At 40.2% G+C, this 88,205-nt stretch carries 82 protein-coding genes, 1 other RNA gene and 2 riboswitches (1 of these 85 cut by a window edge); of the genes, 67 read left to right on the plus strand and 16 right to left on the minus strand.

Annotation, left to right across the window (positions count from 1 at the left end):
• The 6 genes from A4245_RS07785 to A4245_RS07810 form a co-directional block, all read left to right on the plus strand.
• A protein-coding gene (locus A4245_RS07785; protein WP_067727153.1) for a phosphoglycerate kinase crosses the window boundary here: on the plus strand, positions 1-667 show its 3' portion. The gene continues 515 nt to the left of window position 1, outside the view; only the last 667 of its 1,182 coding nucleotides appear in the window; its start codon lies off the left edge, out of view; it ends in the stop codon at positions 665-667.
• Positions 668-786: 119 nt separating this feature from the next.
• Positions 787-1,545 carry a triose-phosphate isomerase gene (tpiA, locus tag A4245_RS07790; protein WP_067727154.1) on the plus strand — a complete coding sequence of 253 codons (759 nt, stop codon included), beginning with the start codon at positions 787-789 and terminating at the stop codon, positions 1,543-1,545.
• Positions 1,542-3,080: a 2,3-bisphosphoglycerate-independent phosphoglycerate mutase gene (gpmI, locus tag A4245_RS07795; RefSeq protein WP_067727155.1), complete on the plus strand. Its 1,539-nt coding sequence runs from the start codon at positions 1,542-1,544 to the stop codon at positions 3,078-3,080. Before tpiA ends, gpmI begins: the two co-directional genes overlap by 4 nt.
• 43 nt (positions 3,081-3,123) lie before the next feature.
• Positions 3,124-4,410, plus strand: coding sequence for a phosphopyruvate hydratase (gene eno / locus A4245_RS07800; RefSeq protein WP_067727156.1), 1,287 nt, complete (start codon positions 3,124-3,126; stop codon positions 4,408-4,410).
• 248 nt (positions 4,411-4,658) lie between these two features.
• Positions 4,659-5,081 carry a nucleoside hydrolase gene (locus A4245_RS07805; protein ID WP_067727157.1) on the plus strand — a complete coding sequence of 141 codons (423 nt, stop codon included), beginning with the start codon at positions 4,659-4,661 and terminating at the stop codon, positions 5,079-5,081.
• A gap of 163 nt (positions 5,082-5,244) precedes the next feature.
• A complete protein-coding gene (locus A4245_RS07810) occupies positions 5,245-5,823 on the plus strand; it encodes a nitroreductase family protein (RefSeq protein WP_067727158.1) in 579 nt (192 codons plus the stop codon).
• A 112-nt stretch (positions 5,824-5,935) separates the two neighbouring features.
• Here A4245_RS07810 and ptsP read toward each other — a convergent pair whose 3' ends face one another.
• The gene (gene ptsP, locus A4245_RS07815) at positions 5,936-7,648 is read right to left on the minus strand and encodes a phosphoenolpyruvate--protein phosphotransferase (protein WP_067727159.1); all 1,713 of its coding nucleotides are present in this window, start codon (positions 7,646-7,648) and stop codon (positions 5,936-5,938) included.
• 93 nt (positions 7,649-7,741) lie between these two features.
• Complete coding sequence (locus A4245_RS07820; RefSeq protein ID WP_067727160.1) at positions 7,742-8,656, minus strand: alpha/beta hydrolase; 915 nt, start codon at positions 8,654-8,656, stop codon at positions 7,742-7,744.
• A 149-nt stretch (positions 8,657-8,805) separates the two neighbouring features.
• Here A4245_RS07820 and secG point away from each other — a divergent pair, with 149 nt between their 5' ends.
• The 8 genes from secG (at position 8,806) to A4245_RS07860 (ending at position 17,115) form a co-directional block, all read left to right on the plus strand.
• On the plus strand, positions 8,806-9,039 hold the full coding sequence (gene secG / locus A4245_RS07825) for a preprotein translocase subunit SecG (RefSeq protein ID WP_067727161.1): 234 nt from the start codon (positions 8,806-8,808) through the stop codon (positions 9,037-9,039).
• Positions 9,040-9,149: 110 nt separating this feature from the next.
• Entirely contained in the window at positions 9,150-9,896 is a 747-nt protein-coding gene (locus A4245_RS07830; RefSeq protein ID WP_067727162.1) for an alpha/beta hydrolase, read from the plus strand.
• 49 nt (positions 9,897-9,945) lie between these two features.
• The gene (gene rnr / locus A4245_RS07835) at positions 9,946-12,171 is read left to right on the plus strand and encodes a ribonuclease R (RefSeq protein ID WP_067727163.1); all 2,226 of its coding nucleotides are present in this window, start codon (positions 9,946-9,948) and stop codon (positions 12,169-12,171) included.
• Positions 12,172-12,564: 393 nt separating this feature from the next.
• Positions 12,565-13,371 carry a zinc transporter ZupT gene (zupT, locus tag A4245_RS07840; protein WP_067727164.1) on the plus strand — a complete coding sequence of 269 codons (807 nt, stop codon included), beginning with the start codon at positions 12,565-12,567 and terminating at the stop codon, positions 13,369-13,371.
• Positions 13,372-13,447: 76 nt separating this feature from the next.
• A complete protein-coding gene (gene smpB, locus A4245_RS07845; RefSeq protein WP_067727165.1) occupies positions 13,448-13,915 on the plus strand; it encodes an SsrA-binding protein SmpB in 468 nt (155 codons plus the stop codon).
• Between the two features lie 117 nt (positions 13,916-14,032).
• Positions 14,033-14,371, plus strand: a transfer-messenger RNA (tmRNA) gene (ssrA, locus tag A4245_RS07850).
• 691 nt (positions 14,372-15,062) lie between these two features.
• Positions 15,063-16,469, plus strand: coding sequence for an ATP-binding protein (locus tag A4245_RS07855; RefSeq protein ID WP_067727166.1), 1,407 nt, complete (start codon positions 15,063-15,065; stop codon positions 16,467-16,469).
• Entirely contained in the window at positions 16,444-17,115 is a 672-nt protein-coding gene (locus tag A4245_RS07860) for a response regulator transcription factor (protein ID WP_067727167.1), read from the plus strand. Before A4245_RS07855 ends, A4245_RS07860 begins: the two co-directional genes overlap by 26 nt.
• Positions 17,116-17,427: 312 nt before the next feature.
• Here the strand turns inward: A4245_RS07860 and A4245_RS07865 are convergent, their stop codons facing one another.
• Positions 17,428-17,754, minus strand: coding sequence for a four-helix bundle copper-binding protein (locus tag A4245_RS07865; protein ID WP_067727168.1), 327 nt, complete (start codon positions 17,752-17,754; stop codon positions 17,428-17,430).
• A 350-nt stretch (positions 17,755-18,104) separates the two neighbouring features.
• Here A4245_RS07865 and A4245_RS20345 point away from each other — a divergent pair, with 350 nt between their 5' ends.
• Positions 18,105-18,998 carry a cupredoxin domain-containing protein gene (locus A4245_RS20345; protein ID WP_067727169.1) on the plus strand — a complete coding sequence of 298 codons (894 nt, stop codon included), beginning with the start codon at positions 18,105-18,107 and terminating at the stop codon, positions 18,996-18,998.
• A 245-nt stretch (positions 18,999-19,243) separates the two neighbouring features.
• Here the strand turns inward: A4245_RS20345 and A4245_RS07875 are convergent, their stop codons facing one another.
• Positions 19,244-19,609: an AbrB/MazE/SpoVT family DNA-binding domain-containing protein gene (locus tag A4245_RS07875; RefSeq protein ID WP_067727170.1), complete on the minus strand. Its 366-nt coding sequence runs from the start codon at positions 19,607-19,609 to the stop codon at positions 19,244-19,246.
• Between the two features lie 220 nt (positions 19,610-19,829).
• Between A4245_RS07875 and A4245_RS07880 the strand changes: the two genes are divergently transcribed.
• From A4245_RS07880 to A4245_RS07935, 12 genes are all read left to right on the plus strand, one after another.
• Positions 19,830-22,208, plus strand: a complete 2,379-nt coding sequence (locus tag A4245_RS07880; protein WP_067727171.1) for a polyprenyl synthetase family protein — start codon at positions 19,830-19,832, stop codon at positions 22,206-22,208.
• Positions 22,209-22,541: 333 nt separating this feature from the next.
• Positions 22,542-23,540: a sodium:calcium antiporter gene (locus A4245_RS07885; protein ID WP_324609847.1), complete on the plus strand. Its 999-nt coding sequence runs from the start codon at positions 22,542-22,544 to the stop codon at positions 23,538-23,540.
• A 233-nt stretch (positions 23,541-23,773) separates the two neighbouring features.
• Positions 23,774-24,706 carry a glucose-1-phosphate thymidylyltransferase RfbA gene (gene rfbA / locus A4245_RS07890; RefSeq protein WP_067727173.1) on the plus strand — a complete coding sequence of 311 codons (933 nt, stop codon included), beginning with the start codon at positions 23,774-23,776 and terminating at the stop codon, positions 24,704-24,706.
• Positions 24,699-25,730 (plus strand): dTDP-glucose 4,6-dehydratase, encoded by a 1,032-nt coding sequence (gene rfbB / locus A4245_RS07895; RefSeq protein WP_067727174.1) that lies wholly within the window; start codon positions 24,699-24,701, stop codon positions 25,728-25,730. The genes rfbA and rfbB overlap by 8 nt, the downstream gene beginning before the upstream one ends.
• Complete coding sequence (locus A4245_RS07900) at positions 25,691-26,668, plus strand: glycosyltransferase family 2 protein (RefSeq protein ID WP_234402375.1); 978 nt, start codon at positions 25,691-25,693, stop codon at positions 26,666-26,668. The genes rfbB and A4245_RS07900 overlap by 40 nt, the downstream gene beginning before the upstream one ends.
• Before the next feature lie 5 nt (positions 26,669-26,673).
• Positions 26,674-27,369: a GNAT family N-acetyltransferase gene (locus A4245_RS07905; RefSeq protein ID WP_067727175.1), complete on the plus strand. Its 696-nt coding sequence runs from the start codon at positions 26,674-26,676 to the stop codon at positions 27,367-27,369.
• A gap of 3 nt (positions 27,370-27,372) precedes the next feature.
• Complete coding sequence (locus A4245_RS07910) at positions 27,373-27,729, plus strand: EamA family transporter (RefSeq protein ID WP_067727176.1); 357 nt, start codon at positions 27,373-27,375, stop codon at positions 27,727-27,729.
• Between the two features lie 5 nt (positions 27,730-27,734).
• Positions 27,735-28,865 (plus strand): dTDP-4-amino-4,6-dideoxygalactose transaminase, encoded by a 1,131-nt coding sequence (rffA, locus tag A4245_RS07915; protein WP_067727177.1) that lies wholly within the window; start codon positions 27,735-27,737, stop codon positions 28,863-28,865.
• On the plus strand, positions 28,828-30,519 hold the full coding sequence (locus tag A4245_RS07920) for a DUF6044 family protein (RefSeq protein WP_067727178.1): 1,692 nt from the start codon (positions 28,828-28,830) through the stop codon (positions 30,517-30,519). The genes rffA and A4245_RS07920 overlap by 38 nt, the downstream gene beginning before the upstream one ends.
• Positions 30,520-30,904: 385 nt before the next feature.
• Positions 30,905-32,182: a PcsB-like coiled-coil domain-containing protein gene (locus A4245_RS20850; protein WP_067727179.1), complete on the plus strand. Its 1,278-nt coding sequence runs from the start codon at positions 30,905-30,907 to the stop codon at positions 32,180-32,182.
• A 209-nt stretch (positions 32,183-32,391) separates the two neighbouring features.
• Positions 32,392-33,330 carry a coiled-coil domain-containing protein gene (locus A4245_RS07930; RefSeq protein WP_067727180.1) on the plus strand — a complete coding sequence of 313 codons (939 nt, stop codon included), beginning with the start codon at positions 32,392-32,394 and terminating at the stop codon, positions 33,328-33,330.
• Between the two features lie 132 nt (positions 33,331-33,462).
• Positions 33,463-34,518: a M42 family metallopeptidase gene (locus tag A4245_RS07935; protein WP_067727181.1), complete on the plus strand. Its 1,056-nt coding sequence runs from the start codon at positions 33,463-33,465 to the stop codon at positions 34,516-34,518.
• Positions 34,519-34,689: 171 nt separating this feature from the next.
• Here A4245_RS07935 and trhA read toward each other — a convergent pair whose 3' ends face one another.
• Positions 34,690-35,337: a PAQR family membrane homeostasis protein TrhA gene (gene trhA / locus A4245_RS07940; RefSeq protein WP_067727182.1), complete on the minus strand. Its 648-nt coding sequence runs from the start codon at positions 35,335-35,337 to the stop codon at positions 34,690-34,692.
• A gap of 140 nt (positions 35,338-35,477) precedes the next feature.
• Between trhA and A4245_RS07945 the strand changes: the two genes are divergently transcribed.
• The 5 genes from A4245_RS07945 (at position 35,478) to A4245_RS07965 (ending at position 40,180) form a co-directional block, all read left to right on the plus strand.
• Positions 35,478-36,065: a DUF1836 domain-containing protein gene (locus A4245_RS07945; protein ID WP_067727183.1), complete on the plus strand. Its 588-nt coding sequence runs from the start codon at positions 35,478-35,480 to the stop codon at positions 36,063-36,065.
• Complete coding sequence (locus A4245_RS07950; protein ID WP_067727184.1) at positions 36,055-37,047, plus strand: LLM class flavin-dependent oxidoreductase; 993 nt, start codon at positions 36,055-36,057, stop codon at positions 37,045-37,047. Before A4245_RS07945 ends, A4245_RS07950 begins: the two co-directional genes overlap by 11 nt.
• Before the next feature lie 284 nt (positions 37,048-37,331).
• The gene (locus A4245_RS07955) at positions 37,332-37,943 is read left to right on the plus strand and encodes a DedA family protein (RefSeq protein WP_067727185.1); all 612 of its coding nucleotides are present in this window, start codon (positions 37,332-37,334) and stop codon (positions 37,941-37,943) included.
• A gap of 276 nt (positions 37,944-38,219) precedes the next feature.
• Positions 38,220-38,771 (plus strand): RNA polymerase sigma factor, encoded by a 552-nt coding sequence (locus tag A4245_RS07960; protein WP_067727186.1) that lies wholly within the window; start codon positions 38,220-38,222, stop codon positions 38,769-38,771.
• Positions 38,771-40,180 (plus strand): hypothetical protein, encoded by a 1,410-nt coding sequence (locus A4245_RS07965; RefSeq protein ID WP_067727187.1) that lies wholly within the window; start codon positions 38,771-38,773, stop codon positions 40,178-40,180. Before A4245_RS07960 ends, A4245_RS07965 begins: the two co-directional genes overlap by 1 nt.
• 327 nt (positions 40,181-40,507) lie before the next feature.
• Here A4245_RS07965 and A4245_RS20775 read toward each other — a convergent pair whose 3' ends face one another.
• Both A4245_RS20775 and A4245_RS20355 read right to left on the minus strand, forming a co-directional pair.
• Complete coding sequence (locus A4245_RS20775) at positions 40,508-40,636, minus strand: hypothetical protein (protein ID WP_267886907.1); 129 nt, start codon at positions 40,634-40,636, stop codon at positions 40,508-40,510.
• A 190-nt stretch (positions 40,637-40,826) separates the two neighbouring features.
• Entirely contained in the window at positions 40,827-41,003 is a 177-nt protein-coding gene (locus A4245_RS20355) for a hypothetical protein (protein WP_199860661.1), read from the minus strand.
• A 418-nt stretch (positions 41,004-41,421) separates the two neighbouring features.
• Here A4245_RS20355 and A4245_RS07970 point away from each other — a divergent pair, with 418 nt between their 5' ends.
• The 5 genes from A4245_RS07970 (at position 41,422) to A4245_RS07990 (ending at position 44,933) form a co-directional block, all read left to right on the plus strand.
• Positions 41,422-41,775 (plus strand): lmo0954 family membrane protein, encoded by a 354-nt coding sequence (locus A4245_RS07970; protein ID WP_067727188.1) that lies wholly within the window; start codon positions 41,422-41,424, stop codon positions 41,773-41,775.
• Between the two features lie 29 nt (positions 41,776-41,804).
• Positions 41,805-42,437: a PspA/IM30 family protein gene (locus tag A4245_RS07975; protein ID WP_067727189.1), complete on the plus strand. Its 633-nt coding sequence runs from the start codon at positions 41,805-41,807 to the stop codon at positions 42,435-42,437.
• Positions 42,438-42,539: 102 nt separating this feature from the next.
• Positions 42,540-43,268: a cell wall-active antibiotics response protein LiaF gene (liaF, locus tag A4245_RS07980; RefSeq protein ID WP_067727190.1), complete on the plus strand. Its 729-nt coding sequence runs from the start codon at positions 42,540-42,542 to the stop codon at positions 43,266-43,268.
• Positions 43,265-44,308, plus strand: a complete 1,044-nt coding sequence (locus A4245_RS07985) for a sensor histidine kinase (protein WP_067727191.1) — start codon at positions 43,265-43,267, stop codon at positions 44,306-44,308. Before liaF ends, A4245_RS07985 begins: the two co-directional genes overlap by 4 nt.
• Positions 44,301-44,933, plus strand: coding sequence for a response regulator (locus A4245_RS07990; RefSeq protein ID WP_067727192.1), 633 nt, complete (start codon positions 44,301-44,303; stop codon positions 44,931-44,933). The genes A4245_RS07985 and A4245_RS07990 overlap by 8 nt, the downstream gene beginning before the upstream one ends.
• A gap of 11 nt (positions 44,934-44,944) precedes the next feature.
• Here A4245_RS07990 and A4245_RS07995 read toward each other — a convergent pair whose 3' ends face one another.
• On the minus strand, positions 44,945-45,976 hold the full coding sequence (locus tag A4245_RS07995) for an aromatic acid exporter family protein (RefSeq protein WP_067727193.1): 1,032 nt from the start codon (positions 45,974-45,976) through the stop codon (positions 44,945-44,947).
• Positions 45,977-46,342: 366 nt separating this feature from the next.
• On the opposite strand from A4245_RS07995, the gene aceB reads away from it, so the two are divergent.
• The 6 genes from aceB to A4245_RS08025 all read left to right on the plus strand — a co-directional run bounded on the left by aceB (position 46,343) and on the right by A4245_RS08025 (position 56,047).
• Positions 46,343-47,944, plus strand: a complete 1,602-nt coding sequence (gene aceB, locus A4245_RS08000) for a malate synthase A (RefSeq protein WP_067727194.1) — start codon at positions 46,343-46,345, stop codon at positions 47,942-47,944.
• Complete coding sequence (gene aceA / locus A4245_RS08005; RefSeq protein WP_067727195.1) at positions 47,944-49,221, plus strand: isocitrate lyase; 1,278 nt, start codon at positions 47,944-47,946, stop codon at positions 49,219-49,221. The genes aceB and aceA overlap by 1 nt, the downstream gene beginning before the upstream one ends.
• Before the next feature lie 256 nt (positions 49,222-49,477).
• Complete coding sequence (locus A4245_RS08010) at positions 49,478-50,731, plus strand: C40 family peptidase (RefSeq protein WP_234402376.1); 1,254 nt, start codon at positions 49,478-49,480, stop codon at positions 50,729-50,731.
• Between the two features lie 332 nt (positions 50,732-51,063).
• Positions 51,064-52,557 (plus strand): BCCT family transporter, encoded by a 1,494-nt coding sequence (locus A4245_RS08015; protein ID WP_067727196.1) that lies wholly within the window; start codon positions 51,064-51,066, stop codon positions 52,555-52,557.
• Between the two features lie 318 nt (positions 52,558-52,875).
• Positions 52,876-54,174: a hemolysin family protein gene (locus A4245_RS08020; RefSeq protein ID WP_067727197.1), complete on the plus strand. Its 1,299-nt coding sequence runs from the start codon at positions 52,876-52,878 to the stop codon at positions 54,172-54,174.
• 1,069 nt (positions 54,175-55,243) lie between these two features.
• A complete protein-coding gene (locus tag A4245_RS08025; RefSeq protein ID WP_067727198.1) occupies positions 55,244-56,047 on the plus strand; it encodes a VLRF1 family aeRF1-type release factor in 804 nt (267 codons plus the stop codon).
• A gap of 53 nt (positions 56,048-56,100) precedes the next feature.
• On the opposite strand, the gene A4245_RS08030 is transcribed toward A4245_RS08025, so the two are convergent.
• The 8 genes from A4245_RS08030 to A4245_RS08065 all read right to left on the minus strand — a co-directional run bounded on the left by A4245_RS08030 (position 56,101) and on the right by A4245_RS08065 (position 62,008).
• Entirely contained in the window at positions 56,101-56,538 is a 438-nt protein-coding gene (locus tag A4245_RS08030) for an SH3 domain-containing protein (protein WP_067727199.1), read from the minus strand.
• 98 nt (positions 56,539-56,636) lie between these two features.
• Positions 56,637-57,914, minus strand: a complete 1,278-nt coding sequence (locus A4245_RS08035) for a L,D-transpeptidase family protein (RefSeq protein ID WP_067727200.1) — start codon at positions 57,912-57,914, stop codon at positions 56,637-56,639.
• A 68-nt stretch (positions 57,915-57,982) separates the two neighbouring features.
• Positions 57,983-58,327 carry a fluoride efflux transporter FluC gene (locus A4245_RS08040; RefSeq protein ID WP_067727201.1) on the minus strand — a complete coding sequence of 115 codons (345 nt, stop codon included), beginning with the start codon at positions 58,325-58,327 and terminating at the stop codon, positions 57,983-57,985.
• Entirely contained in the window at positions 58,324-58,704 is a 381-nt protein-coding gene (locus A4245_RS08045) for a fluoride efflux transporter FluC (protein WP_067727202.1), read from the minus strand. Before A4245_RS08045 ends, A4245_RS08040 begins: the two co-directional genes overlap by 4 nt.
• A 4-nt stretch (positions 58,705-58,708) precedes the next feature.
• Positions 58,709-59,122 (minus strand): Fur family transcriptional regulator, encoded by a 414-nt coding sequence (locus A4245_RS08050; RefSeq protein ID WP_067727203.1) that lies wholly within the window; start codon positions 59,120-59,122, stop codon positions 58,709-58,711.
• Entirely contained in the window at positions 59,119-59,970 is an 852-nt protein-coding gene (locus A4245_RS08055) for a metal ABC transporter permease (protein WP_067727204.1), read from the minus strand. The genes A4245_RS08050 and A4245_RS08055 overlap by 4 nt, the downstream gene beginning before the upstream one ends.
• Positions 59,971-59,987: 17 nt before the next feature.
• Complete coding sequence (locus A4245_RS08060) at positions 59,988-60,743, minus strand: metal ABC transporter ATP-binding protein (protein WP_067727205.1); 756 nt, start codon at positions 60,741-60,743, stop codon at positions 59,988-59,990.
• 143 nt (positions 60,744-60,886) lie between these two features.
• Positions 60,887-62,008 (minus strand): metal ABC transporter solute-binding protein, Zn/Mn family, encoded by a 1,122-nt coding sequence (locus A4245_RS08065; protein ID WP_067727206.1) that lies wholly within the window; start codon positions 62,006-62,008, stop codon positions 60,887-60,889.
• Between the two features lie 456 nt (positions 62,009-62,464).
• On the opposite strand from A4245_RS08065, the gene A4245_RS08070 reads away from it, so the two are divergent.
• From A4245_RS08070 to A4245_RS20065, 24 genes are all read left to right on the plus strand, one after another.
• On the plus strand, positions 62,465-64,852 hold the full coding sequence (locus A4245_RS08070) for a 3-hydroxyacyl-CoA dehydrogenase/enoyl-CoA hydratase family protein (RefSeq protein ID WP_067727207.1): 2,388 nt from the start codon (positions 62,465-62,467) through the stop codon (positions 64,850-64,852).
• Between the two features lie 16 nt (positions 64,853-64,868).
• Positions 64,869-66,044: an acetyl-CoA C-acetyltransferase gene (locus tag A4245_RS08075; protein WP_067727208.1), complete on the plus strand. Its 1,176-nt coding sequence runs from the start codon at positions 64,869-64,871 to the stop codon at positions 66,042-66,044.
• A 109-nt stretch (positions 66,045-66,153) separates the two neighbouring features.
• A complete protein-coding gene (locus A4245_RS08080; RefSeq protein WP_067727209.1) occupies positions 66,154-67,938 on the plus strand; it encodes an acyl-CoA dehydrogenase family protein in 1,785 nt (594 codons plus the stop codon).
• A 241-nt stretch (positions 67,939-68,179) separates the two neighbouring features.
• On the plus strand, positions 68,180-68,536 hold the full coding sequence (locus tag A4245_RS08085) for an arsenate reductase family protein (RefSeq protein WP_067727210.1): 357 nt from the start codon (positions 68,180-68,182) through the stop codon (positions 68,534-68,536).
• Positions 68,537-68,608: 72 nt separating this feature from the next.
• Positions 68,609-68,989 carry a glycine cleavage system protein GcvH gene (gcvH, locus tag A4245_RS08090; protein ID WP_067727211.1) on the plus strand — a complete coding sequence of 127 codons (381 nt, stop codon included), beginning with the start codon at positions 68,609-68,611 and terminating at the stop codon, positions 68,987-68,989.
• 108 nt (positions 68,990-69,097) lie between these two features.
• On the plus strand, positions 69,098-69,454 hold the full coding sequence (locus A4245_RS08095; protein ID WP_067727212.1) for a toprim domain-containing protein: 357 nt from the start codon (positions 69,098-69,100) through the stop codon (positions 69,452-69,454).
• Positions 69,455-69,476: 22 nt separating this feature from the next.
• Positions 69,477-69,791, plus strand: coding sequence for a thioredoxin family protein (locus tag A4245_RS08100; RefSeq protein ID WP_067727213.1), 315 nt, complete (start codon positions 69,477-69,479; stop codon positions 69,789-69,791).
• An 89-nt stretch (positions 69,792-69,880) separates the two neighbouring features.
• A riboswitch (SAM riboswitch) is annotated at positions 69,881-69,989 on the plus strand.
• A gap of 88 nt (positions 69,990-70,077) precedes the next feature.
• Positions 70,078-71,109: a methionine ABC transporter ATP-binding protein gene (locus A4245_RS08105; RefSeq protein ID WP_067727214.1), complete on the plus strand. Its 1,032-nt coding sequence runs from the start codon at positions 70,078-70,080 to the stop codon at positions 71,107-71,109.
• Positions 71,099-71,767 carry a methionine ABC transporter permease gene (locus tag A4245_RS08110; protein WP_067727215.1) on the plus strand — a complete coding sequence of 223 codons (669 nt, stop codon included), beginning with the start codon at positions 71,099-71,101 and terminating at the stop codon, positions 71,765-71,767. The genes A4245_RS08105 and A4245_RS08110 overlap by 11 nt, the downstream gene beginning before the upstream one ends.
• 70 nt (positions 71,768-71,837) lie before the next feature.
• A complete protein-coding gene (locus tag A4245_RS08115) occupies positions 71,838-72,692 on the plus strand; it encodes a MetQ/NlpA family ABC transporter substrate-binding protein (RefSeq protein WP_067727216.1) in 855 nt (284 codons plus the stop codon).
• A 411-nt stretch (positions 72,693-73,103) separates the two neighbouring features.
• Positions 73,104-73,274: a YuzK family famiily protein gene (locus tag A4245_RS20360; protein ID WP_199860665.1), complete on the plus strand. Its 171-nt coding sequence runs from the start codon at positions 73,104-73,106 to the stop codon at positions 73,272-73,274.
• Between the two features lie 498 nt (positions 73,275-73,772).
• A complete protein-coding gene (gene sufC / locus A4245_RS08120; RefSeq protein WP_067727217.1) occupies positions 73,773-74,558 on the plus strand; it encodes a Fe-S cluster assembly ATPase SufC in 786 nt (261 codons plus the stop codon).
• A 16-nt stretch (positions 74,559-74,574) separates the two neighbouring features.
• The gene (sufD, locus tag A4245_RS08125) at positions 74,575-75,885 is read left to right on the plus strand and encodes a Fe-S cluster assembly protein SufD (protein ID WP_067727218.1); all 1,311 of its coding nucleotides are present in this window, start codon (positions 74,575-74,577) and stop codon (positions 75,883-75,885) included.
• On the plus strand, positions 75,885-77,108 hold the full coding sequence (locus A4245_RS08130) for a cysteine desulfurase (RefSeq protein ID WP_067727219.1): 1,224 nt from the start codon (positions 75,885-75,887) through the stop codon (positions 77,106-77,108). The genes sufD and A4245_RS08130 overlap by 1 nt, the downstream gene beginning before the upstream one ends.
• A complete protein-coding gene (gene sufU / locus A4245_RS08135) occupies positions 77,095-77,529 on the plus strand; it encodes a Fe-S cluster assembly sulfur transfer protein SufU (protein WP_067727220.1) in 435 nt (144 codons plus the stop codon). The genes A4245_RS08130 and sufU overlap by 14 nt, the downstream gene beginning before the upstream one ends.
• A gap of 37 nt (positions 77,530-77,566) precedes the next feature.
• The gene (gene sufB, locus A4245_RS08140; protein ID WP_067727221.1) at positions 77,567-78,964 is read left to right on the plus strand and encodes a Fe-S cluster assembly protein SufB; all 1,398 of its coding nucleotides are present in this window, start codon (positions 77,567-77,569) and stop codon (positions 78,962-78,964) included.
• Between the two features lie 156 nt (positions 78,965-79,120).
• Positions 79,121-79,942 (plus strand): sulfite exporter TauE/SafE family protein, encoded by an 822-nt coding sequence (locus tag A4245_RS08145; RefSeq protein ID WP_067727222.1) that lies wholly within the window; start codon positions 79,121-79,123, stop codon positions 79,940-79,942.
• 12 nt (positions 79,943-79,954) lie between these two features.
• The gene (locus tag A4245_RS08150) at positions 79,955-81,349 is read left to right on the plus strand and encodes a bifunctional metallophosphatase/5'-nucleotidase (protein WP_067727223.1); all 1,395 of its coding nucleotides are present in this window, start codon (positions 79,955-79,957) and stop codon (positions 81,347-81,349) included.
• Between the two features lie 83 nt (positions 81,350-81,432).
• Positions 81,433-81,741 carry a YunC family protein gene (locus A4245_RS08155; RefSeq protein ID WP_067727224.1) on the plus strand — a complete coding sequence of 103 codons (309 nt, stop codon included), beginning with the start codon at positions 81,433-81,435 and terminating at the stop codon, positions 81,739-81,741.
• A 189-nt stretch (positions 81,742-81,930) separates the two neighbouring features.
• Positions 81,931-83,022 carry an HD-GYP domain-containing protein gene (locus A4245_RS08160; protein ID WP_067727225.1) on the plus strand — a complete coding sequence of 364 codons (1,092 nt, stop codon included), beginning with the start codon at positions 81,931-81,933 and terminating at the stop codon, positions 83,020-83,022.
• Positions 83,023-83,095: 73 nt separating this feature from the next.
• Positions 83,096-83,872 (plus strand): sporulation protein YunB, encoded by a 777-nt coding sequence (gene yunB / locus A4245_RS08165; RefSeq protein ID WP_084268729.1) that lies wholly within the window; start codon positions 83,096-83,098, stop codon positions 83,870-83,872.
• Between the two features lie 51 nt (positions 83,873-83,923).
• Positions 83,924-84,099, plus strand: a riboswitch (Lysine riboswitch).
• 161 nt (positions 84,100-84,260) lie between these two features.
• Positions 84,261-85,802 carry a Na+/H+ antiporter NhaC family protein gene (locus A4245_RS08170; protein ID WP_067727226.1) on the plus strand — a complete coding sequence of 514 codons (1,542 nt, stop codon included), beginning with the start codon at positions 84,261-84,263 and terminating at the stop codon, positions 85,800-85,802.
• 610 nt (positions 85,803-86,412) lie between these two features.
• Positions 86,413-87,951: a sodium-dependent transporter gene (locus tag A4245_RS08175; protein ID WP_067727227.1), complete on the plus strand. Its 1,539-nt coding sequence runs from the start codon at positions 86,413-86,415 to the stop codon at positions 87,949-87,951.
• Positions 87,952-88,059, plus strand: coding sequence for a MetS family NSS transporter small subunit (locus A4245_RS20065; RefSeq protein WP_157087681.1), 108 nt, complete (start codon positions 87,952-87,954; stop codon positions 88,057-88,059).
• Positions 88,060-88,205 lie beyond the last annotated feature (146 nt).

Here is an 88,205-nt window from a genome sequence, read left to right on the forward strand (position 1 = left end):
AAAAGAAATTGCTGCCCTTGGTGGTGCATTAAACGATCCTGACCGCCCTTTCACCGCAATTATCGGTGGAGCGAAGGTAAAAGATAAAATTAATGTAATCGACAACCTGCTGGACAAAGTCGATCACTTGATAATAGGTGGCGGTCTTGCCTACACATTCATCAAAGCGCAGGGACATGAGATTGGTAAATCCTTATTGGAGAAAGACAAGATTGACCTTGCGAAACAATTCATGAAAAAAGCGGAAGAAAAAGGTGTTAATTTTATTCTTCCAGTTGACGTAGTTGTTGCTGATGATTTTTCGGAATCAGCTAACACTAAAATTGTAGATATTGACCAAATCCCTTCAGACTGGGAAGCGCTTGATATTGGTCCGAAAACAAGAGAGAAATATAGTAAAATTGTAGCGGAATCAAAACTGATCATCTGGAACGGACCGATGGGGGTATTTGAATTGAACCCGTTTGCCGGCGGTACAAAAGCTGTTGCAGAAGCTTTAGCTGAAACAGAAGGATTTTCCATTATTGGAGGCGGAGATTCAGCAGCAGCGGTCGAGAAATTTGGGCTTGCAGCTGAAATGGACCACGTATCAACTGGAGGTGGAGCTTCCCTTGAATTTATGGAGGGGAAAGTTTTACCGGGTGTAGCAGCTCTAGATGATAAATAATATCTATTTGTGCATGTTCAAAAAAAGCCCGAGAAGTCACTATCGCTAACGAGTAAGATGGATGTGTCATTTCACCGGACTTTTTGAACATTCCTTAAACTAATTCGAGAGGTGAGACGATGCGTAAAAAAGTAATCGCTGGAAACTGGAAAATGAATAAAGTTTTATCTGAAGCAAATCAATTTGTTGATGAGGTAACGTCAAAGGTTCCTGAAAGTGATCAGGTGGAAGCTATTGTGTGTGCACCATTCCCATACCTCTCTTCCCTAGTTGAAAAAACGAACGGAACAAAGATGAAAGTTGCTGCACAAAATATGCATTTTGAGGACAGTGGAGCATATACGGGGGAAGTTAGCCCTGTCATGTTGAAGGATCTTGGAGTGACCCATGTTGTTCTTGGACACTCTGAGCGCAGGGAATATTTTGCAGAGACAGATGAAACGGTAAACAAAAAAGCCCAAGCTGCTTTTAATCACGGACTTACTCCAATTGTTTGTGTCGGTGAAACCTTGGAGCAACGTGAAGCAAATGAAACAATGAATCTTGTCGGCAGCCAAGTGGAAAAAGCGTTGGAAGGACTGACAGATGAGCAGGTTGCTCAAACAATTGTGGCATATGAGCCAGTATGGGCAATTGGAACAGGAAAAACAGCGTCCAGTGAAGATGCAAATGAAGTTTGTGCGCATATCAGACAAGTCATCAAACAAGCAACTTCTGATGCGACTGCTGAAAAGGTCGTCATCCAATATGGTGGAAGTGTAAAACCAGCTAATATCGAAGAATTATTGGGCCAATCTGATATCGATGGTGCATTAGTCGGCGGCGCAAGCCTTGAGGCAGAATCATTTCTGCAGTTAGTGGAGGCAGGTACAAAATGAGTCAGGATAAACTTGCAGCATTAATCATCTTGGATGGTTTTGCAATTCGGGATGAAGAAAAAGGTAATGCAGTAAAACAAGCAAACACACCGAACTTTGACCGTTACTGGAACAAGTATGCACATAATCAGCTTAAAGCAAGTGGTAATGCCGTAGGGTTACCGGAAGGCCAAATGGGTAATTCTGAGGTTGGACATCTGAATATCGGTGCTGGACGAATTGTTTACCAGAGTCTGACACGTGTAAACCTTTCGATTGAAGAAGGTGATTTCTTTCAAGTAGAGGCTTTCCTGAGATCCATTCACCATGCAAAAACGAATAATAAGGCACTTCACTTATTTGGATTGTTGTCTGATGGTGGTGTTCACAGCCATATCAATCACTTATTCGCATTATTGAAACTTGCTAAGGATAATGATCTTGACAATGTATTTGTACATGCATTTCTGGATGGACGCGATGTCGGCCCGCAAACAGCAGAGAAATACATTAGACAGACAGAAGAAAAAATGCGCGAACTTGGGGTAGGTCAATTTGCCACTATTTCGGGACGTTATTATTCCATGGACCGTGATAAACGCTGGGATCGTGTAAAGAAATCTTATGATGCGATGGTACATGGAAAAGGGCCGAAATATAAAACGCCAATGGAAGTGATTGAAGATAATTACGCCAATGGAATCCATGACGAATTCGTGATCCCTTCAGTCATTGTCGATGACAACGAAGATCCTGTGACAACAATTCAGGATAATGATTCGATTATCTTTTATAATTTCCGCCCGGACAGAGCTATTCAAATTTCACGTACATTTGCGAATGCAGACTTCCGTGATTTCGACCGCGGTGAAAATGTGCCAAAAGATCTGGATTTTGTTATGCTTACTAATTTTAGTGAAACAGTAAATGGATTTGTTGCATACGAACCAATCAATCTAGATAACACTGTCGGTGAGGTTCTTGCACAAAATGATCTGAAGCAGCTGAGAATTGCTGAAACGGAAAAGTTTCCGCATGTTACCTTCTTTATGAGTGGGGGGCGTGAACAGGAATTCCCTGGTGAAACAAGGATTTTAATCGATTCACCAAAGGTTGCAACGTATGATCTCAAGCCTGAGATGAGTGCGTATGAAGTTACGGACGCACTATTGACCGAGCTTGATAATGGTGAACAGAATGCTATCATTCTCAACTTTGCCAATCCGGATATGGTAGGACATTCTGGTATGCTGCAGCCAACGATCGATGCAATTGAAGCAGTTGATGAATGTCTCGGCAAGATTGTAGATAAAATTACAGAACTTGGTGGACATGCAATCATTACCGCTGATCACGGCAATTCAGATGAAGTTGTGACAATGGAAGGTACACCAATGACTGCCCATACAACAAACCCTGTTCCGGTAATAGTGACTAAAGAAGATATTACATTGCGTGATGACGGGATTTTGGCTGATCTTGCACCAACACTGCTGGATCTTTTGAACGTAGCTAAACCGGAAGAAATGACTGGTGAATCATTAATTATTAAATAATATTATTAATCAAAATAACTGGATAAACAAAGGAGAGATTTTAATGCCATACATTACTGACGTATATGCTAGAGAGGTTTTAGATTCACGCGGGAACCCAACGATCGAGGTAGAAATTTTCACGGAATCCGGAGCATTCGGCTCTGCAATGGTCCCAAGTGGTGCTTCCACTGGTGAATATGAAGCGGTTGAACTACGTGATGGCGATAAAGACCGTTACTTAGGCAAAGGTGTTCAAAAAGCGGTTGAAAATGTGAATGATGTTATCGGGCCAGAATTGATCGGCTTGGATGTTACTCGCCAAAATATCATAGATGCTTTGATGATTGATCTTGATGGTACGGAAAATAAAGGTAAGCTTGGTGCCAATGCCATTCTTGGAGTTTCCATGGCAGCAGCCCATGCAGCAGCAAGCCATCTTGAAGTTCCATTGTATAACTACCTTGGAGGTTTCAATGCTAAGGTATTGCCTACACCGATGATGAATATTGTAAATGGTGGAGAACATGCTGACAATAACGTCGATATTCAGGAATTCATGATTATGCCAGTTGGTGCTCCAACTTTTAAAGAAGCATTACGTACCGGAGCAGAAATTTTCCATTCATTGAAAAAAGTACTGAGCTCAAAAGGCTATAATACTGCTGTTGGTGATGAGGGTGGATTCGCTCCGAACCTGGGATCGAATGAGGAAGCATTGCAGACGATTGTTGAAGCGATTGAAGCGGCAGGCTACAAACCAGGTGAAGAAATCAAGCTTGCAATGGATGTTGCTGCATCCGAAATTTACGAAGACGGTAAATATAACCTAAAAGGTGAAGGTGTCGTTCGTACATCTGAAGAAATGGTTGACTGGTATGAAGAAATGATCAATAAATATCCGATCATCTCGATTGAAGATGGATTGGATGAAAATGACTGGGATGGATTTAAATTATTGACAGAACGTATCGGAGATCGTGTGCAACTAGTAGGTGACGACCTATTTGTTACTAACACTGCGAAGCTTTCTGAAGGAATCGAAAAAGGTGTCGGTAATTCCATCCTTGTTAAAGTGAATCAAATTGGTACACTTACAGAAACATTTGAAGCAATTGAAATGGCAAAACGTGCAGGCTATACTGCAGTTATTTCTCACCGTTCCGGGGAAACGGAAGACGCAACAATTGCCGACATTGCTGTTGCAACAAATGCAGGACAAATCAAAACAGGTGCACCGTCCCGTACAGACCGTGTAGCTAAATACAACCAATTGCTTCGTATTGAAGACGAATTGGCAGGTATGGGCGAATATGCAGGATTAACTGCATTTTATAACCTGAATAAATAATTTTCATGATAGGGAAGAAGAGGCAGAGCAATCTGTCTCTTTTTTTTGCCTGGAATTATAAACTGTAGTATTTGCTTAAATGTAACAGAGACACCCAACTTATTTTTTGACGAAGACCAGGGTTATTTTAAAAAATATGAGAAAGCGAGCCACGATATGTTTTCCAATTTTCTAGGAAATGGATCACAACTTATAGGTTGGCTACATATGAATATAATGGTGTGAACCACTGTAAGGGGGAGGGAATCTTGCCGCAAAAAGTATTGGTGTTTGGTGATATAGGCATAGATGATATCATTGCGATCATTTATGGTTCATTGAATGATGAAGTGGAGATTGTCGGGATTGTGGCAGACTATGGAAATGTCATAAGGGAAAATGCACTGAGATCGATTTATTACTTACGAAGCATATTCAAAAATAAGCTGAATGTGCCAATCATAGCAGGGGCAGAGTTGCCAATGACGGGTGAAATTCCGGAACCGGTTTCTGAAATACATGGAGAATATGGTTTGGGACCGATCATTCCACCGGAAAATGGAACGGATGGGGTCAGTGAAAACTTTTTTGATATCGTGGACATCATTGAAGAATATAGTAATGAACTGATTATCGTAAATATTGGAAGGCTTACATCGCTAGCAACGATGTTTTTGATACTGGTGAAGTGACAAAAACACATCGGATAGCATTTGAACTGGATTATCCCGTATTTTTTATGGATTTTATGACATCGATGTCCGGTGAGAGTTTCGAATAACAGATGAACTAAAAGGGTCCAGCGTTTATAATGAAGCTGTACTCTTTTTTTACGATCATAATTGGAGGTATTATATGGATATTTTAAAAACAATCAAGGAGCGGCGGTCGACCCATTCTTTCAAAAAAGAAGAGATCAGCAACGAAATCCTGAAACAGATTTTTACATATGGCTCTTATGCACCTACGCACTATATGACGGAATCATGGAAGATAAAATTATATCAGTCGAAAGGAAAACAAGCATTCATTAATGCTGTGATCGCAAGCTATCAACGTATCGGTATGATAAAAGATGATTGGAATCCAAAGACACTGCGTATGATAGAATCAATGAAACAATTTCTCATGGAAATCCCGCACCACGCGCTTATTTATATGGAAAAGCAGCATGACCCTATACGCCAAGAGGAAGAATACTCTTCCGTTGCGGCTTTCATACAGAATACTCAGCTTGCAGCATGGGAATATGGAGTCGGCATGCTTTGGACTATCACACCATATATGCATGACCCTGAGTTCATGTCCGAGGTTGGACTGAACAATGAAACACAAAAAATTTCCGCTGTATTGCAAATAGGATATCCAAATAAAATATCCCGTGATAAAGGAAGAACCCCAATCGAGGAAAAGCTGGAAATAATAGATGAGTAGCTTGTGCTGACTGGTTTAGATGTAGCACCGGCAGTTTTCGACATATTTCAACAAAAACCGGGGAGTGACAGGCACCTAAAAAAGCTCAGACCTTGGTCTGAGCTGTTCATGGTTATTCTGCTTTTTCTTTTATAAATGCTACGACTTCTTCTGCTGTTCCCATGGAGAGCAGCTGTTCTTTGAATGAAGTCATTTCTTTTTTGGACAGTCCAAGAATCTGTGTTCTTGCTGGCAGGATAGATGTTGCGCTCATGCTGAATTCATCCAGTCCCAGTCCAAGTAAAATTGGAATTGCAATTGAGTCTCCAGCCATCTCGCCGCACATGCCAACCCATTTTCCTTCTTTATGTGCCGCTTCGATAACTGTGTTGATCAGGTTTAAAATTGCCGGGTTGTATGGCTGATATAGATAGGAAACTTGTTCATTCATCCGATCGGCGGCCATTGTGTACTGAATCAAATCGTTTGTACCGATGCTGAAGAAATCAACTTCTTTGGCAAACTGTTTGGCGATGACAGCGGTGGATGGAATTTCCACCATGATTCCCACTTCTATTTCATTGGAAACTTTCACACCATCAGCAACCAATGCTTCTTTTTCATCAAGCAAAATCGCTTTTGCCTGGCGGAACTCTTCAAGTGTTGCAATCATCGGAAACATGATCTTCAGGTTACCATGCGCACTTGCACGCAATAGGGCGCGTAATTGCGGACGGAAAACATGCTCATTTTCCAGACAGAAACGGATTGCACGGTATCCTAAGAACGGATTGAGCTCTTTTGGCAGGTCCAGATAGCTAAGTTCTTTATCTCCGCCGACATCCAGTGTTCTTACGACAACAGGCTTGTCACCCATTTGCTCGAGAACCGATTTGTATGCCTCATATTGCTCATCTTCAGTAGGTAGCTGTGATTTGCCCATATAAAGGAATTCGGTACGGTACAGGCCGATCCCTTCACCACCATTGTTCAGAACTCCCTCGACATCATCAGGTGTCCCGATATTGGCAGCCAATTCAACTTGCTCGCCATCACTGGAGAAAGTAGGCTCTTCTTTCAGTTTGGCCCATTCCTGTTGCTGCGCAGCAAACGATTCCTGCTTTTTGCGATATGCCTCAATTTCCTCATCGGTTGGATTTACGATGACCTTTCCTTCCATACCGTCCACAATAATCATGTCGTTGCTGGCAACGGAAGCGGTAATATTTTTGGTCCCTACAACAGCAGGAATTTCAAGAGATCTTGCCATAATAGCTGAGTGGGAAGTTCTTCCTCCGATATCTGTGGCAAAACCTTTAACAAACTCACGATTTAGCTGTGCAGTATCAGATGGTGTAAGATCTTCAGCAATGACAATAACCTGTTCATCAATCAATGCCGGGTCAGGGAAGTTAACCCCCAATAAATGTGCCATCACACGCTTTGTGACATCCTGGATATCTGCAGCACGTTCACGCATATATTCGTTATCCATATTTTTGAACATATCGATAAACATAGTTGCAACCTCATCCAAAGCTGCTTCTGCATTCACGTTATCGGAGGATATTTTATCTTTCATCGGATTAATCAGTTCCGGGTCACTTAAAACAAGTAAATGCGCGGAGAAAATCTCGGCATGTTCGTCACCGATCTCTTTTTTCGTATGTTCTTTAATCTTTTCAAGTTCCTGTTTGGAAATTTTCAAGGCACTATCAAGGCGCTCGATTTCCTGTTCAGGATTGTCTGTTTTTTTCGTCTCGAATGATAGTGATGGTGCTTTCAGTTCATAAACTTTTGCTATTGCTATTCCGCTTGATGCGGCGATTCCTTTTACTGTTTTCATTACTTGGTGCATCCTTTCTATAGGAAGGTCTAAGTATCTTTTCTTCTCCTCCTCCATTCTAAACAGTTATCATCATACATGCAAGGGAATCAACTACGGAAGCATGGTTTCAAGCCATTTACATAGAGTATCGAAAACGTCTTCCCGGGTGATCTCATTGAGCAATTCATGACGGCCGTCTGTATAGATCATGACAGTTATGTTCTGAAGCCCTGCTTTTTGATATATCCTGGCAGTTTTCCAAATACCTTTTGTGTAATTTCCGATCGGATCGGCATCACCGCTGACCAGAAATAAAGGCAGATCCTTGCGAATAGATTGATTTTGCTGTTTATTTTGCATGGAGAGAACGCCAGTCAGCAAATCATGGAAAAAGCGTCCAGTCGGAATAAAACCGGAAAAAGGATCGTGAATATATTCCTCAACGATGGATTCATCTCTTGACAGCCAATCAAACCCACTTAATCGTTCACTTATTCTATTATTATTGCTGCCGAATGCTAAACGATTCATAAGTTTTGACTCTTCTTTCGGTGGGAGAAGCGCTGCCAGACTTTTACCGGCCAGCGCGACTGCCTTTGGATAGTAGCCAGTTCCTAAAAGAACAGCTCCATCAATGATATCACTGTGTGACTGAATATAGTTTCTGACCATAAAGGACCCCATGCTGTGTCCTATTAAAAATATTGGAGTTTCGGGGTTGTTCGCTTTAATATGCTTTGTTATTGCAAAGAGGTCATTGGTTGCCTTGAAAAAGCCATCTCTATCGGCAAAATAACCTTGTATTCCCTGCTTTTCACCTGTTCTACCATGCCCGCGGTGGTCATTGCCAAAAACAGTAAAACCTTGCTGCACCAAGTATGTGGCAAAAGCATCATAGCGATGAATATGCTCTGCCATGCCATGTGCCAGCTGAATAATCGCTTTCGGTTCTTTATTGTCATCGTGCCACTTTTTTACATAGATCTCGACTTGATCATCCATTGCAAGCCAATATGAATTTTCCATCAATGATCACCCCACATTTATTTTTATAATAGTTTCAGGACTGGCATCGATGCAAATTTAAAATGATGACTGAAATTTATCTTGCTAATCAAAACATTTTTTGATAAAGTAATTAGTAGGTATTTGTCGGATATGGGAGGCGTAGAAATATGGCAGGTTTAGTTAATGTATTATTGGTGATCGATGCAATTATTATGATTGTTTTTGTATTATTGCAATCAGGGAAAAGTGCAGGACTATCAGGAGCTATTTCCGGTGGTGCTGAACAATTATTCGGAAAACAAAAAGCACGTGGTGCAGACCTGATTTTACATCGTGGTACGGTAATTACCGGTATACTGTTTTTCGTATTAGCGTTTTTAAGTGCATATGTATTACAATAGAAACCAATCCCTTATCACGATTTTGTGATAAGGGTTTTTTGTTATGATATGTTGTATAGTTATACATATGGGGTAGAGTAATAACAGGACGTGTAAGGAGATGCAGTTCAATGAAGATAAAACAACCAAAAGCTTTCACATTTGAAGCAGGGCCTCGAGCCGTTTTACTATTGCATGGTTTTACCGGACATTCTGCAGATGTAAGAATGCTAGGTAGATTTTTGGAAAAAAAAGGGTATACTAGCCATGCACCGATTTACAGGGGGCATGGGTTGCCACCGGAAGAACTCCTCAAGACAAATCCAGACCAGTGGTGGGAGGACGTAAAAAATGCCATGCAGCACTTGAAGGAACTCGGCTATGAAGAAATAGCAGTTGCCGGTCTGTCCCTTGGGGGCGTTTTGAGCTTGAAGCTGGCCTACTCGGAAAACATAAAAGCAATAATATCCATGTGTGCACCAATGTTTTTTGATAATGAAACACAGCTGTCCAAGGCATTTAAAATATTTGCGAAGGAATATAAACAGCTCGAACAAAAAGATGAAGAAACAATTAAAGAAGAGGTTGAACTTCTTGTTGAGAATTCGAAAGACCTATTTGCGGAATTGGGTAAAACGATTACCGATGTAAAAAATAATGTAGACACAATCTATACTCCGGTATTTGTTGTACAGGCAAGAAACGATCAGATCATCAATACGGACAGCGCGAATTATATTTATGAAAAGGTTGAATCTGATAAGAGGGATATAAAATGGTACGAGGAATCCGGACATGTGATCACATTGGATAAAGAGAAAGAACAGCTACATGAAGATATCTTTCAATTTCTGGAAGGTCTGGACTGGAAATTATGATTATAACCATGGAAAAAGGCTAAGAATATGAAGAAAGAAGGTGAAGTATATGAAAGAGAAAATACTTATGTTTTTTAAAGAAAGTGGTACGAAACCATTGGCAGTTGATGAGATTGAGAGAGAACTGGGAATTGATGATGCTTTGGAATTCAAAGAGGTCGTCAAAGCATTGAACGAGCTGGAGGATGAGGGCGAATTAGTCCGGACACGTAAAAACCGTTTTGGATTGCCCGACAAAATGAATCTTGTAAAAGGTAAGATTCAAATGCATGCAAAGGGATTTGCCTTCCTGATTCCGGATGATCCGGACGAAAAGGATGTTTATATCCATGCAAATGACATGGCCTCTGCAATGAATAATGATAAGGTGCTCGTACGTTTGGAAAAAACAGATGTGGATGGCAACAGACCTGAGGGTAAAGTCATCCGTATATTGGAGCGCGCTGTCATTCAAGTGGTCGGTACGTTTGAGGATAATCGTTCTTTTGGCTTTGTTATAGCAGACGATAAGCGGATACCGAATGATATCTTCATACCGAAAGGCAGCACATTCGGGGCTGTCAGCGGACATAAAGTACTTGCCCGTATCACGAAATATCCGGAAGGCAGGAAGAGTGCGGAAGGGGAAATCATTCATATCCTTGGACATAAAAATGACCCTGGAATTGATATTATTTCCATCATCTATAAGCATGGAATTAACATCGAGTTCCCTGAGGAAGTACTCGAACAGGCAACAAGCACGTCCGAAACAATTAAAGAAGAAGAACTTCAGGGCCGGCGTGATTTGCGGGATGAGATAATCGTTACGATTGATGGTGCCGACGCGAAGGATCTTGATGATGCCGTTACTGTCAAAAAAATGGATAATGGAAATTATAAGCTCGGCGTCTATATTGCTGATGTCAGTTACTATGTGGAAGAGGGTACTCCAATCGATGTGGAGGCATATGAACGAGGAACAAGTGTGTACCTCGTTGACAGGGTTATCCCGATGATCCCGCATCGTCTATCGAATGGAATCTGTTCCTTAAATCCCCAGGTGGACAGACTGACACTTGGTTGTGAAATGGAAATAAACGCTTCTGGGCAAGTAGTGAACCACGAGATTTTCCAGAGTGTCATTAAGACTACGGAGCGAATGACATATAGTGATGTAAATAAGATTTTGGTTGATAAAGACGAAGAACTGCGTGAAAAATACCATCCATTGGTACCTATGTTTGAAGACATGGAGAAGCTTGCTGAAATCCTCCGTAACAAGCGGTTCGGGCGTGGTGCGATTGATTTTGATTTTAAGGAAGCAAAGGTGCTCGTCGATGACACAGGAAAACCCACCGATGTTGTCGTTCGTGAACGATCTGTAGCCGAACGTCTGATAGAGGAGTTCATGCTTGCTGCAAATGAGACGGTTGCAGAGCATTTCCACTGGATGGATGTACCTTTTATCCACCGTATTCATGAAGATCCGGATGAAGGAAAGCTTGAGAAGTTTTTCGAGTTTTTGGCAGGTCTTGGAATCGCAGTAAAAGGGAAATCCAATGAGGTGCATCCACAGGCACTTCAAAAAGTCCTGGAATCCATCCAAGGCGAGCCGGAGGAAATGATTGTTTCCAAGCTGATGCTCCGCTCGATGAAACAAGCCAAGTATGACCCTCAAGGAGTCGGTCACTTTGGTCTCGCAACAGAGTTTTATACACACTTTACCTCTCCAATCAGGAGATATCCGGATTTGATTGTTCATCGGCTGATCCGAACCTTTTTGATCAACAACGAATTGGACAAGAAGACAGCAGCACATTGGAAAGATAGAATGCCTGAAGTCGCAAGACATACTTCGGAGCGGGAGCGTCGTGCGGTTGATGCAGAACGTGATACAGATGATTTGAAAAAAGCCGAATTTATGAAAGATAAGATTGGGGAGGAATTTACCGGTGTCATCAGTTCTGTAACCAATTTCGGGATGTTTATCGAACTGGAGAACACCATTGAAGGGCTCGTGCATATAAGTTATTTAACAGACGATTATTATCATTTTGACGAACGCAGTCATGCATTAATTGGCGAGCGAACTGCAAATGTTTACCGTATTGGGGAAGAAGTGGAGGTAAAAGTTGTCGGCGTTAATACGGACGAGCATACCGTCGACTTTGAACTCGTCGGATTGCCGAAGCCGAAAAAAGCGAGGAAAGCCATTCATCACCAGAAAGTAGTTCCTGCCAATAGGACAGCAAAAAAGAAAAAGAAAAAGAGTAAAAATAAGAATAAAAAATAAGCCAAACAGTTTGGCTTATTTTTTTTGCAATAATTCTACTTTCTAAGCACAAGATAAGTTTAAGCGTTTGACTGGGTTAAACTTAAAATGACATCTATAGCATGCATCATGCATCCTTGTCAACTTAGGCAGCTTATTTCCAGACCTCCTAATTCTGTCTTCACTCTTCGAAGGTTGAGAAATAAGGTGAAAATCAGCACTTGAAAAAATTTTTGTCAACAATCAAAGAAGTGCTGCATATACTTAGGTTAGTAAAAGTTGCATTAAGGAAAACTATTTGTTGACAACAAACTAATTGTCCTATAAACTACATTATAAAGTAGTCGCAGTATAATATCATTTACAAATAGATAAATTGCAGCTTTTCTATATATGGTTTGGAGGGAATATCAGATGGATAATATTTTGTTTGCTTTCTTGTTGACTTTGTTTGCAGGGCTTGCTACCGGGGTAGGGAGTTTACTTGCCTTCTTTGCCAAAACAACGAATACTAAATTCCTATCTTTTGCATTAGGCTTATCTGCCGGCGTCATGATTTACGTTTCCATGGTGGAAATTTTCTTCAAAGCTAAAGATGCACTTACATCTTCAATGGGTGAAACACAGGGATACTGGTATACGATACTTGGCTTTTTTGCTGGTATGCTGTTGATCGGTTTAATTGATAGATTCATTCCTAAATATACGAACCCACACGAAGTTAAAAAAGTAGAGGATATGGAAAAACCGAAACAGCCAATGAACGATCCTGATTTGATGAAAATGGGGGTTTTTACCGCCCTTGCAATAGGGATCCATAATTTTCCGGAAGGGATTGCGACCTTCATCTCGACATTGGAGGATCCGGCAATAGGGGTGGCCATTGCGATTGCTGTTGCCATCCATAATGTACCTGAAGGAATTGCAGTGTCCGTTCCGATATATTATGCTACAGGTAACAAAAGAAAAGCGTTAAAGCTTTCTTTTCTGTCAGGATTGGCAGAACCAGTAGGAGCAGCTGTAGCATTCCTGATTTTAATGCCTTTTTTGAGCGAAACGTTATTTGGGATCATTTTCGCCATGGTAGCAGGAATTATGGTTTTCATTTCACTGGATGAATTACTTCCAGCAGCAAAAAGATATGATGAAACACATATGTCCATTTATGGAGTCATTGCTGGTATGGCTATTATGGCTGTCAGCTTAGTGTTATTGGTTTAATTTATGCATTCTGATTGGAATGGGGGAAAATCTTTGGTAAAATGAGGTTCTATTGTAAGCAGTAGGAGGAACACATATGCCAAAAGGACATGGAAAAACAATTACCCAAAATAAAAAAGCATCACATGATTACTTTATTGAGGAAACATATGAAGCAGGAATTGTATTACAGGGAACAGAGATAAAGTCGCTTCGCAATGGTCGTGTGAATTTGAAAGATTCCCATGCCAGAATAGACAGACATGGAGAGATACAGCTTGTAAATCTGCATATTGCTGAGTACGAGCAAGGGAACCGTTATAATCATGATCCGACCAGAACCCGCAAACTCCTGCTGCATCGTAAAGAAATTGATAAATTAATCGGATTAACCCAGCAGCAAGGCTACGCACTTGTTCCATTGAAGATATATATTAAAAATGGATATGCGAAAGTGCTGATTGGTTTAGGGAAAGGTAAAAAGAAATACGACAAACGGGAGGATCTCAAACGGAAACAAATGAAACGTGATGTAGACCGTGCAATTAAGGAACATGTAAGATAACACTCGTATGGAAATCCACCCATCCCTTGAATTTAGCTGGAATTCTGTTATAATAAGAGTTGCAGGATAATTTAATAATGCTCAAATTTACCGAGCGTTTCTCTTATACGGGGACGTTACGGATTCGACAGGGGTAGTTTGAGCTCAGGTTGCACGTCGAGGTTACGACTCGTAAAACGTTACACGCCTATAATAACTGGCAAAAATAATCAACCTGCTTTAGCAGCTGCGTAAGTAGCCTAAAGCGATCCTTCCTGGCATCGCCCGTGTGGCAGATTGAAGGGTCTCAAATGAAGCGGGCTATACTGCCATCCACCGTCTGAGGATCGGTAGTTGAAATGAATCAGACTAGCTGCTCTGAAGCCTGTTGATAGGCTGAAGAATAAGCGAATCATAATATATCAACTAAGCGTGTAGAGGCCTGAGTGCCGATATCTCTGGACGTGGGTTCGATTAGTAATTTAGTCGCCTTTTGTGGCAACACAAAAGTGAAAATTCGGCTTTATCGGTGAAACCTAAGTTGCTTATAATATAGCAATAAGGCAATACCGAGTGGTATGTGGAGCAATCCAACAGCCATGTATCGACTCATAGGCTGCCTATTGGGTAGTACTAGGATACGAAATCCTGCCATTATGGTAAATATATGTTTCGTATAAAACGCCGAAGGACCTTTCATATAGGTTCAAGATATAGTCAGTGCCATGACGAAAGCATGGATGAGCATGTCCCACCGTCTCCACCAATACATAATGTTGGTGGTTTTTTGTTTTTCTAAAACATAAAAAACTTTCCTTCAAACAATAACTTCTTTTTTAAAGTCTCTTTACTGTACTTTCCATTTCTTGGGGTTCCATTGTTGTAATGGTTTAATATCCATTCGGTCCTTTTCCTTTTCCTATCTATTTTCAAAAATATGTAAATTCCTGTTAAAACTTTAAACACATCTATTCTTTCTCTGAATAAACCGTCTCTTGAAGATTTAGATAATAATTTCATAGTCAGAAGTAATTTTGTCCATAAAAAATGGATACTTTTTTAATAAAATAGAACAAAACAGGTGCAAAATCCCAAGAATCGTTTGAGTATCACTTCTCCTGCTTGGTATATTTGCTACAATTACATATTGGTAATAAAGGGGACAATTATGTTAAATAAACTATCCTTAAAAATTGGGCTGCTGTTTTTTGTTTTCATCTTAATCATTGAGACGCTCTTGTATTTCGTTCTTTATACGAACCTGGCAAATGAACGCATTGAGGAAGTAATGGATAGCTTACTGGCGCGTGGTAATACACATAGCGCTATTCTGGAGGGAGATTTTAATGAATCCACTTTAGAACACGTTGCTATCATGGAGTCCGAATCTGATTTTGCTGTGGTGATTACAGATGCTTCAGGGAATGTGATCGTCAATTCTGATCCAATTGAACAGGAAATGATAGATGTTATTGTACATACGGATTATAATCAAGTGCCTCAAAACGGTAAAGTGCTAGAAGAACGGTGGCCGGAGAAAAAATATATTGCCACGGACAGTCCAATTACAATAAATGATGAACATCAAGGTCACGTATTTATGTTTGCTGATACAAATAATATCAAAAGGATTGTCAATCATCTAAGTGATCAATTTATCGTTATTGGGCTTGTGACAGTCGTTCTGACGATTATTACAGTTTTTATTCTATCCAGACTGATTACAGGACCACTAATTAAAATGAAGGAAGCAACGGAACAATTGAGTAAAGGCAACCATAAAGTGGAGATGCATACAGATCGCAGGGATGAGTTGGGAGAATTAGCAAATTCAATTTCTACGCTGTCTAATGATTTGGAACGCTTGAAAAATGAACGGAATGAGTTTTTGGCCAGTATATCCCATGAACTGCGCACTCCATTAACCTATATCAAAGGATATGCAGATATAGTCAGCCGAGATGACATTTCTGATGAAGAGAAAAATGAGTATATTGAAATCATCCGAGAAGAGTCAGATCAACTGACCGTATTAGTTAAAAATCTATTTGAACTGGCAAAAATGGATCAGAATAAGTTTATCATTGATCAGAAGGATATTGTATATGGAGAACTAATCCATTTGATTACGGAACGTGTTCGGCCTGCACTTCAAGAAAAAAACATTACATTTTCTGTTCGTTGTCCAAACCATATCATTGCACATGTAGACCCGGAAAGAATTCAGCAAGTGTTGTTGAATATATTGGATAATGCAAAAAAACATACCTCGGTAGGGAAAAGAATTTCATTAGAGGTATCTCAAAATAAACGTGAGATCATAACGATTATTTCTGATGAAGGGGAAGGTATTCCTGAAGAGGACCTGCCATATATATTCGAACGTTTATACCGTGTGGAAAAATCCAGATCAAGACTAAGTGGCGGGACTGGATTAGGCTTAGCAATTGCCAAAGAAATTGTAGAGTCACATGGTGGCACCATTGAGGTTAAAAGTGAACTTGGAGCAGGGACTAGCTTTATAATTACGCTGCAGAGAGGTGAACCCATTGAAAAAGGTCCTATTAATCGATGATGAAAAGCGGATGTTGGATTTATTGGCATTGTATCTGAAGCCACATAATTATTTATGCCAAAAAGCGCTGGGAGCAAAAGAGGCTTTATTCTATATGGAAGAAGAGGTATTCGACCTCATTCTGCTTGATGTTATGATGCCTGAAATGGATGGGTGGGAGCTTTGCAAGAGAATAAGACGCCTTTCGGAAGTACCCATTATTATGGTTACAGCACGAGAGCAGAAGGAAGATATCGTAAAAGGGTTGAAACTGGGAGCAGATGATTATATTACAAAGCCTTTGAATGAAGAGGAATTATTAGCTAGAATGGATGCTCTGTTGCGTAGAACAAAGCCAGCGAATCAGATTGAAATAAATAGATTGGTATGGAACGAAGATCGGTTTGAGCTTTCTTATAAAAATAAACAAATAAAGTTAACACCAAAAGAATTTGCCATGATTGGAGTTTTAATGAAAAATCCGGAAAGGGTCTTTTCCAGGGATCAATTAATTGACTTAATATGGGGACTCAGTTCTGAAACGGAAGGGCGAACAGTGGATTCACATGTCAGAAATGTACGGGAAAAAATTCGACAGGCTGGTTTTCCCATCGATGATTATTTTAAAACCGTTTGGGGTATTGGGTATAAGTGGGTTAATAAATGAAAATGCTTATTTTGATAAACGGTTAATCAAAAAGGCAGTTAATCTGCCTTTTAATTTTTCAATAATTTATTTACGCTAGTAAGAATGGCTGTTACGTTTTTATACTGATAGAATGCATTGGGGAGCTAACAGATTATAAACAATATTCGTTAAGTAGGAGATTACTTTTGATTTCTATGCACAGGTTTCTCACTGAATATGTATTAAAACTATTGGGTGTTATAGGTACATAAAATTTTAATAGTTTAAAAATAGCTGCTCAAAGAGGTATATAACCTGCTTTGAACAGCTATTTTCACATAAAGAAATTTCTTAAGCAACATTTTTACATGCCTCAGCGCATTTAAAGCAGGCATCGGCACATTTTTGGCAATGGTCATGATCATGCTTTTTGCATTCGTTCCCACATGCTTCACAAATTTTTGCACAAACTGAGGCTAATTCGGAAACAAATGGTGTGTTTCTTGAAAGGGCCTGTTCTAGATAACTACAGATATCTGCACACTCTCTGTCCAACCGGATACACTCGGCCATCATTTTGATATCTTCCTCTTTTAAGCATGCATCGTAACAATGATTACATGCTACAGCACACTCATGCAAAGAATCAATCAGTCCTTGATATTGTTCATGTGACATTTTTTGAAACCCTCCTGAATTAGTTATATTTTATTCTTTCATAAATATGTTTCCCGCAGTGACTTCAAATAAACTATCTGCCGGAAACTCGATAGAAAATGCATCGTTTTTTAACAATCTATTATGTTTCATTTATATCGTAAATGGTATTAAAGGAATTCAATATGGAATTCGAATTAGTTCGGATTTTTTAGCAGGTGCGAAAAGATTTGCACTAAGTAGGGATATACTGTTACAAACATATAAAACTACGTAATAAATAAATTCATGAAAATGTTTTTCCATGAATGAATGTTCTCATTCCTCATATAATGAACTATTAGGACAAGGTTCAAAAAGGAGAATCATAGATGCCAATTTCATTATATATAACATTAATAAGTGTTTTTATTCTAACAATATTGATTATATGGAAGACTATCTATCACCGAGAGAAAATAACCGTCATGACAGGAATGATGATTTCAATGGTGCTGGGGATGGTTGTTGGGTTAATAATGGGGGTAATACTTGGCGTTCTGCTATCAGGCGATCTGTTTTCTTCCACATTATTGGCAATGATAATTGGAATTGCTGCTGGATTCCTTGCAGGTTTGCTAATTGGTCTGATGGCCGTTTTAGACGGAGCATTAGCAGGGATGATGGGTGGAATGATGGGTGCGATGCTAGGGGAAATGATTGCTCCGGAGCACCAGGATGCTTTAATAAAAGTAATGTTCTTATTATTTATTGGAACGATTATAATTTTGCTTCAATTGATGCAGCAGGAATTTATAAAAAGTAAAGCATTGCTGAGTCAGCCAATTGTCATGACCGTATTGTTTATATTTATTATTATCGGATATAATCAGTTGGGGACAGTGATCCCATCTTCAGATTCACCAAATATCGGCAGCAACCATCATAGTAAGGGTGTGAATAACTTGGTGATTCTAGCTGACGAACATTCTTTTTCTCCAAGTCATACAAAGATAACAGCTGGTAAAATGGTAACCATCACCTTAGACAATATCGGGGAAGTGGAACACGATTTGGAAATAACAGGACTGGAAGCAGAAAATATGGAAGATACTTCACACAATCATCAAGAAATTAAAAGTCAAATCCACGTACATAGCATGTCAGGAGAAAAACAGGACATTTCATTTATTGCCCTTATCCCAGGCAAGTACAGTTTTACTTGCACAATTCCTGGACATGCAGAGTCTGGAATGTTTGGGATAATTGAAGTCTTGCCATCCTAAGCTAAAAAGGAAGAAAGATACCTTACTGGATGCTTCTTCCTTTTGCTTATCCCATATTAACGGAAATTAAGGGATGGTTTGACTCTTTATATGTAAATCTTGATATTTACCTAATATTAAACACAGAAATTGTGGAGAAAATGTGCTGGTTCCGTAACTGTAATAATAGCTTAATATTACATATGGAATCGGTTAGAGATGAAATGATGACATAAATTAAGAGATGTCTTTCATTTTTTGCCCAGTTATATCAGATACTGCTGATGCTGATATTTCTTCAGTATGATAAAGGGTCCGCGGTTTGAAAAATAAAGGAGAAATAAATCACCGTTTTCCAAGGATAGGAACCTTCCTATTTCTATGGGGATTCGAATTGCTCCTCTTTCATTTATGATCATCTTATTATCTACAGTGCCTTCAGTAGCTTTTCGAATCATCAGCTCATTTGATCTGGCAATCAAGGATATTGCAGCTTCATCCCCAGCCATTAGAGATAATCTTTCTCTGATATTTTTTGGTATTGTGATTGTTAGTCTCTTGTTTAACTTACATATAATGCCAGTATCTGTCAGTTGATCTCGCTTAGCTAGCATACTAATAGTTTCACACATTTTTCAATCACCTCAATTAAAATTATTTCTATTATAAGATTAAAATATCAAGAAACCTTGCAGAATCTATTATAAGTTTTAAGATAAGTCATCTTCTGATTCATTGAGTTAAGTTGGCTTTATAATTAGATGTTGTTAGTTTTATAGAAATAGGATAAGATTATTGGATTAATGAATGCACAGAAAAATATGATCAACATCAAGTAGAGGAATGTGGACAATGAACAACGAGTTACTAAAAAATATCGAGGGAAGTTATCTGCTGTCAGAGCGGAAGTCCGCGGATTATTTTGATTTACTTAGTGAGCAAGTCTCTCAACATACTTATGTACAGACATTGACAGAAGATTTTCAGACGTGGAAACAGAATCATATTTATCCTGCTTCCTTGAGATCCTTATTTAAGAGGCAAAATAGAAACCCTGATGCTAATGACTATTATAGATATATTGGTTGGCTGGATAAAGCGGGCAAACTGGATAATTATCTGGACAGAAGCATATCGTATATTTTTATGCGTGATATGGGGAAAGCTGTGGATACACCGGGGATGCAAAGCCGGGTGGAACGTGCAGTTGCAAGGCTAAAACTTCATCTGCTCCCTTCCAGCGATAAAGAACAAAGTGAAAAATCGTTCAGTATGGCCAGACTATATCGTTATGCCCAGAAAGAGGGAGTGGAATCCACTTTCATCTGGGTAATTGAAAAATTAAAGATAGTGAAAGCGAATATACCAGATGGAATGGATGCAGAGGAGGCGCAGCGGAAGCTTATCAAAATCATTGCGGGTGTAGTAATGCAAGCAGTGGAAGAGATGGGGGAGGAAGTCCAGTCAGAAGAGCGTAAGGAGCGATTGGGTCAGGCAATTAGGCTTGGCTATTGCTATGGGTTGACCTATCCATTCATTGATGATCTGCTGGATGCAAGAATCTTATCTGCTGAAGAGGAAAAACAATATTCCGATTTGATACGCACCACGCTGATAACTGGAACTGTTCCGGAATTAGGGGTGTGGACGGGTGGAAATAAGGAACTGATCCGTTATATTCATCGCGAACTCAGAGAGGCTTTTCAGTTTATTAAAGCACATCAGCGTCCGGAGACATGGAAGGAATTTCTCGAGCAATCCTATACATTTTTTAAATCACAGGAAGTGGACCGAGCGAAGGATCTTTCAAATGGTGATTATACGAATGAAGAACTTTATATTCCAGTCATTATGAAATCTGCTTCTTCCCGGTTGATTGTCCGCTCGATAATCAGTGCTCCAGAGAATGTGGGGATTGACAACCGCACCTTTTATTATGGTATTTACAACCAGCTGGCGGACGATTTTGCGGATATGTTTGATGACATGGATCAAGGGGGAGTTACACCGTATACTTATTATTTCAAATACCATGATAAGCGGAAGGATCTTATTAATCCTTTTGAATTGTATTGGGCTGTAATTTCCTATTTGATCCACCACGTGTATCAATCAGACCCAAAGACGAGGGAGGTTATTTTGGATCGCGCGATAAATGGCCTCAAACGATATAAGAAACGAATGGGGACCGAAAAATACAATGAAGTGATGGATGTTTTTGCACCAGGAATTCCAGCATTCCATCGTCTTATCGAGCAGATGGTTCATAAAGCCGATAATGTGGATTTCTTTGATAAGCTGCTCCGGGATTATATGATTTCCAACTTAAAGGATGAACGGAGGGAACAGGAGGAATTCAGAAATACTGTCCAAGCCGTCCGTAAGCAATTGAACAAAGTTCTGCAAATACCTCTAAGCGAAAAGAATGCTCTGATGAAGGAGAGCCTCATCGATGCTGCCAATTACAGTCTGGAAGGGGATGGGAAAAGACTGAGGCCAATTATGACATGGTTCATGGCGGTAAATGGCTATGGGCTGGACAAATCTGCCGTCGTTCCCCTTCTGAAATCGTTGGAGTATATGCATACGGCCTCTTTGATATTCGATGACCTGCCTTCTCAGGATAACGCTTCGCTCCGCAGAGGACGTCCAACCTTGCACGAGGTATATAACCATGGAATTGCGGAATTAACCGGACTGTTTTTGACCCAGAAAGCGACGTGCGAGCAAGCATCGCTTAATCAGTTTGATACGGGGGCGGTGCTTCATTTAATTCACTACTCAGCAAAAATGACTGCAGATATGTGTAAAGGCCAGGCGATGGACCTCGCTTCGAAAGGAAAACAGTTGACTGAGGAAGAATTAAATACTATGTGCTATTATAAGACTGGAATGGCATTCGAAGCTGCACTCCTTATGCCTGCAATTTTAGCTGGTAAAAAGAAGGCGGAAATGGATGCTTTAAAAAAATTCGCCTATCATACAGGGATTGCTTTTCAGATTAAGGATGACTTGCTTGATGTCGAAGGAAATCCAGCATTACTGGGAAAACCTGCGTTCAAAGACATGGAAAACAATCGCGCAACTTTTGTTTCCATTCTTGGGAAAGAATATGCCAGAAAAGTGATGTGGGACCATTATTCCCTTGCAGCAGAAGTACTGGAGGAAATGACGGAAAATGTTATTTTTCTGAAGCATTTCCTGAATTATAGTATAAATAGGGATTTTTGAAAGGCTGCTATGATGGAAAGTGAAATTAGTATACAGCGATGGAGTGTCCAGGAATAATAAGTGAATAGCAAACCATTGCCGCTCTTTGGATAGGATATTCCAAAGGGTTTTTTTCTGGAAAAATTAAGATACACATGGGATGTAATGGATGCATTCTGGAAAGACTGAGTGATATATGCCTGTCTGATAGAAACGAAAGGTTTGAATTTGAGAAAGAAGAGGTAAAGAAATACGGCTCAACGCTTTTCGGCAAATAAGACATATGACAGTCAATGTTGCATTCATGTGGTCTATTAGGAAAGCCAGTTTGGAAATGGAACTTTTAGCAAGGAGATGGATTTTTTGGTATTTTTCTTTTTTATTTTGGCGGCAATCGTTACCGTTTTTACGGCAATGAAATTATCGCAGTATGCAGATGTGATCAGTAAAAAGAGCGCTATGGGCGGTATGCTGGTCGGTACGATATTACTGGCGGGAGCTACGTCGCTGCCCGAGATTACAACGAGTTTTTCGGCAGTAATAATAGGAAATGTTGATATTGCGATTGGTAATATGCTTGGTTCGAATTTATTCAATCTACTGATTATCGCTGTTTTCGATTTAATTTTCAGACGAAAACAGTTGTATCATCTCGTAAGCGGAAGTCATATTTACTCTGCAATCCTGGGACTATTTTTAATGATCATGGTTACTTTGGCGCTCATTGTTAAAATAGATTCCACGATTTTGGGTATTGGCGTTGATTCATTATTGATTCTGGTGGTATATGTAATCGGGATGATTATCATTAGTCAACTGCCTTCCCCCCCTGCTGAGGAGACAGCGGACAGGCAATTGGAAGAGCCGGTAAATAAGAAAGCAGTATCTCTGAAAAAGGCGGTAATTGGTTTTATAGTTGCTGCTGTAATTATTATGGCAGCTGGTAGTGTACTTTCAGTGGCAGGTGACAGGATTGCGATTATCACTGGTCTTGGTTCAAGTTTTGTCGGAAGTTTTCTTATCGCTGCAACAACCTCTTTGCCGGAAGCGGTCTCTGTGTATGCTGCATTCCGTTTAAAAAACCCGAATATGGCTGTTGGTTCCATTCTGGGAAGCAATATGTTCAATATGGTGATATTAGCTGTTTCAGATGCAGTCTATCAAGGCGGATCGATTTTGGCTGATGTATCCAGGTCAAATTTGTATACCGCAATAGGCATTTCCATAATGTCTGCAGTGCTAATTTGGGCACTGATGAGAAAACGTTCCGTATCTATAGGCGTCTACAGTGTGCCGTCGCTTATTACAGTAGTAGGTTATTTTGTTGTATCGTATTTAATTTTTATCGGCTAGTTGGAAGGGTTGCAGTTTGGGACAGCTTATAGAATTAGAACATGTCTTCTCCATGTGGAGAGGGCATGTTTTTTTATTGACAAGCCTCTTTCCCCCCCTGAAATAAACTTGAAATATAAATGTAAGATTATTTTCCAAGCAAGCGTGGAAATAACATATAAGGTTTCCAATACACAAAAATGAAAATATTTTTCGACAAAATTCGGGTAGTGACAGGCACTGGAGGGATTTTTATGAAGGGGATTATATTGGCTGGGGGGAGTGGCACTCGCTTATCTCCCAGTACGGACAGTATTAACAAGCATTTGCTTCCGGTATTTGACAAGCCGATGATTTATTATCCGCTTTCTGTACTTATGCTTGGTGGAATAAAAGAAATTATGATCATTAGTACGCCGGAAGATACCATCCGTTTTGAGAAACTCCTTGGAGATGGGACAGATCTCGGCATCACATTGACATATCGGGAACAGGCAGAACCAAAAGGAATTCCTGAAGCACTTACGATTTCTGAGGATTTTATTGGTGAGGCAAAGGTAGCATTGATTCTCGCAGACAATATTTTTTATGGTCAAGGGTTCACAACGATACTCAGAAACGCAATTAAAAACCATCGTCATGCAACCATCTTTGGCTATCGGGTAAAAGATCCGCGCCGTTTTGGTGTTGTGGAGTTTGATCATCATCAAAAAGCAATCTCTCTCGAAGAAAAACCGGAGGAACCAAAATCCGATTTCGCTGTGACAGGGCTCTATATGTATGACCAAAGGGCGGTTCAGATTGCGAAAAAATTGAAGCCATCTGCACGTGGAGAACTGGAAATAACGGACTTAAATAAAGAATACCTGAAGTGGAATCAGTTGGATGTTGAATTGCTTGGAAGAGGTTTTGCATGGATGGATGCAGGAACACAGGAGTCTCTATTTGAAGCAGCGGAATTTGTTAAAACGACACAGCAGAGACAGGGATTCAAGATTGCCTGTCTGGAGGAGATTGCCTATTACCTTGGATATATAACAAAAGAATCTCTTTACAAAAAAGGGAAATCGATGGAGAAGAATGATTATGGACAGTACCTGATGGATATTGCGGACCGGAAGCATACACAGCAGTACTGGGACTCTATCGATCATCATCCGATGCTGGGGCTGGTAAATCATGAATAAACAAGCGATTCTTATTACAGGCGGGGCCGGTTTTATTGGCTCCAATTTCATTCATTATTTTATGGATCGATATCCGGATCGAAATATTGTGAATATCGATAAGCTGACATATGCTGGTTCAAGAAATAATCTGCTCGAAGTGGAACAGAATCCAAACTATCAATTTATCCATGGAGATATTGCAGATGAAAAACTTGTGACAGAAGTATTCCAAGCGTTTGATATTACAGGTGTCATCCATTTTGCAGCAGAATCACATGTCGACCGCTCGATCGAAGACGCAAGAGCATTTGTTGAAACCAATGTACTCGGTACGTTGACACTTCTGCAGGCGGCAAGAGATGACTGGGAAAAGAAAGGAATGCTTGAAAACAGGCGCTTTCATCACGTTTCGACCGATGAAGTTTACGGATCTCTTGGTGCAGAGGGGAAATTCTCCGAAAAAACACCATATGATCCACGTAATCCATACAGTGCTTCAAAAGCTGGGGCAAATTTGCTTGTGAAAAGCTTCGGGTATACATACGGGATGAATATCGTCATTTCATCGAGCTCGAACAACTACGGCCCGAGGCAGCATCATGAAAAACTGATTCCAACAATCATACAAAAAGCATTTCAAGGAAAGGAAATTCCAATATACGGTGATGGAAAAAACATACGCGACTGGCTTTATGTAGGTGATCACTGCCGTGCGTTGGATATTATTTTTCATCATGGCAATCCAAATGAAACCTATAATGTCGGTGGTGGCAATGAAAAAGCGAATATTACAATGGCCGAACAGATTTGCGGTATTCTCGATCAGATGAAACCTGATATCAAAAGCAAGCTTCATGTAAGCAGTTTTAAAGAGCTGATTCGTTTTACCATTGACAGAAAAGGCCATGACAGAAGATATGCTGTAGATGACAGTAAACTGAGACACGAAATGGGCTGGGAACCGAATGAGGATTTGCAAAAAGGACTTGAGAAAACAGTGGAATGGTATGTGAAGCAATGGGAACTCCAAGCAAGCCATTAATCTCAGTAGTCATACCTGTATATGGTTGTGAAACATGTCTTATTGAGCTTTGTAATCGCATCCGAGATACGATTACAACGATCCCAGCCCAATATGAGATCATTCTGGTAAATGACGCAAGTCCTGACCATGCATGGGATACGATAAAACGATTAAGTTCACAGGATGACAGGATTAAAGGAATTGATCTTTCCCGTAATTTCGGACAGCATCATGCCATAACAGCCGGATTGGATTACACGAATGGAGATTGGATCGTCGTTATGGACTGTGATTTGCAGGACAGACCCGAAGAAATCGCCAATCTGTTTAAAAAGGCAATGGAAGGCTATGAAGTAGTCTTTGCGAATCGAATGGTACGCCAGGATAACTGGTTTAAAAGAAAATCATCCCAGCTGTTTTACCGAATATACGATTATTTCAGTGGACAAATTTCCGATCATTCAACAGCGAATTTCAGCATTAACGAAAAAAAAGTTGTGATGAGTTTCAGAAGAATGCGGGAGCAGAATCGATATTTTCCGCTATTTGTTAAATGGATGGGCTACAGGACAACAAGCATTCCTGTCGAACATAACGCAAGAAAGGAAGGGAAATCCTCCTATAACTTGAGAAAGCTGGTGAACCTGGCAACTGATGCAATCATTTCCCAGTCCAACAAGCCGCTTCGTTTATCCATCCAATTTGGTTTTCTCATTTCACTTGTGTCCTTCCTTTATGCCGTCTATTTATTTTTCCGGTATTTCTTTCTCGATCAGCCGGTACAGGGATGGACAAGTGTCATGGTCTCGATCTTTTTTATCGGTGGATTGATTTTTTTCAATTTTGGCATCCTTGGTTTATATATCGGAAAGATTTTCAATGAAACAAAAGGAAGACCGCTCTATCTAATCAGAGAAACGACGGACGATTCAGACGACACAGTTGAACGGAGCTGATACAAATGCAAAGGACAAAATACTTGGAACCAACACCATGGGACCAACGAAATTTCAATATAAATACCTACCAGCTGACAGAGTATTCCGAGGAAGCGCTTATGGAAACGGATGAAACGGGGGGACATTTCACGATAAAGGTAGACCCGCTTGCAGACACAGCAGCCCTGGTTGAACACGGGTTTTATTATGTGGATACACTGATTGAACCGATTTGCAAAAAAGAGCAGCTGCTTGTACTGAAAAATGATCAGATTCATTTCACAAGAGAATACAACAAAGATGAACTCCTGGACATAGCGGAAGAAGCATTTTCAGGCGGTCGTTTCCATCGCGATTTCAATATACCTGATCAGATGGCGGACAGACGCTATCGTAACTGGGTAAATGACCTGATTGAAAAAGATCTCATTCTGGCACTTGATTATGATGGAAGAACAGCCGGATTTTTTGCATATGAAAATGATAAAATCCTGCTTCTGGCTATAAAACGGGAGTTTCGCGGGATCGGTTTGGCAAAAGCTTTTACAAGTTCCTGTGTTGCAGAGCAATTTAAGCTTACAGGATACGATACATTGCGAACATCTATTTCACCTTCCAACCTGGCATCCTTAAACGTATTCATCTCACTTGGGTTTCGCTTGATAAGCTCAGTGGATGTATATCATAAGCTGAATGGGTCACTTCAGGCTGGAGGGTAACAGATGGGTTATTTCTATATATTGAGCACAATTATTTTTACTGTATATGGCCAGCTTGTCATCAAGTGGACGATGGACAAGCAGGGCGGCCTCCCGGAAGCATGGGGAGAAAAATTTATGTTTCTTATCCAGCTATTGCTTAACCCGTGGATTCTCTCAGGGTTTCTGGCAGCGTTTTTGGCGGCCCTCAGCTGGATGGCGGCAATGACGAAATTTGATATTAGCTATGCCTACCCATTTATGAGCCTGTCATTCGTGCTTGTATTTATTTTATCTGCATTTCTTTTCGGTGAACCTGTCAGCACACAAAAATTGCTTGGGTTCGCATTAATTATTCTAGGTATTATTGTAATGAGGTGAACAGGATGATTCCATTTAATAAACCATGCCATATCGGAACAGAACTGGACGCGATGAAAACGTCACTGGAACAAAAGAAGCTATCAGGAAACGGGCCATTCGGAATGAAGTGTATGTCCTGGTTGGAACATCATTTGGATTGCCAAAAAGCAATCCTTACACCTTCCTGTACAGCTGCCCTGGAAATGACGGCCCTTCTGACAGAGGTAGGAGAAGGGGATGAGGTGATCATGCCGTCCTATACGTTTGTGTCGACTGCCAATGCTTTTGCACTGCGCGGGGCATCGATACGATTCGTTGACATTTCACCAGATACGATGAACATTGATCCTAAAAAAATAGCTGAGGCAATCACAGAGCGGACGCGGGCAATTGTCGTCGTCCATTATGCCGGTGTTCCCTGTGATATGGATGCAATCATGAATTTGGCAGACGATCACGGGCTTTGGATTATTGAGGACGCTGCCCAAGCACTGATGAGCAGCTATAAAGGAAGAAGCCTTGGCACAATCGGCCACATGGGGACGTTCAGCTTCCATGAAACAAAAAACTATACGTGTGGGGAAGGTGGAGCCCTTATCATCAATGACCCTTCTTTGGTCGAAAGGGCTGAAATCCTTCAGGAAAAAGGGACAGACCGTTCACAGTTCATGAAAGGGATGGTAGATAAATATACTTGGAGGGACATAGGTTCTTCCTATCTCTTAAGTGAACTGAATGCTGCCTATCTGTCTGTACAATTGGAAAATGCGTATGCGATAAATGAAAATCGCATGCATACGTGGAAACTTTATCATAACAGGCTTCAACCGCTAGCGGATTCGGGGAAAATTTCCGTTCCCGCTATACCGAAAGCCTGTGAACATAATGCACATATGTTTTATATTAAAACGCGGGATGACAATGAACGAACACGTCTTATTGCCTATTTGAAAGAAAATGGGGTAATGGCTGTTACACACTATGTCCCGCTGCATTCCTCCGAGGCCGGGAAAAAGTTCGGGAAATTTATAGGAAATGATGAGTATACGACTGCCGAAAGCGAACGGATTTTACGCCTTCCGCTTTATTATGGAATAAAAAAAGAGGATGTCGAACATGCTATCAAGCTTATTCAACAATTTTATGAAGCATAAATTCATATGGATTGCATGTCTTATCATAACCGCATATCTTCTGCCGTATTACATACTTGGTGAAGATACCCATATCCGCGTACATGACAACATGGACTCCAACATCGTTTGGTATAAGATGCTTGCAGAAAGCGGTCAGATTTTCACCCTTGAAGATACACCATTGCCAAATGCCATCAATGGTCTTCCAAGAAGTACATTGCCATCCCCATTTGATGCGGTCGTATGGTTATATGTTCTGTTTGAACCAATGACTGCCTATGCAATCAGTCAGACTGTCATGAGATTTGCTGCCTTTTTTGGTATGTATCTGCTTCTGACAAAGTTTGTTTTCAAAGAAAAGCATTCTATATGGATTACTGTCGGGCCGTCTCTCGCATTTGCAATGCTGCCGTACTGGCCTTCTGGCGCACTTTCGATAGCAGGGATTCCACTTGCACTCTACTTGTTTTTAAGTATCCGAAAATCTGGTTGGGAAACACCGAAGTATTTATGGATGGCTCTGATGCTGATACCGTTCCTGTCCAATTTTGTTTTGAGTTTCGTTTTCTTTCTTGCGTTAATGGGTCTGTTATTTGTGGTCGACTGGATTCACTTTCGTAAGCTGAACTGGCCATTTTTTACAGCAATTGCTTCGATGACAAGTATCTATATCGTAAAAAATTATTTGTTGATCACCTCCATGTTTTTTGATTCTGGTTTCACTTCACATCGGGAAGAACTCGATCTTGGGCATAACTCGTTTGAGCGCAGTTATCAACTTGCCTGGGAAAACTTTCTTTACGGACATACCCATGACGAAGCACATCAGGCATATATAATTATACCCGTCATTTTCATTGCCTTGCTTGTGGCAGTATACAGGAGGCTGGCGCCAAAAAAACTAGTGACCCTCTTTCTATTTAACCTTGTCCTTTCCTTTTGGTATGCCTTTTGGTATTGGGAAGGCTGGCGGATTGTAAAAGATAATATTATGGTTGCCAATACGTTTAACTTTGCGCGCATACACTTTCTTGATCCTGCAATCTGGTACATATGTTTTGCTCTGGCATTGGCTCTTTTGTGGAATTATGTAAAGTTTGGAAAAGTGGTGGCTGTAATAGCTGTAATTGCCCAATGTATCCTTTTGTTTGGATTAACGGAAGAAATAAAGTACAACAGTATAGGCACACCGACATTTGCTGAATTTTACTCGGAGGATTTATTTAATGAAATTGAAACCTATATTGGAGAGGAACAGGCAGCGTACAGAGTAGTCAGTATCGGGATGCATCCGACGATTGCGCAATATAACGGCTTTTATACGCTCGACACTTACAACAACAGTTTTCCGCTCGAGTACAAACATGAATTCAGGGAGATTATCGCTGGAGAACTGGAAAAAAGTCCAACGCTTGAGAGCTACTATGATACATGGGGTGGCAGACTTTATATGTATGTAGCTGAACATGGCAAAGACTATATGTTTTTAAAAAATCGCAATGAGCCAATCGAACAGCTGGATATTAATACGGATGCACTGCAGGAATTAGGTGGTGATTATATCCTATCTGCTGTTCCAATTGAAAATGATGCTGAATTAGGATTGGTGCACGAGCAGACATTCGAAAATGAACAGTCACCGTGGGAAATCTGGCTATATTCGCTGGAATAGACCGAATTGATAGAAGCACATTCGATAAAGGATTCTATTAACCTTCTGCATTGGCAAGTAAAAAAGTATAGACACTCATACTTTCATAAATGCAACTAAGGCATTCCAAGGTCATTGCGTATGCCTTAGTTTTCTGCTGTTTTGTTTCCTATATGTTTAAAAGCCTGCAGTAATCGCTTCTTCCAATCAATAGAGAACATCTGATCCTCTATGAAATAAAATTGTAATACTATGATAATACGTGTGACATGTGGAGATGTTACACTTTTTTTACTTAGATTGGAAAATTAATGTAAGAAAATACGTATTCACAACTGCATATAACCGAAAAAGTTAAGTAGAAAGATAGAGTTTGCAGATGTGATTGAGGAAGCAGGGGGAAAAATTGAGAAAAGCCTTATTAGTCATGACTGCGTTTATTGTGATTGTTAGTCTGGGTGGTTCATTCTTTAGTGTCCCAATCTTTGCAGAATCCGTAACTGATTTAGAAGAGATTCGTGATGACCGTGATGCATTAAAAGGTAATCTATCAGAATCTGAACGAGAAGTAGCACAAATACTAGCAGAACTTGAACAATTAAATAATGAAATCCAACTTGCACATGATAAATTAATAGAAAACCAGAACGCTGTTGAAGAGACAGAACGTAACATAGAGGATACATTAGCTGACATCTCCCAATTGGAAGAAGAGAAGAAAGAATTGGAAGCTAAAATTGAGGAGAGGCATGAAATACTGAAAGGGCGCATTGTTTCCACACAAAAAACTGGCGGCAAAATCAGTTACCTGGAAGTTATCTTTGGCTCAAAAAGCTTTGATGACTTTATCAGCCGTGTTACAGCAGTTAACAAAATAGCTGATTCTGATGCTGCATTAATAGAGCAGCAGAAAAATGATATGCAGCAAGTAGAAGAAAAGCAAACAGCGGTATTGGACAAGCTTAATGAATTGAACGAAATGAAGTTGGCACAGAAAGAAGCGGAAGCCGAAATCAGCCAGCAAATACTGCAGAACGACGAGAGAAAAGCCAACCTGGAAAACAAGAAACAACAATTAACGGCTTTTATAGATGAATTGGAAATGGAAGACAGTGTGCTTGCTTCACTTGAAAAAGAAGTCAAGCTGAGCTTGGCAGCAGCCGAAACAGCGAAGTCTGAAGCTGAATCAGCGAACGAAGAAGAAACAGGATCTGATTCTGATTTAGTACAAGTGGCATCAGTTGAGCCGAAACAAACAAAAGCAGTTAAAGAACAGCCCGAAGAAAAAACACCGGTAAAACCGGTTAACGAGCAACCCAAAAAAGAAGTTAAAGAAACGAAAGCAGAACCAGAAAAAGAAGTAAAAGCTGAACCAAAGGAAGAGAAGAAAGATAGCAAGACGCTTACGATGACTTCTACAGCTTATACTGCCGATTGTGCGGGCTGCTCCGGAGTGACGTCAACCGGAATTGATTTAAATAAAAATCCGGATGCCAAAGTCATTGCCGTAGACCCAGCAGTTATTCCATTAGGCAGTGTTGTCTATGTAGAAGGCTACGGATATGCAACGGCAGGAGATACTGGCGGGGCTATCAAAGGAAATAAGATTGATGTCTTTGTACAGACAAAAAAAGAAGCATTAAACTGGGGAGTACGCACAGTAAAAGTTACTTTAGCAGAGTAACAGATTCCCTGCCATATATTTAGGAAGTCACCCACAGGAGCTGAGCTCTGGGGTGGCTTTTTTTGGGCGGGTAAGAAAATTTAAAATAACCTGCCGCCCGCAATACGTTCAACAAAATCATTTCCGTGTTTTCCGGTTTCCAATTTGAATGAAACTTTTTCTGCGAGCTGTACGTATAATCTAGTACACTATAATAGGGGTGTTCATATATGTATAAAGAGATAAACGATCAACTCTCTCAGATCAAACATGCCATAAGCAGGAAAAAGAAGTGGAAAAGGCAACTTGCAGATTACACGGAAGAACTTTCCGACATAGAAAAGCAGATAGACATTTTGAAAAATCAGTTGTCAGATGAAATGGAGGATGTTCGAAAACTGGAAAATATGAGTTTCGCATACCTCTTTCAAACATTTTTTGGTTCCAGAGAAGAAAAGCTGTCAAAGGAAAAACAAGAGGCTGCAGCTGTCCAGCTGCAATTGAAGGAAGCAGAGAAAACAAAAAAGGAAATAAATGATGCAATCATAACAATCCAAAGTCAACTAGCCGATGTCACGGATGCGGAAACAGACTATCAGTACCTTTTGTCTGTAAAGGAAAAATCGATAACAGAAACTACTCCCGCTTTTGCTGAGAAGCTATATGATATAAGTGAGCGTGAAGGATCGATCCAAGCATACATAACAGAAGTGGAGGAAGCAATTACAGCTGGTAATACGGTCAATCAGAAGCTGGCGAATGCAGTTAAGTCACTGGAAAGTGCAAAAGGATGGGGGACGCTTGATATGTTTGGTGGTGGAGCGATCACGGGACTTGCCAAACATAGTCATATTGATAAGGCCACTGAGTCTATTCACAAGGCCCAAACAAGTATGCGAAATTTCCAAAAGGAATTGCTGGATATCAGTGAGACAGCAGATGTACAGATCGATATATCAGGACTATTGAAATTCGCAGACTTTTTCTTCGATGGTATTATTTCGGACTGGATGGTGCAAGGTAGAATTACGGATTCGCTTGAACAGGCAAAAAATCAGCAATCCAATGTGGAAAGTATTGTCCGCAAGCTAGAAATGGAATTGAAGGAAAAGGAAAGAGAGCTTGACGCAGTAGAGACAGAAAGAAAAGCACTGATTGAAGAAGTATAGAGACTTAATGGCTTGAACAGCCTGCACCTATCAGAATGGGTGCAGGCTGGTTTTAGGTGCATCACCTGCTGTTCATTCAAGTTAATTAGCTGTAATATAAATATATAAATATTTTGAGAGGAGCAGTTTAGGATGAATACATATCCAAATGTAACCGAAACGAAAGACCTTATTAAACAACTGGTATCCATTCCAAGTCCCTCTGGAAATACGTTCAAAGTCATTCAATTTGTCGAAGAATACTTAAAGGATTTAAGTGTGGAGACGAAGCGTAATCGTAAAGGCGGCTTGATGGCAACTATACCTGGAGCAAACAATAAGGAACATAGGATGCTGACAGCCCATGTGGATACATTAGGAGCAATGGTAAAGGAAGTGAAAAGCAATGGAAGGCTCCGTCTTGATTTGATTGGAGGATTCCGATATAACTCCATTGAAGGAGAATATTGTGAGATTCATACTTCTGCGGGTGATGTACTGACAGGAACCATTTTACTGCATCAGACTTCTGTTCATGTATATAAAGATGCTGGGGAAGCAAAACGTGACCAGACGAATATGGAAGTTCGAATTGATGCGAAGGTGGAAAATGCAGAGGATGTACGGGCATTGGGAATTGAAGTCGGGGATTTTGTATCATTCGATCCACGTGTACAACTAACTGCCAACGGTTTCATCAAATCACGTCATCTTGATGATAAAGCGAGTGTCGGCATTTTACTGCAGCTGATGAAACGTATCAAGGAAGAGGATGTAACGCTTCCTCACACGACCCATTTTCTCATTTCCAATAATGAGGAAATCGGCTACGGAGGAAATTCAAATATTACTCCCGAAACGGTTGAATATCTGGCTGTTGATATGGGTGCCATGGGAGATGGCCAATCCACGGATGAATACACGGTTTCGATCTGTGTGAAAGATGCTAGCGGACCATACCATTATGGTTTGCGCAGACATTTGGTCCAGATTGCAGAATTGAATGAGATTGGCTACAAGCTGGATATCTATCCTTACTATGGTTCAGATGCATCTGCGGCAATTCGCTCTGGTCATGATATTATTCATGGACTGGTCGGACCGGGTATCGATTCCTCCCATGCATTTGAAAGGACCCATGAAACATCACTAATCCATACGGAAAATCTGCTCTACCATTATTTGCATTCCAAAATCATAGCATATTGACCAAAAAACGAACTTACCAGTTTAAACAATGGGTAAGTTCGTTTTTTATAGGCCTTCTTGTAACTGTCGCGGGCTGCGTAAAGTTGTTCTGCTGAAACTGGTTTTGGCGTAAAATATGTAAACTGTGAGGTAGCTGCTACTCTGTCAAAACACACAATGAAAGTCGCTTTTCTATAAAACATATACATAGATGCAAATAAAGTGACACAGACTGCCAAATAGAATGAAGATATGGAATATCTCATGAAAACCGAAATGTCTGAAGGATAGGAAGCTTGGTTTCAACCAATAGATCAGTGCACCGATTGTATAGAACATACCGCCTGCAACAAGGAAAATCATACCGTATATTCCAAGTTCAGGTGCGAGAGAACTGCTGAATAAGACGACAATCCAGCCCATTAAAACGTAAAGAGCCGTGGACAGCCACCTCGGGGAATGAAACCATACCAGCTTAAAAGTGACACCAGCTATTGCCAAGCCGCTGATTACGCCAAACAGGGACCAGCCTGTCACACCGTTTAGGCTAATCAGACAAAATGGGGTATATGTACCGGCTATCAGAACAAATATCATGGAATGATCCATTTTACGTAAAAATGCAATGACATGATCCTTTGCCACAACCATGTGATAGGTGGCCGAAGCGGTGTATAATGCGATCATGCTCACACCAAATATAGTTACGGCGGTATATGCCAATACAGAATTAGTTGTTGCTGAAACCTTTACAAGCATGGCAATCAAACCAACAGCTGCCATGATGGCTCCAAACAAATGTGTAAAACCATTGATCGGTTCTCGAATATATTTATTCATTTACTTCACACCTTCACTTCATTATGTAGTTATAAAAACTATATGTAAATAATATAACTATGATGACATATAGTCAATGTTTTACTTTGGGATTTACTTCACGTATAATACAATTAACCTTTTTAAATGGAGTTAAAACGATGAAAAATGAAAATGATTTGATTGAATCCTTAAATCTGAGTAACCAATTAACATTAGAAGATATACCGAATATTGATTTATATATGGATCAGGTTATTCAGTTATTTGAGAATAAATTTGCTGATTCGAAGCGAAATGACGAGGAAAAAGTGTTGACAAAAACAATGATTAACAATTACGCGAAGGGCAAACTCTTTTTTCCAATCAAAAATAAAAAGTATTCCAAGGAACATTTGATCCTGATCAGCTTGATTTATCAAATGAAAGGCGCTTTATCGATCAATGATGTGAAGCTTACGCTTGAAGAATTGAATGCGAAAGTACCGGATGGAGAGATCAGGCTGCAGGATTTATATCGCAGCTATCTGGACTTGATGGACAAGAATAATACAATGTTTAAAGAGGATATTAAAGAGCATATGATTGACGTAAATAAGAAGGTTAAGGAGCTTAACCAAAAAGATGAAGCATATTTGGAACAGCTATTGCTTGTTTCGACCTTTTCAAGTATGAGTAATTATTATCGAAGGGCCGCAGAAAAAATGGTCGACGATATGAGGAAGGATTCAGATAAGGATGAAACTTAGTATATTGGACCAGGCGCCTGTATCGAAAGGAAATACGGCAAAAGAAGCACTCGAGGCTACAATTGAAATGGCAATGCTGGCAGATGAGTTAGGTTACACACGGTATTGGATCGCTGAGCACCATGATTTGGATGGCCTGGCGAGTCCTGCCCCTGATATTCTATTGGGAGTGATTGGAACGAAAACGAGCAATATCCGACTGGGTTCGGGAGCTGTCCTTTTGCCTAATTATAAACCTTATCATATTGCAGAGAGATATAATCTCCTGGCAACGATGTTCCCCGGTAGGATTGATATCGGACTCGGCCGGGCGCCAGGTGGATCTGCAGAAGTGTCCATTGCGCTTGCAGGAAATTTTTTGGAACAAGTACGGAAAATGCCGGAAAAGATAGATGAATTGGTTCACTTCCTGCATGGAGATTTTCCAAAAGACCATATGTATTCAAAAATCAAAGCAGCTCCTGTACCGGAAAGCATTCCAGTCCCATGGCTGCTCGGAACAAGTGGGAAGAGTGCATTGTTGGCTGCAGAAAAAGGATTGCCATATGTATACGGTCATTTTATGAGTAATGAGGATGGACCCTCCATTATGAAAAGTTATTATGATAATTTTTCAAAGGAAAAACCGAATGCATTTGTAACAGTCTCCGTAATTTGTGCAGAAACTAACGAAGAAGCTGAGGAACTTGCAAAAAGTAATCTTCTGTGGAATGTTCAGAAATCAAAGGGTGGGGGAAAAGCTGGAGTTCCTTCTGTAAGTGAAGCAAATGCTTATACTTATTCAGATGACGAATTGCAGATAATGAAACAAATGAAGCAAAATCAGATCGTCGGTGACCCTGCAATGGTGAAAACGAAGCTGGAAGAACTGCAGGAATTATACCAGACCGAGGAATTTATGGTTGTTACCATTACACATAGCTATGAGGCCAGAAGAAAGTCCTATCAGTTACTGGCAAATGAATTTGGTTTGAAAAATTAATATATAGTGGGAGCATTGTCATCAGAAAAGAACCTTGTGTCGAATTTAAAAGGTTCTTTTCTTCTTGTGCATGTAGCTGGCATTAAGGTCCTGTCTCAAAAATTCGGGAATTAAAGGGAATAGTTGTGAGCGAAGAAGGGTAGACCCATAATTGCAGGCTCACTTCATTTCATTGAGAGAGGGTCTGTGCTTCACTTGGCATGTTTTCTGAAAAGTTATTATAAACATAAATGTAACTCTGAAGTAATACATTTTTATGGATAAACTATTTATTGGAGGAAATTATGCAAAGTTGGGTTACAGGTATTATGGAGCAGCTTGGCTATCTCGGGGTTTTCCTCATGATGGCGCTAGAGAATATTTTTCCACCTATTCCTTCTGAAATCGTTCTTCCTTTCGGTGGATTTCTCACAACATATACGGAATTAACAGTAATCGGCATCATTGTTGCTGCAACATTGGGTTCCGTAATCGGTGCGATGATTTTATATGGCATCGGTCTGTTAATGGATGTGGAAAGATTGGAGAAGATAGTCGATCGCTGGGGGCATATTCTGCGTGTCAGCAAAGAGGATATTCATAAAGCAGATGCATGGTTTGATAGATATGGATACTGGACGGTACTGTTTTGCAGAATGATTCCATTAATACGAAGTCTTATTTCAATCCCTGCAGGTATGTCAAATATGAAATTCATTGTATTCTTGACTTTTACGACAATTGGTACACTTATCTGGAATATAATACTTATTTCAGTCGGTGTTTCCTTGGGAGAAAACTGGGAGGGTATACTCGGGTTTATGGATATGTATTCCACTGTTGTCTATGTATTGGCAGGTATTGGAATCGTGTTATTTACAGTCTGGTATGTGAGGAAGAGAAGAAAAACGCAGTGAAAATGAAGGAACGAATGGGTCAACTTGATGGGTTTCGTTTTGTGGCACATATTAATTAAATAACAGACCAAATGACGTATGAAGCAGGCATACGTCATTTTTGCTGTGATAAAACAAAGCGTCCGGAAAGGAGAAATCCTATATATTATTTAATTATATTGACTCTTCTTCATGACTAGATCAAACTTTTAATCCCTAATTATGAATTCTAAGAATCTTTTATTAAAATTTATCGTCTATAATGGATGAGAGAAGAATAGGAGGACGATTAGATTAATGGAAGATCAAGAACTCATACGACAGATTCTCAGGGGTGACAAGTTAGCCATTCAGAAATTACACAGCCGCTATGTTGATCCTATTTTCAATTATATTTACTTACAAACGAGTAGCTATCATGATTCAGAGGAACTTTTGCAGGACGTATTCTTTAAAACTGCAAGACAATTACATAATTTCGAAGGGAAATCATCATTTAAAACGTGGGTTTTCAAAATTGCCCGGAATGTTGTGATTGATTATTATCGAAAAAATAATCATAGGAGCAAGTCGATCACAATGGAGGGAAGTGTCATAGAAACAAAAGCTGGCGGAGGTGAATCAGCAGAGAATACAGTTCTCCGGAAATTACATATGGTTGAAGTGGTGCAAACGCTGAATAAGCTGCCAAAACATTATCAAACTGTTCTCCATTTGAGGTTTATTGAGGGCTTTTCTATAAAAGAAACGGCTGAAATTATGGGTAAAACGAACCTTTCTATAAAAGCGTTGCAACGCCGGGCTAGAAAGGAACTGTCTGAACATATCAAAATGGAGGTGAGCAGTTGATGAATAAAGGTAAACAAAAGGATGATACATTTCTCGACTCTCTGAATAAGGAAAGGATGAAAGCTTCTGATGAGGCACGTGAAAAAAGTCTTCTTTCCTTTCAGGATGGTTTAAAACAAGCTGGCTTGCACAAACCAAAAAAGAAGCATCGTAAGCTCAGGCAACGCGTGATTGGAATTGCTTCGACCGCAGTTGCTGCAGGAATTGCGGGGTTGTTAGTTCTTAGCACCGGAATCATAGGGGATAGTAATTCTGACAATACAGTCGGTCAAGGAAATGGCCGTGATGTGGTACATCAGAACGAGGAAAATGCCATGGATGTACAAAACGAAGAATCCAAAAATTTAATAGAAACTGTATGGAACAGGCCAGCCTTTGATTATGATGATATAAACGGAGTACCGACAAGCAGTATTTTTAACAGCGATTTAAAGGTTTATGTTCCTAGGTCCTGGACAATTGATGAAACAGAAGGGGACGCTGCACATTCAATCCATATGTCCGGGACGAATGGAGAGCGAATGAACCTCGTGCTGTTTAATGAAGATTATGATCAAGAAGAATTTGATGCCCGCCTTCAAGAGTTGACGGCCAGTTTTGCGGAAGCTGAGGAGGTACCCATACCTGTTGATGAATTTATTGACGAAATAAGGTTAAGCCACCAGGTCTCTTTCCCTTATGAAAATGTGTTTCCGTTTGAAACAGAAAATGCAGAAATAACGGCATTTTTTGATGAGGATAATGGGAAGTTCATGGAATTGTATATCTCTGAATTATTTGGTCATCCGATGATTTTTACTTCTGAGCTTTCACTGGATGATACCGAAAGCTGGATGTTGCCTATACGATTTTTTACTTTCATGCAGGCCGCCGATTATCCCTATATGATTCATGGTTCAGAAGGTGACCTTCATCCGGAATTCAACAGACCGATTGAAAAAAGTGTTCTATTGCAAATAGGCGCAATGGGAGTAGAGGAAGTCGATGTGGAGTTGTATGAAAATGAGGAACTAAATATGACTAGCTATCTCCCCCGTGGTACAGAAGTGGAACGGACAGAACATGGTGAGTTTATAGAATGGCGTTTTACAGAACCAAACGTTTCTGAAAACAGTTTCTATGCCTTTGGAAAGCTAAAGAGCGGGTTTCCACTTGAAAATGGGAAAGAAATTATGTTTGACGCATTTGACATTGATCTCTCTTACAGCGAGGATTTGGGCGGACCGATTCCTTACCATTACTCTTACTACAGTGGAATGGATGAAGAGTTTATCGATGGTTATATCGAATTGTTTGAATCAGGCGGAGAGTGGTATTACAAGCATAAGCATGCCGATCGAGAAGATTATAATGGTGGTGTCTATATACAAAGATTAGATCTATTTATAGATTCGATAGAATGGCATTAAACGGTTGCATGCGTATCTTATAAGTTGAATTTTGAATCTGAAAAATCAGTGGGAAGTGAACCTGCTGATTTTTTAGATCAATTTAAGAACCACAAGGAATTGGGAATTTTTTTATCACTTTCTTTGACCCGCATGGAAATAATATATTAAGGTTCCAAACTTCCAGATTTAAATATCTTTATTCTACTCCTACTGGCTATGACTGGACGTACATTTGGTTCGGTTCGTTAAAGCATGAAAGATGGAACCTTAAGATTCAACTTTCAAATTTCATACCAAGGCAAATCCTTGTTAGTACCATTTACTAGAATAACCACTTAGGATATTTTAAAAAATTCTTCCTATAAGTCCTCCGATTAAATAACCTGCAAATAAAATAATGAAAGCAGCTCCTACATAAATACTAATACGAATAAATGTATCTTGTTTAGCAACAAAGCCAAATAAATCCTTCATAATTTTCCATGACCTCCAATTTAACATTTTATTAAGAGTTCAATTATTTTGTCATCTTATAACTGAGCCACATGAACTAATCAACGCAATAACCTGCTCTCCATATTACCTTACCATTTTTCTAATCTTGATGAGTTTTAGTGCATACTTCTCTTTCTCCCATTAACTTGATTATAACGGAATTTTATAACTAAATATTTTGGAAATGTGAAACGGTCAGTATTAGTGTCGATAAGGTACCCGCAGACATTAAAGCTATTATCTTTCGTCCGTTCTTCCCTTTTGAAGATTTTACAAGCTCTCGGGAGACAGCAATCCATATAACAATAGAAACGATAGCTGCTATGGTAGTAAGATCTGAAGCCATATTTGAAACATCCTTTCTTATATTTCATTTTAAGAGCAACCAATTCCTCTGTAATCAAAGCAGAACATCAGTTAATCATTGCTCTTGCATTAGCCTGCCAGATAGATCAACACCTTTTATTTAACATTACCATACTATTCCTAAAATTATTAGAAAAAGAAAAGACAATTAAACTCTGATAGCTTCAAAATAAATAATGTTGGCAGAACTGGATTATGACCACTTACATTGTCAGTTTATCATTTTATGGGGCTTTTTATATATGAGTAAATTCTATTCGACAAATATCAACAAAATTCGGGGAGTGACAGGCACCTCTATAGGTCTGGGGGCTTAGTTGGAAATATGGCTGTGGCTCATTACGGAGAGGCGTTTTAACGGATATGATTGGTTTAGGATAAAGGAAGGAGGAAGCGAAATGAGAAAATTTATGTTGTTCGTCGGAGGGCTGATTGCGTTTTTAATATTGTTGGCAAACATTGGTCCAATGGTATTGCTCGCTCTTAGTGTCTGGTTGCTTTATATCGTTTTCAAACAGTTTATGAAAACTGATTCGACAGCAGCGAAAGTGGGTTGGGCCCTGGCAGGACTGCTTATCATGAGCATTGCATTTTCCAATATGTATGCTGTAATCGGCTTAGTTGCCGCGTATGCCCTTTACTTCATCTATAAAAATTGGAATAAAGATGAGGTTCCGGTGGTTGATGTTATGGAAAAAGATGATGATCCGTTCACCAATTTTGAACGTCAATGGGCTGAGTTGAACAGATAAGAAAATTAAATTTTAAAGGAGAGATTTAAATGTCAACAAATATTTTTACAAGAATAAAAGATTCTGTTTCAGCAGACCTTCATACGATGCTGGATAAGAAGGAACAGAATAATCCGATTGCAGCTTTAAATCAATATTTGCGCCAAAGCGAGCAGGAGAAAGAAAAGGTCAGAAAACTGATTGACCGCCAGTACAAGCTGAAAGAGGAATTTTCAAGAGAATACCTGAAAGCCCAGGATCTTGCTGACAGACGTCTGAAACAGGCGGCGATAGCGGACAAGGCTGGGGAAGAATCGATGCATGAATTTGCTTTAAAGGAACATGAAGAATATCAAGGACGGGCCGATCGTATGAAAGCTTCCAGAGAAGAAGCATTGGAGCAGCTGGAAACACTGGAACAAAAATATGAAGATATGAAACATCGCTTGAAGGACATGCACTTGCGCCGAATGGAATTGATGGGCAGAGAAAATATTGCAAAAGCAAACCATCAGATTAACAGAGTGGTGGAAGAGACAGCTGATAAGCCATTTTCCAAATTCGCCGAAATGGAGCAGTATATTGAGAATCTGGAATACAAAGTAAACAGCTCCTACTATAAAAACACATTTGACAGTAAAATAGCGAAGCTTGAAAAGGAACTGAACGGACAGGCCAATTAAAGAGCGGCATCAAACGATGCAGAAAAAATAAAAATTATGATATACTGTACAGGCGCAGACCTTTTGCGTCTGTATACATACATAAAAAGGAGGTTCACTGCGATGTTCAAACGACTATCAACAGATTATTTCAATTGGATATTGATCATCGGGGTGATTCTCCTTATTTTTGAGGTTGCCTTCTTTTATGGTGGTACCATCATTCCCGCACTATTCTATGCATTAATTATGTATGCTGGCTGGAGATACTTTCATAAATTATGGGGAAAGATTCTCTTTTGGATAGCACTCGTCGGTGTCGTTTTTTCTATCTTGAATTTGATGGCAGTACGTTTCCTGATCATTGCAGCGACTATCTTATTTATCATTCATTATTCGAAGTCGAAAAAGGAAGTGGAATATGATCAGCCAATTCTTCCAAGTGGAGAAATCAGGGAAGAGACACTATTGGAAATTACCCCTCTGTTTGACCAGAATCTTTTTGATGATCAAGTAACGGAGAATACTGCCTACCAGTGGAAGGATGTTAATATACATGGCATTTTTGGAGATCGTATAATCGATCTTAGTAATACTGTTTTGCCAGATGATACGGCTGTCATATCGATACGGCATTTTATAGGAAATATAGAAATCTATGTGCCATATGAGGTGGAACTGAGCATACATCACAGTTCTATTTTTGGTCGGGCACATATTTTAGGAAAACACGAAGGAAAGTTAATGAATCGTGCGCTATTTTATCAAACAGCGAATTATGATAAAGCGTACCCACGGGTGAAAATAATTACCTCACTGCTCTCTGGAGATATCGAGGTGAAGCGAATATGAATAAGGTTATTCGTCCCGTGTTTACCGCAATTCTTTTTAGCGTCCTGTTTGCACTCTTGCTGGTGGGGGTGACGCTTCTGTTTTTTCCTCCAGCAAATTGGTCTGCAGTATGGACAGAGGGATTTGGCAATGTTTCATTTATCGTTTGGGTCCTCGGTATCGCTATTTTGATCGGTACCATTACAGGTCTGTCGATTGGATGGTACTGGAAGCAGAGGCTGCATCAGGTTGAGCGTAAACTTGATCAAATTGTCAAGGGGCAGAAAATATCTCTTATTGAGGAACCCTCTAAAGAGATGAATGGAATACATCAACGCATTGATCAATTGGAGGAAAAGCTCCGAAATCAGGCAGAACATGCCCAGCGGCTATCCACGGAACGGGCGCATGAAAGAGAAAAGAGTCTACAGGAAATCGTTGTCCAGGAAAGAAATCGTCTGGCAAGGGAGCTGCATGACTCCGTAAGTCAGCAGCTATTTGCGGCTTCGATGATGATGTCTGCCATAAATGATGCAAACCCTCCGGAGGATCCAACGCTTCAAAAGCAGTTAACAATGGTGGAAAAAATGATACACCAATCCCAGCTGGAGATGCGTGCATTGCTATTGCATCTGCGGCCGGTGGCGTTAAAAGGAAAGTCACTTCAGGAAGGGGTAGAGGAACTGTTACAGGAGCTTACCCAAAAAGTGCCGATGGAAATCGTATCGAAAGTGGAAGCATTTTCTGTAGATAAAGGGATAGAAGATCAATTGTTCCGTATTTTACAGGAATCAATCTCCAACACACTGCGACACGCCAAAGCATCGACATTGAATATCCTGCTGATCGAGCGGGACGAAACAATTATATTAAGGGTTGCCGATAATGGTATTGGTTTCGATATGGAAAAAGTAAAAACAAGTTCATATGGTATGCAAAACATGAAAGAACGTGCCTATGAAGTAGGTGGAAGCTTTAAAGTTATCAGCCTTCCAGACGAAGGAACTCGCTTGGAAGTTAAGGTCCCCGTGCTGGGAAAGGAGGAAGCGCATAATGATTAATGTCCTATTTGCAGATGATCATGAAATGGTTCGAATCGGGGTTACTGCCTACCTCTCAGCACAGCCGGATATCCATGTGATTGCTGAGGCGGATGATGGTGTCCCCGCTGTCGAACTGGCATTGCAATTAAGACCGGATATTATTTTGATGGATCTTGTAATGAAAGAAATGGACGGTATAGAAGCGACACGGAAAATTATTGAACAGTGGCCAGAGGCAAAAATCATAATTGTTACGAGCTTTCTGGATGACGAAAAAGTATACCCGGCATTAGAGGCAGGTGCCACAAGCTATATGCTGAAAACATCAAAGGCGAGTGAAATCGCAAAAGCAATCCGGGCAACATATTGTGGCCAGTCCATACTGGAGCCGGAAGTGACCGGCAAAATAATGAACCGAATGCGTAATAAGCCCGAAGCTATGCTGCATGACCAGTTGACAGAACGCGAAGGAGAAATCTTGCAGCTGATCGCCAAAGGGAAAACAAACCAGGAGATAGCTGATGAACTTTATATTGCACTAAAAACAGTAAAAGTACATGTCAGTAATATACTCGGGAAACTCGAAGTGCACGACCGGACACAGGCGGTCATTTATGCATTTAAAAATAATCTCGTCGAATAAGAGGAGCCATTTTAATTGGCTCCTCTTTCTTTTTCTCCATAAAATTTAGCAACGAGGTCATAAATGGAAACAAGCTCATATAAAATGATTAATTCCGGAGGGAAGTTAGTTGGGTGTATTTCGCTATTCTTTGTAATTTCCTCGTTATCCTCCCAAAAAATTTCTGTTATCTCCTTCAATTGTATTGAATGTGCGTCAGGTTCGAATAAAGTCTCATCCTGTAGACTGTCCACCAATCCTCGAACAGAGAGCAATATTGTGTTCCTTTCACTTTCTGTCCACGCCAGATCAATAAGCGGGTTATGGATTAGATTACTTAAATGATAATGGATCAGACGCAGGTGACTAAGCTTATTTTGCAGATGCTGAAACTTTTCCTGTTCAGTTTCGATTAGTGGGTGATATTTATCTTCATCTTTTTGAAAGCTGCTTAACATTTCTGTCTGTTTTATATCTTTGTCCAGCTTCCTTAAATCTTCAAGCATGGAGGATGTTTTCTCCAGTTTGTCTGTAAGCACCGCTTTAAAAATTCTTTCGATCTGCAATGCGGTTTGGTCTTTGATATCTGTTACATTTTTTTGAATAAGTTTTCTGTAATCCGGTGGCAGAATAAACATATTTACAATCGTGGAGACCCCAAGTCCGATTGTTGTTGTCCCTAATCTTGTAAAAAAGGCAATCATGAAATTGCCGTGAATTACTTCAATCATTGCAACAGATGTCAGGGTAGCCACAAGCAAACCAGCATGAAGCTTCAATCGGTAACATGTAGCAATTGTAAATACAGCTGCCATTGTATATGTTAGCGGAGAATTACCGAATAAAGAAATGAATAATACAGCATAAGCCGAGCCGATTGCCGAGGCTGGAAATCGAACAATCCCTTTTTTAATGGAATCTGAAACTGTCGGCTCAATCGTCACGATGGCTGTTATGACTGCAAAGACCGGGGGCCAGCCAATCCATTGGCATATAAGGGCTGTCAGAAAAACAGCCACTCCTGTCTTAACTACTCTGCTACCTATAAATTGATAAATCTTCACCTATATAACCTCAATTCCCAAAAATGTCGAAGTCTCGAAATTTTACTGTAAGTCCTATTCTCTTACTATTTGAAAAAAAATTCAATTAATTTCAGAAAAGGGGTTGCAATTTTTTATTAGGTAGAATAAACTGTTTTGTAACAGAATAAATAATATAACAACTGTTATATAAGAGAGGAGGAAGCAGGATGAGAAGAAATGAGAAAGTTTCGTGTCCTGAGTGTGGAAAAGAAGTGGATTCCAAAAGTTACACAATGGAATGTGACTACTGTTTGTCAAAGAAGGAGGACTAAATTTTTTTGGATATGTTGTTATACAACAAAATAAATTAACTGTTATTATAGTATAACAGTAAGGGGCGATTTCATGTTAATGAAGAGTGATACGATACGAATCCATCATGAAAAACAATATGAAGAACTGCTCACACCAGAAGCACTGAATTTTTTGGAAAAACTGCATAACCATTTTGATGAACGACGCAGAAATCTGCTGGAAATCAGACACCAAATCCAACAGAGAATTAATGAAGGGAAAAAGCTTGATTTTCTGAAAGAGACGAAAAACGTAAGGGACGGTAATTGGACCGTTAGCAGGATACCTAAAGATCTTCAGGATCGCAGAGTGGAAATTACCGGACCGGTTGACCGAAAGATGATTGTTAATGCAATGAATTCCGGTGCCAAAACATTTATGGCTGATTTTGAAGATGCCACATCTCCAACATGGGAGAATGTCATGGAGGGCCAGATAAATTTACAGGATGCAATTCGGAGAAGAATCGATTTTGAAGCTCCAAACGGGAAAAAATATGCCTTGAAAGATGAAACAGCTGTACTAATCGTACGCCCCCGTGGCTGGCATCTGGAAGAAAGTCATCTGAGAGTCAATGGCAAATCAATGGCTGCAAGTCTAGTCGATTTTGGACTTTATCTGTACCACAATGCAAGGGAATTACTATTAAGAGGCTCAGGACCATACTTTTATTTACCCAAAATGGAGAATCATTTAGAAGCGCGCTTATGGAATGATGTATTTATTTTTTCCCAGAATGAACTGGGGATTCCACAAGGGACCATTAAAGCAACGGTTCTAATTGAGACAATTACTGCAGCTTTTGAAATGGATGAAATTTTATATGAACTTCGGGAGCATTCTGCGGGCCTTAATTGCGGCAGATGGGATTATATTTTCAGTTATATAAAAAAGTTTCAGAATGATCCGAACGTCATCCTTCCTGACAGGTCAACAGTCACGATGGAAGTCCCATTTATGCGCTCTTACTCACTATTGGCAATCAAGACCTGTCATAAGCGAAATGCCCCAGCTATCGGTGGAATGGCGGCCCAGATTCCTGTGAAAAATGATGAAGCAGCGAATGAAGCAGCATTTCAGAAGGTTCGTACGGATAAGGAGCGGGAAGTAAATGACGGACACGACGGGACATGGGTGGCCCATCCCGGTATGGTGCAGCTTGTGAGAGACATATTTGACAATGTGATGCCTACCCCGAATCAAATTTCGAATAAGCGTGAGGATGTCCAAGTTACGGCAGAGGACCTTGTGCAAGTTCCAATCGGTGAAATTACGGAGGCAGGGCTTCGTACGAATATAAATGTAGGTATTCAATATACGGCTGCCTGGCTATCCGGAAGAGGGGCTGTTCCGATCAATAATCTAATGGAGGATGCAGCAACTGCGGAAATATCTCGGGCGCAGGTGTGGCAATGGATCAGGCATCCACAGGGAACGTTATCAGATGGAAGGGAAATAACATTGGAACTTGTAATGGCAGTGATGGAAGAGGAACTGGATAAACTTAAGAAACAGGTAGGGACAGAAGCTTATGAACGTGGCAATTATGTGGAAGCTGCATCGCTTTTTGAGAAGCTGATCAAACAGGATAATTTCACTGAATTCTTGACAATACCGGCATATGGCCAATTAATTAAAGGGGGAAATGAATGATGTCAAAAAACCGTATAAATGAACTGAAGAAGGATTGGGAGAGTAATATTCGCTGGGGTGGAGTGGAGCGGCCATACAGCGCAGAGGAAGTTATCCGTCTGCGGGGTTCGATTGACATAGAATATACATTGGCAGAAAGAGGAGCGAAAAAGCTATGGGATTTGTTTCATACAGAAGACTATGTAAATGCGTTAGGTGCTCTGACCGGGAACCAGGCCGTCCAACAGGTGAAAGCGGGGCTGAAAGCTATATACTTAAGTGGCTGGCAGGTGGCTGCAGATGCAAATATGGCAGGACAGATGTATCCTGATCAAAGTCTGTACCCGGCAAACAGTGTGCCAAATGTCGTGAAACGAATCAACCAGGCACTTCAGCGCGCAGATCAGGTTCATTATTCGGAAGGGAATGAAGAAATTGACTGGTTTGCCCCAATTGTCGCAGACGCAGAAGCAGGATTCGGCGGACAGCTCAATGTATTTGAACTGATGAAATCAATGATTGAGTCCGGAGCTGCGGCAGTCCATTTTGAAGATCAATTGTCATCGGAGAAAAAATGTGGACACCTTGGAGGGAAAGTATTGCTTCCTACCCAAAATGCGGTCAAAAATCTAATTGCAGCCAGATTCGCTGCCGATGTAATGGGTACCTCCACCGTTATTATCGCAAGAACAGATGCAAATGCCGCTGACATGATTACGAATGATGTAGATCCATATGATGAACCCTTTATAACAGGTGAGCGTACAACAGAAGGATTTTACAAAACGAAATCAGGAATCGACCAGGCAATTGCAAGAGGGTTGGCATATGCCCCGTATGCAGATTTGATTTGGTGTGAAACATCCGAACCAAATATGGAAGAGGCGCAGAAGTTTGCAGATGCCATTCATGAGCAATATCCAAACAAACTGTTGGCCTATAATTGTTCACCATCTTTTAACTGGAAAAAGAAACTTACAGATGATGAAATCGCTAACTTCCAGAAAGAATTAGGGAAAATGGGCTATAAATTCCAATTTGTAACATTGGCCGGTTTCCATGCCCTGAATCATAGTATGTTTGAATTGGCACGGAAATACAAAGATGAAGGTATGGCAGCTTATTCCGAATTGCAGCAGGCCGAATTCAACAGTGAGCAGTTCGGTTACAGTGCGACACGTCATCAACGGGAGGTTGGCACCGGCTATTTCGATGAAGTGGCACAGGTCATATCCGGGGGAACTGCTTCAACAACTGCCCTTGAAGGGTCCACAGAAACAGAACAATTTACAAGATAAAACAATATTTGCAAAGAAAGTGTCTATCCAATAAAACGGATAGGCACTTTTTTTAACGAAAAAAGAGGTTTATTGTCACTTTTGAAATATAACTGTAACATTACTATAATATGGGTGACATTTTTGAATGCTGTACTACATATTGCCTAGAGAAGTATCAAGACTATTAAACTATATACATAGCTGCAAAAAAATTCATAGATACACATACATAGAGAGCTTTGCGGTGTGATAAAGGGAAGCGGGGAAACGAAAATTGAAAAAGAGACTCATGACATTAACTGCTGTAGCAGTGGTTGGTTTAAGTAGTACTTTAATCACAGGAACCACCCAGGCAGAATCCGTACAGGAGTTGGAAGCAAAACAATCCGAAATCCAGAAAGAACGAGAGGCATTACTGGAAAACCTGTCAGACGCGGAAAGTCAAATCGCGGAGGTATTACTTGATCTTGAAGAATTAAATAATGAAATAGAAAAAGTAAACATCGCATTGGAGCAAAACCAGAAGGAATTGGAGAAAACGCAAGTACATATTACAGAAAAAGAAAATGAAGTAGCTGTTTATGAAGAGGAAATTGCAGCATTGGAAGAGCAAATTGCAATCCGATATGATATCTTGAAAGAACGTGCTGTATCCTATCAGCAAAGTGGCGGTGATATCAGCTATTTGGAAGTAATCTTTGGTTCACAAAGCTTCGGTGATTTCATCAGCAGGGTATCTGCAGTAAATAAAATCACAGAATCCGACAATGCATTAATGAAAAAGCAGGAAGAAGATAAAGAATTGGTGGAAGAGAAACAAAATGCAGTAATTGCAAAGCTTGAAGAGCTGAAAGAGATGGAAGTTGAACTCAATGGCATTCTTGCTTTAATTGAGGACCAAAAAGCTGAAAATGAAAATAAAAAAGAAGAACTGAAAACGAAAGAGAAAGATTTAATTGCTCTAAAAGAAGAATTGCAGGTGGAAGATTCCCAGCTTGCAACACTTGAAAAAGACGTCGAAGCAAGTTTAAGGGCGGCACGTGAGCCAGCACCGGCTGTTACTGTAGCAAGCACTTCTGTCAGCGCGAGCGATTCGGAGAGTAATGAGTCAGAAGAAAAACTTACTACCTTGAGTAAACAAACTAGTACAAATGCAGCTTCCGGAAACCTGGATACAGCAATGAATGCAGGTTTCTCACATCTGGGAACTCCGTATGTCTGGGGTGGTAAGACCCTAAGCGGCTTTGATTGTTCTGGATTTGTCTCATGGGCATTTGCACAGGCCGGAATCTCCATTCCATCCAGTACTACAGGATTGGCAACTACCGGTACGAAAGTCTCTCCTGACAATATGCAGCCAGGTGATCTTGTATTTTTCAACACATACAAAACGAACGGACATGTTGGCATCTATCTTGGTGGCGGTAAATTTATCGGTGCACAAAATTCAACAGGCCTTGCAGTTGCAGATATGTCAAGCGGCTATTGGGCAAAACACTTTGCAGGCCACGTACGTAGTTTAAGATAAAAATTCAAACAAAAAAATCCATCCTTAGCGGGGTGGATTTTTTTGTACAGGTCTGAAACTTACCAACCTGCATAAATGCCACCAAGGGGCTTTCATTGAAAGGCTTGGTGGCGATAAAGTTTTCTAAGGCATTCACCGAAAGGGGTTGGCACATGCCAAGTTTTCTAACAAGAATATAAACATAGAATACTTGCAGATTATAAACGCAAAATATAACATGTAAGAGGGGTGATTTTAAAAAGGTTTAGATAAATCGAAAAACGGTTATAAAGTATAAGCTAATTAATTACATAGTTCTACAAATAAAAATCGTACATAGGAAAGGAAGTATTATGAAAAAGAAACCTTATTTTAATCCAGTATTCTTTGTATCAGCAATTATCATTCTGATTCTGGTTATCATCGGAGCAGTTGCACCAGTGGCATTTGGTAATGTTGCTGAAACTTTACTGAGTTTTACTACGAGTAACTTTGGCTGGTTTTATCTATTGGCTGTGTTTGTTATTACGTTATTTCTTATAATCCTCTGCATCAGTAAGTATGGAAAGGTAAAACTTGGTCCACCTGATTCAAGTCCGGAATTCCCATTTTTCACTTGGATCGGAATGCTCTTCTCAGCGGGATTTGGAATATCCATCGTATTCTGGGGAGTAGCCGAACCGATGAGTCACTATTTTGAGACACCTTTTCCAGATCTGCAAGGGCAAACGGACGAAGCTGCACGGATAGCTATGGGTTACTCATTTTTTCATTGGGGAATAAGTCAGTGGTCTGTTTTTGCTATTGTTGGATTGGTTATAGCATATTTGCAGTTTAGAAAAAATCAAAAAGGTTTAATATCAATTGCGATTGAACCGGTAGTAGGGAAAAATAAAACTGTTGCCAATACAGTAGATGCACTTGCTGTTATTGCAACAGTGATGGGGGTAGCGACGTCACTCGGTCTTGGTATAATGCAAATGAACGGGGGTTTGACAGCGGTAGCTGGTGTGCCAAATTCCATGTGGATTCAAATTATAATAGCAGCAGTGATGCTTGTAGCATACTTAATATCATCCAGCACCGGTTTAAATAAAGGTATTAAATGGCTGAGTAATATTAATCTTGGTTTGGCGCTTGTGCTCTTAGTATTTGTTTTTTTCGCAGGCCCGACAGTATTTATATTAGAGACATTTGTCTTGGCTACTGGTGATTATATCAATAACTTTATACATTACAGCTTGCGATTGACACCATATGAAGGTGGTAGCTGGGTACAGGATTGGACAATATTCTACTGGGCATGGGCGATTGCCTGGTCCCCATTTGTAGGTGCATTTGTGGCACGTGTCTCAAGAGGAAGAACAATCCGTCAGTTTGTTTTCGGTGTACTCATAGTACCTCCCGCAATCGCTTGTTTATGGATTGCGACTTTCGGTGGAACAGCGTTGCACAGTGATTTGATAAATGGAACTCAAATAGCGGAAGCTGTTAATGAAGACGTTACAGTAGCATTATTTGAGACGTTTGGTGTGCTGCCTTTAACAAATATATTATCCGTTCTGTCCATTTTGCTGATTTTCACTTTCCTTGTGACATCAGCTGACTCTGCGACATATATTTTAGGTAGTATGACTTCTAAAGGGACACTTAACCCAGCATTGGTCACAAAAATGATTTGGGGCTTTCTGATTACAGCAATTGCAGTAGTGTTGTTGATTGCTGGTGGTCTGGAAGCACTGCAAACCGCTTCACTGACCTCTGCCTTACCATTCACATTAATTATGATATTGATGATGATATCGTTCATGAAATTTATCAAGAAAGACTTTAAAAATAAAAAATAATTTAGCAGCAGCTAATATACCAATTAGCTGCTGCTTTGTTGTAAATGACAGACACGCTATGTGTCCAGGATAAGTTTGTTTTCCTAAATATTTCATAAAATATAGACTCATATATTCAAATATATTATAATCATTTTAGGGAAGTGGGTGATTCGATGGGAAGGTAAAACTATATAGGGGATTCAGCAATGACTCACGATTTGTATATTTTACCTCATTTGTTGGATCACCGACGTGCGGATTATTAAAAATGAACAAAACTTAATTTTTAGAAAATCAGGAGGTGAAGTCCTTGTGTCTGTGGCACAGGGACCTTAATTGGATATAGATACCATAATTAGCTTACTTGCAGTTGCTGTGCTTCTTGCATTTACAGCATTTTTCGTAATGGCGGAATTTGCGATTGTGAAAGTGAGAAGTACTCAATTGGAACCACAGATTGAAAGTGGAAAAAAGTCGGCAAAATATGCTAAGCAGGTCGTTACACATTTGGATGAATACTTATCTGCATGTCAACTGGGGATTACGATTACAACCTTGGGGATTGGACGTTTAGCTGAGCCTGCTTTTGAGAGAATGCTGCATCCATTAATTGGATCGTTTACAATGAGCGGGGCAATGGTAACAACTCTTTCAATTGCCATTTCATTTGCGATTGCAACATTCCTGCATGTTGTAGTTGGGGAACTTGCACCAAAGACACTTGCAATTCAAAAAGCAGAAAAGGTCACACTTTTTGTGGCGAGACCTCTTATCTTATTTTACCGGCTTCTTTTCCCTTTCATATGGTTCTTAAACGTTTCGGCACGACTCTTAACTCGTTCTTTGGGATTAAAACCTATGAGCGGTCATGGGGAATCTCACAGTGAAGAAGAATTACGCTTAATTCTTGCAGATAGCTTTAAGAGTGGTGAAATCAACCAGTCAGAAATGATGTATGTTAACAACATTTTTGATTTTGATGAACGTGTGGCAAGGGAAATAATGGTTCCTCGTACAGAAATGGTTTATCTTTCAAAAGAGGACAGCTTTGAAGAAAATATCGAAATTATTCGTGATGGACAGTTTACAAGATATCCTGTAGCAGATGAAGATAAAGATAATATTATTGGTTTAGTGAATCTGAAAGAGGTTTTCACCGGTCAGTATGATGAGGATAAACCAAATACTATTGAAAAATTCATTCGTCCAATTATCCACGTTTCAGAAGCTACTCCAATTAAACAGCTCTTGGTAAAGATGCAAAAAGAGCGAATTCATATGGCAATCGTCAATGATGAATACGGGGGGACTGCCGGGCTTGTAACGGTAGAAGATATTTTAGAAGAAATTGTCGGTGATATTCGTGATGAATTTGACGAAGATGAAATTCCGGATATTGAGGAAATCGATGAGAAAACGATACTTGTTTCAGGTAAATTGAATTTGGACGAAGTAAATCAACGTCTGGGTATATTGCTTGAAGACGATGAGGTCGATACAATCGGTGGCTGGTTCTTTACTAAGAATCTTGACGCTGACGTAGGATCTTCCATGGAATTCGATGGACATGAATTCGTGCTCGATGAAAAAGATGGATACCAGATAAAGCGAATTAAAATTGCTAAAATTGTCTAGGGACATCAAAACCGGAGCTGGACTAACAAAAGCGGAGGTGACAGTTTAGAAACGCATGCATAAGCAAGGGACTGGAAAGCGCATGGTTTTTGCGCTTGGAATGTCCATTGCTTATGACAGGAGTTTCTAGGAACCGGAGCTGGACGCGGCTGTTTATGTTTAAAAGTTAGTTGCGGCCAAAATTTGGACTTTCTTATTTTTCATAAAAGGCATACCTGCAAGCCAGGTATGCCTTTTTATGGTTGCTCAAAGGAATATATTTCCGCATTGGATTAAATAATTTTGACATTAATAAAATAAGTTTAAACATTTAACTGAGACATACTTAGAATGCCAGCCACATTAATCGTCTTTCTAAACACGATAAAAATAATGCTGTTTTCGTAATATTTGTTGCTTAGTATGCTTCACATTTTGTGTAAAATGCGAAGTAACTTAGGTTTTTTCAGGAGATATGTGCATCTGCTGGCGTCCGGGATCGCTCTGGGCGGATGCTTTCCGCGGGCACGGCCTCAGCCCCGAAGAGAAAACCACTCTTCTGGTCTTCGGACACGTGCTTCTCCCGCAGGAGTCACCGCCCGCCGCTCACCCGGACTGGCGAAGCTGTATAATTAGATTTTGCTATTAAGAATGCAGTTTATTAGCAGCTAACTTAAACAGCTCTGGGAAATACACGGAGACTCCAACGGGAGGAAAGGCATAGGTGAGACACTGAAATGCGTTAGCATGAAGGGGCTCACCAGCCGCCCGTGGAAAGCGCAGTGTATTTCCCAGAGCGGTCGCCGAAGTATCTCGCTTCCATTATTCGTGCCAAAGTTCTAACACAAATAGAAGTTACGTCGCATTTTATATCAACTGCGCAAATAATAAGCAACAAAATGGCCTCCTGATTCTAACAGGCTTATCGATTTTTTCACTCCAAGAAAGTTGAGATTTATTAGAGTGAGACAAAGGAATAGATACTGAACGATAGATTTGGTTTCTCTTGTTCCTTGTAGTATAGGTTTATTTCCATATGGTTTCGGATAAATGACTAATATAATTTCTTTTAGGAGGTTATCAAAACTTTATGGCTATAAATGAAAAGTTAAAAGAGTTGGAAAATGTCAGAATGGAAGGCAGCAATAAAGTTTTTACCATGTACTTAAATACCGACCCGGCTGACCCTGACCAGCAAGGCGGAGAATGGAAAATCCATTTCAAAAATGGAATGCGTAACTTCGAAAGTTACCTAAAAGAGGCAAATGACAAAGAGGAATTGAAAAACTTTCAGCTTGTGAAAAATAAAGTTGAGAAATTCATTAAGGAAAATGAACAACAGCAATTAAAGGGAATTATCGTATTTGCCACTGCCGATGAGGTAGTCTGGTATGCAGATATTGTCCAAATGCGAGTCGAAAATGAATTTTACTGGCAGGAAACACCTGAATTGAATCAACTTAAACAAATTGAAGAAACATATCCTAAGACAGGTATTATCCTCGTGCAGCAAAATGAGATTAAAGTAATCGACTCTTATCTGAATCAGGTTGAGGAAACGCTTTCTTATGAACTTGATGTTGAAGAAGAGACATGGAGAATAATGCAGGGGCCACGGAAGGCTAACTCTGCAACCGGTCTAGGTTCTTCCAATATCCAAAAGGATAACTTTGAGGCCAGATATGAAGCCAATCAGCAGCGCTGGTACAAAAGTATTGCTCCAAAGCTGGATAAACAGGCGAAGGATAGAAAATGGGAAAAAATATTCGTTGTCGGTGAACCTTCCGCATCGAAAGAATTGTCAAATCAGATGAACAAACAAGTCGATGAAGTAATCCAGAAAAACATGCTGGATCATGAAGAGACGAAAGTAATGAAGGAAGTTTTTGGGTAAAACGGCTATAAAAAAGACAGTGTCTGCTTATAAGACACTGTCTTTGATGTTTTTTATTGCTCTTCAGTGAGATATTTTTCATTTACAAAGCCTGTAAAATGTGGAGTAGTGACTTTTAGCCATTCACTTCCATCGTCTTCAACATCAACTTCCTGATTAAGTGTCAGTATACCGGAAATTTCGTATTCGGTTCCCGGACCACTTCGGACATTAAGTGAGTCTACATTAACGATTCGTTTGGAATGAGTAATCCTGTTATCTTCTTCTGATTCCTCTGCTTGTTCGCGGTCTGTTTCATCAACGGATGCACTTCCTTCTTCTTCATGATCATCCTCAGATTCCGTTGTGTCCTGGTGTTCATTAGCTGAACCAGACTGACTGTTAACCTGAAACTCAGGATTCATGAAATTATGTTGCATGATCGCTACAAATGCTATAAAGCCTGCTGATAAAATAAGTAGTATTGTAAATAGTATTCCTTTTCGGTTCATTTTTCAGTTCTCCTATAAATTAAATGTCTAGAAGTAGTATACATGAACTTACAACAAAATGAAAAGAACTGGCTGTCAGTTCAGTTCTTTTCATTTTCTTAATAGTTTCCTAGTCCACTTGCAGGTGTTTGGATAATGACTGGATTTTTTGCGGGATCGAGCCATTTTAAAATCGAAAGGACATTCGGTTCAGATACCCCAACACAGCCTAACGTATGGCCACTCGCAATATGAAAGAAGATCGCACTTCCTTTGCCAGGAGTACGGGACATATTGTAGTTAATTACAAAACCGTTTGTATATAGGGGAATATCCATATTTTCTGCACTGGCCCACTTGTCACTCGTTTCAGATTTGGATTGCCAACTGTTGTACAGACTGGAGTTGGAATCGTCAACCCATACATCATCTGGTGTAATTGCCCGGTATGACAATTTAGTACCTGGATTGCCTGCACGGCCAAATGCATGGCCAATGGTATACTTTCCGGTTGGAGTCTTCCCATCCCCTTCAACCTTATTGTCGGCAAAACCATTTTTACCAATAAATCCGGAAACATCCAAAAGCTGCTGCCAGTTACCTTCCGTATTTCTCTCAAATGTCCGGACACGGGCAGAGCTGGTATTATAACCATCGGCAGTTACTAGAATCAATTGATTATTTCCATCAATCGATTTTAGCTTATCCACATCATTTGTTGGTATCGCACCTGTTTCAGCAGTTACTGTTTCTGTTTTTTCTTCTTGGTTGTTTTCAGGTGTTTCTTCAGATTTTTTATTTTCCTTTTCATATGTATCAGCTATAATTTCATCCGTCTGCTTTGATTCAATAGAGGAGGTAGATGCAGCTTCATATTGTACAGCTGTCTTTTCATCATCTAAGTATTTATCATTCACATATCCTGAAAGTTTCCCAGCTTTGATTTGGATCCAACCATCCACGGTAGAATCGGCCGCCTGGACCTCTTCATTGATTTTTACAATACCTGCTACATCATAATCCACTCCAGGTCCGTTACGGACATTTAAAGACGAAACAGTAACATACTTCGTGGAAAAGCTAAGATATTCTGATTTTTCCTCTACAGTGGATTCAGCTTTACTTTCGGTTACCGTTTTACCTTTATTTTCCGGATTTCCATCTTTTACTTCTTCCGGTTTCTTCTTTAAGGAAGGATTCCATTCTTTTTGCTTATTGTTTATTTCTTGTTCATTTTGCCCGGTTTCTTCTGCAAATTCATTATGCCTATGCTCTGAGTCTTTTTGTGCATCTGTTGGGGTGTTTTGAAAGTTTCCTTGCAAAATTACAACAGATAAAATAAATGCAGTAAAAATAATTGCAAGGCCACCCAGTAATATACCTTTTTTCCTATTCATTTAGTTTCCTCCTCCATCCTACCCAGTTATTATACATGAAATATTCAAAATGCAGGGAGGGGAAAGCATTACAATAAGCTTAAGGTAATAAAAACAGCTAAAATCGAAACGGTGAAAGAACTTAACACATATATACCAGCATGGATGTATTGCTGATGCAGCAATAGTTGCAGCACCTCATTTCCAAAAGTTGAAAAGGTTGTATATGCCCCGCAAAAACCGACACCAAGAAGGAGCCAAGTTCGATCGGAAATCAATCCTTGCATATAGAAATGAAGGGAAAATGCCAAAAGCATGGATCCCGAGATATTGGCGATCCATGTAGCAATTAACCGTTTATTTAATTTTACTGAAATGGAGTACCTGGCGATGCTTCCTAGGAAACCGCCAATGGCTACTAAAAGTAAGTTCATTTGGCAACCTGCTTTCGGGTTCTCTGTGCTAGTTGAAATCCAAGGTAACAAAATACTAAACCGCCAACTAAAGTGATGATGATATAACCGAACGAAGCGATTGTACTCGTTTCCCATAATTGAACAGATTCCACAGCGAGGGCTGAAAAGGTAGTGAAGGAGCCAATCAATCCTGTCGTGAGTGCAATGAACGTATTTGCTTTGAGTCTTTGCTTTATAAACGTATTGTTTAATAGGTAGGCAAGCATGAAACATCCAATTAAATTCACAATTAAGGTTGAAAGGGGGAATCCATTTGTGTCGAGCAACAAGGATACCCCGTATCGCGCTCCTGAACCGAGCATTCCTCCAAAACCAATAGCAAGAAATGGTTTCATTGGATTATGCTCCTTTACAGATCGGACACAGCCCATAGATCTCAAACTTATGTCCTTCAATAGAATAATTTGCGAGAGACTGTTGCACTTCATCCATCGGACAGACTTCTATCTCTTTCGTTTTTCCGCACACATTACATATAAAATGATGGTGGTGATGATGTGTGCAATTCATGCGAAAATGTTTTTCACCATTTAAATCGGTCGATTCAAGAATTCCGACTTCATCATATAAATGGAGATTTCGATAGATTGTGTCGAAACTGATTCCGTCATAGGTTGACTCCAAATAGTTGATCAGGTCTTTAGCTGTCCGGTAACCATCAGCATCTTCAAAATATGCAAGAATGTCTTTTCGTTTCCCGGTAGTTTTATATCCTTTATTTTTCAATATATCAATCGCTTCATTAATGTTCATGCTGAATTCCTCGCTTTCCTCGGTTTGGAATTTAGTCTTTTTATTCCGATGGACAAGAGCAATATGAAAATGGATACCATAACGATTGTACCACCTGGAGGCATACTTAAATAATACCCCGATACAAGTCCTATAATAACAGATAGCTCTCCAAACAATATCGATAGAAGCATCATTTGCTTAAATCCTTTGGCCAGTCTCATGCTTGCTGCTACAGGTAATGTCATAAGGGCAGAAACAAGCAGCACACCGACAATACGAATGGAAGAAGCAATGACTAGTGCAGTCAGGACGATAAAAAGTAAATGAATACGTTTTGCATGCAACCCCGTAATGGTTGCATGCTCTTCATCAAATGAAAGTGTAAAGAGCTCTTTGTAGAAAAGTGTAACAACGAGAACAATAAAGATCGTAATGCCTAGTATCATAAAAAAGTCATTTTGGCTAACGGCAGAAACAGAACCGAACAGATAATTAAATAAGTCTGTATTAAAGCCATCAGCAATGGATATAAAGATAACACTTAACCCGACACCTGTTGATAAAATAATTGGAATGGCAAGCTCCTGGTAAGCTTTATAAACGGAACGAAGTCTCTCGATCAGTACGGAACCAAGGACAGAAAAAAACATTCCACTGTATAGTGGAGCTATCATCAGTCCGAATTTTTTCTCTGCCATCAAACCAAAGGCGATTCCCGCCAATGTCACATGGGAGAGCGCATCAGCGATTAAGGAAAGGCGTCTAACGACAATAAATGTACCGAGCAGAGGTGCAATTACTCCAATCAGCAATCCAGTTAAAAATGTATATCGTAAAAAATCATATTGAAAAAAATCTGCGAGCATATGTTGTTCCTCCAACTTTAATGATTATGGGTGACAATATTTACAGGATGCCCATAAAACTGTGATAAGTCTTTCTCGGTAAGGGAAGTATACTCTTCGGGATTACCGTGGAAATGTAATGTTTTATTCAGACAAACAATATCTGTTGCATACTCGGTCATTGTACCAGTGTCATGTGTCACAAGCAGCAGGGTTTTATGATGAACCTCGTGCAAGTGATTCAACAATTCGTAAAATCGTTTTACATTCTCATAATCCACACCGACAGTTGGCTCGTCAAGTATAATTAGTTCCGGGTCACTCACCAATGCACGAGCGATAAAAATACGTTGTTGTTGTCCGCCAGAAAGATTGCCGATATTTTCATGAGCATATTCCAGCATTCCGACTTGGTTAATTGCTTCTAGGATTTTTGCCTTGTCCGTTCTTTTTAAGAATTTTAAATAGCCAATTTTTGAGGTAAGTCCTGAAGAAACAACCTCAAATACGGTTGCAGGAAAGCCTTTATTAAATGTATTGGCTTTTTGTGATACAAATCCGATTTTGTTCTGATCCTTCAGCTTTTTAATCGGTTCATTAAAAATATGGATAGAGCCCTGATCTGGTTTCAGCAAGCCAAGAATAAGTTTTATTAACGTTGTTTTCCCTCCACCGTTTGGACCAACTAATCCCATAAATGAGCCGTGGGGAACTTCAAAGTTAATGTTTTCCAGAACACTTTTATTTTCATAGCTGTAGTTTATATTTTTCATTGATACTACGGGTTCTGTCATGGTAACACCTCTTTCATTAAGTTTTCTTCGAAGGTTTTGTGGCTTTTCTTTCTTTGCAGCGATGCTGGAAGGCAGCAGAAAACAGCTTCGCTAATAACGTAAAAAAACAAAGGAAGCACCTTAAATAAGGTGCTGATTGCCGTTTATTTTGTAGCTTTATCCAAAATATCAAGATTGTAATTCATTAAGGAAAGGTAATCTTCATTATTATCGACATCTTCATTAGTTAACACTGACAGATTGTGAATCATTAGTGATTCTGCTCCAATTTCATTTTGGATAATTTCGGAAACACGACTGGAAGTGTTTTGTTCAAAAATGATGTGTTCCAAGCCGTATTCTCTGGATATGTCAATGATATTCGTCAATTCCTTTTGGGATGGCTCGCTGCTGGTAGACAAACCACTTATGGCTATTTGTTCAATACCGTACCTTTCTTCCCAATAACCGAAAGCTGCATGGGAGACAAGGACATGTTTGTCAACTTTTGCTTCCAGTACTTCTTTATATTTTTCATCCAATTCGTAAAGGTCTGCTTCCAATGCAGCAAAATTATCATTATATAATGCTTCATCTTCAGGATTTAATGTTATAAGTTCATTTTTAATTATTTCAGCCATCTCAATCATACGAAGCGGATCAATCCAGATATGGGGATCATGATCGCCATGATTATGACCGTCATGTGAATCTGTTTCTTCACTTTCTTCATGTTCCTCTTCAGCATCGGAATCATGGTCATTATGGTCGTGAGCTTCTTCAGCATCGGACTCATGGTTATTATAGTCGTGAGCTTCTTCAGCATCGGACTCATGGTCATTATGGTCGTGAGCTTCTTCAGTGTCGCTGTCATGATCATTATGAGCGTGTTCCTCTTCAACATCCGTTTCCGAATCAGAATGGAAGAGTTCATCGTGGGCCCCGATTTCTATTAAGCTAACATCTTGTGAAGCTAGTGCATCAGCGGCGCTTTCTGCAAAACCTTCCATACCTGCTCCCATATATATAAAAGCAGTACTGTCTGCAAGGGAAGTCATGTCTTTCGTGGTCGGCTCATACGAGTGTGCATCTACTCCTGGTGGATAAACTGTCTCAACCGACACAGTATCTCCGCCAATTCTTTCGACAGCATACTGGATAGGATAAATGGTCGTGTAGATCTCCAGCTGTTCTTCCTGTTTTGATGTTACTTCATCGGTTGAAGAACATCCTGCTATCATTATACTGAAGGCTATTATCAAAATCATAGTTTTTAAGTTTTTCATTCATAATCGACCCCGTTCAATTTAATTTTATTTTACTTTTCATATCATACCGTAATGATTTCGGTTTGTAAATAGTAATGATTACGATTAATAAAAATTTAACCAACATATATAGGCCGGCGAGACTTCAGATTCTAAAATAAGTACATTAAAGGAAGTTTCGGAAGGGAGAAACAGCCTGGAAGTGTCCGATTCTGGCCAGGGGTATATATGTTATTACCTAATGGATTGCCAGCAATCAGGTAGTAAAGGAAAACGCCCGCTGATTTATCTGCCGACTGCAGAAAAGGGAAGCGGATAGAGATACAAAAAATCCTTAAAAAGACTAATTAAATTTATTGCGAAATATCAGAAAATAGATTATAGTTACAATAGATGGATAGAAAGGGATACTGTCTTTTTATTTTATTCAAAAAATGAATGAGCATTCATTCAAATTTCATTGGAGGCTAAATGATGAAGCATTCAATAAAAAGTGCAGCGGTTCTTGGTTCCGGAGTTATGGGTTCCGGAATAGCTGCCCACTTAGCGAATTTGGGAATACCAGTTATTATGCTTGATATCGTTCCCCATGAACTGACGAGAGAAGAGGAGCAAAGTGGATTGACATTGGATTATCCGGCTGTTCGCAATCGAATTGCATCAAGTAGCAAAAAATCCTTACTGAAACAAAAGCCATCTCCGATTACCACGAAGAAAAACCTTGATTTAATTTCGGTCGGCAATATGGAAGATGACATGGATAAATTAGCGGAGGTTGACTGGATTATTGAAGTTGTTGTGGAAAATCTTGAAGTGAAGAAGAAGGTTTTTGCAAATATAGATCGTTATCGAAAGGAAGGAACAATCGTTAGCTCAAACACTTCAGGGATATCTGTGGAAGCGATGATTGAAGACTGCTCGGAAGATCTGAAGAAGCATTTCCTTGGGACGCATTTTTTTAACCCGCCTCGATATTTGAAGCTGCTCGAAGTAATTCCGACAAAGCATACGGATTCTGAAGTGCTTACCTTTATGAAGCAATTTGGTGAAGATGTACTTGGAAAGGGTGTTGTACAGGCAAAAGATACACCTAATTTCATCGCAAATCGAATCGGTACATACGGATTGCTTGTAACGGTAAGGGAAATGCAACAAGGCGGTTACAGTATCGGTGAAGTAGATTCGGTTACAGGTCCACTCATTGGCAGGCCAAAGAGTGCTACATTCCGTACGCTTGATGTTGTCGGGCTTGATACGTTCATTCATGTGGCAAAAAATGTATATGACCAAGTTGAAGGTGACGAAAAGGAAGTATTTGATGTTCCCAGCTTTATGAAAAAAATGCTTGATAATGGCTGGTTAGGTGCAAAAAGCGGGAAAGGGTTTTTTGTTAAAAAAGATCGAACCATAAACGAATTAAATCCAGTGACACTTGAATATGAAGAAAGAAAGAAGCTTAAGACCCCGGCTACAGAATTGGCAAAACAAGAAAAAGGATCGCACCGAAAATTGAAAACGCTTGTATCAGCGAAAGGCGATAAAGCTGGAGATCTGGTATGGTCCGTACTTAAGCCAGTACTGATTTATTCCGCAGAACTGCTCGGTGAAATAGCAGATGATGTCGTATCCATCGACAAGGCAATGAAATGGGGATTCGGTTGGGAAATTGGTCCTTTTGAAACATGGGATGTAATCGGACTTAAAGAGTCTGTTGAAAGAATGCAGCAAGAAGGAGCTGTTGTCCCTGAATGGGTAATATCCATGCTTGAGAACGGACATGAATCTTTCTACATAACAGATGCAGGAACTGTTCACTACTATGACAAAGGTGCCTATAAAGAACAAGAATTCAATAAAAAAGAGATTCATATAAAGCGTTTAAAAGAAGTAAATGGTGTCATCAAAAAGAATTCAGGTGCTAGTCTCATTGATATAGGTGACGGTGTCGCTTTGCTGGAATTCCACTCAAGAAGCAATGCAATCGGACTTGACATCATTCAAATGGTCAAGTTTGCCATTGAAGAAGTTGAAAAAAATTATGAAGGGCTTGTCATTGGAAATCAAGGCAAGAATTTCTGTGTCGGTGCCAACCTTGCGATGATGCTCATGGAAGCGCAGGATGATAATTTCTTTGAACTGGATATGGTGGTGCGGCAATTCCAGAATATGGCCATGCAAATCAAATATTCCGAAAAACCGGTAGTTGCCGCCCCGTTTCAGATGACACTTGGCGGGGGGGCGGAAGTCTCTCTGCCGGCAGCCGCGATTCAGGCATCACCGGAAACCTATATAGGATTGGTTGAATTTGGCGTAGGTTTGATTCCCGGTGGTGGAGGTACAAAGGAGCTTTACTTGAAAGAGCTGCGCAATCTTCCGGAGGGCGTGGACTTTGACCTGACAAAAATAGCAAATAATGTTTTCGAGAAAGTAGCGACAGCGAAGGTATCGACTTCGGCAGCGGAAGCTGTGGAAAGTGGGTTCCTTGATAAAAATGACAACATCAGTGCAAACCCGGAACATCTTTTATATGATGCAAAACAGCGTGTATTGGCGCTCGCCAAAGCAGGTTATAAAAAGCCGCAACGTGAGAAAATTCCAGTGGTCGGTGATGCTGGATATGCAGCAATGGTTATGGGCGCAAAATCCTTGCAATTCGGTGGATATGCATCTGATCATGATGTAAAGATTGCGGAAAAATTGGCCTACGTCTTATCTGGCGGAAGAATTAAGGAAGGGACATTCATTGATGAGCAGGTCATGCTTGATCTCGAGCGTGAAGCATTTTTAAGTCTCATAGCTGAACCACTTACACAGGCAAGAATGCAGCATATGCTTGTAAAAGGAAAGCCATTACGTAATTAGCAAAGGGGGAGAAAATGTGAAGGAAGCAGTTATTGTTGCAGGTGCTAGAACACCAGTTGGAAAAGCATTTAAGGGTTCACTGGCAAATACAAGGCCAGATGATTTAGCGGCACTGACAATTAAGGAAACACTTAAACGGGCAGGAGGCTATGATGGGAATATTGATGATTGTATTATCGGCTGTGCCACACCGGAAGCAGAACAGGGAATGAACATGGCCCGTAATGTCGTGGGATTGGCCGGATTGAAAAGTGATGTACCCGGAATTACAATTAACCGTTACTGTTCTTCAGGTCTGCAAAGTATCGCTTATGCAGCAGAAAGGATCATGGTAGGTGCAAGTGATTCCATCATTGCAGGAGGTGCTGAATCCATGAGTCTGCTGCCAATGGGCGGCCATGTACTGAAACCAAATCCTAAACTTGTTCAGGACGCACCGGGCTACTATATGGGAATGGGACATACGGCGGAAGAGGTCGCAAACCGATTCGGAATTTCCCGTGCTGACCAGGATGCATTTGCGGTACAAAGTCATCAACGGGCTGCAAATGCTATTGAAAACGGGAAATTCAAGGGTGAAATTGTACCGGTGGAAGTTACTGAACGCTATGTTGGCAAAGACAACAAGATTGAAGAGAAGAGTTTCCTTTTTGAGATGGATGAAGGTGTGCGTGCGGGGACGACCGCTGAAGTACTTGCAAACCTTAGGCCTGCCTTCCATGTTAAGGGTTCTGTGACAGCAGGGAACGCATCCCAAATGAGTGATGGAGCGGCATCCGTCCTGTTGATGGACAGAGACAAGGCTGAGTCGGAAGGTTTAAAACCGTTATTGAAATTCCGCTCGTTTGCTGTAGCAGGTGTTGAACCGGAGATTATGGGAGTTGGTCCAGTAGAAGCCATCCCTAAAGCATTGAAGATTGCCGGCCTAGAGCTTTCAGATATCGGACTGTTTGAACTGAATGAAGCATTTGCTGTCCAATCGCTCCGTGTCATCCAGGCACTTGAACTGGACGTGAATAAAGTAAATGTCAATGGGGGTGCAATCGCACTCGGTCACCCTCTTGGATGTACAGGTACAAAATTGACGTTGACGCTGATGCATGAAATGAAGCGAAGAAATGAGCAGTTCGGTGTTGTTACGATGTGTATCGGTGGCGGTATGGGGGCAGCAGGTGTTTTTGAGCTTCTGTAGGGAGTACCCTGTCAAAATGCTTTAGTTTACAGGAAAAAGCTTTAGTTCCATTTTAATACAGACCTAACGCAGATTTAAATAAAATTCCTCTAAGGAAAGGAAGATTTTCATGGGCGAAACAAAAGAAAGATTATTTAAAGGTGGCGCATTTCTAATTGAAGATTTATCTGGAGATGACATCATAACACCGGAGGACTTTACAGAAGAACATAAAATGATTGCCAAAACAACGGAGGATTTTGTAATAGGTGAAGTTTTACCCAAATTAGATAACCTTGAAAATCAGGAATTTGAGCATTCTGTACAACTTTTGAAAAAGGCAGGAGAATTGGGACTGTTGGGGGCCGATGTACCTGAAGAATATGGTGGTTTGGCACTGGATAAAATCAGTTCATCACTGATTACAGAGAAATTCGCCCGTGCCGGAGGATTTTCAGTTACCCATGGTGGTCACGTGGGGATCGGTTCCCTGCCAATCGTATTTTTCGGAAATGATCAGCAAAAGGAAAAGTATTTGCCAAAACTTGCGACAGGTGAATTGCTGGCCGCCTATGCACTGACAGAACCAAGCTCCGGATCCGACGCTTTAGGTGCAAAAACAACAGCAAAATTAAATGATGCAGGTACACATTATATTTTAAATGGTGAAAAACAATGGATTACCAACTCGGCATTTGCCGATGTATTCATTGTTTATGCAAAAATTGATGGAGAACATTTCTCGGCGTTTATCGTTGACCGGGAATTTCCCGGTGTTTCAACGGGTGCTGAAGAAAAGAAAATGGGGCTCAAAAGCTCTTCCACACGGACATTGATTTTGGAGGATGCGGAAGTGCCTGCAGAAAACCTGCTGGGTGAAAAAGGGCGAGGCCATATCATTGCATTCAATATCTTAAATGTCGGTCGTTACAAGCTTGCAGTTGGCGGTGTAGGGGGTTCAAAACGGGCGCTTGAGCTGGCGGTCAAATATGTGAACGAACGTAAACAGTTCAACACGCCGATTTCAAGTTTTTCATTAACACAGGAAAAGCTTGCTGCAATGGCTGCTGGAATCTATGCAAATGAGAGTGCAGTATACCGAACAGTAGGTCTTTTTGAACAGCGCATGGGTGCATTGACTGATGAGCAGTTAAAGGATGGGCGTGAAGTGGCTCGTGCCATTGCAGAATACGCAATAGAATGTTCCATGAATAAATATATGGCAACCGAGCTGCTTGACTTTACTGCTGATGAAGCGGTACAGATGCACGGTGGATATGGATATATGCAGGAATATGAAGTAGAACGCATCTACCGTGATTCCCGTATTAACCGTATTTTTGAAGGAACGAATGAAATCAATCGTCTGCTCGTTCCGGGGACGCTTTTGAAAAAGGCATTAAAGGGTGAGTTGCCATTGCTGCAAAAGGCACAAGGGCTGCAAGAGGAATTAATGATGATGATGCCGGAAGAAGTAGGCACCGAAGCATTGGAACAGGAAAAATATTTGCTGAGAAACGCTAAAAAGATGGTCCTGCTTGGTGCAGGACTTGCAGCACAGAAATACGGAAAGAAACTGGAAAGAGAGCAGGAAATCCTTGTGAATCTTGCTGATATGACAGCGGAAATCTATAATATGGAGTCGGCAATTCTTCGTACAGAGAAAGCGATCGGGAAAACAGGTGAAGAAAGCAATAAACAGAAACTTCTATATACACAAGTGTATGTACAAGAAGCATTCAACCGTATCGAAGCAGATGCAAAAGAAACGTTAATAACGGTAGAAGAAGGAGACACACTGCGTACGATGCTGGCTTCATTACGTAAACTGACACGTCATACACCAACAAATGTAGTTGCCAAAAAACGCGAAATCGCTGCAGGGCTGATCGAGGAAGAAGAGTATATCGTGTAAAAAGTATACTTCTGGCCAAGAACGATACAAACAAAAACCTTCACCCACGGAATAATTCCAATAGACCAACCCATCAAAACAGGGAAGGCACAGTGCTTAAGAAAATAGCCTCTTACTGACTGGCGCAGATAGGAGGTTATTTTTTTGGCGTAGTAAAGTAGAAACCTGCCGACCTATTTAATGAAAAATAATATGCATCCATGATAGAATAAATACAAATAAGTGTAATGGAGGTTTGCGCATGACATTGAAATTTTACTGGTACCCCAATTGTGTTACGTGCAAGAATGCGAAGAAGTGGCTGGATAATAATCATGCAGATTATTCAAGTGTACATATTGTGGAGGAAACTCCTTCCAAAGAAGAAATAATGAATTTGATGGAAAAAAGTGATCTTCCTGCAAAGAAATTTTTCAATACAAGCGGTAAAAAGTACCGCGAGCTTAATGTGAAGGAAAAAATCAAGGATGCAAGCCAGGAAGAGATGGCAGAGATCCTGGCTTCAGATGGTATGCTTATTAAGCGGCCAATCGTTACAGATGGTGAAAAGGTTACGGTTGGTTTTAAAGAGGAAGTTTTTCAGGAAAATTGGAAATAAAGAAACAAGGGCTGGAAAAAAAGAATATTAAATTGTATAGTTATAATGGAATGAATTATTGGAGGGATAACAATGAGCTTACCACAGGATTTAGTATATTCGAAAGAACACGAATGGGTTAAAAAAGAAGATGGAAAAGTACGAATCGGCATTACTGATTTTGCACAGGATGAACTTGGCGACATCGTTTTTGTGGAGCTGCCTGAAGTTGGAGAAGAAATGACGGCGGATGAGCCTTTTGGAAGTGTGGAATCCGTTAAGACTGTTTCGGAATTATACGCCCCAATCAGCGGGAAAGTCGTTGAAGTAAATGAAGAATTGGAAGACAATCCGGAATTTGTAAATGAATCACCATACGAAAAAGCGTGGATGGTTGTCATTGAGCCTTCTAATGAGTCAGAGTTTGATGAATTGTTATCGCCTGAAGCATATAAGGAATTAACTGAAGAATAGCTAAAACAGGGCTGACTAACGCAACGATTTGTGTATAGTCAGCCTTCGTTTTATCATATAATGTATGTAAATAAGCATCTTTCTTGCTTGCATAAGGAGTGCTATGTGATGATAACTACTGACCCGGAAAAAGTAATTATTGTCGAAGGGCTGACAGATAAGCGACAAATTGAGAAGATTATCGACGACAATGTTACGATTGTTTGCACGAATGGTACATTCGGTGTTGAAAAATTTGATGAATTACTGGAAACATACGAATTGGATGAGAAGGATGTTTTTATTCTGGTAGATGAGGACAAATCCGGAATGAAGTTAAGGAAACAACTTGCCCGTGAGCTCCCCCATGCTGAACATATCTATGTCAGCAGTGAATTTCGTGAAGTCGCGGCAACACCGGAAAAAATCCTTGCGACCGCACTACTCAGCAAACATTTTTCTGTCCATCCCATATTTTTATTCTAGAAAAGGTTTAGGGTGGTTAAAGGTGCAGCAGATAACAGAAGAAACACTCAGACAGGAACGATTGCTATTATATATTTATACGCCGTTTTGCGGTACATGCAGCGTTGCAAGGGCAATGCTCGAAAAAATTGAAGCGGTGCATCGTGAAGACATTTTTTATGAAATGAATGCGTCGCTGCACCCGGATTTTATGTTGGAAAACAAAATAGAAAGTGTGCCATGCCTGTTAATCAAGGAAGACAATCAGATAAAGGAAAAGATCTATGCTTTCCAATCTACAGGGAACATTTACAGTTATTTAATGAAGTATAAGCCTGAGTTGTTTGCGAAAAGCTAAGGTAGCAGGAAGGTATTAAAAATAATTGACATGATCATATGGGCATGCTACTATTGTGTCACTGATTCAAAAACCTAATAAATTTCTATCTCTTATCTTGAGCGGTGGAGGGACTGGCCCTTTGAAACCGCGGCAACCTTCAAACATTATGTTTGAAAGGTGCCAATTCCTGCAAAGTGAACCTTTGACAGATGAGGGAACGTGAGACTTTTTATGATACACTACGTCTTTCTGTTCTCAAACAGATAGGCGTTTTTGTTTTTAGCAGCAATAAGGAGGATATACAGTGATTTCAATTAAGGGTTTAAGTAAAATCTTTACGATAAATAAGAAGAATATAACAGCTGTTGACGATTTGACCCTTAATATCAAGGAAGGCGAAATCTTTGGGGTGATTGGTTACAGTGGTGCTGGTAAAAGCACGTTCGTTCGTCTGCTGAACCGGCTGGAAGAGCCTACTTCCGGAATAGTAACGATTGACAACCAGGAAATTACGACCTTAAACACAAAAGAGCTTCGTCTTGCCCGCCAGGAAATAGGAATGATCTTTCAACATTTTAACCTGCTTTGGTCAAGGACGGTTGAAGATAATATCGCATTTCCGCTTGAAATTGCAGGAGTACCCAAAACGGATCGTTCTAAACGGGTTCAGGAATTGATTGACTTGGTCGGGCTTAGCGGTCGTGAAAAGGCATATCCGTCACAATTGAGTGGGGGTCAGAAACAGCGCGTTGGTATTGCCCGTGCGCTGGCAAACAATCCAAAAGTATTGTTGTGTGATGAAGCAACATCAGCCCTTGACCCTGAAACAACAAATTCCATATTGGATCTGTTGATGGATATTAACGATAAGCTCGGGTTGACAATTATTTTGATTACCCATGAAATGCATGTTATCCGTAAAATCTGTAATCAGGTGGCTGTCATGGAAGAGGGGAAAATAGTGGAACAAGGGCAGGTGCTCGATGTTTTCACCCACCCGAAGAAATCTGTGACAAAGAAATTTGTGGAACAGGTTATGGGTTCAAGCGAAGCAGACAGTGAGATTGCAAATTTAATTAACACTTATGAGGAAGGAAAAATTTTGCGTTTGCATTTTCTTGGTGAAACAACAAACCAGGCTCTTATCAGTCAGTTGGCAAAGAGATTCGATATCGAGCTTAATATACTGCAAGGTAAAATAACACAAACACAGGCTGGCGGATATGGAACATTATTTATCCAGACTAAGGGAGAAAATGAGGAAATCGATCAGGCTGTTCGTTTTATCCAGGAAGAAACCTCGGTAGAAGTGGAGGTGGTCCGGGATGCTGACTGAAATATTTTTAAATATTAAGCTGGAGGATTTTCTGGAAGCTACCTATGAAACATTTTATATGACAATACTGGCCTTGATCGGGACATGTATACTTGGGCTTATTTTAGGGCTTCTGCTCTATCTGACAACGAAGGAAGGCATATGGGAAAACAAATATATCAATCTGATTGTAGCCGCACTCGTCAATATATTCCGCGCCATCCCGTTTATCATATTGATATTACTGTTGTTCCCTTTCACTGAATTTCTGATTGGAACCATCCGGGGGCCGAATGCAGCATTGCCTGCACTGATTATCGGTTCTGCACCTTTTTACGGCAGACTCGTTGAAATTGCTTTGAAGGAAGTAGACAAAGGGGTTGTTGAAGCGGCAAAATCTATGGGGGCAAAAACAAGCACGATCATTTTCAGAGTCCTCATTCCGGAATCAATGCCAGCGCTTGTTTCAGGACTGACAGTAACTGCAATTGCTTTGATAGGCTATACAGCAATGGCTGGTGTGATTGGTGCCGGTGGTCTTGGAAACTACGCATATTATTTCGGATTCCAGCGCCGTGATTTTGATGTCGTGTTCATTTGTACAGTAATCATTGTAATTATCGTATTTATTTTCCAATTTATTGGGGATTTTATTACTAACAAAATGGATAAAAGGTAACGTAACTTCATATGAAAATAGGCAAATGCTTATTTCAAATATATATAACCAAAGAAGGAGAATAAAAAGCATGAAAAAGATTCTAATATTTTTATCATTGGCATTTGTATTACTGTTAGCTGCGTGTGGAGGAAATAATACGGAAACATCTGATGACAATGGTGCATCCGAGGGAACAGAAGAAACAACTGAAATTATTGTGGGAGCTTCAAGTGTTCCCCATGCTGAGATACTGGAAGAAGCAAAACCATTGCTTGAAGAAGAAGGAATTACATTAACGATTGAGGAGTATCAGGATTACGTGTTTCCAAATGATGATTTGGCAAGTGGTGACCTGGATGCAAATTATTTTCAGCATCTCCCTTATTTGAACCAAACTGTTGCAGATACTGGTTATGAAATTGAATCAATTGGCGGTATACATGTTGAACCAATGGGTGTATATTCTCAAAACATCACAAGTATTGACGAAATTCCAGATGGTACAGAAGTAATTCTGAGTAACTCTGTGTCTGACCACGGAAGAATACTATCCTTGTTTGAAGCTGAAGGACTGCTCACTCTTGAAGAAGGTGTCGAGAAGTCAGAGGCAACAGTGGAGGACATTGCAGAAAATCCTAAAAACCTAAATTTCTCACCTGATTACGATCCAGCCTTCCTGCCTGAATATTACAATTCTGAAGAAGATGCACTTGTAGTAATCAACACGAACTACGCAATTGAGGCAGGTTTAAACCCGCTTGAGGATGCACTGTTCATTGAAGGTGAAGAATCTGATTATGTAAATATTATAGCTGTAAAATCCGAAGATAAAGATAATGAAGCACTTAATACTTTAGTGGAAGTTCTTCAGTCTGATGAAATCCAAAGCTTTATTATTGAAAACTACGATGGGGCGGTTGTGCCTGTTGGTGGTGAAAACTAATTAAAAAGTTTGTTCAAAAGTCCGAATTTTTCATGGGTGTGGCTTTTTTGTTGAAATTTCCCTGCGTGCATGACCGTTTGCTCTCGCTAAAACAGTCAAGGAACTTCTGCTGAAATAGTCCATGAACAGTGGTTAAGGTAGAAGTCACCATACCCTGAGGAGCCAGCTGCTGAGAGCTATCCGACTTTTTGAACTCGTACTTAAAACTTAATACTCGAGGATATCAGAGAATAGGTGAGTTATGTGCCAATATTTTGAATATGGTTTGTATCCTGAGGCTGTGGGCCTCCCATTTATCGATTTTTCCTTCTATAGAGGTTTATATCCGCTTTGTGAAGGGAATTGTCCTTGTGTTAACATTAATTTAGTCAAAAATCGAAAGGATGGTTCCCTATTAATAGCGGAATGGACTTGAAGTATACTTCGGAAATGGAAAAAGGAATGACGCAATCCCGACATATCAATTACGAAGAATACGGCAGAAAACTCGAAAAGCGTCTTGAGGTCGAGAAGCAGCGAGAAGAGGAATATAGAGCAGCAAAAGTGCTTTCTTCCGAAATAGATAGTCAGCTACCGAAATAAATAAATAAATAAATAACAAAAATACTGGCACTCAAAAGAGCATCAGTGTTTTTTTGTTCTAAGATAAGAGCATAACATTTTTGCGGCCATTAGTCCTTATACATAAACAGCCACGTCCAGTTCCGGTTCTCAACAGTCACCGTCGCTTTTGATCGTCTAGCTCCGGTTCCTAGAAACTCCTGTCATAAGCAATGGACATTCCAAGCGCGACAACCATGCGCTTTCCAGTCCCTTGCTTATGCATGCGTTTCTCAACAGTCACCTCCGCTTTTGTGCTATATAAAATATTTTTGGGACAGAATAGGGAAAAGTACTTTGTGAGCTTTGTTCATTTTCAATCTGAGGACAGGATAAACGTATAGAAAACGCACTGTTACAGCGAACCAAAAAGAGTTGATTATTAATTTGATATGCTTTAAGATTGTAATGAGAATAAATTGAGAATGGATGTAAGTTCATTTGATAATCTAGAAAATACAGTATTTGGAGGTATGTTTTATGTCAGGATCAGTTTTAGAAATTAAAAATCTTCATGTATCCATTGAAGACAAAGAGATATTAAAAGGTGTAAACCTTACGATAAAGGGTGGAGAATTCCACGCAATCATGGGACCGAATGGAACAGGTAAATCCACACTTGCTTCAGCAATTATGGGTCATCCCAAATACGAAGTAACAGAAGGCAGCATTTCACTTGATGGTGAAGATGTACTTGAAATGGAAGTTGATGAACGTGCACGTGCAGGTCTTTTTCTTGCAATGCAATATCCAAGTGAAATCAGTGGTGTGACTACTTCCGATTTCCTGCGTTCAGCAATTAATGCCCGTCGAGAAGAAGGCGAAGAAGTGTCTCTCATGAAGTTTATCAAACAATTGGATAAAGATCTTGATTTTCTTGAAATTGATCAAAACATGGCTACACGTTACTTAAATGAAGGATTCTCAGGTGGAGAGAAAAAACGTAATGAAATCCTTCAATTGATGCAATTGAAACCAGCTATTGCAATACTGGATGAAATTGACTCCGGTTTGGATATCGATGCCCTTAAAGTCGTTTCCAATGGGATCAACAAAATGCGCAATGATGAATTCGGATGTCTGATTATTACACACTACCAACGCTTACTTAACTATATTACACCAGATTTCGTCCACGTTATGATGCAAGGACGCGTCGTAAAATCAGGCGGCCCTGAGCTTGCAAAACGTCTGGAAGAAGAAGGTTACGAATGGATTAAAGAAGAACTAGGCATTGAAGACGAAACAGTTGAACAAAACGCGTAACGTTAGGAGGGGTAATATGACTGTTGAAACAAAGCTTCCATTTGACAAAGATTATATAAACCAGTATTCCCAAGACCGTAATGAACCACAATGGATGAAATCTTTACGTCTGAACGCATTGGAACTGGCAGATACACTTGAAATGCCTAAGCCGGATAAAACGAAAATCGGGAATTGGAATTTCAACAATTTCAATCATGCTTATACAGAAGGAGATGCTATTTCTTCCATTAAAGATTTGCCTGCAGAGCTGCAATCATATTTTGATGAAGAAAACCCAACAGAAAACCTGTTGATTCAGCGTAATCATTCTGTAGCATACAATACATTAAATGAAGATCTTAAAAATAAAGGTGTTATTTTTACTGATATTTTTACAGCAATGAATGACCACAATGATCTGGTTGAAAAATATTATATGAAAGATGCGGTATCCGTTGATCAGAATCGTTTAACTGCACTGCATGCAGCTTTAATGAATGGCGGGATATTTGTTTACATTCCCAAAAATGTTCAAGTCGAAACGCCATTACAGGCTATTTTCTGGCAGGAGAACCCTGAAACAGCATTATTCAACCATGTTCTTGTCGTAGCTGAAGAAGGCAGCTCCCTGACTTATGTGGAAAACTATATTTCCCATAATGATGAACAGCAAACGGTAGCAAATATTGTAACTGAAGTATTTGCACATGATAATGCACAGGTTGCCTATGGAGCAGTAGATAACTTTGCTGCAGGAACAACCACTTACGTAAATCGTCGCGGTGTCGGTCAACGCGATGCCAAAATCAACTGGGCATTAGGACAGATGAATGATGGAAATACCGTTTCCGAAAACATTACCTACCTGCTTGGTGACAATGCTACTTCAGAGGCCAAAGCTGTTTCTGTTGGCCGCGGTAAGCAAACACAAAACTTTACTGCAAGCATTCGTCAGTATGGAAAACAAACGGATGCCTACATTTTGCAACGCGGTGTTATGAAAGGCAGTGCCACAACGATTTTCAATGCGATTGGGAAGATTGAACATGGTGGGACAAAATCGAATTCAGAACAGGAATCACGTGTACTGATGTTAAGTGATAAAGCACGGGGTGACGCCAACCCGATTCTGCTGATTGATGAAGACGATGTTACTGCAGGTCACGCTGCATCTGTAGGACGTGTTGATCCGCTTCAAATGTACTATCTGATGAGCCGCGGCTTGAAACAGGAAGAAGCTGAACGTCTAGTAATTCATGGTTTCCTTGACCCTGTCGTTTCACAAATTCCGATTGAGTCAGTTAGAAAACAATTGACGCAAGTAATTGAAAGGAAAGTTAATTAATGGAAGTAAAAGCCATTAAAGAACAGTTTCCAATTTTAAATCAGGAAGTCAATGGACATCCATTAGTATATCTTGACTCATCAGCCACATCCCAAAAGCCGGCGTCAGTGATCGAAGCAGTCAATACGTATTATCGTGAGGATAATTCGAATGTTCACCGTGGTGTTCATACGCTGGGCACCAGGGCTACGGATAAATATGAAGGTGCCCGTGAGAAGGTCCGCAAATTCATCAACGCAGAGCGTACAGCAGAAGTTATTTTTACACGTGGTACAACTACCGCAATCAATACAATTGCAACAAGCTATGGACGCAACAAATTGAAAGCTGGAGATGAAATTGTAATAACTCCTATGGAACATCACAGCAATATCATTCCATGGCAGCAGGCTGCAAAAGCCACTGGTGCAACTTTAAAATATATTCCATTGCAAAGTGATGGTACCGTTACTTTGGATGATGTCCGAGAAACGGTCACGAAAAATACGAAAATTGTAGCGATCACACATGTCTCCAATGTACTTGGTACCATTAATCCTATAAAGGAAATTGCCAAAATTGCACATCAGCATGGTGCAGTCATTGTTGTCGATGGTGCGCAAGGTGCCCCGCATATCCAGGTTGATGTTGCCGAACTTGACTGTGATTTCTATGCTTTCTCGGGACATAAAATGTGTGGCCCGACCGGTATTGGGGTATTGTATGGTAAAAGGGAACTATTGGAAAATATGGAACCAGTCGAATTTGGTGGAGAGATGATTGATTTTGTAAACCTTTATGATTCGACCTGGAAAGAACTGCCATGGAAATTTGAAGGTGGCACACCAATTATTGCAGGCGCCATCGGACTTGGTGCAGCAATTGATTTTATTCTGGAAGTTGGTCAGGACAACATTTTGGAACATGAACAGAAGTTGGCTGATTATGCTATGGAACAACTACGTACAATAGACGGTATAACAATCTACGGTCCAGAAAAACGTGCTGGACTGGTTACATTCAATCTCGATGATGTTCATCCCCACGATACTGCGACTGTACTTGATTCAGAAGGTATTGCAGTACGGGCAGGGCATCACTGTGCACAGCCTTTAATGAAATGGCTTGATGTAACGGCCACTGCACGCGCGAGTTTCTATCTTTACAATACGAATGAAGATATTGACCGACTCGTTGCTGGACTGTTAAAAACAAAGGAGTATTTTGGGAATGTCTTTAAATAACCTCGATACACTCTACAGACAAGTAATTATGGATCATTATAAAAATCCCAGAAACCGCGGAAATATCGATGGTGATTCGGTCACCATCGATATGAATAACCCAACATGCGGTGATCGAATTCAGCTGCAAATGCAGGTTGAGAATGGTATTGTGAAAGATGCCAAATTTGAAGGGGAAGGCTGTTCAATCAGCATGTCATCAGCGTCTATGATGACACAGGCAATCAAAGGGAAAAAGGTCGAGGACGCTGAAAAAATGTCCCGTGCATTTTCTGAAATGATGCTTGGAAATGAAATTGATACAGAAGAATTTGATCTGGAAGATATTGAAGCATTGCAAGGTGTTTCAAAATTTCCTGCAAGAATCAAATGTGCAACTTTGGCGTGGAAGGCAATGGAAAAAGGTGTACGAGAGGAATAAAGGTATCATTTTTAAATACCAAGAGGAGGTTTTATAAGTGGCTAAGAATATGCCGGAAATCGAAGAATATAAATATGGTTTTCATGATAAAGACGTCTCCATTTTCCGTACTGAAAGAGGATTGACAAAAAGAGTCGTTGAAGAAATCTCCAATATGAAGGAAGAACCACAATGGATGCTGGATTATCGTCTGAAAGCATTGGAGCATTTCTATGAGCGTCCAATGCCTCAATGGGGTGGAGATCTAACCGGATTGGACTTTGACGAGATCGTTTATTATGTAAAACCATCGGAAAAACAAGGGAGAACATGGGATGAAGTGCCTGCAGAAATCAAGCAGACATTTGATAAACTTGGAATTCCTGAAGCGGAACAAAAATATTTGGCTGGAGTATCCGCACAATATGAATCTGAAGTTGTTTACCACAGCCTGAAAGAAGATCTTTCTGACCTGGGTATCGTATTTAAAGATACGGATACAGCTTTAAAAGAAAATGAGGATCTTTTCAAAGAATATTTTGGTAAAGTAATTCCTTATTCCGATAACAAATTTGCTGCATTGAACTCAGCTGTATGGTCTGGCGGATCCTTCATCTATGTTCCGAAAGGTGTTGAAACATCAACACCTTTACAGGCATATTTCCGTATTAACTCTGAAAATATGGGTCAGTTTGAAAGAACATTGATCATCGTTGACGAAGGGGCATCCGTTCACTATGTTGAAGGTTGTACAGCACCAGTGTATACGACAAATTCCCTTCACAGCGCAGTTGTTGAAATCATTGTTAAAAAGGATGCATATTGCCGTTATACAACAATTCAAAACTGGGCAAACAATGTGTATAACCTTGTAACGAAACGTGCTGTATGTGATGCAAATGCGACAATGGAATGGATTGATGGTAATATCGGTTCCAAATTGACAATGAAATACCCGGCAATCCTGTTGAAAGGTGAAGGAGCTCGTGGTAACACACTTTCTATCGCTATTGCAGGTAAAGGACAGGTACAGGATGCAGGTGCTAAAATGCATCACCTGGCACCAAACACTTCTTCGACCATTGTTTCGAAATCCATTTCCAAACAAGGTGGAAAAGTATCGTATCGTGGACTTGTCCATTTCGGACGTAAAGCAGATGGCGCTCGTGCAAACATCGAGTGTGATACGCTGATCATGGATAATGAATCGTATTCAGATACAATTCCTTACAATGAAATTCTGAATGACAATATTTCATTGGAACACGAAGCGAAAGTTTCCAAAGTTTCCGAAGAGCAATTATTCTACCTGATGAGTAGAGGATTGACGGAAGAGGAAGCAACAGAAATGATCGTCATGGGCTTCATCGAGCCATTCACAAAAGAACTTCCGATGGAATATGCAGTAGAAATGAACCGTCTGATCAAGTTTGAAATGGAAGGTTCGATTGGTTAAGTTTGAATTCCAAAGCCTCAAACCGGTTATTCCGGTTTGAGGTTTTTTCTATTGGTTGGTGCCTGGCACTGTTCGGTTTTCGACAAAATTCGGGGAGTGACAGGCACCGGTTTGTGATATGATGGTTGTAGTATATTGAGGATGGTAGGGATTATTTTGGTTATTTTGATGTGTTTGGTAATTGGTGTTATTACTGCGTTTGTTGGTTCGATGATGGGATTGGGTGGCGGGATTGTTCTTGTTCCCAGTTTGTTGTTGATGAGCTCTGTTTCAGATGGATTTGCCTGGGCAACTCCACAGGCAATCGTGGGTATTTCTTTGATAACTATGGTAGTAACCGCCTTATCTTCCACCATGGCTTATGCCAAAGGGAAAAGGGTTGATTATAAAACGGGGTTTCTTTTTCTGGTTGGAAGTATCCCTGGTGGAGTACTTGGTTCGTGGCTGAATCAATTTATTGATTCTCAGTCATTTTTAATGTATTTTGGTGTATTAATGATAGTAATTTCATTATTATTTTTTATCAAAAGGCAACCTTCCGATAAACGGAGATTTACAGGAGATGAGCGGGGTGTCCGTACATTTGAACTTTACGGAGAAACCTTTCGCTATCGTGTCTCCATTCCGATTGCATTTATTTTATCATTACTCGTAGGAACATTATCCGGTTTGTTTGGAATTGGCGGCGGTTCGATTATGGTACCGGCAATGATTTTACTCTTCGGGTTTCCTGCACATGTGGCAACAGCTACATCCATGTTTATGATTTTCTTTGTAAGTATTGTAGGAGCAAGTACACATATAGCGCTTGGACACATTGCCTGGGAGTATGTGCTATTCTTTATACCTGGTTCATGGATTGGTGGTAAACTTGGAGCAAAGGTAAATCAACTGTTGCCAGGAAAAACACTGGAATTAGTATTGCGGATCCTGCTTGTTTTTATCGGATTGCGTATGATATTTCAAGGATTATCCTAAGGAGTTATCGATATGGAGGAAAAACTATACTTTTACTATACGAATGATCTACATAGCAATTTTGAACAATGGCCTCGAGTTACAGCATTTTTAAAAGAGGAGAAAGCCCTCCGTGAGGAAAGAGGAGAATCTAATTGGACCATTGATATCGGTGATCATGTCGATCGCTCCCATCTGATTACAGAAGCGTATATGGGAAAGTCCAATATACAGCTTCTGAATCATGCCAACTATGATTTTGCGACGATAGGCAACAATGAAGGTATAACAATGTCACACAACGATTTTCATCATCTGTATGATGAGGCGGAATTTCAGGTAGTCTGTGCAAACTTAAAGAGTACCAATGATGTACAACCGTCCTGGCTTAACGAGAAAATCAAAATCGAATCGGTGAATGGCATCAAAATAGGGTTAATTGGATTGACTGCCCCATTCAATGCATTTTATAATTTGCTGGGCTGGCATATTTCCCCTGAGTTTGAAGCACTTGATAAACATATTGCCGAGTTGAAAGAATCCGTCGATATAATTATCCTCCTTTCCCATCTCGGTATCAGTGTCGATCAGGAGATAGCACGAAGGTATAAAGATATTGATGTCATTATCGGCGGTCACACCCATCATCTGCTGCGGAATGCTGAATATATAAATAACACTGTTATTACCGCTGCAGGGAAGCATTGTTATTTTATCGGAGAAGTTATCTTGACTTGGGATCATGATCAGAAAAAACTCGTTAAAAAAGAGGCTTTTACAACGGATATAACGAATACAGCCAAAGACCTGGAAACAGTGAAGTATTTGAACGAGATGCAGGAGGTAGCTGAGCAAAGACTTGGGGAAACAGTTGTTCATATTGAACAGCCGATTGAGGTCAGCTGGTTTACGGAAACTCCGATTTTAAAGGAGCTTACGAATACAGTAAGAGAATGGACCAAAGCGGATGCGGCGATGTTAAATTCTGGGCTTCTGCTGGATAGATTGCCTTCAGGGGATGTTACCTATAAAGATATCCATCGTATCTGTCCACATCCCATTAATCCTGTTGTAGTGGATTTAAAGGGTAATGAACTGATGGAAGTCATCCGTGCATCGCTGTCAAAGGACTTTATGGAATTGAAGCTGAAGGGATTCGGGTTTCGCGGTGAACTGCTTGGAAGAATGGTTTTTTCAGGACTTACTGTCGAGACTGCATTTCACAACAATGGCGGTGAATACGTTAAGCAAGTGTTGCTTGATAACGGTCAACCGGTAGACCCTGATGAAACATATTACATTGCTACAGCTGATACTTTCACTTTTGGACGTCTTTTGCCGGAAATTGCGAAATCGGATACGAAACGATATTATGTACCTGAATTTCTCAGGAACCTCCTTGCAGATACTTTGCGGCGGAAGTTTTAAACCGTTGCAGGCTTGACCTGTGACACGTTGCCCCCTAGTTGCATACAAATATAAGGTAAATTGCGAAGGGGGCAATCATCATTATGATTACGATAAATCCGCTTGAAGTAGACGGCATGATTTTTACGGCAGTAAGTGTTGAGCTTCCAAAAACTACTCTGCTGACGATATCAAACGACATCGGCTACATTATGTGTGCAGCATTGGACGTGGATATCTTTAATGAGATACCGAAACTGAAAGAACGTCAGGTAGTCGCAGGCCGTGCAGTTGGAGTTCGCACGATTGATGAGTTATTGAATGCACCACTGGAAAAAATCACGGATGCTTCGAAAGCCTATGGATGGGAAGTCGGCATGACGGGAAAAGATGCCTTACTGAAAATATCGTGACATGAATGTCTTCCATTTGGAAGACATTTTTTCTGTAAATGGAGTCCACGAAGTCACCGCACTGCCAAAAAGTAGGTTAATTGTGCTAATAATTGTATTATTTTCATAGCATATCTTCAGTTTTTCTGATACTATTTAAGTAGACTAAGGTCTCATTTTGTTGAATCATGCCGATGTTAGGAGATCATTATGAAACTAGCGAGTACGAAATCAACCAAACCAGGTACCATTCTTGCACAATCTATCTATAATGAAAATGGCGTCGTGCTTCTGGCTAAAGGCATGTCCTTGACAACTCAGATAATTAATAGGCTGCTGGACCAGGGAATTACATATATCTATATAGAAGACAAACATACAAAGGACATTTATCCGGAATCGATTATCCCTGATAAGCTGCGTAAAGAAGCAACCGAAACAATAAAAGACACATTTAGGCAAATAAAAAAAGATGGTTTGATGGACAATTCTTATATTTTAAATAAAAAAGGCAAAGATCTTGGAAACGTAGTAGAACAGATTCTTCGGGAAATCCAGAATAATGAAAAGTCGCTGACATTACTTTCCGATATCTTTATTTCGGATGATTATGTTTTTCAGCATTCTCTCAATGTAGCAATTTATTCCCTTGCCATTGGCGTTGAAATGAAATATCCAGAAAAGGCTCTCTTGGAAATAGGTGTTGGAGCTATATTGCATGATGTGGGAAAGATCTTTATTGATTCCGATATTTTGCATAAACCGGAACGGCTGACAGACGAGGAATTTGAAATTATCAAAAGTCATACACAGATTGGTTACGATTATTTGCGGAAGCATTCTGGAATTCCAGCTGTTGTTGCTCACTGTGCCTATCAGCACCATGAGCGGCTGGATGGATCGGGATATCCGCGCGGTATTTCTGAAAAAGATATGCTCCCATATGCCAAATTGATTGGAATTGCGGATGTATTTGATGCTGTAACAAGCAATCGTGTATACAGAGAGGCCATGCTTCCTCATGAAGGACTGGAAATTCTGTATGCAGGTGCCATGAGTCTTTTTGACAAAGAAATGGTGGAAGCCTTCAAACGGAGCATTTCTGTGTATCCGGAAGGTTTGTCTGTAGAACTGAGTGACGGCCGTCAGGGAATCGTTATAAGACAAAACGAACAGCTCTGTGATCGTCCGGTAATCAGGATCGTTAAGGACAATGGTCTGGAAGTGGAAAATGTATATGAATTAAATCTCGGCAATGTGGTCAATATAACAATCACTGCCGTTTTAACGGATATTCAATAGAAATCATTCCTTTACTATTAATCATTCTAACCCTCTTAAAACAAGCATAAATTGTTTTGAGGGGGGTTTTTCATTGAGAAATAGAAAACGCTATCGGAAAAAATTTGCATCGCCTCCAGGTAACTATTTAATGATGGTCACTTTAATCATATTTGTAGGCTGTCTTGGCCTCAACATATGGATTATCGATAAACGGATTGAACCAGTGCTAATGAATATCGGCGAAACAAAGACAGATGAATTTGCAACACGCGCAATTAACTCCGCAGTCAGGTTTGCAGCAGAATATAATTATGATGAAGTGTTGAATATAACCTATGATAATGAAGGACATGTTGCCACATATGGCTGGAATCCTGCTGTAGTCAGCGAAATAAACCGGGTGGCAACAGATCGGGTTGAGGAATTTCTGCTGAATGTAAACCGCGGGGATCCGATTACATATGATTATTCTCTCCATGAACCTTATGAATATGAAGAGGGTGCCCGAGGACGTGCCGAACAAGACCCAACTTTGGTGGAGGTTCCGCTAGGTCAGGTTACCGGTAATACCGTATTGGCTAATTTAGGCCCGAAAATCCCAATAAATTTAGAGTTGGTAGGAAGTGTAAGAACGAATATAGTGAGGGAAGAAGAAGAATTTGGGATCAACGGGACATGGGTTTCTTTATATGTCAATGTGGAAGCGGATGTCCAGATTGTCATTCCATTTACGACTGAAGTGAAAACGGTAAATACGGAAATTTATATCGATGGTGGAGCCATCTTAGGTAAGGTGCCTGATTTTTACGGCGGGGGAGGTGATGGACCATCGATATCAGTACCAAAAGAGGACTTGCAGGATAATTGATTTTCTTGTATAGTAAATAATTGTGTAATTTAATAATAAACCTTATCAGATCGGTGAGGTAGAGGCGCAAACGGGATGAGTAGTCAATCGGAGAATGACAACGGTGATGGTTGACAAAAGGATTGTTTGCCGAAGCGTAATAAGGGTCAGACTTATTATTGCTGGTACATCTTTGAATAAAGGATGCACTGTCATGCAATAGATTGGCATGGAGAACTACTGATCGAAATGGAGGATAACGTATATTGTGAAAAACAATGATGGGTTATTTTCTGTCGTTGTTTTTTTTGTGTCCAAAAATAAATGGCGTTTGCTCGTACACCAGCATTTCGAACTCAATAGCTTGTCTCCTGCACATTCGAAATTCAAAATTAGGGGGTAAAATTGTATGGAAGGTACTATTTTTTCGATAATTCCAGCACTGATTATGCTGGCTCTAGTTATACTGACAAGAAAAGTATTATTGTCCTTGGGGGCAGGAATTATTGTTGGAGCTTTATTTATTCATGATTTTAACATTATAGGTTCTCTTACAGAAATTTGGACGGTCTTTTATGAAATATTTATTTCTGAAGGAGCTTTTAATACTGGAAACCTGCTTTTATTGGGATTTCTTTTGTTATTGGGTATGATGACAGCATTTCTGCAGGCCTCAGGCGGCAGCAGGGCGTTTGGGGAATGGATGATGCAACGTGTGAAAACGCGCACGGGAGCACAGGTAATGACAAGTGTAATGGGGTTAATCATCTTTATTGACGATTACTTCAATAGCTTGGCTGTCGGTCAGATTTCCAGGCCATTAACAGATAGGCATAAAATTTCTCGTGCAAAGCTTGCCTATTTTATCGACTCAACTTCGGCACCTGTTACGGTAATATCGCCAATATCAAGCTGGGGTGCTTATATAATAGGGATACTTGGTGGTCTGTTCGCAGCTAATGGCATTACCGACCTCCAGCCGCTGACAGCTTTTATTCAAATGATTCCACTTAATCTATATGCACTTTCTGCAATATTGCTTGTATTTATGGTCGCTTACCTCAAACTGGATATTGGACCAATGCGCTTACATGAAGAAAGAGCCATCAAAACAGGTGCTGTGCTGGACCCGAATCAGAATAATGTACCTGGAGATTTAAGTGATACGTTTACCCCACATCAATCAGGTAAAATTTATCACCTATTACTTCCGATCATCATATTAGTTGCAGGTACTGTCTTATCCATGATTGTTACTGGTGCAAATGCAAGCGAGGGAAATGTGACGATTTTAACTATCTTTGCCAATACTGATGTGAACTTATCATTATTTATTGGTGGAGTTGCAGCTGTCTTAACCTCATTGGCATTCCATGTCAGACTAAGTACCCCGAAAGCAAATGGGTTTAAAATTTTTGCTGAAGGGATGAAGACTATGCTTCCGGCCATCTATATACTTGTATTGGCATGGATGATCGGTTCTATTATAGGAACACTCGAAACGGGTACGTATTTAGCGCAACTTGTTAGTGATGCTTCAATCAATCCTTCCATGCTGCCAGTACTGTTCTTCATTATCGCAGGTTTGATGGCCCTTGCAACCGGTACTTCGTGGGGAACCTTTGGTATAATGCTGCCGATCGCTGCCGAAGTTGCAGTTGTTGCTGATATTGATATGCTTCTGCCTGCAATGGCTGCTGTACTTGCCGGAGCTGTTTTTGGAGATCATTGTACACCAATTTCAGATACAACGATACTATCATCGACAGGGGCAGGTTCAAACCATATTGATCACGTACTCACGCAACTGCCATATGCCTTAATGGCTGCAGGAGCGGCAATTATTGGTTATCTCCTTGTCGGGTTGACCAGTATGGTGATTATACCATTGCTTGTTTCACTTGTTCTTATATTGATTCTAGGTTTCACTATTCATCACTTAAAAAAATAATACGGAACAAACTAATAATAAAAGCCTTTTGCCATTTATGGTGAAAGGTTTTTTTTGCAAGTAAGAAAGTAGAAACTTTCATACTTGCATAAGTGCAACGAAGGCAATCGCCGAAAAGGGGCGGAGCATGCCAAGTTTTCTATGAAATAAGAAAAGTATTAATTTTGGCAGCAATTAACTCTTATACATAAACAGCAGACGTGTTCACTCACTCGGGAGAGGCTGTCCCAGACTCGGGAGACGCAATCACTCACTCGGTAGAGCCCCCGTCAAACTTGAGAAAAGTGCTCACTTACTCGGTAAAGCCCCGTCAAACTCGGGAGGTGCCTGCACTCACCAGGTAGAGCCTCCGTCAAACTCGTGAGACGTGTTCACTCACTCAGGAGGGCCAGGCAGGAAATCAACGGATCAACGTAGACAACTGTTTCCATAAGTGGAATCTAAATTTCTGTAAATGTAATATATAGAAAATTAGAAAAATGTTTTGACATAGGTTAAAAGTACCGTTATAATACAAGCATAAATGTTTGAAAAGAAAAAATATTAAAACATTTCTATTGGCAATTTGTCATAGAGTGCTAATAGAAAGGAATACAAGGGAGGTCATCACATGGAAACACGTTCGCAATGGGGGACAAGAGCAGGTTTTATTTTGGCTGCTGTTGGTTCTGCGGTAGGTTTAGGTAACATCTGGCGTTTTCCGGCAGTCGCTTACGAAAATGGTGGGGGAGCATTTTTTATACCCTATCTATTCGCACTTCTCACTGCCGGGATACCGATACTGATTATGGAGTTTACAATGGGACATAAGTATCGGGGTTCTGCACCATTAACATTCAAAAGGATGAACAGGAAAACAGAATGGTTAGGCTGGTGGGGAGTTTTAGTTGCATTTGTAATATCCACTTACTACTCAGTTATCATTGCCTGGGCAATATCGTATTCCGTTTTCTCTTTTAATCTGGGATGGGGAACAGATACAGAAGGATTCCTATTCGGCGACTATTTGAATCTAACAGTCGATCCGGGTCAAACAGGAAGTCTCGTGCCTGGAGTGCTTATTCCTTTAATTATTGTATGGGCAGTAGTTTTGGGGATTTTGTTTAAAGGTGTTAAAAAGGGCATTGAACTTGCAAACAGAATCTTTATCCCTACTTTAGCAATTATTTTCCTTATCATTGTTATTTATGCTTTAACACTGCCTGGTGCAATAACTGGACTGGATGCATTTTTTGCTCCTGATTTCAGCAGGATAGCAGATCCTGATGTTTGGGTTGCGGCCTATGGACAGATATTCTTTAGTTTATCGATTGCCTTCGCCATAATGATTACTTACTCCAGCTATTTACCAAAAAAATCGGATATTACCAACAATGCTTTTATTGTCGGCTTGGGTAATTCCAGTTTTGAACTGCTAGCAGGTATTGGTGTATTTGCTATTTTAGGATTTATGGCATTTTCAGCAGGTGCAGCTGTAGATGAAGTGGTTGCTGGCGGGGTTGGATTGGCTTTTGTGGTCTTTCCGGCCATTATCAACGAATTTCCATTCCTGAACGAATTCTTTGGATTCCTTTTCTTTGCATCATTGGTTCTGGCAGGACTAAGCTCATTAATTTCCATTACAGAAACATATGTAGCAGGCTTAGCTGACAAATTCAATGTTTCAAGAACAAAAGCAGTGCTTATTGGTGGAGGATTGGCAGCAATTATTTCCTTGCTTTATGCTACACAGGGCGGATTGTACTTCCTTGATGCGGCAGACTACTTCATCAATCAATTCGGGGTGGCATTGGTTGGTTTAATTGAAGTAATCATGATTGCTTGGATTTTACGTGAACTGAAAGGTCTTCAGTCACATGCAAACGGCATTTCAGATATCCGTCTTGGGTCATGGTGGACGATTTCTTTGAGTATTGTAACACCAATCGTATTAGGTTATATGATGTTTGGTTTGTTTAAACAGAATTTTCTTAAGGAATTTGATAATCCTACAGGAAATTATGAAGGATATTCAGACACATTTATTATGTTTGGCGGATGGGCAGTGGCAGCGGCGGCTTTACTTATTGGAATTTTAATATCTTTTGCGAAATGGAAAACTTCAGAAGCGGTTGATGAAGACATTCAAAAGACTGGGGAGGCAAAATAAATGACTGGTGGAGCAATTGTTGTAATGATCCTCGGTATGTTAATAATTTGGGGTGGACTTGGAGCAAGTGTTTGGTATGCATTGAAAAAAGCAAAAGAAGCAAATTAAATATCAGAATAAATAAAGAGCCTTTATCAGTCTAAAGGCTCTTTATCATAAAATAAAAAAGTATAAATTTTTGGCAGCAATTAACCCTTACACATAAACAGCCACGTCCAGCTCCGGTTCCTAGAAACTCCTGTCATAAGCAATGG

The sequence above is a fragment of the Oceanobacillus damuensis genome (assembly GCF_001618145.1).
GTDB classification, from domain to species: domain Bacteria; phylum Bacillota; class Bacilli; order Bacillales; family Amphibacillaceae; genus Oceanobacillus; species Oceanobacillus damuensis.

Excerpts from the sequence above, each read along its gene's own strand:
- tpiA (WP_067727154.1), top strand. The coding sequence starts at position 787 with ATGCGTAAAAAAGTAATCGCTGGAAACTGGAAAATGAATAAAGTTTTA.
- gpmI (WP_067727155.1), top strand. The coding sequence starts at position 1,542 with ATGAGTCAGGATAAACTTGCAGCATTAATCATCTTGGATGGTTTTGCA.
- eno (WP_067727156.1), top strand. The coding sequence starts at position 3,124 with ATGCCATACATTACTGACGTATATGCTAGAGAGGTTTTAGATTCACGC.
- A4245_RS07810 (WP_067727158.1), top strand. The coding sequence starts at position 5,245 with ATGGATATTTTAAAAACAATCAAGGAGCGGCGGTCGACCCATTCTTTC.
- ptsP (WP_067727159.1), bottom strand. The coding sequence starts at position 7,648 with ATGAAAACAGTAAAAGGAATCGCCGCATCAAGCGGAATAGCAATAGCA.
- A4245_RS07820 (WP_067727160.1), bottom strand. The coding sequence starts at position 8,656 with ATGGAAAATTCATATTGGCTTGCAATGGATGATCAAGTCGAGATCTAT.
- secG (WP_067727161.1), top strand. The coding sequence starts at position 8,806 with ATGGCAGGTTTAGTTAATGTATTATTGGTGATCGATGCAATTATTATG.
- A4245_RS07830 (WP_067727162.1), top strand. The coding sequence starts at position 9,150 with ATGAAGATAAAACAACCAAAAGCTTTCACATTTGAAGCAGGGCCTCGA.
- rnr (WP_067727163.1), top strand. The coding sequence starts at position 9,946 with ATGAAAGAGAAAATACTTATGTTTTTTAAAGAAAGTGGTACGAAACCA.
- zupT (WP_067727164.1), top strand. The coding sequence starts at position 12,565 with ATGGATAATATTTTGTTTGCTTTCTTGTTGACTTTGTTTGCAGGGCTT.
- smpB (WP_067727165.1), top strand. The coding sequence starts at position 13,448 with ATGCCAAAAGGACATGGAAAAACAATTACCCAAAATAAAAAAGCATCA.
- A4245_RS07855 (WP_067727166.1), top strand. The coding sequence starts at position 15,063 with ATGTTAAATAAACTATCCTTAAAAATTGGGCTGCTGTTTTTTGTTTTC.
- A4245_RS07865 (WP_067727168.1), bottom strand. The coding sequence starts at position 17,754 with ATGTCACATGAACAATATCAAGGACTGATTGATTCTTTGCATGAGTGT.
- A4245_RS20345 (WP_067727169.1), top strand. The coding sequence starts at position 18,105 with ATGCCAATTTCATTATATATAACATTAATAAGTGTTTTTATTCTAACA.
- A4245_RS07875 (WP_067727170.1), bottom strand. The coding sequence starts at position 19,609 with ATGTGTGAAACTATTAGTATGCTAGCTAAGCGAGATCAACTGACAGAT.
- A4245_RS07880 (WP_067727171.1), top strand. The coding sequence starts at position 19,830 with ATGAACAACGAGTTACTAAAAAATATCGAGGGAAGTTATCTGCTGTCA.
- A4245_RS07885 (WP_324609847.1), top strand. The coding sequence starts at position 22,542 with ATGGATTTTTTGGTATTTTTCTTTTTTATTTTGGCGGCAATCGTTACC.
- rfbA (WP_067727173.1), top strand. The coding sequence starts at position 23,774 with ATGAAGGGGATTATATTGGCTGGGGGGAGTGGCACTCGCTTATCTCCC.
- rfbB (WP_067727174.1), top strand. The coding sequence starts at position 24,699 with ATGAATAAACAAGCGATTCTTATTACAGGCGGGGCCGGTTTTATTGGC.
- A4245_RS07900 (WP_234402375.1), top strand. The coding sequence starts at position 25,691 with ATGGTATGTGAAGCAATGGGAACTCCAAGCAAGCCATTAATCTCAGTA.
- A4245_RS07905 (WP_067727175.1), top strand. The coding sequence starts at position 26,674 with ATGCAAAGGACAAAATACTTGGAACCAACACCATGGGACCAACGAAAT.
- A4245_RS07910 (WP_067727176.1), top strand. The coding sequence starts at position 27,373 with ATGGGTTATTTCTATATATTGAGCACAATTATTTTTACTGTATATGGC.
- rffA (WP_067727177.1), top strand. The coding sequence starts at position 27,735 with ATGATTCCATTTAATAAACCATGCCATATCGGAACAGAACTGGACGCG.
- A4245_RS07920 (WP_067727178.1), top strand. The coding sequence starts at position 28,828 with ATGCTATCAAGCTTATTCAACAATTTTATGAAGCATAAATTCATATGG.
- A4245_RS07930 (WP_067727180.1), top strand. The coding sequence starts at position 32,392 with ATGTATAAAGAGATAAACGATCAACTCTCTCAGATCAAACATGCCATA.
- A4245_RS07935 (WP_067727181.1), top strand. The coding sequence starts at position 33,463 with ATGAATACATATCCAAATGTAACCGAAACGAAAGACCTTATTAAACAA.
- trhA (WP_067727182.1), bottom strand. The coding sequence starts at position 35,337 with ATGAATAAATATATTCGAGAACCGATCAATGGTTTTACACATTTGTTT.
- A4245_RS07945 (WP_067727183.1), top strand. The coding sequence starts at position 35,478 with ATGAAAAATGAAAATGATTTGATTGAATCCTTAAATCTGAGTAACCAA.
- A4245_RS07950 (WP_067727184.1), top strand. The coding sequence starts at position 36,055 with ATGAAACTTAGTATATTGGACCAGGCGCCTGTATCGAAAGGAAATACG.
- A4245_RS07955 (WP_067727185.1), top strand. The coding sequence starts at position 37,332 with ATGCAAAGTTGGGTTACAGGTATTATGGAGCAGCTTGGCTATCTCGGG.
- A4245_RS07960 (WP_067727186.1), top strand. The coding sequence starts at position 38,220 with ATGGAAGATCAAGAACTCATACGACAGATTCTCAGGGGTGACAAGTTA.
- A4245_RS07965 (WP_067727187.1), top strand. The coding sequence starts at position 38,771 with ATGAATAAAGGTAAACAAAAGGATGATACATTTCTCGACTCTCTGAAT.
- A4245_RS20775 (WP_267886907.1), bottom strand. The coding sequence starts at position 40,636 with ATGAAGGATTTATTTGGCTTTGTTGCTAAACAAGATACATTTATTCGT.
- A4245_RS20355 (WP_199860661.1), bottom strand. The coding sequence starts at position 41,003 with ATGGCTTCAGATCTTACTACCATAGCAGCTATCGTTTCTATTGTTATA.
- A4245_RS07970 (WP_067727188.1), top strand. The coding sequence starts at position 41,422 with ATGAGAAAATTTATGTTGTTCGTCGGAGGGCTGATTGCGTTTTTAATA.
- A4245_RS07975 (WP_067727189.1), top strand. The coding sequence starts at position 41,805 with ATGTCAACAAATATTTTTACAAGAATAAAAGATTCTGTTTCAGCAGAC.
- liaF (WP_067727190.1), top strand. The coding sequence starts at position 42,540 with ATGTTCAAACGACTATCAACAGATTATTTCAATTGGATATTGATCATC.
- A4245_RS07985 (WP_067727191.1), top strand. The coding sequence starts at position 43,265 with ATGAATAAGGTTATTCGTCCCGTGTTTACCGCAATTCTTTTTAGCGTC.
- A4245_RS07990 (WP_067727192.1), top strand. The coding sequence starts at position 44,301 with ATGATTAATGTCCTATTTGCAGATGATCATGAAATGGTTCGAATCGGG.
- aceB (WP_067727194.1), top strand. The coding sequence starts at position 46,343 with ATGTTAATGAAGAGTGATACGATACGAATCCATCATGAAAAACAATAT.
- aceA (WP_067727195.1), top strand. The coding sequence starts at position 47,944 with ATGTCAAAAAACCGTATAAATGAACTGAAGAAGGATTGGGAGAGTAAT.
- A4245_RS08015 (WP_067727196.1), top strand. The coding sequence starts at position 51,064 with ATGAAAAAGAAACCTTATTTTAATCCAGTATTCTTTGTATCAGCAATT.
- A4245_RS08025 (WP_067727198.1), top strand. The coding sequence starts at position 55,244 with ATGGCTATAAATGAAAAGTTAAAAGAGTTGGAAAATGTCAGAATGGAA.
- A4245_RS08030 (WP_067727199.1), bottom strand. The coding sequence starts at position 56,538 with ATGAACCGAAAAGGAATACTATTTACAATACTACTTATTTTATCAGCA.
- A4245_RS08035 (WP_067727200.1), bottom strand. The coding sequence starts at position 57,914 with ATGAATAGGAAAAAAGGTATATTACTGGGTGGCCTTGCAATTATTTTT.
- A4245_RS08040 (WP_067727201.1), bottom strand. The coding sequence starts at position 58,327 with ATGAACTTACTTTTAGTAGCCATTGGCGGTTTCCTAGGAAGCATCGCC.
- A4245_RS08045 (WP_067727202.1), bottom strand. The coding sequence starts at position 58,704 with ATGAAACCATTTCTTGCTATTGGTTTTGGAGGAATGCTCGGTTCAGGA.
- A4245_RS08050 (WP_067727203.1), bottom strand. The coding sequence starts at position 59,122 with ATGAACATTAATGAAGCGATTGATATATTGAAAAATAAAGGATATAAA.
- A4245_RS08055 (WP_067727204.1), bottom strand. The coding sequence starts at position 59,970 with ATGCTCGCAGATTTTTTTCAATATGATTTTTTACGATATACATTTTTA.
- A4245_RS08060 (WP_067727205.1), bottom strand. The coding sequence starts at position 60,743 with ATGACAGAACCCGTAGTATCAATGAAAAATATAAACTACAGCTATGAA.
- A4245_RS08065 (WP_067727206.1), bottom strand. The coding sequence starts at position 62,008 with ATGAAAAACTTAAAAACTATGATTTTGATAATAGCCTTCAGTATAATG.
- A4245_RS08070 (WP_067727207.1), top strand. The coding sequence starts at position 62,465 with ATGAAGCATTCAATAAAAAGTGCAGCGGTTCTTGGTTCCGGAGTTATG.
- A4245_RS08080 (WP_067727209.1), top strand. The coding sequence starts at position 66,154 with ATGGGCGAAACAAAAGAAAGATTATTTAAAGGTGGCGCATTTCTAATT.
- A4245_RS08085 (WP_067727210.1), top strand. The coding sequence starts at position 68,180 with ATGACATTGAAATTTTACTGGTACCCCAATTGTGTTACGTGCAAGAAT.
- gcvH (WP_067727211.1), top strand. The coding sequence starts at position 68,609 with ATGAGCTTACCACAGGATTTAGTATATTCGAAAGAACACGAATGGGTT.
- A4245_RS08095 (WP_067727212.1), top strand. The coding sequence starts at position 69,098 with ATGATAACTACTGACCCGGAAAAAGTAATTATTGTCGAAGGGCTGACA.
- A4245_RS08110 (WP_067727215.1), top strand. The coding sequence starts at position 71,099 with ATGCTGACTGAAATATTTTTAAATATTAAGCTGGAGGATTTTCTGGAA.
- A4245_RS08115 (WP_067727216.1), top strand. The coding sequence starts at position 71,838 with ATGAAAAAGATTCTAATATTTTTATCATTGGCATTTGTATTACTGTTA.
- sufC (WP_067727217.1), top strand. The coding sequence starts at position 73,773 with ATGTCAGGATCAGTTTTAGAAATTAAAAATCTTCATGTATCCATTGAA.
- sufD (WP_067727218.1), top strand. The coding sequence starts at position 74,575 with ATGACTGTTGAAACAAAGCTTCCATTTGACAAAGATTATATAAACCAG.
- A4245_RS08130 (WP_067727219.1), top strand. The coding sequence starts at position 75,885 with ATGGAAGTAAAAGCCATTAAAGAACAGTTTCCAATTTTAAATCAGGAA.
- sufU (WP_067727220.1), top strand. The coding sequence starts at position 77,095 with ATGTCTTTAAATAACCTCGATACACTCTACAGACAAGTAATTATGGAT.
- A4245_RS08150 (WP_067727223.1), top strand. The coding sequence starts at position 79,955 with ATGGAGGAAAAACTATACTTTTACTATACGAATGATCTACATAGCAAT.
- A4245_RS08155 (WP_067727224.1), top strand. The coding sequence starts at position 81,433 with ATGATTACGATAAATCCGCTTGAAGTAGACGGCATGATTTTTACGGCA.
- A4245_RS08160 (WP_067727225.1), top strand. The coding sequence starts at position 81,931 with ATGAAACTAGCGAGTACGAAATCAACCAAACCAGGTACCATTCTTGCA.
- A4245_RS08170 (WP_067727226.1), top strand. The coding sequence starts at position 84,261 with ATGGAAGGTACTATTTTTTCGATAATTCCAGCACTGATTATGCTGGCT.
- A4245_RS08175 (WP_067727227.1), top strand. The coding sequence starts at position 86,413 with ATGGAAACACGTTCGCAATGGGGGACAAGAGCAGGTTTTATTTTGGCT.
- A4245_RS20065 (WP_157087681.1), top strand. The coding sequence starts at position 87,952 with ATGACTGGTGGAGCAATTGTTGTAATGATCCTCGGTATGTTAATAATT.